At 55.2% G+C, this 113,449-nt stretch carries 110 protein-coding genes, 2 tRNA genes, 1 pseudogene and 1 riboswitch (1 of these 114 cut by a window edge); of the genes and pseudogenes, 34 read left to right on the top strand and 79 right to left on the bottom strand.

The features are described from left to right. From AC14IB_RS08360 to ffh, 7 genes and pseudogenes are all read right to left on the bottom strand, one after another. Nucleotides 1-1,008, bottom strand: partial view of an ArnT family glycosyltransferase gene (locus AC14IB_RS08360; RefSeq protein WP_484231452.1) — the 5' portion only. 627 nt of this gene lie to the left of the window's left edge; only the first 1,008 of its 1,635 coding nucleotides appear in the window; it begins with the start codon at nucleotides 1,006-1,008; its stop codon lies off the left edge, out of view. 2 nt (nucleotides 1,009-1,010) lie between these two features. After that, entirely contained in the window at nucleotides 1,011-1,952 is a 942-nt protein-coding gene (locus AC14IB_RS08355; RefSeq protein WP_484231451.1) for a lysylphosphatidylglycerol synthase transmembrane domain-containing protein, read from the bottom strand. Beyond that, nucleotides 1,952-2,806, bottom strand: a complete 855-nt coding sequence (locus AC14IB_RS08350; RefSeq protein WP_484231450.1) for a decaprenyl-phosphate phosphoribosyltransferase — start codon at nucleotides 2,804-2,806, stop codon at nucleotides 1,952-1,954. Before AC14IB_RS08350 ends, AC14IB_RS08355 begins: the two co-directional genes overlap by 1 nt. A gap of 22 nt (nucleotides 2,807-2,828) precedes the next feature. Beyond that, complete coding sequence (locus tag AC14IB_RS08345; RefSeq protein WP_484231449.1) at nucleotides 2,829-3,437, bottom strand: HAD-IB family hydrolase; 609 nt, start codon at nucleotides 3,435-3,437, stop codon at nucleotides 2,829-2,831. Then, nucleotides 3,434-4,168 (bottom strand): SDR family oxidoreductase, encoded by a 735-nt coding sequence (locus tag AC14IB_RS08340; RefSeq protein WP_068860171.1) that lies wholly within the window; start codon nucleotides 4,166-4,168, stop codon nucleotides 3,434-3,436. The genes AC14IB_RS08345 and AC14IB_RS08340 overlap by 4 nt, the downstream gene beginning before the upstream one ends. After that, on the bottom strand, nucleotides 4,168-5,490 hold the full coding sequence (locus AC14IB_RS08335; RefSeq protein ID WP_484231448.1) for an FAD-binding protein: 1,323 nt from the start codon (nucleotides 5,488-5,490) through the stop codon (nucleotides 4,168-4,170). Before AC14IB_RS08335 ends, AC14IB_RS08340 begins: the two co-directional genes overlap by 1 nt. A 138-nt stretch (nucleotides 5,491-5,628) precedes the next feature. Then, nucleotides 5,629-6,996: pseudogene (gene ffh / locus AC14IB_RS08330) on the bottom strand (signal recognition particle protein); the annotation flags it as partial. A gap of 133 nt (nucleotides 6,997-7,129) precedes the next feature. Here ffh and AC14IB_RS08325 point away from each other — a divergent pair. Both AC14IB_RS08325 and AC14IB_RS08320 read left to right on the top strand, forming a co-directional pair. Further along, nucleotides 7,130-7,942 carry a cytochrome C assembly family protein gene (locus AC14IB_RS08325; protein ID WP_484231447.1) on the top strand — a complete coding sequence of 271 codons (813 nt, stop codon included), beginning with the start codon at nucleotides 7,130-7,132 and terminating at the stop codon, nucleotides 7,940-7,942. Between the two features lie 16 nt (nucleotides 7,943-7,958). After that, nucleotides 7,959-8,828, top strand: coding sequence for a transporter associated domain-containing protein (locus AC14IB_RS08320; RefSeq protein ID WP_484231446.1), 870 nt, complete (start codon nucleotides 7,959-7,961; stop codon nucleotides 8,826-8,828). Here AC14IB_RS08320 and purT read toward each other — a convergent pair. The 4 genes from purT to AC14IB_RS08300 form a co-directional block, all read right to left on the bottom strand. After that, nucleotides 8,818-10,032: a formate-dependent phosphoribosylglycinamide formyltransferase gene (gene purT / locus AC14IB_RS08315; protein ID WP_484231445.1), complete on the bottom strand. Its 1,215-nt coding sequence runs from the start codon at nucleotides 10,030-10,032 to the stop codon at nucleotides 8,818-8,820. The two genes, AC14IB_RS08320 and purT, sit on opposite strands and share 11 nt — an antisense overlap. Continuing rightward, nucleotides 10,029-10,238, bottom strand: a complete 210-nt coding sequence (locus AC14IB_RS08310; RefSeq protein WP_484231444.1) for a DUF1289 domain-containing protein — start codon at nucleotides 10,236-10,238, stop codon at nucleotides 10,029-10,031. The genes purT and AC14IB_RS08310 overlap by 4 nt, the downstream gene beginning before the upstream one ends. A gap of 83 nt (nucleotides 10,239-10,321) precedes the next feature. Further along, complete coding sequence (locus AC14IB_RS08305) at nucleotides 10,322-10,843, bottom strand: gamma carbonic anhydrase family protein (RefSeq protein WP_484231443.1); 522 nt, start codon at nucleotides 10,841-10,843, stop codon at nucleotides 10,322-10,324. A gap of 26 nt (nucleotides 10,844-10,869) precedes the next feature. Next, entirely contained in the window at nucleotides 10,870-11,484 is a 615-nt protein-coding gene (locus tag AC14IB_RS08300; protein ID WP_068860187.1) for a CoA pyrophosphatase, read from the bottom strand. A 58-nt stretch (nucleotides 11,485-11,542) separates the two neighbouring features. Here AC14IB_RS08300 and AC14IB_RS08295 point away from each other — a divergent pair, with 58 nt between their 5' ends. The 3 genes from AC14IB_RS08295 to AC14IB_RS08285 all read left to right on the top strand — a co-directional run bounded on the left by AC14IB_RS08295 (nucleotide 11,543) and on the right by AC14IB_RS08285 (nucleotide 14,742). After that, nucleotides 11,543-12,079, top strand: coding sequence for an NUDIX hydrolase (locus AC14IB_RS08295; protein WP_484231442.1), 537 nt, complete (start codon nucleotides 11,543-11,545; stop codon nucleotides 12,077-12,079). Between the two features lie 118 nt (nucleotides 12,080-12,197). After that, complete coding sequence (locus AC14IB_RS08290) at nucleotides 12,198-13,505, top strand: acyl-CoA dehydrogenase family protein (protein WP_484231441.1); 1,308 nt, start codon at nucleotides 12,198-12,200, stop codon at nucleotides 13,503-13,505. Nucleotides 13,506-13,536: 31 nt separating this feature from the next. Continuing rightward, nucleotides 13,537-14,742: an acyl-CoA dehydrogenase family protein gene (locus AC14IB_RS08285; protein ID WP_068860193.1), complete on the top strand. Its 1,206-nt coding sequence runs from the start codon at nucleotides 13,537-13,539 to the stop codon at nucleotides 14,740-14,742. Nucleotides 14,743-14,756: 14 nt separating this feature from the next. Here the strand turns inward: AC14IB_RS08285 and AC14IB_RS08280 are convergent, their stop codons facing one another. After that, nucleotides 14,757-16,481, bottom strand: a complete 1,725-nt coding sequence (locus tag AC14IB_RS08280; protein WP_484231440.1) for a neutral/alkaline non-lysosomal ceramidase N-terminal domain-containing protein — start codon at nucleotides 16,479-16,481, stop codon at nucleotides 14,757-14,759. A gap of 77 nt (nucleotides 16,482-16,558) precedes the next feature. Here AC14IB_RS08280 and AC14IB_RS08275 point away from each other — a divergent pair, with 77 nt between their 5' ends. Further along, nucleotides 16,559-17,266 carry a Crp/Fnr family transcriptional regulator gene (locus AC14IB_RS08275; RefSeq protein ID WP_484231439.1) on the top strand — a complete coding sequence of 236 codons (708 nt, stop codon included), beginning with the start codon at nucleotides 16,559-16,561 and terminating at the stop codon, nucleotides 17,264-17,266. An 83-nt stretch (nucleotides 17,267-17,349) separates the two neighbouring features. After that, nucleotides 17,350-17,844: an Mpo1 family 2-hydroxy fatty acid dioxygenase gene (locus AC14IB_RS08270; RefSeq protein WP_484231438.1), complete on the top strand. Its 495-nt coding sequence runs from the start codon at nucleotides 17,350-17,352 to the stop codon at nucleotides 17,842-17,844. On the opposite strand, the gene AC14IB_RS08265 is transcribed toward AC14IB_RS08270, so the two are convergent. From AC14IB_RS08265 to purL, 3 genes are all read right to left on the bottom strand, one after another. After that, nucleotides 17,841-18,866 (bottom strand): AraC family transcriptional regulator, encoded by a 1,026-nt coding sequence (locus AC14IB_RS08265; protein WP_484231437.1) that lies wholly within the window; start codon nucleotides 18,864-18,866, stop codon nucleotides 17,841-17,843. The two genes, AC14IB_RS08270 and AC14IB_RS08265, sit on opposite strands and share 4 nt — an antisense overlap. A gap of 102 nt (nucleotides 18,867-18,968) precedes the next feature. Further along, the gene (locus tag AC14IB_RS08260; protein ID WP_484231580.1) at nucleotides 18,969-19,283 is read right to left on the bottom strand and encodes an NGG1p interacting factor NIF3; all 315 of its coding nucleotides are present in this window, start codon (nucleotides 19,281-19,283) and stop codon (nucleotides 18,969-18,971) included. 22 nt (nucleotides 19,284-19,305) lie between these two features. Next, on the bottom strand, nucleotides 19,306-23,199 hold the full coding sequence (purL, locus tag AC14IB_RS08255) for a phosphoribosylformylglycinamidine synthase (protein WP_484231436.1): 3,894 nt from the start codon (nucleotides 23,197-23,199) through the stop codon (nucleotides 19,306-19,308). A gap of 243 nt (nucleotides 23,200-23,442) precedes the next feature. Here purL and mltF point away from each other — a divergent pair, with 243 nt between their 5' ends. From mltF to AC14IB_RS08230, 5 genes are all read left to right on the top strand, one after another. Continuing rightward, the gene (gene mltF / locus AC14IB_RS08250) at nucleotides 23,443-24,918 is read left to right on the top strand and encodes a membrane-bound lytic murein transglycosylase MltF (protein WP_484231435.1); all 1,476 of its coding nucleotides are present in this window, start codon (nucleotides 23,443-23,445) and stop codon (nucleotides 24,916-24,918) included. Nucleotides 24,919-24,951: 33 nt separating this feature from the next. Then, nucleotides 24,952-26,397, top strand: coding sequence for an alanine/glycine:cation symporter family protein (locus AC14IB_RS08245; protein ID WP_484231434.1), 1,446 nt, complete (start codon nucleotides 24,952-24,954; stop codon nucleotides 26,395-26,397). A 103-nt stretch (nucleotides 26,398-26,500) separates the two neighbouring features. Then, on the top strand, nucleotides 26,501-27,634 hold the full coding sequence (dapE, locus tag AC14IB_RS08240; protein WP_484231433.1) for a succinyl-diaminopimelate desuccinylase: 1,134 nt from the start codon (nucleotides 26,501-26,503) through the stop codon (nucleotides 27,632-27,634). A 188-nt stretch (nucleotides 27,635-27,822) separates the two neighbouring features. Further along, on the top strand, nucleotides 27,823-28,707 hold the full coding sequence (locus tag AC14IB_RS08235; RefSeq protein WP_484231432.1) for a sigma-70 family RNA polymerase sigma factor: 885 nt from the start codon (nucleotides 27,823-27,825) through the stop codon (nucleotides 28,705-28,707). A 30-nt stretch (nucleotides 28,708-28,737) separates the two neighbouring features. Then, a tRNA-Arg gene (locus AC14IB_RS08230) sits at nucleotides 28,738-28,814 on the top strand. A 5-nt stretch (nucleotides 28,815-28,819) separates the two neighbouring features. Here AC14IB_RS08230 and AC14IB_RS08225 read toward each other — a convergent pair. Both AC14IB_RS08225 and surE read right to left on the bottom strand, forming a co-directional pair. Then, complete coding sequence (locus tag AC14IB_RS08225; RefSeq protein WP_484231431.1) at nucleotides 28,820-29,494, bottom strand: protein-L-isoaspartate(D-aspartate) O-methyltransferase; 675 nt, start codon at nucleotides 29,492-29,494, stop codon at nucleotides 28,820-28,822. A 50-nt stretch (nucleotides 29,495-29,544) separates the two neighbouring features. Further along, nucleotides 29,545-30,315 carry a 5'/3'-nucleotidase SurE gene (gene surE / locus AC14IB_RS08220; RefSeq protein WP_484231430.1) on the bottom strand — a complete coding sequence of 257 codons (771 nt, stop codon included), beginning with the start codon at nucleotides 30,313-30,315 and terminating at the stop codon, nucleotides 29,545-29,547. A gap of 578 nt (nucleotides 30,316-30,893) precedes the next feature. Here surE and AC14IB_RS08215 point away from each other — a divergent pair. The 3 genes from AC14IB_RS08215 (at nucleotide 30,894) to AC14IB_RS08205 (ending at nucleotide 32,600) form a co-directional block, all read left to right on the top strand. Then, a complete protein-coding gene (locus AC14IB_RS08215; protein WP_484231429.1) occupies nucleotides 30,894-31,775 on the top strand; it encodes a hypothetical protein in 882 nt (293 codons plus the stop codon). Next, entirely contained in the window at nucleotides 31,738-32,172 is a 435-nt protein-coding gene (locus AC14IB_RS08210) for a hypothetical protein (protein ID WP_484231428.1), read from the top strand. The genes AC14IB_RS08215 and AC14IB_RS08210 overlap by 38 nt, the downstream gene beginning before the upstream one ends. Nucleotides 32,173-32,423: 251 nt before the next feature. Beyond that, nucleotides 32,424-32,600: a hypothetical protein gene (locus AC14IB_RS08205; protein ID WP_484231427.1), complete on the top strand. Its 177-nt coding sequence runs from the start codon at nucleotides 32,424-32,426 to the stop codon at nucleotides 32,598-32,600. Between the two features lie 24 nt (nucleotides 32,601-32,624). Here AC14IB_RS08205 and AC14IB_RS08200 read toward each other — a convergent pair whose 3' ends face one another. The 13 genes from AC14IB_RS08200 to AC14IB_RS08140 all read right to left on the bottom strand — a co-directional run bounded on the left by AC14IB_RS08200 (nucleotide 32,625) and on the right by AC14IB_RS08140 (nucleotide 40,833). Next, a complete protein-coding gene (locus AC14IB_RS08200) occupies nucleotides 32,625-33,161 on the bottom strand; it encodes a PIN domain-containing protein (protein WP_484231426.1) in 537 nt (178 codons plus the stop codon). Continuing rightward, nucleotides 33,158-33,898, bottom strand: coding sequence for a hypothetical protein (locus tag AC14IB_RS08195; protein WP_484231425.1), 741 nt, complete (start codon nucleotides 33,896-33,898; stop codon nucleotides 33,158-33,160). The genes AC14IB_RS08200 and AC14IB_RS08195 overlap by 4 nt, the downstream gene beginning before the upstream one ends. A 67-nt stretch (nucleotides 33,899-33,965) precedes the next feature. Continuing rightward, complete coding sequence (locus tag AC14IB_RS08190) at nucleotides 33,966-34,130, bottom strand: hypothetical protein (protein WP_484231424.1); 165 nt, start codon at nucleotides 34,128-34,130, stop codon at nucleotides 33,966-33,968. An 89-nt stretch (nucleotides 34,131-34,219) separates the two neighbouring features. After that, complete coding sequence (locus tag AC14IB_RS08185) at nucleotides 34,220-34,759, bottom strand: hypothetical protein (RefSeq protein WP_484231423.1); 540 nt, start codon at nucleotides 34,757-34,759, stop codon at nucleotides 34,220-34,222. A gap of 5 nt (nucleotides 34,760-34,764) precedes the next feature. After that, the gene (locus AC14IB_RS08180) at nucleotides 34,765-34,950 is read right to left on the bottom strand and encodes a hypothetical protein (RefSeq protein ID WP_484231422.1); all 186 of its coding nucleotides are present in this window, start codon (nucleotides 34,948-34,950) and stop codon (nucleotides 34,765-34,767) included. After that, the gene (locus tag AC14IB_RS08175; RefSeq protein ID WP_484231421.1) at nucleotides 34,943-35,170 is read right to left on the bottom strand and encodes a hypothetical protein; all 228 of its coding nucleotides are present in this window, start codon (nucleotides 35,168-35,170) and stop codon (nucleotides 34,943-34,945) included. Before AC14IB_RS08175 ends, AC14IB_RS08180 begins: the two co-directional genes overlap by 8 nt. Beyond that, a complete protein-coding gene (locus AC14IB_RS08170) occupies nucleotides 35,167-35,484 on the bottom strand; it encodes a hypothetical protein (RefSeq protein ID WP_484231420.1) in 318 nt (105 codons plus the stop codon). Before AC14IB_RS08170 ends, AC14IB_RS08175 begins: the two co-directional genes overlap by 4 nt. Continuing rightward, nucleotides 35,481-35,894 (bottom strand): hypothetical protein, encoded by a 414-nt coding sequence (locus AC14IB_RS08165; RefSeq protein ID WP_484231419.1) that lies wholly within the window; start codon nucleotides 35,892-35,894, stop codon nucleotides 35,481-35,483. Before AC14IB_RS08165 ends, AC14IB_RS08170 begins: the two co-directional genes overlap by 4 nt. Beyond that, nucleotides 35,887-36,072: a hypothetical protein gene (locus AC14IB_RS08160; RefSeq protein ID WP_484231418.1), complete on the bottom strand. Its 186-nt coding sequence runs from the start codon at nucleotides 36,070-36,072 to the stop codon at nucleotides 35,887-35,889. Before AC14IB_RS08160 ends, AC14IB_RS08165 begins: the two co-directional genes overlap by 8 nt. Nucleotides 36,073-36,378: 306 nt before the next feature. Then, the gene (locus tag AC14IB_RS08155) at nucleotides 36,379-36,900 is read right to left on the bottom strand and encodes a terminase small subunit-like protein (RefSeq protein ID WP_484231417.1); all 522 of its coding nucleotides are present in this window, start codon (nucleotides 36,898-36,900) and stop codon (nucleotides 36,379-36,381) included. Next, on the bottom strand, nucleotides 36,897-38,759 hold the full coding sequence (locus AC14IB_RS08150; protein ID WP_484231416.1) for a hypothetical protein: 1,863 nt from the start codon (nucleotides 38,757-38,759) through the stop codon (nucleotides 36,897-36,899). The genes AC14IB_RS08155 and AC14IB_RS08150 overlap by 4 nt, the downstream gene beginning before the upstream one ends. Further along, a complete protein-coding gene (locus AC14IB_RS08145; RefSeq protein WP_484231415.1) occupies nucleotides 38,759-40,033 on the bottom strand; it encodes a hypothetical protein in 1,275 nt (424 codons plus the stop codon). The genes AC14IB_RS08150 and AC14IB_RS08145 overlap by 1 nt, the downstream gene beginning before the upstream one ends. Before the next feature lie 50 nt (nucleotides 40,034-40,083). Beyond that, nucleotides 40,084-40,833, bottom strand: coding sequence for a hypothetical protein (locus tag AC14IB_RS08140; RefSeq protein WP_484231414.1), 750 nt, complete (start codon nucleotides 40,831-40,833; stop codon nucleotides 40,084-40,086). Nucleotides 40,834-41,111: 278 nt separating this feature from the next. Here AC14IB_RS08140 and AC14IB_RS08135 point away from each other — a divergent pair, with 278 nt between their 5' ends. Continuing rightward, nucleotides 41,112-41,606: a hypothetical protein gene (locus AC14IB_RS08135; RefSeq protein WP_484231413.1), complete on the top strand. Its 495-nt coding sequence runs from the start codon at nucleotides 41,112-41,114 to the stop codon at nucleotides 41,604-41,606. Between the two features lie 23 nt (nucleotides 41,607-41,629). Here AC14IB_RS08135 and AC14IB_RS08130 read toward each other — a convergent pair whose 3' ends face one another. From AC14IB_RS08130 to AC14IB_RS08060, 15 genes are all read right to left on the bottom strand, one after another. Beyond that, a complete protein-coding gene (locus AC14IB_RS08130; RefSeq protein WP_484231412.1) occupies nucleotides 41,630-43,018 on the bottom strand; it encodes a replicative DNA helicase in 1,389 nt (462 codons plus the stop codon). Next, nucleotides 43,011-43,805: a hypothetical protein gene (locus AC14IB_RS08125; protein WP_484231411.1), complete on the bottom strand. Its 795-nt coding sequence runs from the start codon at nucleotides 43,803-43,805 to the stop codon at nucleotides 43,011-43,013. The genes AC14IB_RS08130 and AC14IB_RS08125 overlap by 8 nt, the downstream gene beginning before the upstream one ends. 170 nt (nucleotides 43,806-43,975) lie before the next feature. Next, a complete protein-coding gene (locus AC14IB_RS08120; protein WP_484231410.1) occupies nucleotides 43,976-44,392 on the bottom strand; it encodes a hypothetical protein in 417 nt (138 codons plus the stop codon). Nucleotides 44,393-44,405: 13 nt separating this feature from the next. Next, nucleotides 44,406-44,594 carry a helix-turn-helix transcriptional regulator gene (locus tag AC14IB_RS08115; protein WP_484231409.1) on the bottom strand — a complete coding sequence of 63 codons (189 nt, stop codon included), beginning with the start codon at nucleotides 44,592-44,594 and terminating at the stop codon, nucleotides 44,406-44,408. A gap of 86 nt (nucleotides 44,595-44,680) precedes the next feature. Beyond that, entirely contained in the window at nucleotides 44,681-45,265 is a 585-nt protein-coding gene (locus tag AC14IB_RS08110) for a hypothetical protein (protein ID WP_484231408.1), read from the bottom strand. Further along, on the bottom strand, nucleotides 45,265-45,858 hold the full coding sequence (locus AC14IB_RS08105) for a hypothetical protein (protein ID WP_484231407.1): 594 nt from the start codon (nucleotides 45,856-45,858) through the stop codon (nucleotides 45,265-45,267). The genes AC14IB_RS08110 and AC14IB_RS08105 overlap by 1 nt, the downstream gene beginning before the upstream one ends. Nucleotides 45,859-45,958: 100 nt before the next feature. Beyond that, a complete protein-coding gene (locus AC14IB_RS08100; RefSeq protein ID WP_484231406.1) occupies nucleotides 45,959-47,179 on the bottom strand; it encodes a tyrosine-type recombinase/integrase in 1,221 nt (406 codons plus the stop codon). 157 nt (nucleotides 47,180-47,336) lie between these two features. After that, nucleotides 47,337-48,428, bottom strand: a complete 1,092-nt coding sequence (truD, locus tag AC14IB_RS08095; RefSeq protein WP_484231405.1) for a tRNA pseudouridine(13) synthase TruD — start codon at nucleotides 48,426-48,428, stop codon at nucleotides 47,337-47,339. Beyond that, a complete protein-coding gene (gene ispF, locus AC14IB_RS08090; protein ID WP_484231404.1) occupies nucleotides 48,421-48,918 on the bottom strand; it encodes a 2-C-methyl-D-erythritol 2,4-cyclodiphosphate synthase in 498 nt (165 codons plus the stop codon). The genes truD and ispF overlap by 8 nt, the downstream gene beginning before the upstream one ends. Further along, a complete protein-coding gene (gene ispD / locus AC14IB_RS08085) occupies nucleotides 48,915-49,622 on the bottom strand; it encodes a 2-C-methyl-D-erythritol 4-phosphate cytidylyltransferase (RefSeq protein WP_484231403.1) in 708 nt (235 codons plus the stop codon). Before ispD ends, ispF begins: the two co-directional genes overlap by 4 nt. Continuing rightward, on the bottom strand, nucleotides 49,622-50,089 hold the full coding sequence (ftsB, locus tag AC14IB_RS08080; protein ID WP_484231402.1) for a cell division protein FtsB: 468 nt from the start codon (nucleotides 50,087-50,089) through the stop codon (nucleotides 49,622-49,624). The genes ispD and ftsB overlap by 1 nt, the downstream gene beginning before the upstream one ends. Before the next feature lie 2 nt (nucleotides 50,090-50,091). Then, entirely contained in the window at nucleotides 50,092-51,387 is a 1,296-nt protein-coding gene (eno, locus tag AC14IB_RS08075; RefSeq protein ID WP_484231401.1) for a phosphopyruvate hydratase, read from the bottom strand. Between the two features lie 54 nt (nucleotides 51,388-51,441). Beyond that, a complete protein-coding gene (kdsA, locus tag AC14IB_RS08070) occupies nucleotides 51,442-52,305 on the bottom strand; it encodes a 3-deoxy-8-phosphooctulonate synthase (RefSeq protein ID WP_484231400.1) in 864 nt (287 codons plus the stop codon). Between the two features lie 40 nt (nucleotides 52,306-52,345). Then, nucleotides 52,346-53,977 carry a CTP synthase gene (locus AC14IB_RS08065; protein ID WP_484231399.1) on the bottom strand — a complete coding sequence of 544 codons (1,632 nt, stop codon included), beginning with the start codon at nucleotides 53,975-53,977 and terminating at the stop codon, nucleotides 52,346-52,348. Nucleotides 53,978-54,178: 201 nt separating this feature from the next. After that, entirely contained in the window at nucleotides 54,179-55,429 is a 1,251-nt protein-coding gene (locus AC14IB_RS08060; RefSeq protein WP_484231398.1) for an OprO/OprP family phosphate-selective porin, read from the bottom strand. 333 nt (nucleotides 55,430-55,762) lie between these two features. On the opposite strand from AC14IB_RS08060, the gene AC14IB_RS08055 reads away from it, so the two are divergent. Beyond that, nucleotides 55,763-56,449, top strand: coding sequence for an outer membrane protein (locus AC14IB_RS08055; RefSeq protein WP_484231397.1), 687 nt, complete (start codon nucleotides 55,763-55,765; stop codon nucleotides 56,447-56,449). Between the two features lie 42 nt (nucleotides 56,450-56,491). Here the strand turns inward: AC14IB_RS08055 and AC14IB_RS08050 are convergent, their stop codons facing one another. The 9 genes from AC14IB_RS08050 to AC14IB_RS08010 all read right to left on the bottom strand — a co-directional run bounded on the left by AC14IB_RS08050 (nucleotide 56,492) and on the right by AC14IB_RS08010 (nucleotide 67,629). After that, the gene (locus tag AC14IB_RS08050) at nucleotides 56,492-57,703 is read right to left on the bottom strand and encodes a molybdopterin molybdotransferase MoeA (RefSeq protein WP_484231396.1); all 1,212 of its coding nucleotides are present in this window, start codon (nucleotides 57,701-57,703) and stop codon (nucleotides 56,492-56,494) included. A 3-nt stretch (nucleotides 57,704-57,706) separates the two neighbouring features. Next, a complete protein-coding gene (gene moaB, locus AC14IB_RS08045; protein ID WP_484231395.1) occupies nucleotides 57,707-58,243 on the bottom strand; it encodes a molybdenum cofactor biosynthesis protein B in 537 nt (178 codons plus the stop codon). A 31-nt stretch (nucleotides 58,244-58,274) separates the two neighbouring features. After that, entirely contained in the window at nucleotides 58,275-59,279 is a 1,005-nt protein-coding gene (gene moaA / locus AC14IB_RS08040; protein WP_484231394.1) for a GTP 3',8-cyclase MoaA, read from the bottom strand. After that, complete coding sequence (gene mazG / locus AC14IB_RS08035; RefSeq protein WP_484231393.1) at nucleotides 59,276-60,139, bottom strand: nucleoside triphosphate pyrophosphohydrolase; 864 nt, start codon at nucleotides 60,137-60,139, stop codon at nucleotides 59,276-59,278. Before mazG ends, moaA begins: the two co-directional genes overlap by 4 nt. After that, a complete protein-coding gene (gene relA, locus AC14IB_RS08030; RefSeq protein WP_484231392.1) occupies nucleotides 60,139-62,412 on the bottom strand; it encodes a GTP diphosphokinase in 2,274 nt (757 codons plus the stop codon). Before relA ends, mazG begins: the two co-directional genes overlap by 1 nt. 42 nt (nucleotides 62,413-62,454) lie before the next feature. Continuing rightward, nucleotides 62,455-63,831: a 23S rRNA (uracil(1939)-C(5))-methyltransferase RlmD gene (rlmD, locus tag AC14IB_RS08025; protein ID WP_484231391.1), complete on the bottom strand. Its 1,377-nt coding sequence runs from the start codon at nucleotides 63,829-63,831 to the stop codon at nucleotides 62,455-62,457. A gap of 46 nt (nucleotides 63,832-63,877) precedes the next feature. Beyond that, entirely contained in the window at nucleotides 63,878-64,705 is an 828-nt protein-coding gene (locus tag AC14IB_RS08020; protein ID WP_484231390.1) for a 3'-5' exonuclease, read from the bottom strand. After that, nucleotides 64,702-65,622 (bottom strand): cysteine synthase CysM, encoded by a 921-nt coding sequence (cysM, locus tag AC14IB_RS08015; RefSeq protein ID WP_484231389.1) that lies wholly within the window; start codon nucleotides 65,620-65,622, stop codon nucleotides 64,702-64,704. Before cysM ends, AC14IB_RS08020 begins: the two co-directional genes overlap by 4 nt. 105 nt (nucleotides 65,623-65,727) lie before the next feature. Beyond that, nucleotides 65,728-67,629 (bottom strand): alpha/beta hydrolase, encoded by a 1,902-nt coding sequence (locus AC14IB_RS08010; protein ID WP_484231388.1) that lies wholly within the window; start codon nucleotides 67,627-67,629, stop codon nucleotides 65,728-65,730. Between the two features lie 181 nt (nucleotides 67,630-67,810). Between AC14IB_RS08010 and AC14IB_RS08005 the strand changes: the two genes are divergently transcribed. Continuing rightward, entirely contained in the window at nucleotides 67,811-70,069 is a 2,259-nt protein-coding gene (locus AC14IB_RS08005) for an ATP-binding protein (protein ID WP_484231387.1), read from the top strand. A gap of 1 nt (nucleotide 70,070) precedes the next feature. Here the strand turns inward: AC14IB_RS08005 and AC14IB_RS08000 are convergent, their stop codons facing one another. Next, on the bottom strand, nucleotides 70,071-70,838 hold the full coding sequence (locus AC14IB_RS08000) for a 3-hydroxyacyl-CoA dehydrogenase (protein WP_484231386.1): 768 nt from the start codon (nucleotides 70,836-70,838) through the stop codon (nucleotides 70,071-70,073). 101 nt (nucleotides 70,839-70,939) lie between these two features. Then, the gene (locus AC14IB_RS07995; protein WP_484231385.1) at nucleotides 70,940-72,313 is read right to left on the bottom strand and encodes a deoxyguanosinetriphosphate triphosphohydrolase; all 1,374 of its coding nucleotides are present in this window, start codon (nucleotides 72,311-72,313) and stop codon (nucleotides 70,940-70,942) included. A 74-nt stretch (nucleotides 72,314-72,387) separates the two neighbouring features. Between AC14IB_RS07995 and can the strand changes: the two genes are divergently transcribed. Beyond that, entirely contained in the window at nucleotides 72,388-73,026 is a 639-nt protein-coding gene (gene can / locus AC14IB_RS07990; protein WP_484231384.1) for a carbonate dehydratase, read from the top strand. A 27-nt stretch (nucleotides 73,027-73,053) separates the two neighbouring features. Here the strand turns inward: can and AC14IB_RS07985 are convergent, their stop codons facing one another. Together AC14IB_RS07985 and AC14IB_RS07980 are read right to left on the bottom strand one after the other, a co-directional pair. Continuing rightward, complete coding sequence (locus AC14IB_RS07985; protein WP_484231383.1) at nucleotides 73,054-73,716, bottom strand: YiaD family glycine zipper/OmpA-like lipoprotein; 663 nt, start codon at nucleotides 73,714-73,716, stop codon at nucleotides 73,054-73,056. Nucleotides 73,717-73,802: 86 nt separating this feature from the next. After that, nucleotides 73,803-74,180, bottom strand: a complete 378-nt coding sequence (locus AC14IB_RS07980; RefSeq protein WP_484231382.1) for a SirB2 family protein — start codon at nucleotides 74,178-74,180, stop codon at nucleotides 73,803-73,805. 145 nt (nucleotides 74,181-74,325) lie between these two features. Between AC14IB_RS07980 and AC14IB_RS07975 the strand changes: the two genes are divergently transcribed. After that, the gene (locus AC14IB_RS07975) at nucleotides 74,326-74,820 is read left to right on the top strand and encodes a DUF1289 domain-containing protein (protein ID WP_484231381.1); all 495 of its coding nucleotides are present in this window, start codon (nucleotides 74,326-74,328) and stop codon (nucleotides 74,818-74,820) included. Here AC14IB_RS07975 and AC14IB_RS07970 read toward each other — a convergent pair. From AC14IB_RS07970 to AC14IB_RS07955, 4 genes are all read right to left on the bottom strand, one after another. Further along, nucleotides 74,799-74,883, bottom strand: a tRNA-Leu gene (locus AC14IB_RS07970). The genes AC14IB_RS07975 and AC14IB_RS07970 overlap by 22 nt on opposite strands. A 79-nt stretch (nucleotides 74,884-74,962) precedes the next feature. Then, entirely contained in the window at nucleotides 74,963-76,201 is a 1,239-nt protein-coding gene (locus tag AC14IB_RS07965) for an NADH:flavin oxidoreductase/NADH oxidase family protein (protein WP_484231380.1), read from the bottom strand. Nucleotides 76,202-76,270: 69 nt separating this feature from the next. Then, a complete protein-coding gene (locus tag AC14IB_RS07960) occupies nucleotides 76,271-77,116 on the bottom strand; it encodes a lysophospholipid acyltransferase family protein (RefSeq protein ID WP_484231379.1) in 846 nt (281 codons plus the stop codon). Nucleotides 77,117-77,127: 11 nt separating this feature from the next. Continuing rightward, on the bottom strand, nucleotides 77,128-77,937 hold the full coding sequence (locus tag AC14IB_RS07955; protein WP_484231378.1) for a GNAT family N-acetyltransferase: 810 nt from the start codon (nucleotides 77,935-77,937) through the stop codon (nucleotides 77,128-77,130). 125 nt (nucleotides 77,938-78,062) lie between these two features. Between AC14IB_RS07955 and AC14IB_RS07950 the strand changes: the two genes are divergently transcribed. Further along, a complete protein-coding gene (locus tag AC14IB_RS07950; protein WP_484231377.1) occupies nucleotides 78,063-78,860 on the top strand; it encodes a sulfite exporter TauE/SafE family protein in 798 nt (265 codons plus the stop codon). A gap of 11 nt (nucleotides 78,861-78,871) precedes the next feature. On the opposite strand, the gene ppc is transcribed toward AC14IB_RS07950, so the two are convergent. Then, on the bottom strand, nucleotides 78,872-81,562 hold the full coding sequence (gene ppc / locus AC14IB_RS07945) for a phosphoenolpyruvate carboxylase (RefSeq protein WP_484231376.1): 2,691 nt from the start codon (nucleotides 81,560-81,562) through the stop codon (nucleotides 78,872-78,874). Nucleotides 81,563-81,664: 102 nt separating this feature from the next. Between ppc and AC14IB_RS07940 the strand changes: the two genes are divergently transcribed. The 4 genes from AC14IB_RS07940 to AC14IB_RS07925 all read left to right on the top strand — a co-directional run bounded on the left by AC14IB_RS07940 (nucleotide 81,665) and on the right by AC14IB_RS07925 (nucleotide 84,955). Next, nucleotides 81,665-82,771, top strand: a complete 1,107-nt coding sequence (locus AC14IB_RS07940) for a GGDEF domain-containing protein (protein WP_484231375.1) — start codon at nucleotides 81,665-81,667, stop codon at nucleotides 82,769-82,771. Nucleotides 82,772-82,945: 174 nt separating this feature from the next. Continuing rightward, nucleotides 82,946-83,170 (top strand): hypothetical protein, encoded by a 225-nt coding sequence (locus AC14IB_RS07935; protein WP_484231374.1) that lies wholly within the window; start codon nucleotides 82,946-82,948, stop codon nucleotides 83,168-83,170. A gap of 75 nt (nucleotides 83,171-83,245) precedes the next feature. Beyond that, entirely contained in the window at nucleotides 83,246-83,743 is a 498-nt protein-coding gene (locus AC14IB_RS07930) for a YchJ family protein (RefSeq protein WP_484231373.1), read from the top strand. Nucleotides 83,744-83,773: 30 nt separating this feature from the next. Next, nucleotides 83,774-84,955 (top strand): acetyl-CoA C-acyltransferase, encoded by a 1,182-nt coding sequence (locus tag AC14IB_RS07925; RefSeq protein ID WP_484231372.1) that lies wholly within the window; start codon nucleotides 83,774-83,776, stop codon nucleotides 84,953-84,955. 20 nt (nucleotides 84,956-84,975) lie between these two features. On the opposite strand, the gene AC14IB_RS07920 is transcribed toward AC14IB_RS07925, so the two are convergent. The 7 genes from AC14IB_RS07920 to AC14IB_RS07890 form a co-directional block, all read right to left on the bottom strand. Beyond that, a complete protein-coding gene (locus tag AC14IB_RS07920; RefSeq protein WP_484231371.1) occupies nucleotides 84,976-85,866 on the bottom strand; it encodes a patatin-like phospholipase family protein in 891 nt (296 codons plus the stop codon). Nucleotides 85,867-85,874: 8 nt separating this feature from the next. Next, a complete protein-coding gene (locus AC14IB_RS07915; RefSeq protein WP_484231370.1) occupies nucleotides 85,875-86,726 on the bottom strand; it encodes a TatD family hydrolase in 852 nt (283 codons plus the stop codon). After that, the gene (locus AC14IB_RS07910; protein ID WP_484231369.1) at nucleotides 86,726-87,502 is read right to left on the bottom strand and encodes an RsiV family protein; all 777 of its coding nucleotides are present in this window, start codon (nucleotides 87,500-87,502) and stop codon (nucleotides 86,726-86,728) included. The genes AC14IB_RS07915 and AC14IB_RS07910 overlap by 1 nt, the downstream gene beginning before the upstream one ends. Then, nucleotides 87,502-89,091, bottom strand: coding sequence for a peptide chain release factor 3 (locus AC14IB_RS07905; protein WP_484231368.1), 1,590 nt, complete (start codon nucleotides 89,089-89,091; stop codon nucleotides 87,502-87,504). Before AC14IB_RS07905 ends, AC14IB_RS07910 begins: the two co-directional genes overlap by 1 nt. A 68-nt stretch (nucleotides 89,092-89,159) precedes the next feature. Then, nucleotides 89,160-89,609: a ribosomal protein S18-alanine N-acetyltransferase gene (rimI, locus tag AC14IB_RS07900; RefSeq protein WP_484231367.1), complete on the bottom strand. Its 450-nt coding sequence runs from the start codon at nucleotides 89,607-89,609 to the stop codon at nucleotides 89,160-89,162. Next, nucleotides 89,606-90,313 carry a hypothetical protein gene (locus AC14IB_RS07895; protein WP_484231366.1) on the bottom strand — a complete coding sequence of 236 codons (708 nt, stop codon included), beginning with the start codon at nucleotides 90,311-90,313 and terminating at the stop codon, nucleotides 89,606-89,608. Before AC14IB_RS07895 ends, rimI begins: the two co-directional genes overlap by 4 nt. Next, on the bottom strand, nucleotides 90,313-91,857 hold the full coding sequence (locus AC14IB_RS07890; protein ID WP_484231365.1) for a 2-isopropylmalate synthase: 1,545 nt from the start codon (nucleotides 91,855-91,857) through the stop codon (nucleotides 90,313-90,315). Before AC14IB_RS07890 ends, AC14IB_RS07895 begins: the two co-directional genes overlap by 1 nt. Nucleotides 91,858-92,012: 155 nt before the next feature. On the opposite strand from AC14IB_RS07890, the gene AC14IB_RS07885 reads away from it, so the two are divergent. Continuing rightward, nucleotides 92,013-92,660 carry a hypothetical protein gene (locus AC14IB_RS07885; RefSeq protein ID WP_484231364.1) on the top strand — a complete coding sequence of 216 codons (648 nt, stop codon included), beginning with the start codon at nucleotides 92,013-92,015 and terminating at the stop codon, nucleotides 92,658-92,660. A gap of 16 nt (nucleotides 92,661-92,676) precedes the next feature. Here the strand turns inward: AC14IB_RS07885 and AC14IB_RS07880 are convergent, their stop codons facing one another. The 3 genes from AC14IB_RS07880 to AC14IB_RS07870 all read right to left on the bottom strand — a co-directional run bounded on the left by AC14IB_RS07880 (nucleotide 92,677) and on the right by AC14IB_RS07870 (nucleotide 95,555). Then, nucleotides 92,677-93,378: a hypothetical protein gene (locus tag AC14IB_RS07880; RefSeq protein ID WP_484231363.1), complete on the bottom strand. Its 702-nt coding sequence runs from the start codon at nucleotides 93,376-93,378 to the stop codon at nucleotides 92,677-92,679. A 188-nt stretch (nucleotides 93,379-93,566) separates the two neighbouring features. Beyond that, entirely contained in the window at nucleotides 93,567-95,201 is a 1,635-nt protein-coding gene (groL, locus tag AC14IB_RS07875; protein ID WP_484231362.1) for a chaperonin GroEL, read from the bottom strand. Nucleotides 95,202-95,264: 63 nt separating this feature from the next. Then, the gene (locus AC14IB_RS07870) at nucleotides 95,265-95,555 is read right to left on the bottom strand and encodes a co-chaperone GroES (RefSeq protein WP_484231361.1); all 291 of its coding nucleotides are present in this window, start codon (nucleotides 95,553-95,555) and stop codon (nucleotides 95,265-95,267) included. A 186-nt stretch (nucleotides 95,556-95,741) separates the two neighbouring features. On the opposite strand from AC14IB_RS07870, the gene AC14IB_RS07865 reads away from it, so the two are divergent. The 4 genes from AC14IB_RS07865 (at nucleotide 95,742) to AC14IB_RS07850 (ending at nucleotide 100,552) form a co-directional block, all read left to right on the top strand. Further along, entirely contained in the window at nucleotides 95,742-97,019 is a 1,278-nt protein-coding gene (locus AC14IB_RS07865) for an AmpG family muropeptide MFS transporter (protein ID WP_484231360.1), read from the top strand. Nucleotides 97,020-97,154: 135 nt separating this feature from the next. Continuing rightward, complete coding sequence (locus AC14IB_RS07860) at nucleotides 97,155-98,360, top strand: OmpP1/FadL family transporter (RefSeq protein WP_484231359.1); 1,206 nt, start codon at nucleotides 97,155-97,157, stop codon at nucleotides 98,358-98,360. Nucleotides 98,361-98,532: 172 nt separating this feature from the next. Next, on the top strand, nucleotides 98,533-100,161 hold the full coding sequence (locus AC14IB_RS07855; protein WP_484231358.1) for a 3-(methylthio)propionyl-CoA ligase: 1,629 nt from the start codon (nucleotides 98,533-98,535) through the stop codon (nucleotides 100,159-100,161). A 7-nt stretch (nucleotides 100,162-100,168) separates the two neighbouring features. Further along, complete coding sequence (locus tag AC14IB_RS07850; RefSeq protein ID WP_484231357.1) at nucleotides 100,169-100,552, top strand: septal ring lytic transglycosylase RlpA family protein; 384 nt, start codon at nucleotides 100,169-100,171, stop codon at nucleotides 100,550-100,552. 94 nt (nucleotides 100,553-100,646) lie between these two features. Here the strand turns inward: AC14IB_RS07850 and AC14IB_RS07845 are convergent, their stop codons facing one another. The 4 genes from AC14IB_RS07845 to AC14IB_RS07830 are packed head-to-tail and all read right to left on the bottom strand — an operon-like array spanning nucleotide 100,647 to nucleotide 107,381. Continuing rightward, nucleotides 100,647-102,983 carry an efflux RND transporter permease subunit gene (locus AC14IB_RS07845; RefSeq protein WP_484231356.1) on the bottom strand — a complete coding sequence of 779 codons (2,337 nt, stop codon included), beginning with the start codon at nucleotides 102,981-102,983 and terminating at the stop codon, nucleotides 100,647-100,649. Between the two features lie 15 nt (nucleotides 102,984-102,998). Further along, entirely contained in the window at nucleotides 102,999-103,946 is a 948-nt protein-coding gene (locus AC14IB_RS07840; RefSeq protein ID WP_484231355.1) for a WD40/YVTN/BNR-like repeat-containing protein, read from the bottom strand. 26 nt (nucleotides 103,947-103,972) lie between these two features. Continuing rightward, nucleotides 103,973-105,328 (bottom strand): DUF1329 domain-containing protein, encoded by a 1,356-nt coding sequence (locus AC14IB_RS07835; protein WP_484231354.1) that lies wholly within the window; start codon nucleotides 105,326-105,328, stop codon nucleotides 103,973-103,975. Nucleotides 105,329-105,350: 22 nt separating this feature from the next. Beyond that, entirely contained in the window at nucleotides 105,351-107,381 is a 2,031-nt protein-coding gene (locus tag AC14IB_RS07830) for a DUF1302 family protein (protein ID WP_484231353.1), read from the bottom strand. Nucleotides 107,382-107,576: 195 nt separating this feature from the next. Next, a riboswitch (cobalamin riboswitch) is annotated at nucleotides 107,577-107,780 on the top strand. Between the two features lie 115 nt (nucleotides 107,781-107,895). Between AC14IB_RS07830 and AC14IB_RS07825 the strand changes: the two genes are divergently transcribed. Both AC14IB_RS07825 and AC14IB_RS07820 read left to right on the top strand, forming a co-directional pair. Further along, nucleotides 107,896-109,716: a TonB-dependent receptor domain-containing protein gene (locus AC14IB_RS07825; RefSeq protein ID WP_484231352.1), complete on the top strand. Its 1,821-nt coding sequence runs from the start codon at nucleotides 107,896-107,898 to the stop codon at nucleotides 109,714-109,716. A 14-nt stretch (nucleotides 109,717-109,730) separates the two neighbouring features. Then, nucleotides 109,731-110,282, top strand: coding sequence for a cob(I)yrinic acid a,c-diamide adenosyltransferase (locus AC14IB_RS07820; protein WP_484231351.1), 552 nt, complete (start codon nucleotides 109,731-109,733; stop codon nucleotides 110,280-110,282). Nucleotides 110,283-110,289: 7 nt separating this feature from the next. On the opposite strand, the gene AC14IB_RS07815 is transcribed toward AC14IB_RS07820, so the two are convergent. Then, nucleotides 110,290-110,856, bottom strand: a complete 567-nt coding sequence (locus AC14IB_RS07815; protein ID WP_484231350.1) for a C40 family peptidase — start codon at nucleotides 110,854-110,856, stop codon at nucleotides 110,290-110,292. A 177-nt stretch (nucleotides 110,857-111,033) separates the two neighbouring features. Here AC14IB_RS07815 and AC14IB_RS07810 point away from each other — a divergent pair, with 177 nt between their 5' ends. Both AC14IB_RS07810 and pdxH read left to right on the top strand, forming a co-directional pair. Beyond that, the gene (locus AC14IB_RS07810) at nucleotides 111,034-112,047 is read left to right on the top strand and encodes a hypothetical protein (RefSeq protein ID WP_484231349.1); all 1,014 of its coding nucleotides are present in this window, start codon (nucleotides 111,034-111,036) and stop codon (nucleotides 112,045-112,047) included. Next, nucleotides 112,044-112,688 (top strand): pyridoxamine 5'-phosphate oxidase, encoded by a 645-nt coding sequence (pdxH, locus tag AC14IB_RS07805; protein WP_484231348.1) that lies wholly within the window; start codon nucleotides 112,044-112,046, stop codon nucleotides 112,686-112,688. The genes AC14IB_RS07810 and pdxH overlap by 4 nt, the downstream gene beginning before the upstream one ends. On the opposite strand, the gene AC14IB_RS07800 is transcribed toward pdxH, so the two are convergent. After that, nucleotides 112,685-113,443, bottom strand: a complete 759-nt coding sequence (locus tag AC14IB_RS07800; RefSeq protein ID WP_484231579.1) for a Nif3-like dinuclear metal center hexameric protein — start codon at nucleotides 113,441-113,443, stop codon at nucleotides 112,685-112,687. The two genes, pdxH and AC14IB_RS07800, sit on opposite strands and share 4 nt — an antisense overlap. Nucleotides 113,444-113,449 lie beyond the last annotated feature (6 nt).

The raw sequence follows: 113,449 nt of genomic DNA, 5'->3' as shown, positions 1-113,449 counted from the left end.
ACCCATCCAACCTAACCAGCGCTGCCATTGCGCTACCGGCGTTGAAAACAGCGCCATTAGCACCATGGGGTAGAACCACAATACCCAATGCAGACCGATGGTTTTTTTCAAACTCACGACCAAAAAGCCCACGAACGCAGTCAGCACAATCACACGGGCCAGCCGAGCGCCTTCAGCAATCTCTGCGGGCAATGCAGGCGACGTCCGCCAGCTACGCCACCAGGCCAGGGCCAACGGCGGTATCACCACATACGCCATCATGGCCAGATACGTCAGCATATCGGCCCATTGAATGCCGACCTCGCCACGATTGCGATTGACCAAGTTAAACAGGAGGTTGGACCAGCAATGAATGAGGTTCCAGTACAGATTGATCAAACCGAAGGGAATCGCCACCAGCACGAGCGTCATGCCCAAACGCCAGAGGCAACGATTCACCGCAAAGAAGTAAATTAAATAGGCCAGGCCTAGAAAAACGGCAAAGTATTTCGACAGAAAGGCCAACCCCAAAAACACCCCTGCAAGCGCCGCCCAGCCATAGGACGTGGCTGTGTACCCCGTTAAACGGGTGAGCGAGGCATGTCGTAGCGCCTGTACAGCCGCAAAGCTGGACGCTGCAGCAAATAGCATGCAGCCGGTATCGGTCAGCGTAAACGCGAAAATGAGACTGAGTGGGCTAAACAAAAAGACCAGCGCAAGCAGCCGCGCCTTTTCAACATCAAAACGCTGCCACTGCGCATATAGCCCTAGGGCGATCAGCAGCTCGGTCAGAATGCCCGGCAGTCGGACCATCACAGGGTGTTCAGAGATATGCAGCATCAGCCACGTCATCCAGCCCGCCATGGGTGGATGGTCGTAATAGCCGTAATCGAGATGGCGTCCCCACAGCACGAAATACGCTTCGTCACCGGTCATCGGTAGCAGTGCTGCCAGGGCCAATTTGATGAGCAGCGCCAGACACACGCCCTGCCCCAGCGACAGACGTGACAGCCAAACGGTTCGCGTCATGCCTAAACCTCTGAGGCCGAATGAGTGGGCAGTGCCATCACCGAAATCACACCCAGTAAGACGGCGAACCATAAAGTCGCTAAGCGGATAATCACCGTAGCGGCAATGGCCTGAGGCAAGGGCATGCCCTGCAGCACCAACAAGCCCGTCATGGTGGCTTCAGTGCCCCCAAGGCCGCCCGGCAAGAAGCTTAACGCGCCCACTAACATAGCAAAGCCGTACACAAAGAGCGCGAAGCTCAATGAAATATCCGGTTGCAGGCTGTGCAAAATCAAGTACGCGCCTACCCCTTCCCCCAGCCACGCGATCAGGGTCAGGCCCTGCGCCTGCCATAACAATCGTCCGCGCCAGAAGGGTCGACTGCTAGCCGCCACATCGGACAGCCAGATCAAACCGGGCGAGTCCTGCCGCCAATGCGCAAGCCGGCGCAGTAATTGCTCGGGCAGCGGTGTACGCAACACGAGCAATCCCGCCATTAACAACGCAACCAGTACGGCAAAGTAAGCGATACCGCCAGGCAGATGCGTAAAACCAATCGCGGTCAGCGCCACAATCGCGACTAAGTCGGCGAGGCGCTCACTAAAAAACATGGCGGCCGAATGGTGGTACTGAACGCCATAGGGCTTAAGAAAGAGACTGCGAATCAACTCCCCGGCTTTGCCTGGGGTGGTTGTCAGCGAGAACCCCGCAAAATAGATGCGCAGATTGGTCATCCGCGAAATCGGGTGATGATCGCGCTCCAAGTATAAATGCCAGCGCTCCGCTCGGAGCACATAATTCAGCAACGATAAGGCTAACGCCGCCAGCATGGGCCAAAGACCAATCTGCTGAAAAGCCAGTAGCACTTCCCGCCAGCCAGACCACAACGCAAACCCCAAATAAGCCAAGGCGCTTAAGCCAATAGACCACCAGAGCAGGCGTTGCTGAGTCGATGAAAGAGTCATTAGGCCACCATGTACAGCGTGACTAAAAACCATAGGCCGCCGGTGACGAGAATGTGGCGATCATTCAAGAGGTCACGCGAAGGATCGCCACCTCCGGTCTCTTGATGCAGCAGAAAGAGATACCGGAAGCAGGCGTAAATCACAAACGGCACCGTAAACAACAAATCATCGGTATCGTGAATTCGACGCACATCCACATCCATGGTGTAGAGGCTGTAGCTGAGAATCATGCCCGTACAGGTAATGCCAATCAGCTTATCGAGTAGCTCAGCGCTGTAGTCCCCCAAGACTTTACGATGGTCAGCGCCGTGTCCGCGCATTTCCAATAATTCGGCTCGGCGCTTAATAAAGCCCAGAAAGAGGGTTGCCCAGAGGCCACAGAACAGCAGCCAATTTGAAGGGGGAATATCTACACCATCGGTTCCGGCGAGAATACGCAGCATAAAGCCTGCTGAAATACAGAAAATATCGAGCAAGACAATCTGCTTCCAGCGCAGGGTATAGGCCACGTTCAGCAACAGATACGCCAGGACATAGCCCGCTACGGGCGGATTCGCTGTCCACGCCAGCAGCAATGAAGCTGCTGCCAGCACAATACCCAACACGCGCGCCTGCTGCTCGCTCACCGCACCTGAGGCAATCGGACGAAAGCGCTTCGTGGGATGCAGCCTATCTTCAGCAACATCATGTAAATCATTGAGCACGTAGACGGTGCTGGACGCCAAGCAGAAGGCGGCGAATGCCAACAAAACTGCCTGCACCAACGAGGGCTCGCTCCAGCCATGGCCAAAGATCAAACCCATGAACAGGAAGCCATTTTTGACCCACTGATGCGGGCGCATGAGCTTCAACATAGTCATCATCCTGATATAAAACTTAGCGCCACGGCTTAAAGTGGGGTTGCTCGGCCAGTGCCAGCATGTCGGTATCCCCCGCGCTATCACCATAGGCGGCAATAATGCGTGGCTGATTAAAGTGCGTCAGCAGTCGGCGTGCCTTTTCTGGCCCGTAGCAGTTGGGCGTCGCCAACTGGCCGGTATAGCGCCCCAATGCATCCACAGCCAATTCAGTGGCTAAAACCGTCTCAAACCCTGCGTCTCGCGCCCAGGGCCTTAAATACAGCCCTAGTGTCGCGCTCACCAATACACAGCAATGCCCTTGCTTTAAATGGCCATGCAATTTGGCAATGCCTTGGGGCCGCAAGGTCGCTGGGATTTTTTCCCGAGCGAAGCGCTCGGCTAGGGCCTCCACTTCATTTACACGGCGCCCCTGGAGATAGACCTGTAGCACGCGGATTTTGGCGGACTCATTGTCTTGCAAGCGCAACACATAGCAGAGCAACGTGGGCAGGCACTTCAGGAACGCCCAGACAAATTTTGGCCACGGTGTGACAAACGCAAGAAATCGAAAAAACGACTCGCCGTACGTGAGGGTGCCATCAAAATCAAACGCTGCCACAACCGGATGCTTGACCAACACCGTCATAACTTGAGTCTCTTAAACACCACCTCGGGCACGTGGCGAATAATCAGCAAAATCAAACGCCAGAAACCTGGGATATAGACCTCATCCCGCCCCTTATCGCTAGCGGCAACAATTTGCTGACCGACCCAAAACGGGTCCGCCACGAGAAAAAGACCCGGCAAGCCAAATGTCATGCGGGTATCAACGAAGCCAGGCTTCACCGTGAGCACGCTAACACCAGAGGCAAATAAGCGATTACGCAGGCCCGCCAGATAAATCGCGAATCCCCCTTTGGCGGCGCCATACAGATAGTTGCTTTGACGACCACGATCGCCAGCAACGGAGCTGATGCCCACAATAAAACCGTGTTTGCGTTGTTCGCAGACATCAGCGAAGGCATTAATTAAGGCTACGGGGCCGGTGAAATTACGCTGAATCACCTGCAAGGCAGGCGCGCCATGGCGCATGGTTTCGTTATCGGGCATCCATCCCGCCGCGCACAGTAGGCCATCAATTTGACCATAGGTTTCTTGTAGCTCGGCCAGCCAACTTTCACGCGGCGTCGTCTCATCTAGGTCTAAGGCCACCACTTGCGCGGCGGTGTTAAAGCGCACGCGGATATCCTGAGCCAGGCGTGCGAGCTCAGCATCATCACGCCCGGCCAAGAGCACCCGCTGCCCTTGTGCAGCCCATGCAAAGGCACAGCCACGCGCCATCGCGGAGGTCGCACCGACAATCAGAATCTGGGTCATCAGCACATCTCCAAACGACGGCCCAGTGCCGAAACAAACAAACCTTCAGGATCGAGTTGGTTGCGCAGTTCGCGCCACGCATCGAGTTGCGGATACATACCCGGCAGTGAAGAAGCCGCCAATCGTGCATCTTTAGCCAAATAGACTCGACCACCATGATCCAGCACCACAGCGTCTAGTGTATCGAGCAAGGCCAAGGTGTCGTGTCGCAGGGGCAGATCTAACGCGAGGGTGTAACCGGGCATGGGGAAAGACAGCAGACCTGAGCCAGCCGCGCCAAAACGCTTAAGCACGGCGAGGAAGCTGGCATTACCCGATAAGCTCAGACGCGTCAGCACAGCCTCTAAGCCCTTGGCCGCTGTTTCCGGTGGCAATACAAATTGGTACTGCACGAAGCCCTTTTTACCGTACAGACGATTCCACTGCTGGATACCGTCCAATGGGTAGAAGAAAGGTGCCAAATCACAGCGGAATGCCTGTTGTTTGCGACCCTCCCATCGGTAATAGAAGGCGTTAAAGGCTTTTACAGTATGGCGACTCAGGGCGAAGCCCGGCAGGTCAAAAGGCATCTTAAGCTTGGCTGCTTTTGGACCACTCGACAGTGCGCCTTCGGCATGATGGCCGCGCATGAACACCGATCGGCCGAGGTTTTTACCGGATGCCAGGCAATCAATCCAAGCCACCGTGTACTCGTCGTCCAGCTCTGCCGACTCCATCAGCGCAAAGGCTTCCGCTAAGTTCGCCGCCGGTCGATGCTGTACTTGCATCTCTGCTGAGGGAATGCGCTTCAGTTGCAGCGTCACCTCGCCAATGATGCCCGTCATGCCCATGCCACCCACCGTGGCCCAAAACACGGACGGATAAAGATCGGCAGAACAGCGCAAAGCGCCCTGCGGCGTAAACAATTCGATTTCTCGAACAAAGGCACTGAAGCTACCCACATGATGATGGTTCTTGCCATGCACATCCGCTGCGACCGCACCGCCTAGGGTGACGTAGCGCGTGCCCGGAGTGACCGGCAAAAACCAGCCCTGCGCCATAACCACTTGTAAAATCTCATCCAAGCTCACACCGGCCTCGGCGGTCAGCAAACCGCTCTCGGCATCAAAGGCAAGGAATCGATTCAGACGTGTCATGAGCACCGTAGTACCGGAGGCGCTGATCGCAGCATCGCCATAGGCTCGCCCATGACCTCGCGCAATTGCCGCCTGCTGGGCTAGACCAACCAGCTCGACGTAACGATCTGGTCGGGCCACTTGCGCAGCCACCTGAGGGTATCGGCCCCAGCCCGACAAGCTTTGTTTTACGGTATTTATTGTCATGTATTAGCGCTTCTTGAAGCCGGGCGGCAACATGCCCCCCAGACCGCCGGGAAAGCCCGGGCCGCCCAAACCGGGCAATCCACCTTTTGCACTCCCCATGCCGCCACCGACTCCGCCGCCGGGGGTGCCAATGCCTGGCATGCCATCCATCATGCCAGGCGGCAACTTACCCGCCAGACCCTTCATCATTTTCATCATGCCGCTGGGGTTGGCGAATTTTTTCATCATCTTCGCCATTTGTTCATGCTGCTTCAGCACGCGATTCACGTCCTGAATTTGCGTGCCCGAGCCATTTGCAATTCGGCGCTTACGCGAGCCATTAATCAGCTCTGGCTTGCTGCGCTCTGCTGGCGTCATGGATTGAATGATGGCCTCCATGCGCTTCATTTGCTTTTCCGGAGCACCGCCGGCCATTGCCTGCTGGACGGCCGCCGCATTCATGCCCGGCAGCTTATCCATGAGACCCGCCATGCCGCCGAGATTACGCATTTGCTGAAACTGTTCGAGCATGTCTTGCAGGTCGAAACCCTTGCCCTTTTGCAACTTTTTGGCCAGTTTCTCGGCCTTGTCTTTGTCGATCTTACGCTCGACCTCCTCGACCAGCGACAGCACGTCGCCCATGCCGAGAATACGCTGAGCGATACGATCCGGATGGAATAGCTCCAGCGCATCCGTCTTTTCGCCGACACCGATGAACTTGATGGGCTTGCCGGTAATGGCTCGCACCGACAACGCCGCGCCGCCACGGGCATCACCGTCGGCTTTGGCCAGCACCACGCCGGTCAGCGGCAACGCATCATTGAAGGCTTTTGCGGTATTGGCGGCATCTTGGCCGGTCATGGCATCAACCACGAACAGCGTTTCAATCGGGTTGATCGCCGCGTGCAGGCGCTGAATCTCAGCCATCATTTCTTCGTCGATGGCGAGACGGCCAGCGGTATCGATAATCACCACATCGGCAAACTTGAGCTTGCCCTCGGCAATCGCTGCACGGGCAATCGCCACCGGGTCCTGACTCAGATCGGATGGGAAGAAGCCCACGCCGATGTCGTTGGCCAAGGTTTCCAGCTGCTTAATGGCAGCCGGACGATAGATGTCGGCGGATGCCACCAACACCGACTTCTTTTGCTGCTTTAAGTATCGAGCGAGCTTGCCTACCGTGGTGGTCTTACCCGCACCCTGCAGACCAGCCATCAGAATGACCGCCGGTGGCAACGTGGACAAATTCAGGCCTTCATTCGCCTCGCCCAGCGTGCGCACCAGCTCTTCATGAACAATTTTGACAAAGGCTTGGCCCGGCTGTAGCTGCGTCAAAACTTCCTGACCCAGTGCCGATACCTTAATGCGCTCAATAAAATCTTTTACGACGGGCAGCGCAACATCTGCTTCCAGCAAAGCCATGCGCACTTCGCGCAAGGTATCTTTAATGTTGTCTTCGTTGAGTCGAGCGCTGCCGCTAATGGCGCGCAGACTGCTACTGAGGCGCTCGGTTAAATTATCGAACATGAGATTAGAAGTTCCACCAACGCCGGACCGGCCGGCAACATGGGATTGATTATAGACAGGCTCGTTGCCTAGCGCACGGCCGCGCGCTTGTGCCAAACTGTTGTTTCTTCAGATCACCCGACGACCTGCTGTCATGGATGTGTTACCCACCAGCCTTGCCTTAATTGCCACGCTGCTTTATCTCAGCGCCAGTGCCTATGTTGCACGCGCTATTGCTCGCCAACAAAGCCCTGAGCGCGGACCGCTAATTGGCCTGCTCAGCACAGCGTTACTGCTGCATGGCATCGTCATGCACGAAGTACTGATTCAACCGGGCGGGCTGTTTTTTGGCCTCGCCACCATCGCCGTACTTCATGGCTGGTTGCTCGCCCTGCTGGCTTTACTCGTGAATGTCTACCGGCCAGTGCAAGGTATTTTTCTTATTGCTATGCCGTTAGCCGCCATCGAGTTGGGTCTAGGAGTCCTAGGCCATGAACCGAATGCGCATAGCACGGCATTCACTGCCATGATGCAGGGGCATATTTTGCTCTCGTTGCTGGCCTATAGCGTGCTCAGCATTGCCGCGCTTCAGGCGCTTTTGGTGTTCGCTCAAGACCGGGCACTGCGGCGTCATCGTCGCGGCATTTTGATGGCCTTGCCGTCCTTACAGACCATGGAAAACATGCTGTTTGAGCTTATCGGTATTGGCATGGTGCTGTTAACACTTGCCATCGGCACCGGATTTTTTGAGTTAAACAATCTCTTTGCCCAGCATGTAGCTCACAAAACTGTCCTGTCGCTGATGGCGTGGGCTGTCTTTGCGGGCTTACTGGCTGGCCGTTTTTGGCGAGGCTGGCGCGGCCGCACCGCCGTGAAGTTTACGTTAGCGGGCTTTGCTCTCTTATTAATTGGCTTTGTGGGTTCGCAAGCGGTTATCGAACTCTTGTTAAACCCCAGTGCCCCTTAAATAGGGCCCCTTAATCATGTCCATGTTGATCGTTTTATTAACGGCGCTCGCCCTGCTGCTTTGGCTACTTAAGCGCAATCCACGCTGGCTCTCGCATTTAGCCTCGCGCATTGCAGGTCGCCTGAATCGTCGCCCTGCGATTCGTCTCTGGGTCGTTCGACTCATCGGCCAGCTGCTGCTGCCCGACTTGCACCGGCGCTTATTACTGGGCTTATTAGAGTTGGATCGCTGCACCGTCAACGACATCATGATTCCACGCCAAGCCGTATCCGGCATTGATTTAGACGACGACCTCGACACCATTCTGCAGACCCTTCGCACCACCCAGCACACCCGTCTGCCAGTGTATCGTGGCGACTTAAACCACACGGCGGGCATACTGCACGTGCGCAATGCAACGCGCTTTCTTGGTCGCAGCGGGTTTAATAAGGCGGATATTTTGCAGTACTGCCGCGCGCCCTATTTTCTGCCCGAACGCACGCCATTACCCGCACAGTTGCTGGAGTTTCAGAAACTGAAGCGGCGCTTGGGCTTAGTGGTGGATGAGTACGGGGATGTACAAGGCATCATCACCCTAGAGTCGATTCTGGAAGAGCTGGTGGGCGAGTTCACCACGCGTGCGGCCGACAAACACCCCGACATCACCCCGCAGAAAGATGGCAGTTGCCTCATCGACGGCACGGCCAGCCTGCGCACGATCAATCGCACGCTGGGCTGGAACTTACCGACGGAGGGTCCACGCACCCTGAACGGTCTTTTGCTTGAACAGCTAGAGACCATTCCAGAAGCGCCCGTTGGCTTACGAATCAGCGACTACCAGCTCGAGGTGTTGCAGCTACGCGGGCATCTGATTAAGTCTGCCCGCGTGTTGAAATTTAGACCGTGACGTGAATCTGGGCGATCACTTGGCGTGCTGCAGCACGGGCGGCTTCAATGTCCGCCCCTTTCGCCAGCGCCACACCCAAGCGGCGCTGACCGGCGACTTCAGGCTTACCAAACAACTTCAGATCGGTATCGGGCGCCGACAAGGCCTGCGCCAAATTGCCAAAGGTCATCTCACGCGAATGCCCTTCCACTAGCAATACGCAAGATGCCGTTGCGCCCTGCTGACGAATGACCGGAATCGGCAAATCTAAAATCGCGCGAGCATGCAGGGCAAATTCAGACAGATTTTGCGACATCAGCGTGACCAGTCCGGTGTCATGCGGACGCGGCGACACTTCGCTAAACCAGACCTGATCACCCTTCACAAACAACTCCACGCCAAACAAGCCATGCCCGCCCAAAGCCGCTGTCACTTTTGCTGCCATGTCTTGCGCAGCCGCCAAGGCTTGCGCAGACATGGGTTGGGGCTGCCAGGATTCGCGGTAATCACCGGCGACTTGCAAATGCCCAATAGGGTCGCAGAACGACGTCGTGGTACCGCCCTGACCATCACTGTGGCGCACCGTCAGCAAGGTAATTTCATAGTCGAAATCAATAAAGCCTTCCACGATGACGCGGCCAGCTCCGGCACGCCCACCCTCCTGAGCATAATCCCAGGCATATTGAATGTCGGCGGCTGTGCGCACCACGCTCTGGCCTTTGCCCGAAGACGACATGATGGGCTTGACCACACAGGGCATGCCCACCTGTGCAATACCGGCACTAAACGCGTCAAAGTTATCGGCAAAAATAAATGGTGACGTGGCCAAGCCTAGCGTTTCTGCCGCTAAGCGACGAATGCCTTCGCGATTCATGGTGAGCTGTGCTGCACGCGCTGTTGGAATCACTCGCCAGCCTTCGGACTCTAATTTGACCAGCTCATCGGTGGCGATGGCTTCAATTTCAGGCACGATCAACGCGGGCTTTTCCAGCTCAATCACACGTCGTAATGCGGCGCCATCGAGCATGGAGATCACATGACTGCGATCCGCCACCTGCATGCCCGGCGCATTCGCATAGCGGTCCACTGCAATCACCTCACAGCCCAATCGCTTCAACTCCAAAATGACTTCGCGACCCAACTCTCCTGAGCCCAGTAACATAACGCGCGTAGCTGTGGCGGAAAACGGGGTACCCAACGGGGTGCCCAAAAGGGGAAGCGTCATGATGGCTGCTCCGGTTGCAGAGAATGAGGCGCAGCCTGTTGGCGGCGTTGCAGTTGTATGCGAGTGAGGATTTTGCGTTGCTGCGTGCGACTCAACAAGCCCCAACTGCGAATCTCGGCTATGCTGCGCGCACAACCGAGGCAAATATCGTCGGCATTTAATTTACACAAGCCAATGCAAGGCGATAGTGACGGTTGCGGAGACATGAATGCGCTCTAGGTGTAAACAAAAACGTACCCTAGCAAGTGTTGAAAATAACACCAGTAGACGAAGCTCGTTCAGCCAACCGTTATTCCTGAACGCTTAACTCGCGCTGAAAGCGCTTGGCGTTTTCCACATAATGCTGCGCACTGAGCAATAACATTTGACGTTGGGCTTCATCCAACTGACGCACAACTTTCCCAGGGGAGCCCACCACCAGCGAGTAATCCGGAATTTCTTTACCTTCTGGAATTAACGCCTGCGCACCAATAATGCAGCCTTTGCCGATTTTAGCTCCGTTTAAAATCACGGCTTGGATGCCAATTAATGAGCCCTCGCCCACCTTGCAACCATGCAGCATCGCCTGATGCCCAATAGTGACATTGGCGCCGATGGTCAGCGGAAAACCGTAGTCGGTATGCAGCACTGCGCCGTCCTGCACATTGCTATTTTCACCGAGGGTGATGAGGTCACAATCCCCCCGTACAACGGCGTTGAACCAAACACTGGCATTTTCTTCCAGCACCACCGAGCCCACGACCGTCGCATTATCCGCGATCCAATGTGCGCCTTTAGCCTCTACCCGCCGATCACCCAACTGATACTTCATATACGCATCCTCACCCATAAAACCGATTACTTTTGTGGCACCAATACCCCGGGCAGGATCGGTGGCCAAGGGTAGTCAATGGCATGGTCAAATCCCTGACGCATAAACTCGACCAGCATATAGGCCGTCAGACCCCAGATGATGTAACCGTCATAGCGGAAGCACGGCACCACCAAATCGATACCTCGAAAATTGATGCGATGGTCTCGCGCCGGCTTTTGCTCAAAGAAAAACCGCAGCGGCACACGAAATAGACTTTCAACTTCGTCGGGATTGCCAATCAACGCGGGCTCATCGCGCACCCAGCCCACTACCGGCAACACTTTGATGCCACTTTTCGCACGAGCCGGCTTGAGCGCACCCAGAATTTCTACGCAAGCCCGCGGCAAGGCGACCTCTTCCTCACTTTCGCGCAGTGCCGTATCGGTCAGCGAAGCATCACTGGCATCGCGCTTGCCGCCGGGAAAAGCGACTTCGCCAGCATGCGAGGTCATGTGCGTCGGCCGCCGCGTGAGCAGTACTTCAGGCTCGCCGCTACCGGTAAAAATGGCAATAAGCACCGCCGCGTCGGCACCATCTAAGGGTACCGCTTGATCGGCGAGGTTTTGTCTTAGTGTCGTGATCTGTGAATGCTGAGTCATCCTGCGATGATACACAGAGCGCCATGTATACTGCACGGCATCAGTTGGGAGCCTGCGTATGAATTTTTGCAGTCACTGTGGTCACGCCGTTGAGCATCGTATTCCGGATGGCGACAGCCGCGAGCGAGCGATTTGTCCGAGTTGCCACACCGTGCACTATCAAAATCCAAAGATTATTGCCGGTTGCCTACCGATTTGGGGCGATCAGGTTTTGCTTTGCCGCCGAGCCATTGAGCCGCGCTACGGCTATTGGACGCTGCCCGCTGGCTTCATGGAGAACGGTGAGACGGTCGCCGAAGGCGGAGCTCGTGAGACGTTTGAGGAAGCCGAGGCCAATGTCACCGACCTGCAGCTCTACACCATCTTCAATATTCCTTACATCAGTCAGGTCTATATGTTGCATCGCGGCCTGTTGGTGGGCGGCCAGTACGGTGTCGGCAGCGAGTCACTGGAGTGCCGCCTGTTTAATGAAAGCGAAATTCCTTGGGATGACCTCGCCTTCCCATCGGTGAAAAAGACGCTGCAGCATTATTTTCGCGATCGCTTAACGGGTGCATTTCCGATTCATGTCGAAGACCTTCGCCCACGCAGCTGACCCAGCGGTCAAAATGACTGAACGTTTAGTCACGAGAGTCAACGCGACGCCCTAATTTCTGTGCATGATGCCTACCGACCTCGGACTTCTCAGTCCGTCTGTATCGTTAGGAGTCATCATGAAAATAGGAAAATTGCAGGGTGTAGGTATTGCGGCTCTCAGCCGTTTTGCTCAGTCCGACTTGGCTGATCAACTCAAACTTCGTAAACCCGTAGAAAAAATCCTCTATCGAGGCAGCAAGGCCGGCTTCCAATTAGCCGGAGCCGCAGCCCGCGCCTTTGGGCCTGCAAAATCCACTTCCGGAAAGCAACGTCTCCCTGGCACAACAAGCAGTGGATTGTTTGACCTTAGCTTGAGTGACGAACAACTCATGATGCGGGAAACGCTGCAGCGCTTTGCCAGCGAAGCACTGCGTCCCGCGGCTCACGATGCCGATCACCATGTCGCTTTTCCGGCTGAGCTCAGAGCGCAGGCTATGGAGCTCGGCTTAGCTTATTACGCCGTTCCAGAAGCACTGGGGGGCATCGCTAGCGAGTCCGCCATCGTGACGCAAATGTTGGCCGCCGAAGACCTCGGCCACGGCGACTTCAGCTTAGCCAGTGCCTTACTCGCTCCGATTGGTGTTGCCAATGCGCTCACCCGTTGGGGTACTGCGGCACAACAAGCCCAATACCTCCCTGCTTTTGCGGGTGAGCAACCGCCTGTGGCTGCCATTGCGGTCAACGAAGCCGTCGTTCTGTTCAATCCTCAGCAGCTCGCCACCAAGGCAGAGCGCGTAGCCAATGGCTATGTGCTGAACGGCGAAAAGTCTTTAGTCATTGCAGGTGCTTCTGCAGAGTTGCTGCTGATTGCGGCAGAACTGAACGGTAAGCCGAAAGTATTTATTGTGACCGGTGGCACACCCGGCTTGAGCTTTAATGAAGATCAGGCTATGGGCCTGAAAGCTGCTGAAACGGTCAAGTTACGTCTCGACCATGTGGAAGTCGATGACTCTGCATTGCTCGGCGACGGTGACTTCGATTACCAAGAGTTTTTGGATTTGGGCTACTTAGCCTGGTGCGCGATTGCGACCGGTACAGCGCAGGCCGTTCTCGATTACGTCGTGCCTTATGTCAATGAGCGCGAAGCGTTTGGTGAACCCATCTCACATCGTCAGGGTGTCGCTTTCATCGTGGCCGACATGGCTATTGAAGTGGATGCTATGCGCATCATGACCTGGCGCGCGGCGGCGCTCGCCGAAGCCGGAAAACCCTTCCATCGTGAAGCCTACTTGGCTCGTTTGCTCTGTGCCGAAAAAGCTATGCAAATCGGTACCAATGGCGTGCAGTTACTCGGCGGTCATGGTTTCACCAAAGAACATCCGGTAGAGCGTTGGTACCGCGACCTGCGTGCTGTTGCTATTCAGCACGGCGGCTTGCACCTGTAACCAGCCCTGATCACGCATTGGAGTCATTAGAATGAATCTCGAAAATCCAAAGAAATTCGCCATGCTCGTTGAGCAGGCAAAACAGGTCGCCGACAATTTTTATCGTCCGATCTCACGCAAATATGACAAGGCAGAGCATGCCTATCCAAAAGAATTAGACATGCTGGCATCACTATTGGATGGCATGAACGAAGGCTCGTCGGAAGCAACAGGCGCAACCAGTGCCAGTAAACGCCCTAGCAGCGATGGTGATACCGGTGTGCGTAATAGCGGCAATTTATCGGCCGCGCTGGGCGCAATGGAACTGTGTCGCGGCGATGTCGGTTTGCTGCTGTCGATTCCACGCCAAGGCTTAGGCAATGCGGCGATTGGCGCCGTTGCCAACGACGAGCAATTAGCCCGATTTAAAGGCAAATGGGCAGCCATGGCCATCACTGAGCCCAGCTGCGGCTCTGACTCTGCTGCCATCCGTACGACGGCGGTGAAAGATGGCGATGACTACATTCTTAACGGTGAAAAAATCTATGTCACCGCCGGCGCCCGTGCTGAATGTGTCGTGGTGTGGGCGACTCTGGATAAGTCGCTTGGTAAAGCGGCCATCAAATCGTTTGTGGTGGAGCACGGCACACCAGGCATGGAAATCACACGCTTGGAGCACAAGCTAGGCATTAAAGCCTCCGATACCGCCGCCATTCTCTTCACTAACTGTCGCGTACCCGCCGCCAACCTGCTGGGTTCGCCAGAGATCGATTTGAAGAAAGGTTTCGCTGGTGTCATGGAGACCTTCGACAACACGCGCCCCCTCGTTGCAGCCATGGCGGTGGGTGTTGCCGCAGCCTCCATCGAACGTTTGAAAGAATTACTGGCCGGTCATATTGATGCCAATTACGGCACCCTACCGCTCAATGCCTCCCATGCAGAGGCCACGCTGTATCGTTTGGAAGCGGAATGGGAAGCGGCTCGCTTGCTTACCTTGAAAGCCGCGTGGATGGCCGACAACAAGCGACCGAACTCAAAAGAGGCTTCCATCTGCAAAGCTAAAGCAGGCCGTGTTGCCAACGAAGTCACGCTGAAATGCGTAGAACTGGCGGCCTCTTTAGGCTATGGCGAAGATGAGTTGCTGGAGAAGTGGTCGCGCGATTCCAAGATTCTCGACATCTTCGAAGGCACGCAACAAATTCAGCAGCTCATTATTGCTCGTCGCGTGTTGGGCAAAAGCTCCGCTGAGTTGAAGTAAGCCCTTCGGTCCTGCTAGCAACGCGGTGATAAGTTGCTACGCAGGGCCAGCTCACTGGCCGGAGCAGGTGCGGGACGCGTTACACGGTCATGCTCTCGCGCTGCTTCAGGCTTACAAAGCTGATCGGTCAATAAGGCAAATCGGGTCTGAAAGGCGGCTAGCGTCCATTGCCCAAAAATGGTGTGGCCGCCTTCGTAGGCCTGCTCCTGGTACTCCTCGTTCGTGGTGACATAGCCCATGTAGTCATTGCAATAGGTGCAAATCAGCACCTGCTCAATGCCACGCGGCGCTAGTCGCTTCATCACCGTGTCCAGTAAGCGACGCCCTGCCGTCGTGGTAAATTCACCAGGACAGCAAACCAAGGCCAACTGGCCCAGAATGATGATTTGCAGCGGCAATACGGTCGGCACTAAGGCACTCTCGTTGACTGCGCCGATCAGCGCTTGGCGCTTAAGTTCAGCCACCAACGGATCCACTGCATCAGGCAAACTCAACTGCGTGAGTGGCAGTCCCAGCGCCTGCTTACGACCCGACTCCATGAGAATATCTTTAGGGCCCTGCACGGCATACAGGTGTTGGTAGTACTGACGCTCAGACGGCGACAGTCGTGACAGAGGACTCATCCGCCAGCGGCGCAGCATGCGAGCACCGACACGCATGACGGCGGCCAGCGGCGGCGCGACACCTAAGCCATCAACAGGCGTGCCGGCAAAAAACGAGACGCCATGGCAGGGATCGCTAGTCCATGCTTGCGTCTCCCCATTGGCCATGGCCGGATCTGCATGCACCGATGAAAAATCGACATAGGTCAGTACGCTATCAATCGCACCGATAATCTGCTGTTGATCGGGAGCCGCCACTATCGACAACGCCAACTGACTTTGATGACGCCCATTCTCGGCGGCATAAACATACTCTGCGCGACCCGTCAGCTGCTGGCGTCGCTTCAATGCTTGCGGGCCGTGATAGTGCGGTGACACATCTCCCGCCGTGCCCTGAGCAAAAATCGCCACCGCACCGCTCGCTCCGGACGCCATCAGCTGCTGCTCCGCTTGGGCTGCGGCATAGCCTTTGTTGTCACCATCATGACGATCCAGCGAATTGCTGAGACACGTGGCATGCACACCAAACAGCGAAAGCAAGGATTGCACCTGCCCTGCACGGCTAAGCCGCAGCACCTGCATTTGCCGCTCTAGCGCCTTATGGTTTTCGCCTTCGCGATAGCGCGGCACGTCAGGGTTACGATTCCACGCGTTTAGCGAGCGATTCCAAGCGACTGGCACCGCCTCATCAAAGCGCGCTGAGGCCAGACTCAGTTCGGTCGGCGCGGCACTCTGCCAAGCCTCAACCACCGAATCCACCGTGGCCACAATCACCGCTTCTAGGTGTTCAGGCACAAAACCGGGCGTGACTAAGTTGTAGAGCACATCATGGCTGCATCCGCCCGGGCCGGAATGCGTGTGGGTGCAGGTCAAAACAAAACCTGCTTCGTTAAACTGTTCACCGAGGCGCTGCTGTAGGCGTTCGACGGCACCGGCGCGCATCGCCTGAGTCACATAGCCCAGATCCAGGCAACAGAAAATCGCAGCCTGGCCCTCGGCATCTTTTAGGACTAACGATCGCGCATACAGAGGAGTCTCTTGCCCGTGAGCACGATGGCCCGGCTGACCAAAACCGTGCATCGCATAGCCGCGCGGACTGATGCCGATTTCCTGCCTACCCCAGCCTGCCTGATACATTTCCGCCCCTTGTACTTGTTATTGTTAGCTAACGGTGGGCAGACTGTGCCATTGATTGCCTCCAGACGTAAGATGCTATGACCTCGGCCGCCGCAGATTATCCCGCCAAGTACCTCGAGCGCGTGCGCGCTGGGCAGTGGTTTCTCAGTCTGACGCCCGCACTGCAAGATCTTTTGCTGGCAAACCTCACTCTGCGTCAGCTCACCGTCGGCCAGCGCTTATTCGCACGAGGCGATGCCGCTGATGGTCTCTATTGCGTAGCAGACGGGTCTATCAAACTCACCGGCAGTACGCGCGATGGCAAAGAAGCCATTCTGGCCATCATTGAGGCGCCCAGTTGGTTTGGTGAAATTGCCGCCTTCGATGAGCTGACCCGTACGCACGATGCATGGGCCGACGAGCCGACTACGCTGCTGCACATCCCAGCGGCAACGCTGAACACCCTGCTGGCTCAGCATCCTCTGCTCTGGCATGCGCTCGGCCTGCTATTGAGCCACAAAATTCGCCTCGCCTTTTTGGCGCTAGAGGAGCTATCGCTACAGCCACCTGCGAGCCGTCTGGCTCGACGATTACTCATGATGGCGCGGGGCTATGGCGAGCTGGAGGGCATTAGCAAGCGTGAGATCCGTGTGCCACAGGAGCAGCTCGGGCAAATGTTGGCGCTATCACGACAGACCGTGAATCAGCTACTGCGCCAGCTTGAAAGTAATGGCGTGGTGCGTCTGGGCCGGGGTGGCATCGAAATTCTTGATCTGGCGCAGCTGCAAAACTTTGCGAATCTCTAATGTGCGTTTGTGTCGGCTAACCGACAGTCAATACACACATCATCCTCAATACTGCTGAGACACCCTCAGCCTTAGAGACGGCCATGAAGACCTTAGTGCAACATCTCGCGCAATACGCCAGCTACCATCGCAATCCGCGCAACGTCATCAGCCACATCATTGGCATCCCCATTATTGTGATTTCCGTCGCGGCCCTACTCGCCAAACTCTCGCTAACGGTCAACGGCGTCACACTATCCGCTGCCATGGTCTTAGCCGCCGCCAGCATCGTGTTCTACCTGCGTTTAGATATCGGACTGGGCTTGATCATGGCAGCGTTGATGACAGGCAGCGTAGTCATCGGCACGCATATTGCGGCACTGCCGACACAAGAATGGCTCTTGATCAGTGTCGGTAGCTTCGTGGTGGGCTGGATTATTCAGTTTATCGGCCATTACTTTGAAGGGCGTAAACCGGCCTTTGTGGATGACATGAGTGGTTTAGCGATAGGCCCGCTGTTTGTCACGGCAGAAGTCTTGTTCCTGCTTGGCCTGCGTCGCGAACTGCGCGACGCCATGCTGCAAGACCAGCAGCCCTAAGCGGACTCAAGTCCTGCCTGCTCTTCCCGCTTGCGCCTGCGGTACTCGATGGGCGTTTCGTTGGTCCAGCGTTTAAAGGCACGGTAAAACGTGCTTGGTTCAGCAAAACCGGTGAGGTAAACGATCTGCTCAATGCTCTCGTCCGTGCGAGCCAACAGGCGGCGGGCGAGACGCGAGCGATAGTCTGCAAGCACATGATTAAAGCTAGTACCCGCCTCTTCCAGCTCGGTACGCAAGCGACGTGCCGGCATGCCGATACGCTGGGCCACCGCCTCCAGTGTTGTGTTACCTGATTCCAAGGTTTCACCAATCGCGCGTTTAACCGCACCGACCAGATCGAGTCGTGCCAGCTCAGCGAGCTTTTCATTTGCCATTTTTTCATGCAGGCGCAGCAGACTAGGCTCTGCATGCCAAACCTGATGCTGCAATACCGACGGATTAAAGTAGACGCGATTTTCACGACAGCCCAAGGTCACGGGGCAACCGTACACACGCAAGTACTCCTCGGGCGGAGCGCCTTCAACATGGGTGAAATGAACCGCCAATGGCTTAAAGTGACCATCGGTTAGCGACCCGAAAAAGCGGATCACACCCATCACTAGGGCTTCAGCAAAATGCCGCATCTCGGTGGCATCGGCAATATCGGCGAGATAGCAATGCTCGCCGTCTAAGACCAGACGCGAGGTTATCGCGTCGCTGAGTAAGCGCTGATAGGCCAAAGCGCGCTGCAAGCCTTCACCAAAGGTCGGGCTGGATGAAATTAAATATTCCAGCACTTGGCCACGATAGACCGGCAGGTTTTCACCTAAGTGCAGCCCGATATGCGGATCACCCGATATTTCCTCTAGAGCTCTCCAGAACCTCGCCTGACCCGCAAACGGCGTGCGCTCCGGCGACTCCACATCCAACCACGCTGGGGAAACACGCGCTTGCAACAGAATGGCATCCACGGGCAAGCCAGCCTTGAGCATGGCTTGATAGGCGAGACGGAGGAGAATGGGCGCATCGGTGCGCTCAGTCATACGAGAAATATCCTTGGTCTGCTGAAAGGTATGACTAGCAGTTGGCTCTTTTTACCGTGAAAGCCGGCATTCGAGCAACCTGAAAGGCAACAATAAAAAGACTTAATCGGTATTGATGAGCGCCATCACATCAAATGCGGGCGTTTCATAGGGGTGCGCCGCTTTTAATGCGGCCACCACCTCGGTAAGCACACTGCGATCCAAGACCATCTCAACTCGGTATTCCGCCACCGACTCTTGCACACCGACAGCGCCCACAAAGGGCTGAGCACCGGCCAAAGCGCGAAACTGGCCTTCTCCCAACACCTGCCAGGAACAACGGTCATAGTCGCCGACCTGCCCGGCCCCGGCGGCAAAGAGGGCATCCTTTACCGCATCGAGGTGGCTGGCCGGCACATAGACCGTGAGCTTGAGCAGGTCAGCCGTCACTGTTCAGACCTCAGCCAACAAACTGGCGGGCGTTGCGGAACATGCGTGCCCACGGGCCGTCTTCCAGCCACTCGTCCGGACGCCAGCTGTGCTGGATGGCGCGGAACACGCGCTCCGGATGCGGCATCATGATGGTGGCGCGGCCATCGGCCGAGGTCACCCCGGCGATGCCGAACGGGGAGCCATTGGGGTTGAGCGGATACTGCTGCGTACGCTGGCCCTGGCCATCGACCCAGCCGAGCGCGACCAGGCCGCTGCCGGCCAGCGCCTGCAGGTTGTCGGCGCTGTCATGGGCGCGGCCTTCACCGTGCGCGACGGCAATCGGCATGTGCGAACCGGCCATGCCGGCAAGGAAGATCGACGGCGATGCCGGCACTTCCACCAGCGCTGTGCGTGCCTCGAACACTTCGCTGCGGTTGCGTACAAAGCGCGGCCACAGATCAGCACCGGGAATCAGCTCTTTCAGCTGCGACAGCATCTGGCAGCCGTTGCAGATGCCCAGCGAGAAGCTGTCCGGCCGCGCAAAGAAGGTGGCGAACTGATCGCGCACGCGCTCGTTGAAGAGCACGGTCTTGGCCCAGCCGCCGCCGGCACCGAGCACGTCGCCGTAGGAGAAACCGCCGCAGGCAACGAGGCCGGCGAAACTGGCGAGATCGACGCGACCGGCAATCAGGTCGCTCATGTGCACATCAATCGCAGTGAAGCCGGCGAGATCGAAGGCAGCCGCCATTTCGACATGACCGTTCACGCCCTGTTCACGCAGGATGGCCACGCGCGGACGCACGCCGCTGGCAATGAACGGCGCAGCGATGTTGTCGTTGAGGTCATAGCTGAGCTTGACGCTCAGGCCTGCATTTTCCGGAGCAGCCGGCTGTGCCAGCGCCGCAAACTCTTCCTGGGCGCAATCGGCGTTGTCGCGCAGCGCCTGAATGCGATAGCTAGTTTCGGCCCATAGCTGCTGGGCTTCGGCGCGAGCCAACGTGAGCAGCTCGGCACCGGCCTTGACGAAGTGCAGCGTGTCATCGCCACTGAGCGTGCCGATGGCATGGACATGGCCAGCCAGCGAGGTGCCGGCAAACGCAGCTTGCACGGCACCGGCATCGGCACTGCGCACCTGCACGACAGCGCCCAGCTCTTCGCTGAACAGTGCGGCCAGCGTGTCCTGACCTAAGCGCGTCAGATCTGCGCGGATGCCGCTGCGACCGGCGAAGGCCATCTCCGCCAGGGTCGCAAACAGGCCGCCGTCGCCACGGTCGTGATAGGCCAGCAGTTTGCCGGCAGCATTGAGTGCCTGGATGCCGTCGAAGAAATCCTGCAGCAGCGCCGGACTGTCTACATCTGCCGGCACCGAGCCGGTCTGGCCATAAACCTGTGCCAGCGCCGAAGCACCGAGACGGTTCTGGCCGCGACCGAGGTCGATCAGCAGCAGCGTGGTCGCGCCCTTGTCGGTGCGCAGCTGCGGCGTCAGCGTGTGGCGGACATTGCTCACCGGCGCGAAACCGGTGACCACCAGCGACATCGGCGAGGTCACGGCCTTCTTCTCAGCGCCATCCTCCCAGACCGTACGCATGGACATGGAGTCCTTGCCGACCGGGATGGTCAGGTTCAGCGCCGGGCAAAGCTCCATGCCGACCGCATGCACGGCATCGAACAGATCTTCATCCTGCTTGCCGGCACCGGCAGCCGCCATCCAGTTCGCCGACAGTTTGATGTCGGAGAGCTTGGCGATGCGCGCCGCCGCGATGTTGGTGATGGTTTCGCCCACGGCGAGACGGGCCGACGCCGCCGCATTGAGGATGGCCACCGGCGTGCGCTCACCCATCGCCATGGCTTCGCCGGTTTCGGTCTTGAAGCCGGTCGCGGTCACGGCGACATCGGCCACCGGCACCTGCCAGGGGCCGACCATCTGCTCACGGGCTACGAGGCCGGTCACCGAACGGTCGCCGATGGTGATGAGGAATTGCTTGGACGCCACCGCCGGCAGACGCAGCACGCGCGTGGCGGCATCGGACAACGAAATGCCCTCGGCATTGAAGGCCGGCTGCACCAGCGCCTGGCGCGCAAAGCTGCGCTGCATCTTCGGCGTCTTGCCGAGCAGCACCTGCATGGGCATGTCCACCGGATTGTTGCCGAACTGCGGGTCGGCCACGGTCAAGTGACGCACCTGGGTCGCTTCACCGAGCACGGCAAACAGCGCCCGCTCACGCTCGCAGATGGACTGGAACAGCGCCAGGCTGCCCGGCTCGATGGCCAGCACATAGCGTTCCTGTGCCTCGTTGCACCAAATCTCGACTGGTGCCATGCCCGACTCCAGGCTGGGGATGGCACGCAGGTTCAGCGTTGCACCCAGCTCGTGATCGTTGACCAGCTCCGGCATCGCGTTCGACAAACCGCCCGCGCCGACATCGTGAATCGCCACGATGGGGTTGTTCGCGCCCATGCTCCAGCAGGTGTCGATGACTTCCTGCGCACGCCGCTCCATCTCCGGGTTATCGCGCTGCACCGAGGCGAAATCGAGATTCTCGGCGCTGGCACCGCTGGCCATGGAGGATGCTGCGCTGCCACCCAGACCGATCAGCAGCGCCGGGCCACCGAGCACGATCAGCAGATCGCCGGGCTTAATCGCATTTTTTTGCACATGATCTTCACGGATATTGCCGTAGCCGCCGGCGATCATGATGGGTTTGTGGTAGCCCGCCACTTCAGCACCACTGACGCCGTTCACGGTCATCTCGAAACTGCGGAAATACCCGCACAGCGCCGGACGGCCGAATTCGTTGTTGAATGCCGCGCCGCCGAGCGGACCATCAATCATGATGTCCAGCGCGGTCACGATGCGGCCGGGCTTGCCGTAGGGCTTTTCCCAGGGCTGCTCAAAACCGGGGATATTTAGGTTTGATACCGTGAAGCCGGTGAGGCCCGCCTTCGGCTTGCCGCCACGACCAGTCGCTCCCTCATCGCGGATCTCGCCGCCGGAACCGGTGGACGCACCCGGAAATGGCGAGATCGCCGTCGGGTGGTTATGTGTTTCCACCTTCATCAGGATGTGCACCGGCTCCTGGCTGAAGCCGTAGGTGGTGTCACCGCCGACGCGGTAGAAGCGCTCGGCATCGTGACCGACGATCACCGCCGCGTTGTCCTTGTAAGCCGACAAGATGTTGTCGCTGTAATTCTCGTAGGTGTTTTTGATCATACCGAACAGCGACTTTGGCGCCGGCTTGCCATCGATGGTCCACGAGGCATTGAAGATCTTGTGGCGGCAGTGCTCGGAGTTGGCCTGCGCAAACATCATCAGCTCGATGTCGTTGGGGTTGCGACCAAGCTGGGTGAAGTTGTCGACCAGATAATCGATTTCGTCCGGGCTGAGCGCGAAGCCCTGCTCACGATTGGCATTGACCAGCGCCTCGCGACCACCACCAAGAATATCGACCGAGGCCAGCGCGCGCGGCGCTTCGTGCGTGAACAGCACGCTAGCCGCTTCGGCGGAGTCGAGCACCACTTCCGTCATGCGATCGTGCAGCTTCGCGGTCAAGGCCTGCCACTCGGCGGCATTCAGCGCTTCAGCGCCGGCCAGCCAGTAGGCCGTGGCGCGCTCGATGCGGCGCACATCGGTCAGCCCGGTATTGCGGGCAATGTCGGTGGCTTTCGATGACCACGGCGAGATCGTGCCCGGACGCGGCACCACCACGGCGAGACGGCCGCTGTCAGCGCCATCCGCCGAGAGCGCGTCGCCATAGGTCAGCAACGCCTGAAGCTGCGCCGGAGCCTCGCTCAAATCAGTCTCCACCAGATGCAGCCAGCGTGCGCTAAGTGCTGTCAACGCAGGGAATTCGGTTTGCAGGTCTTGCAACAGGCGGTTTTGACGAAAAGCAGACAGCGCGGGCGCGCCAGACAAAATCAGCATGAATGGTCTCGCGGAGCATCGGAAGGAATAAAAAGTTGGACATATTGTAGCGAAAAACCAGTCGTTTCGGGCGGCAACTTTGGGCGACAGCGGCGTAATTCATCGTGAAAACATCTGCCATTCAAAACCAATAATTGTTCGACAATCCAGCACTACTCATCTGAGCAAACTAGACAAGCCCCGTCGAGCTGACTAAAGTTCAATCAACTGCACTCTGATGAGTGCGCCAATGCTAGGCCATAGATGACTAACGCCCGCCTCAATAAGCGCCTGCGACCTCATCGGAAACTGATGCAGCAGCTGCAAAGACTGAACTCGCGCCATCTCCGCGTAACGCTCGGCCTATCTTTGGCGGCCGGCAGCATGGCCTTGCAACCCTCGCTCAACGCCCTGCAACACGTTCGCAATTCGGGCGAATTGCATTTAGTTGGCGTCAGCAGCCCCACCACGTTCTATCAGCGCGATGGCAATGTGCACGGCCTACAATTTGAATTGGCCCAACAATTTGCCAATGAGCTCGGCGTAAAACTCATCGTTGATCCCGTCAAAGATGATCAACAAGTCTTAAACTCTGTGCGTCGTAATCACGCGCAGTTAGCGTTAACCGTTCATGCCGCTCACGACCAGCGCTTGAACCGCTTGCGTGTTAGTGCGCCACTCATTGAACTTGAGCAACAATTAATTCAACGCAATGATCGCTTTCAGCCCACCTCTTTAGACGATTTACGCCAGAGCACCATTGCGGTTATTGCGGGCAGCAGCGAAGCGAAACGATTACGCAGTGCTCTTGCCGATGTAGAGGGCGTGCGTCTCGTGGAGTTCAAAGAAGGCGACAGCTTGGATCTGCTCACCCTGCTTGACCAAGGTAAAGTTGATTACGTCGGCATGATCGATCAGGAATTCGATGCTTACCGCCCTTTATTCCCTAATCTTCGTGACGGCTTGTCGTTTGCTAAGAGCGATGCCGTGGCATGGGTATTCTTAAAATCTGCCGATGAAAGCTTGTATCAAGCCGCTCAAAACTTTTTAACGCGTAAACAGTCCGATGGTACGCTAGAGCGTCTCGCCGCCTTTTATGGCACCGGCGATGCCTTTAATCGCTTTGGTGCAAAAAGCTTCCAAAAAGATATTTCCGTCAGGTTACCGCGATATCAGCGTGAGTTTGAAAAGCAAAGCGCACAACACGGCTTGGATTGGCGTTTATTGGCCGCCATTTCCTACCAAGAATCGCACTGGGATCAGAACGCGATTTCACCGACTGGCGTACAAGGCCTGATGATGCTGACGCAAGACACGGCAAAGCTGATGGGCGTTAAAAACCGCACACTACCTAAAGATAGCATCCAAGGTGGCACTGCCTACTTCAAACAAATTTTGTCAAAGCTCCCCGCCAGCGTAAAAGAACCTGACCGCACTTGGATGGCATTGGCAGCCTATAACATGGGCCCTGGCCATATGATTGCAGCGCGAAAACTCACGCGTAAACTGCAAGGCGACCCCAACAGCTGGCTAGACGTTTCCCGAAACTTAGTGACCTTAGAACAACACAATCGTGCAACTGGCAAGCCAGCTCCCGATGTGAAGCAAGCTTTGCACTATGTTCAACAGGTCCGTCGCTATTATGATGCGATCGCACTGAATCATGATGCCGAGCGCGATCAACAGCGTGTGGCTCAACTCGATTACGACATTACCCTGCCGGGCCGACTCACCCAGTGAGCCTCTAGCCCGCAGGCACTTTAAGGAGTCCCTGTGAGCTTAGACGCCCAAATCAATGCCGCCATTTCGCCGGTATCTGATGCCATTTCATCCACCCTGTTCTATCCCATCGAGCTTGTAGGTACACCCTTCCCCTTGATTCTGGGTTGGTTAGTCATCGCCAGTTTTATTTTCACCGGCTATTTTGGCTTTCTTCAGTTACGCGGTTTAGGTCATTCCGTTCGACTCATTCAAGGCAAGTACAGCGCTAAGAACTGCGATGCAGCTGGTGAGGCATCACACTTCCAAGCCCTCTCAATGGCTTTATCTGGCACAGTAGGTCTGGGCAATATTGCGGGCGTTGCCGTTGCCATCAGCATTGGCGGAGCAGGTGCCACTTTTTGGATGATTCTGGCCGGCTTCCTCGGTATGGCGACGAAATTTGTCGAATGCACCCTGGCCGTTAAATACCGCAATGAATACCCCGATGGCAGCATCTCGGGCGGCCCCATGTACTACCTCACCAAAGGTCTTGCCCAACGCGGCATGGGCACATTTGGACGAGCACTGGCCATTCTGTTTGCGCTGTGCTGTATTGGTGGATCCATCGGTGCCGGCAACATGTTCCAAGCCAACCAGTCGTTCCAACAAGTGGTCAATGTCACGGGTGGCAGCGGCAGTTGGTGGGCAGATAAAGGCTGGCTGTTCGGTCTTATTATTGCTGTCGTACTGGGCTGCGTCATCATTGGCGGCGCTCGATCCATCGCGCGTGTTGCCGAAAAAATTGTGCCGTTTATGGTCCTGCTCTACGTCAGTGCCTCGCTGTTCGTTATCGCCAGCAACATCGAACATATTGGCTATGCCGTTCAACAAATTTTGGAGGGTGCATTCACCAGTGCTGGCGTCACGGGTGGGGTGTTGGGCGCACTGATTCAGGGCTTTAAGCGCGCCGCCTTCTCTAACGAAGCGGGCATAGGGTCTGCCGCTATTGCTCACGCGACAGCACGCACTAAGCATCCGATCAGCGAAGGCTATGTAGCCTTGCTGGAGCCTTTTATTGACACCGTAGTGATTTGTACCATGACCGCCCTCGTGATCATTATCACTGGCCGCTTGGATAGCGAACTCACCGGCGTTCAGCTCACCTCCGATGCCTTTGGTAGTGCTGTTTCCTGGTTCCCCCTGGTGCTGGCGGTTTCGGTGGTCTTGTTTGCCTTTTCTACGATGATTTCTTGGTTCTACTACGGCCTTAAAGCACTGACCTACATCACCGGAGAAAGGCCCGGCGTGGAGCTCGCCTTTAAATTATTTTTCTGCTCCTGCGCCGTCATCGGCAGCAGCATGAGCTTAGGCCCCGTCATTGACTTCTCGGATGCCATGATCTTTTTAATGGCCATCCCCAATGTTATTGGACTGTATATTTTGATGCCCGAGGTGAAACGCGACCTGAAAATTTATCAGGCTAAATTGCGCTCAGGCGAAATCGCTCGCACGCGCTGAAGCAGCCTTTGTGTGCTTAATCTTCCGCCGTGGTTTGTCGCATGACGCCTCGGCGTAAGCTCGCTAAACTCTTCCTCTCTTTTAATTGACTAGCTGACTACCCATGACGCTTTCGCCCACCCTGAAGTTCACCCTCGATCTCATCCGCGAGCCTTCTGTTACGCCTTTTGATGCCGACTGCCAAACCCTAATGATTCGCCGTCTGGAAGCGATTGGATTTCGTATTGAACGCTTACGCTTTGGTGACGTGGATAACTTCTGGGCGCGTCGTGGCGATCAAGCGCCGGTTTTTTGCTTTGCCGGCCATACCGATGTCGTGCCAACCGGCCCCATTGAGCAATGGAAAATTCCGCCGTTCGAACCGTGCATTGAAGGTGGCATGCTAACGGGTCGTGGCGCTGCTGATATGAAGGGCTCGTTGGCGGCAATGGTCGTCGCATGCGAGCGCTTTGTTGCAGAGCACCCCGATCATCGGGGCTCTATTGCTTACCTCATCACCAGTGATGAAGAAGGCGTGGCTGTCGATGGCACGGTGCGCGTGATTGAAGCGCTAGAGGCTCGCAAAGAGAAAATTGATTGGTGCTTAGTCGGCGAGCCTTCGAGTACGGCACAGGTTGGCGATGTCATTAAAAATGGTCGCCGTGGCTCACTGGGCGGCATTCTTACCGTGCATGGCCGTCAAGGCCACGTCGCCTATCCTCATTTGGCAGACAACCCAATTCATCGCGCCCTGCCCGCCCTAGCGGAGCTAGCCGCGGAAACTTGGGACCACGGCAACGAGTTTTTCCCGGCCACGAGCTTCCAGATCTCCAATATTAACGCGGGCACAGGCGCTAATAATGTGATTCCAGGTGACCTGGAAGTGGTGTTCAACTTCCGCTTCTCCACGGAGCTGACCGAGACACAATTACGTGAACGTACAGAGTCGGTTTTGCAGCGTCATGGCCTGAATTACACGCTGAACTGGAAGCTCAGTGGCCATCCCTTCTTAACCCCTCGCGGTGATTTAGTGAATGCTGCGGTGGCGGCCATTAACCAGGTAACCGGGCGTGATACCGAACTTTCCACCAGCGGTGGCACATCCGATGGACGCTTCATTGCCCCGACTGGCGCACAGGTTGTTGAGCTCGGCCCAGTAAACAAAACGATTCATCAGATTAACGAATGCGTCAGCGCCAACGACCTCGATACGCTGACCGATATCTATGAGCAACTGCTGAAAAAACTCCTCGCCTAAGCAAGACTGAATGAAGGGAAATGGATTTCCCTTATAGGCAAAGAGCCTTCTGAATATCGCTTTTTGTACACCATTTGTCTAGCACATACACATTATCACTAGCGGAATCCGTGTTCATTTGCTTCCTTTCAGCCGATATAAGCCAAGACGTAAAGGCTGAATTTACGTCATAGATCAAGGATGATGATATGAGCTCACTTAATGCAGCAGGGTCCGCTGCTGCCTTTAACTATTACCTACATGATGTAAATCAGCACCCTCTCCTCAGTGCAGATGAGGAGCATCAACTCACGCTAGCGATGAGACGAGGCGATATCACCGCCCGAGATCGCATTATTGCGAGCAATCTCCGCCTAGTTATTCATATTGCAAAACGCTACCAACGAAGCTACGGTTATAAAAGCTCTTTAAGCTTGGATGACATGGTATCGGAGGGCAATTTAGGTTTAATACACGCCGCCAGTAAATTTGATCCTAGCTTGGGCTTTCGTTTTTCAACCTACGCCACACATTGGATACACGAGACCATTCGGCGCGGCATGATGAATAAATGCCGATTAATTAGATTACCCGTGCATATCGCTAAGCGCCTGAACGTCTACTTATCCGCGCAAAAGCGGCTCAATCAAACACATTATCGAACCGCCACAGCAAGTGATATAGCGAAGCAAACCGGAGACACATCGCAATGTGTCCGAGAGTTGCTCATATGGGACCAAGCCACTTGCTCCTTACAAACACCCAGCGAGGATGGCCAAAGTCAGTGGCAAGACAATCTAATTGACAGTAGCAGCTTGACGCCCGAAGAAACGCTGGAGCGTGAAGACTTAACGTTTCATTTACAGCGCTTTATTGCGCAAATGAAACCCAGGGAGCAATACATTTTGATGGCTCGCTTTGGCATGGGCGGTCGTCGCCAAGAAACCACCTTAGATGTCATCGCAGCCGAGTTAGGCGTGACGCGGGAGCGCATTCGACAGATTCAATTACATCTGCAGCGGCAACTAAAAATCTGGCTAGAAGAAGCTGGTTATGATGCCAGTTGCATCAATGACGTAGGAGAGTCGCACTGACTAGGCTAGAATTGCTGCCCTGCGTGACATGCCTTCGTAGCTCAGTTGGATAGAGCGGCCCCCTCCTAAGGGGCAGGTCGGTGGTTCGATTCCACTCGAGGGCACCAGTGATTTAGTGAATCACGCCACCTAACATCGGCACAAAATGCGCGGGCTCAATCACCTCTTGCTGCAAGCCTTCGGCAGTGCGACGAACGCGCATCAACGACTGTTGCTGCCCAGCCCCAACGGGCAGAATCAAACAGCCACCCACTGCCAACAAATCCGTCAGCGTGCTTGGCACACCTAACGCTGCGGCTGTACCGATAATGCCATCATAGCCGCCCTCACCGGGCCAGCCGCCCAAGCCATCCGCGTGACGCAAACGGACATTGTTAAGGCCTAAACTATTGAGACGTTCGCGCGCCTTATCTTGCAGCGGCTTAATGCGCTCGACGGAATGAACCATGGCCACGAGCTGAGCCAAAACGGCCGTTTGGTAGCCTGAGCCGGTCCCGATTTCGAGCACCTTACGACGCGGGCCATCGGCTAATAGCAACTCAGTCATACGCGCGACGCTGTAAGGCTGGGACAAGGTTTGACTATGGCCGATGGGCAGCGCGGTGTCTTCATAGGCCCGGTGTGCCAGTGCCTCATCAACAAACAAATGACGGGGCGTTTGACGCATCACGTCGAGCACGCGGGTATCGCGAATACCTTGAGACATCAGGCGGCTAATCAGGCGCTCACGGGTACGCGCCGAGGTCATCCCGGAGCCTTGAAGATCAATTGAAAGGCCTGAGCTCATGTCATCATTATTCTTAAGAAACGTAAGTTTTGGACTCTAGCACGAGCGCACTAAACTGCACCAACTTTAGCAAGCCATTGGCTCATCATGGCGGATGAGCGTCGGCAGGTCATGTCACTGTCGAGCGCCGTCACGCTAATAAAGCCTTCTTTGATCGCGTGAAAATCGGTGCCATCGGCATCATCGCTCGGCTCGCCGGACGGGCCAATCCAGTAGACATCCTGCCCACGGGGATCACGCAGCTTTAGTACGGGCGGGCTGGGGTTGCGATGACCCAGACGAGTCATCGCAAAGCCTTTATGCGAAGTTAGGGGGCCTTCAGGCACGTTTACATTAAGCATGCAGCGCGGGGGCAGTACCAGACTGGACCACTGCTGCAATAGCTCTCCCGCTCGAATTGCGGCTGGTCGATAAGCGTCAATTCCTAAGGACTTGGCCTGGCTGGCCACCAAGGACACCGCCATAGACGATTTGCCCGTAAAGCGGCCTTCCAGTGCGGCCGCGACGGTACCGGAATAAATCACGTCATCACCCAAATTAGCACCGGCATTAATGCCCGACACAATCACATCAGGCACAAACTCGAGCAGCCCATTGAGGGCAATATGAACGCAGTCGGCGGGCGTGCCATTCACCGCGATAAAGCCATTAGCGAGTCGTTGCGGGCGTAAGGGCCGATCTAAGGTTAGCGCACTGGAAAAAGCACTGCGCTCAATATCTGGCGCCACCACCGTAACCTCGCCGAGCGTGGCCAGCACCTCGGCCATAGCCAACAAACCGGGCGCAAAAACGCCATCATCATTACTCAGCAGAAATCGCATTTAAATCCTAAATAATTGTAATAATTAAAGTATTTTCAATATTACTCGAAAGTATACCCGCATTTATACCCTCTTAATTCGATGTCACCCATAGTTGCTGACACATCAAAAGAGATGCATTGAACACGCCAAACTCTCAACAATTATACTGCCGTTACACGCACCAACTTTCATTATGCTATGCAATCTAAAGCCTTGCTTGTCCCACTGAACCGATCATGCTCGACACCTCGGCGGCTGCACAAGAATGCTGCATAGACACTTACGTATCGGTTACGCTAATCGCGACCAATAAAAAGCGCCAGATGTCAGCTCCTTAACGTTGTGGTGACGCAAACCAAGGTTGGCCCCAAGAAGCAGGAGAGCGTGATGAATATGGCACTGGCTAGGCATTGCTTGGGTGCACAGAGGATTTAAGCAGAACTCCAAAACACCGAGGCATCATGAAGCTATACGCAATCACACTGACCGCTCTCCTCGCTGGCTGCGCCTCCCACTCCAGTGCCGTACCGATGGGCCAAGGCAAGTTCGATCGGATGAAATGACAACAACAAAATGCATAATGCAGGAGGGGCAGGATGGCCCGGAAACACTACAGAATCGATTTCTATCAGATCACCATACAGCCGACAGCCGAGGTTGCCAGCCCGGAGGCTGGATTGCAGTCTCTCCTGCAGCTGCAGGGAACAATTAGCCATAATGACAATGAATATACACGCGAGCTTTTTGGCTTGACCTCGCGCCGAGGCGGTAGCTCCATCGGGGGGCGACTCCGCAAGTTCCGTACTTCTGATTTGCCAGAGATTGGAAGCTTGGGAGAGAACGCAGAGGCAATTGTACTTGCCCAAGGCCAAGGACTAATTGAGCAGAACTTCTTCGTTTGGTATCGCGAACACAATGTAATTGCATGGCATGTGAATGGCCACGCTAGTCCGATAGCACGCTTTGCAGCCTTTCTGAGCGAAGTTTGGGGTACGCGCGTCGATACCGAGCCCGTGATTCAAGCGGGTGCAATGCAGCGACTGATGACTGGCAACGCTGAAGTGAAGCGGCTCATTCTGACTTTGCCTCGGCCAACCAACCCTGCCCTGTTCCAGAATGACAACTTCGCATCAAATACACTTCAGCTGCTAAGTCAGTCTGGCGCCGATGGAATGCATATCGAGATGGGGGTAAACCTGAAGCTCAATCCTCGCGGCGGCCTGGCTGGGGGGGTGAAGCAGTTCATGCGAAACATGACCTCGCTTGGAGCAACTACCGCCAAGGTCATTGTCGAGCAGGATGGCATAATTCATCCGATAGATTTGGTCGCAGATCGCGTTTCTACGACAATTACTTCTGATGCGAACGCCAGGTTCCCATTCCCTGATACCATGTATCAGCTGATCGATGGTGCTCGCGATGAGTGCCAAGAGGCTATCAATGAATACTTCGGTCCGGTGGGCGGCACTCTTAACTAGACTAGTCATCTCGGCATTTGCTGCATGGAAATTCTGGGAGCTCGGACTACCAATGCCTGCGGCTGATCTGAGTGACATAGCCGGCGTTGCCGCAGGTGTTTCAGGTACTTTGCTTGGCTTTCTGATTACAGCTGTGGCCTTATTAACTTCCGTCATGGACAGGAAGCTAGTCGCCAATATGCGAATGACGGGTCACTATCAGCGGTTGGTGAAAGAAACTTTTCACACCTGCATCATGCTGCTGTGTGTGCTTGTTGTGAGCGTAGTAAGCATGTTTCTTTCGGCATGCAACATGCAGATTGCCTTTGTGGTTTTGGCTTTTTTCTCGCTGCTCTCGCTGATCTATCTCGTTGAGGCAGGATGGCGCTTCTCTAATGTGTTCATTGAGCTGAGCTGACGCCAGACTTAAAAGCTTTTAACTGACTACCCCTGGCAATAGAGGCATGTCTGGGGTGAGTCATGGCCAGTCGCGAAACCACCGAGCTTGACCCGGACTTGCAGTCGATCGAGAGCAAGCTCTAGTGCTGTTACGCAACTATTAACCTAGGCACTGTCAGCCGCTGCATTTAGGGATCGGTTGCGCCATCCCCTAACCTAGCGAAACCTCAACTCATGTCCTACGCTTTCTGCAAATACAGGAGGCAAGACATGGATTCGTTCGAGGTTGGTGGCAAGCAGTACCAGGTCGCGGTTACGCATGAGGATGACGGCACGGCTGAGCTGGCCGTTTGGTGCGAAGGTTCGCGAGTTGCAGCGCTACTAATTGATCAAATTGGCGTCTACTCAGTGATTTTGGAGCAGTGCCTGGTGGTGGCGCGGAGGTAGACTCAGAATAAAAACGCCTACTGATTACTCAGGGTCTTGCTCTGATTCAAAATCAATTAATACCTGCTTAGACGACTCTGGCAAGTCAAGCTCATCGAAATCCATGGCTTGAATGCCAACTCTCAATGCAGTTGCACGCAATCTACCATCTGACGAAACAAGCAGGGTTGCTCCGTTAGCTTTAGCGATACCAATAATCTGACGGTCAACTTTTATTTTTTGCCACGGCTCCACGCTGCCGTCTCTCTTGTCCCCGGCACCGAGCGCAGAACGCTCAATATTGGCACACTCAAAGGCAGCTGGACGATCAAAGGATGCGATTTGTATAAACGACTTTCTATCCAAGGAATTTAGTATCTGAATTCCAGCCGTATCAGCCCCAACAAGAAACTCAGCTATTGCAGGCATTGGAATCACAATTTTCGCTTTGGTCTTTTCGATTACTCCAATCAGATGCATAACTCTTTGAAGGTTATCCTGTGATATGTCCTTTGGGGCGATCATAGCAATCAGAAAATTGGCATCAATAGCGACCAATTTATGCGGAAATTCCCTTTTCAATTGATTCCCCTAAGAGAAGCCCAAAAGCTCTGGGGCGAACTCATGTCCTTCCAGCCATTGCCGTCTATTTCCTCAAGCTGAGCAAAGACTTCGCTAACAGGCGTCTCATCCAGAGATTCGACGTCAGTGACAATGCACTTGTTTTCAGGAAGCCATCCGTCATCGGTTCGGACCCAGAACCCCGTAGCCCTTAGCCTTACCGGCCCACCGCGAAAGTGTGCAACCAAAGTTCTAGCAAGCTCCTCATCCTTAACGACTAGCCTGACGACGCGATCTGCATAATCTCTAAGATGAAGATGCATGGTGTCATCCGCACCCATAATGCCGATCACTTGTCCATCAACGGTGCCATCGTGCTTCATGCGAACCGCATCGGCTGAGACTGGCGGAGTCCCAACGTAGAGCTGGACAAGATTTTGCGAGGCGTCCTTTAGCTCGATCCTTGTCAGTCCGTCCTCACCCATCATCCTCTCTAGTTTTTCAGCAACCTTGCCCGGCCTGCTCTCAGGAGATGACTTTGACTCAATCAGTCGAAGTCGAACTTGCTGAGTACACTGATCAGGAATGCGCGCACAGATACCAGTGCTCTCATTGAGCACGCCATCAAATACAGGCTGGTTCTCTGAGCCGAGTAATTCAGCAAAGACGCGCACATACTCACCAAATCGCTCCATTGGGATCTGGTCAGGGCTTCGCTCGACGATGCGGAGATTGTATGTCCACGTGACTTTGTTCATACCTACATACTAGTACGGCTTTGACTGAAATTACAGCAACAAGAGGCCTGAGCTGATGCGACCTCTGTCAGCCGATGAACTGCGCATCCGCCTTAATCAAGATCGCCAGCTCAAGCAAATGCTCAATCAAGTCATTCCCTCCCCCCTTATAAGTACGGCCACTCCCCCCAAGATCACCCTTGTATTTATAAGTACGGCCACCCCCACGATCTCGCTGCACTTGAGAAGCCATCTGTGACCAAATTTTGGCAGCAGATGACCCCTCAAATGCTTCTTGAAATCACTGCATTACGCTCAGACTGCTGAGGCCGGCAGTACTGGCTACTGCAAAGAAGCACCCTCGGGTGAGCCTGCAGCCTGCAGTGTGAGTTGGTCCGTATGGTAAATGGTCACCACCTGCAGTCGCCTAGAAGCGCTATTGGCCAAGCCCAGCATGTGACGCAGGTAGTGACGATACTCGTCAATCTGGTCAATCATCCCATTCCAGTTGTCGGCACCGGTCTCACGCAGAAGCGCCAAGAGATCCTCACCACCCTGAGTCATAACCCCAAGCATCAAGCGCCGGCCAGCTGCAGCGATGTCGCCATTACTGAGCTCATCCACTCCTGCATCATTGAGTAGCGGCTCGAACTCAATCAAGTCATGCAGTCTCTGTGGCCAGCCATGCAGGCCATCAATACTGCTCGCCATCTCGTGCAAAACATCCGCCAGCTCGCGCAGCTCAACAGCAGATCTATGCGCGCCCCTGGGAAGCACATCATTGCCGAAAATTGCAGTGGGCTCGGTGTTATGCAGGCGTACTCTGAGCTCATATGAACAGCAATCCTTGCCTGGCGTTCGGCAAATAACTTCTTTGGGCATTTCTGTCACTCCCCGTATTTGTCTGAGCCCTTCGGCTCCGCCAAAGCAACGCTCAGGCTCTTAATGTTGAAGGCTTCGCCAGGCAGCGCAGCAGCCCGTACAGCCTCGATACCGTCCTCGCGCATAGCTTGGGTGAAGGCGGCTATGAAACTCATGAAGTGCGCAAACTGAGCAAGTTGAGCATTACCCATGACGCACCTCCGTGCGCACTGAATCGCACTCCGGCGCGCTGGGCGTCATCTCAGCTACTCTGCTGGGCACGGCCAAAGCCTCACTCTGGCGCTGGCTGGCGGCTTTCTTGCGTACCTCATTCAGCTTGCGCTGGTGCTCTGCAAAAATGGCGCGCCGAATGTCATAGGTATCATGAAAGGACGCCATGACATTGCGCTTGCTCCCCTGAACAGGCGTCATGGCTTCACCCTCCGCGGATCCACAACAAGGCCGGTGTGCCAGACATCCAGAATCGTCTGGGCCTCACAGATCAGGCCTTGCAGCGCCCACACGACATTAGTCAGCACCTCATTGGACAGATTGCCGTCACCGTCCACATTGGAGTGCACCACGACGGTCAGTGCTGCCGCCCGCTGCAAGGTGCCGCTCAGGGCATCAATCGGGAAGTCATCAGCAGGGAAATGCGCGCCAGACAGCTTGGCGATGGTTTTCAGCAGTGACTCCGGCGAGTCAACAAAGTGTTCACCGGTAATGCGCAGTAATGGCTTGCTCATGACGCCACCTCCACAGCCTGAATTGCTCCATGGCTATGCAGACCTTCAGCAGCATGAAACTGAATATCCCGGCCAACCTCCATTGCGTCAGCCAGCAAGCGCATCAGCGTGCCAACGCCAGCCAGTGCCTGCATAGGATCGTCTTCATAGGTCGGGCTATCGTGCAATGTATAGCCCTCGATCAGCGTGCCCAGCGTCCGCAATGCCACGTGCGCATCACTGGTTAGGCAATCGCCGTAACTATCCGCCAGCCGACACAGAATCTCTGGCGCTTTCGGGATGGCGCAATGGGCTTTCGCGTGCCGACCATCATCGCCAGTCAGGGTGGACACGTGCTTGGCATAGAAGAGAAACGGGTTGCGCTCCTTGTTCAACTCTTCCCAGCTCATGGCTTGCTTGGCTTCAGGCATGGCGCACCTCCACAGCTTCCAAGCCACGAGCCTTGGTCATGTGTTGGTTGTAGCGGGTCAGACGGACAGACACGCTGCTATCGGCACGCAAGGCGGCAAGTGCCATGCGACGGTGTGCAGCAGCGATGTGACGGGACAGCAGGGATGGTGCGGACGCACCTTGGGCGGTGTTGCTCATTTGTGAGACTCCTAGATTAGAGGAGTCACCACGACTTGCGACCAAGCAAGTTGAGGTGGTGACTGTACGCGCGTTGGTCGACCGAGAATCTAGGAACCCGGCACACCCGAAGGTGTCACGCGCACAGCCACCATAACGGCACACTGAGGGCACAAAAAAAGCGCCGACAATGATCTTGGTGGCGCTTGTGCGCCTAGATTTCAGCGGGCGACCAAGCCCGGCCATGGGATTCACCATGACCATTTTAGGTTATGACAACTTGATGGTATTGGCAAGATACCCAGCAAAGCATCCGATCAGAAATCATTAATCATCCTCGGAAGCTTCGTGCAGGCTTACCTGCATCTCTGAAACAGCAACAACTCCGGCCTCTTTCATAAGCTGCTGGATTCGGCGCTCAAGATCCTCGTCGCTCATATTTTTCAAGTCGAGAGCCCCGCTGTGCTCAAGGTCCAACTTGTCGCCATAGACCTTGGGCCGCAGCTTTCCGGCCATCCATTTACGAGCATCAATACGCAACTTGGCACGAGCGACAACTTCGTGATTCGTACGCTCATGGCCGGTTTCTGGATCGATGATCATGTCATTGCTCGACTCATCAGCAATATCCAGAACCTCATCAAATAGTGTGTCCGCCTGCGCCTCGCGCGCGCACGCGTACTGGTCTCTGAACTCCGGCCAAGACCGTAACCAACGCATCACTGTTGCTTTGCACGGCATGTCATCGTCGTTGCATATAGAGCGCAACGATTCCCCCTCCGCCAGGCGCAGGCAGATCAGATCTGCAGTCTCTTGAGAAAACTCACTCGGGCGTCCAAGGTCACTCATGGCATCAAGTCTCCACCGGCAGCTGCAGAAGACCCAACGCCGATACCGGCGCCCACGGCTGCTCTGTTGACTCCACGCTGCTGCTGTAGCATCTGCTCAAGCACGCGGAGCCGGCGCAAGCCTTCAAGATTTGAGCCGGCATCTATATTGAACATGAGATCAGACAGGGCATTGCGTGTCTTATCCGTGCCAGCCATATGCGTGTCATAGAGTCTCTGCAGCACGCCAACAGCATTGCCCCCTTTGACCTGACGCGCCATATCGACGGCGCCAGAGATGGAGTTACCGAGAAGCTCATCCTCTGCAGCCCGTGCTTGAGTGGCGGAGTTACCCGAAAGACGATTTGCGAAATCAGCTTGAGACTTCTGACGAGCAACTAATGCGGGAACGGCAGATGGGCCACCAAGCGAGTCGCCGCTTAGAGCCTGCGCAACATCACGCATGTGCCTAGAATCCATTGCTCGGAAGAGCTCTTGGCCATCCCTGCGCTTGCTTGCCATTTCCTTGAAGCCAGCGCTGGCACCAGCGCGAAAAGCCTCCTTCTCGCTCATAGAAATAGCTTGATCGCTCAAGAAGTCAGTGACGTACTCAGGGCCATTTTTCCAGGCATCGCGTCCTGCTTCGGCTGCCTCGTTAACTCGGGCTGCGTTTGAGTAGACTCGGCGTGCTTGCTGATATGCGGCAGGCGAGTTGCGATCAACCTCATCCACAAACTCTTTCCGCAGCCCATCAATCAGGCGAAGCTCTTCTCGGCCAATCGAAGCCTGCGGATCACGCTTGGATCCATATATCAGGTCATCCAATCCCTTCTTGACATAATCCAGCGTGCGAAGCTCTAGCGGCTGCCCAGGCGCATGATCAGGTACTGTCCTGCCGTCCAGCTGGGCAATGCGCTGTGCGCGCGAATACGCAGCCTGAAACGGTGGCAGGGTCATCAGCTCATCGATACGGGCAGACTGAACGGGAGCGGCACGATTAAAGGCCATTTCGTACATTGGTGCTGAGCGCTTCTTACCAAGGTCTGAGAGCTTCGAAATTTGGTTAATGGTGACATCAGCACCACCAGCGACATCGCTCTGAACTTGCCGCAAAAGGTCTCCAGCTCGGGAGTCTCGACGGCTCTCGAAAATATCGGCCACCTTGCCCTGAGCTTCTGGCGTCCGTCTCACTACAGCGCCCGCCAAACCTTCCGCAGGCCGGCCAGACACCTCCGCCAGCATTGTCCCAGGGATTACTTGCTGCTCCACATCATCCAGAGTTCTTCCGCCTGCAGCCAAACGACCAAGGTAAATCGCACCGGCTTTGTCATTGGGAAGCGGCGCTGCATCCGTGCGCTTGCGAACCGCATTAATACCTGCGCCAGCAGCACGCCCTACTGTTGCACCGACTGATGAGCCAACAGCACCAAGCAAAGCACCACTCCCAGCTCCTTTCAGACGCGACTCATCTGGTCGAGCGCTACCTGCACCAGCCAAAGCGCCCGTTGCCAATCCGCCGCCAGCCGCCGCAGCTATTGCCTTTTTAGGGGTTGTAGCGGCATGCACTGCTTTACCAATCAGCCCGCCAGGCGCAATGAAAGAGCCAGCCAAGTTAGCAGCTAAAGCCTCGCCAGGCTTATCGGCCACATAACGATCACGCGCAGCATTAATCATTCGATGATTGGTATCATATGAACCATCACCAACCATCGAACGAAGCGCAGCCTCTGCCTCGTCACCAAAGCCAAAAGTTGCGCCTTGAATGGCCTCCCTGACCGGGCCAAAGGTCACCGCATCAGGAATGCTTTTGATAACTATGCCAGTCCTCGCTGACAGAGCCTTGGCTTTAGGCTCCGGAATAGATTTTATGGTGATAGCCATTACTGCGCCCTCTTCCATGCCTTCCCGGTGTTCGTAAAGTCAACGCCATCAACAGTGATCACCGTACCTATCGTCAGCTGACTTGGAAGCGGCATTTGATCCAAATTTTGCCCCGCCTTGTATGCCTGTTGCGATGCAGGACTTGGGCGTGATCGAACACTGGCTTTAGGCTGCACGGGCTGAGCAGGAGGCTCTTCACCCACGATATTGCGAACACTCAGGCCGTACTGGCCGGCCATATCGGAGATCCGCTTGCTAGACCGCTGGTTGTAGCTAGTTGCCGTACTAAGCATCGAATTGGCAAGCGCCAGGAATTCTTTCCGTTGCTGGGTATTGAGGCGCTGCCCGTTTTGAATTTTCTGGGCGTAATTAATCATTTGATCCAAAGTGCCCGTGGCATTCAATGACAGAGCAAGCTCCGACTCACGAACAACAGATGTTGGATCAAGCATCTTCATGATGGATGTTGCGGCAGCAAGATCACCCACAGCCGAACTCTGCTTGAGCGAGTTGCTTACATTGTCATACGCCTGCCGAACCTCAAAGAAAGACTGGCTTTCTCTCTGATAGCGGTCGCTAAGCTTCAATTCCCGGTCGAAATTTTTCCCCGTATCGGGGCGCGTTGCGGCTGCGATCAATCGGTCTTCACGAGCATTCGCTCGTGCATCTGCGGCCTGCTGGGCTGGAGATAACCCGACACTGAGCTTGGTTACAACTTGCGGCATACCGCTTCCCATATCTACAACTTGACCATCAGGCAGTATCTGGAATTTCTCCTTTGGCTTGGCCACACCAAGCTCCCGCATCCCGGTTTTGCCCAGCTGATATACCTTGCCGTCACCTAGCTCTACCGTTTGACCAAAGAACTCATTTTCGGTGCCTCTGAGCTTCTGAATTTCTGCCAAGGTCTCCCAATCACCAGCACTGGCTGCATCCTGCGCGGCTCGTGCCAGATGAGCGCCCTGATCGTACTGGGCTGCCGGCCGAACGATAGGCGCGATGTTCGCCTTCATGCCGGCGGCTTTCTGCTCAACATACGGAGCCTGCGGCTTGGTCATATCAAGACCCTGCTCAGTGTCGAGGCCAAGCATGCCGCCATTCATGAATGCATTTTTGTTGAAGCTCTGGCCTTCGCCGTACTCTGGCTGTGATTGCTGCATCATCTGCATCAAGTAGTTCTTGCCATAGGACTTGCGACCCTCGGCAAGCTGCTTGGCCTGGCGTCGGTCTTGGGCCTGCTGGCCCATTTGTGCGCCTTGGGCGTAGGCATTCATCGGGTTAAATTGCTGCAGAGCGCCTGCGATGTCATATGCCATGATTTACCTCAGCCAAAAAAGCCATTTTTGTAAGCGCCATAAGCGTTAAGCCCGGTGCTCAGAGCGCCGGTAATCGCATTTGCTTGTCCGGCATAGCCCGAAGCTCTTGCAGCGCCAGCGTTCTGAACATTCTGGCCATAGGCGTTGGCGTAGTTTTGCCCTGCCTGCTGCAGTTGCGAATTCGCCGACTGCCCCACACCGGAAAGCTGGCCTAAGCGATTTGCGATGTTCGCGTACTCATTGGCGCCGTAGTCCTGACCGTACTTGGTGGTAGCTTTGAGGAAGTTGCCCGACATCAGGCCTCCGCGAGCAGCGGCGCTGTTTTCCAGGTTGCGCTGACCTTCACGCAGTCGAAACTGGTAACCGGGGTCCATGGTCATGAAGGAATTGGCAACGCCACTAGGATTGGCTGCTCGCTGCCATTCCATATCGGGAGGAATTGCTGCTTCACCGGGCTTTGCTGGATTAAAAAATGCGCCTAATAAGCCTGGACCCGCTGGCGTTCCAGGCACCGCCGCTTTGCCCGTGCCGGGTACCGGCTTCTGCTCAAAGCCATACAAGCCCATAAGCGAGTTAAGCCCTGCCCGTCCGGCATCCTGCCAAGGCATCTGGTCTTCGCGGGTCTGGTCGTAGATGTAGCGCTCAGTTTCGTTAGCCTGATTGGCTGCGCTGGTTTGTGCCTTTGCACCCTTAGATGCCGCCCTGCTGGATACAGCGCCCCCAACAACCGCACCGCCTATTGCTACTGCTGCAACCATGATCAGTCTCCGATCCAAGCTGTGTAATAGGTTTCGCAGTGTGTATTTCGTGGCTGCAGAGGCTGCCTGGAAGCATTTCCAGCTCTCATGAGCTTGCCAGGCTCTATCGCCAATAAGTCAGTCTCGCTTAGCCGCTCATCATTTGAAATTTGCATCATGTTGTTTTCTCCTTCTTTGAAGGCAACAATCAAGCAATGCATGTCGCTTTGCACGGTGTTAAACGACGCATTTAATTCCGCGGCTTAATCGATTGCGGACCCAGGTAAACGGAGAGCGCCATGGAGTGGGTAGTCGGGTTTGCGGCGGTTTTGCTCGTGGTGTTTTCAAAGCGCTTTCGCATCTTTGTCATCGGAAGCGTTGCGATCATTGGCGGCTACCTATTCTTTCAAGACCTCTGGGAGCGTCATGAAAGGGCTGAGTCGCGAGAGCTTGTCGCACCCAAAGAGATTCGCCTCGAGAATGCCCTCCTGAGCCCGTCATCTACGGGCTATTGGCGGGTCACAGGAAGGGCCTTCAACCTCTCGAAAGCCTTCGCCGTAACTTCAATTGGGATCAAAGTCTCGATTAGTGACTGCCAAGACAAGCCCAATACCAACTGCGCTATCGTTGCTGAAAGTGATGAGCACATATCCGCAACCATCCCACCCGGGCAAGCACGCGACTTCGATGAGCTCGTATCGCTGAATGGGATAGCACCTGAGTCGATGGAAACAATGACTTGGAGCTATGATGTGACCTACATCGAGGCATCAAAAGCCAGTGAAGCTGACTAGACTGACACCTGCTAAAGCACCCCTCACCCGGGTGGCCTCCACTCCGCCACAAAGGACTTCTGCGTAAGCTGCTTCTCCGGCTTCGCTGTCATAGCCCGCCAGTTCTCTGGTAGCGCCTGCTGGTCAGCCGACAGAAATCTGCAGTGATTGAATTGTTCAATTAAAGGGATGGTGCCGATTCGGCCATGACGCAGTTTGGCAATTATCAGCTCCGTCACCCATGGGTGCTGCAGATTGTCGCTGTAAGCAGCCTCTCGATAGAGAAACAAAACGGCATTAGCATCCTGCTCCAACGATCCAGAGTCGCGCAGATCAGACAGCACTGGTCTTTTGTTAGGGCGCTGCTGAAGCTCGCGGTTAAGCTGCGACAAACAGATGATCGGAACATTCAGCTCCATCGCCAACACCTTGAGTGAGCGACTTATCTCGCTGACTTGCTCATATCGTCCGTTGCCAGTACTTGTGAGCAATTGCAGGTAGTCGATCACTACAAGATCAAGATTGCCTGTCCGGCGCTTAAATCTCTTTAGGCTTGCACGTAATCGGGGAATGCTCATATTCGCCCGGTCATCGATCATCAGGCATCGACTCCTGATGCTGCTGACAAATCCTTGTAGTCGGGGGCCAATCTCAACTAAGTCTGCAGACTGGACTTTTCCATAATCAACACCAGCCTCCGCCGCAGCCAATCGCGACATTAGCTCAAGTCGTGGCATCTCTAAACTGCTGACATACACAGCGCGACCAAACTTTGCCACATTGGCGGCGATGTTCATTGCAAGCACAGACTTACCCATTCCTGGCCTAGCGGCCAAGATGATTAGCTCGCCACCGTGCAATCCGCGCATGGCCTTGTCTAACTCAGGAAACCCGGTGCTTAAACCAGTGATACCACCACCAGACTCATAAACCTCCGTCAGGTGCTCCAGCCACTCACTGCCGATCTCGTGCAGCAGCTTGCCGTCTTCGTCGCTGGCTTCGCTGACAGCGGACAAAATAATTTCAGCACATTGCTCGGCCTGCTGAGCAGGCGAAGCATCGTTGCTTAAGCCAGCCTCTGCCTTTCTGATGGCCACCACCAAGCGTCGTAATCGGGATAGATCGCGAACTTGCTTAACATGCCCCATGACGTTTACGCGCAGCGTGTTGCCAATAAGGGCGCCGAGATAAGCGATGCCGCCGAAGTCCTCACCTGCTGTCGTTAGATAGCTTGCAACGCTAACCGCATCAACCGACATGTGTCGCGCATCCAAGCTTGATATAGCCGACATGATCAGACGATTGCGAGAGTCTGCAAAATCGCTAGGCTCCAGCAGTTCACTCACTTGGTCCAAGGAGACCGCAGACTCCATCAGGCCCGACAGCACTACCGCTTCTGAATCGCTGTCATGCAGCCGAATTGATTTATCCATTGCTCACCTCCGCAAGTGCGGCTCGCTGGCCTGCTTCGATAATCAGCGCCAACGTTTCAGGCTTGAGCAAGTAGCTCAAGCTGGCCACAAACCCGGGGCGCTTATGACCAATCAGGAATTCGTCCGTACGGGCGAACTCGAAGTACCAGCCCCACCAGCCCAAGTTCGCCGCCACAGGGTGCCGCTCGATGTGCGTCAGAATTTTCTGGATCGTTGGGAAATCACAGGGCGGCTTGGTTTGCCAATGGGCCTGATAGCGGTCAATCACTGCTTCGCAAAACCCCGTGGGGTCAATTTTGTGATCTGACTCGCCAAATGGTGCTGCTATCTTTTTATCAACATCCCATCCCTTAGACTCCTTTAGACTCCCTTCCGGGGGCTGGCGCTCGCCTAGGGGTAGGAGATCATTCGTCGATTGATCTCCTTCTTTCCGCCCATGCTCAGTCGACTCCTCATATAGAGCCGGTCGTTTCGGGTGTTTGAAGCTCGGCTTGTCGATCTTTTGATGGCTCCAGCCTGTCACCTGCCAGTATTTCTGGCCTCCCACCTCGTACTCATAAAGTAGTTTTGCCAAGACCAGCTCATCCACTAGCTTCTGAACATCTATCGCAAGGATGTCATCCCCGGGAAAAATCTCCATTTTTAGGCGCCGGCAATCTGCTACATGAATCCCCCCGTCGTCGCAAAAATTCCACATGCCAATGAAGAGTAGCCGAGCAGTCATCGAGCATTCGACGATTTGCGTGCTGGTCCAAAACTCTGGTTTCACAGTTCGGATGCGCGCCATGCCTCACCCCGCCAGTGCTTGAAGGATGATGCGAAATGTTTGGCTCAACTGCAGACGAGTAAACTCTTCCGGTTCACCCGTCCAGGTGACTGAGTACCGGGGCTGGCGGTCGCTATGCCTGATGATAATAGTGAGGCGGAGATCTGCTGGCCTCTTGATAACAGGGCTCTTCATGCAGCACCTCGCATGGCCAAAGCCTCTATACGAAGACACTCGATAATGAAGGATCGCCCATCTTTACCAGCGGCGTTGATAGCAGCCTCAGATAAACTGTACACACCGATGTCAGACTCGCCGTTAAGTGAGTCACGATTCTTCACATGTCGATCAGTGGTTATTACAGGCCACCCCATTCGACGCAGTTTTCGAGCTGCGTCAGCGGCCACATTACTGCCACATTCTTTCCAGTGATCCAGTGCGGTGTATCCGCGACCTGACAACAAGCGTGCAAGCATGCGGCCGTGAAGTGAGCACGGGCGGGGGTAGCGCAATGCTGTCATTGCAGTGTTAGAATTTGAGCTGTTGGTGCTCTGTTGTAAGCCCTCTGCTTGGTTGCCGCCAAGCGAGGGCATCTTTTGAATAGTCATATCAGCCTCCTCCTTAAGCCGCACGCCGGCTATCAGATACTCGCTGACGAACCCACTCTTGGACCTCACTTTCCAACCACGCGGACGCGAAGCCGATCTTCACAGGCTTGGGAAACGTTCCAGATTTTATGCGGGAGTAAATTGAACTTTTTCGGATAGCTGTTGTTTCAATTACAGCATCAATGCGAAGTAGCTTTTGCATGTTAATCACCAGTGGTCTGCAGCGGATTGCTGCGTACAGTGGCTTTTTACTGCTCAGCAAAACTAACGTCACGGTGTTAAATAGCGTTAAAAACTCCGTGGCAATTCAGGCCTAAGCACATCAATCCAGTTTTCTTGATTTAGACCAAGCACGCGTAAGCGGTGAAGCAAGCTGTCTATCACTTTTGACGAATACTCAGGCCGCGCCACTTCCAGAGCGCTTCTAATACTGTGCTCGGATGGATCCGTAAATATGAGGTCTTCCAAATCCTGAATCAGCCTTGCCAGGTCGCGATCACGGCTAATTCGATGGGCGAATATCCCGCCACCCCTGCTCGGCCTGATCTCACCAAAAAAGCCCTCTTCAATGCCTTTCCTGCCGCCAGCCTCAAAGTACTCATGAAAGACAGCGCAAAGCCACAGCATCAGCTCAGGTGGCGGATACAGGCCCTCTTTCAAAATTGCAGAAAACGCCAACAGCGGATTGTCAGCATAGGAGCCAAATGATGGTCGATCACCCCTCAATGAAACGCCTTCGGGGCTAAACTCAAAGCGCTGCATCGTGACATCCCATGCCTTCTCTAGCTTACTGTGAGCAGGCACTGAAGAAAGGCCAGCCTCCAAGGCTGCTAGATGCTGCAAATGGCCGGAGAGCAAATCTTGACTTACCACTAGCGCTTATCCTCATTCACCTCGAAATACCAAAGATCATGATCGATATGTGTGAACAACTCATGGGTATAGCCATGATCCCTGAGTGTTTTCAGTTTCACATCAATATCAATCTCTTGGCCAACTACCTCATCAGCAACATCGAAAGCCATCTCCATCGCGTGCTTCAAGGAAATGCCTGGGGTCTTCTTTCGAATAACACCTAGCTTCAAAATCAAGTCAAATCGGTCTTTTACAGCTCTCTCGCGCGCAGCGTAAACACCACCCTGTCGGCCCCTTGTCTTGTCTCCGAAGAGTAAAATCTCAAGATTTTTCTCACCTTTTGCCTCCATATACTCGTCAATTTGGCCAGCCAGCCACAGCATCAGCTCAGGTGGCGGATACAGGCCTTTTCTCACAAGTCTAGCCATATAAGTGGCTGGGCTGAAGTGAAGCATTTCAAGCTCTTCGCTACGATCCATCGTCATTTTGCTATCCACAAGTAGCGTCCATGACTCTCGCAGCCGAACTATTTCTAGGTCATCGCTTCCTTCGAGCAGGTCGCGCAACAGCCTAATTTGATTCCAAGCACCTGATTTATCGACTGTTGACATGATCGCCCCCTAGGCGAGCCCTGAGTTAGGTTGCCTGACCAACGCGCCAGGGATGCGCGCTTTCACTCCGTCGAGCTAGGCCAGGCAATTTGGTAGAGCGTCAAACGCTCCGATATATCGGAATAACCTTTGAGTCGTTGTCACTCACAGCATCAATGTAGTCAGCCCATGACTGCATCATTTCTCGCCGCTCTTTCAGGTACTCAGCATGGTTGTATGCCGCTCTCACCTGGTTGCGCTCGCTATGCGCCATCTGGCGTTCGATCAGATCAGACCTGTACCCAAGCTCATTCAGATGTGTAGATGCCGTGGCACGGAAGTCATGCCCAGTGATCTCTTTAGGTGCATAGCCCATGTAGCGCAGCGCTGCATTGATCGTGGAGACGCTCATGCTGCTCTTGCCATCTGAACCAGGGAAAACCAAATCCCCTGGCTTGGCATTTTTGGGAATCAGCTCGCCGAGCAACTGAACCACCTGCGTGCTCAGCGGCACAATGTGCATATCGCCCATCTTCATGATTTCGGCCGGCACATCCCAACGAGCAGCCTTCAAATCAAACTGGCCAACCCTAGCGGCTCTCAGTTCTGCTTGGCGCGGGAAGACATACAACAGAAACTGGATGGCCTTTACCGTCTCAATGCGCCCTTTGTAGCGCGCCAAGCGCCCTGCCAGATCAGCAATCTCAACTGGACTCAAAGGCCTTGCATGAGTGGTTTTTGGTCGCTCAATGGCGTTTTTCAGCGGGTATGTCGGGTCGTTATCCGTCAGACCCTTGATGATGGCGTAGCTGAATACCTGCGAAATCCAACCCTTAACCTTGATCGCCATGCTTTCGTGACCAGCCACCTCTAGCCGCTTCATGATCTTCAGCACATGTGCTGGCTTGACCGCTTTGATGGCCATGCGCCCAAGGTCTGGATAAGCGTGCTTCACCAATGATGCCCTGATGGCACCGAGGTACTTTTCTGAGCGATGTTGCTTCTTCAGACGCACAGCCATCCAATCGTCTGCGATCGCTTGGAAGCTGTTGAGGCGATCACTGGCAGCAAGCTCTCTCTGCTCACGACGATGGTGAGCCGGATGTATGCCCTGCTTCACCAGCAGCCTAGCCTCATCACGCTCTCGACGCGCATCAGCCAAACCAAACTCAGGATACTCACCAATCGCAAAGACGTTCTCTTTCATGTCTATGCGATAGCGGTACCGCCAAAGCTTGGTTCCTTGGACAGTAATCTCAATATAGAGACCTCCGCCATCAGTGATCCTCTGTGGCTTGGAGCCTGACTTGGCTTGCCGGATCTTTGTGTCAGTGAGCGGCATGAGAGAGTACCTGCGTTCAGATACCCCTCAATATACCCGCATTTTTATTGGATAGCAGCGGAAGACTGCGGAGAAATACGGAAATAAATTCCTGACAAAAACAGAAGCTTAGCTATAGATATGGATGGTTACGGACAAGTCCGGAAGCAAATATTTGTTACTCAGCAGAAATCGCATCAAGCTGCCCTTCTTCTAGAACTGCCAGCGATTGCAACACGCTGGTCGCGAATGCACCAGCGGTCAACGCAAACTCAATCACTAACGTGTCGGGTGATGTCCACTGCCACTGCGGTGATCGTAAGCGCAGCCTGAGTGCGCGTCGTTGGACGGGAATACGCAGCAACGCCAGGTCATCACAGGTCGCCTGCCATGGCGCTAGGATGTGCTGCTCTAGCGCGAGTGCTTCCCCTGAGATCACTTGGGCGCCATCCCCGGGCAGTGGGCCTGTGGGGTGTATTTCCCCCCGAGCTAAGCGCGGTGAAATGTCCGCATCCAATACATCCGGCGTAAATAACGCCGAGCGACCATCTAACTGCAAAACATCACCGGGCAAACAGCTAGCCCATGTCTTGTTGCGCACACGCTCTGCCAAAACTTGATTGAATAAGGCTGAGCGAATCGCAGACATCCACAAGTTTTCTCGATTATCGCGCCGACGAGCTCGTCCCGAGCGGCGACTGGCTAGCAACGCCAAACCCTGGCCAATATTACGTCCGCCATGACCAAATCGCTGCGGCCCAAAGTAGTTGGCAACGCCTTCAGCGGCGAGGAGGTTTAAGCGTGCCTCGATGTCAGCGACATCCCCTCGAACGTCACGTAAGGTGATGCGAAATTGGTTGGCATCGTGGACACCTCTGCGCAGTTTACGCGCGCCTCGCAGCGCACGCAGAACACGAAAATCGCCATGGTCTGTGCTGAGCCATGCATCATCCAGCAACCACGTAGTCGGGGTATGCACACTGAACCACTGGCGTGTTAAAGCTTGCCTATCCTTCATGCCGGAAAAGCTAACGAGTGCAGCAGATACGTCGAGACGCGCAGCTAGTTCGCGAGCAACTGCATCGGTATTCATGCCCCGTTTCTCGACCCACAGCCACAAATGCTCACCTTCGCCGGTGGGCTCGAAGCCCAGCACTTCCTCCACCACAAAGTCTTCGGGATGCGCTTTCAGTCGCGCCTGAGCCACGGGCTCGCCCCACGGCGACGGGCAAGGGCCCGAGCTTAATACTGGCGCTGGAAGATCACTCATCGCAGGTTGGCCACAACATCACCACAGCATGAGCCTCAATTCCTTCACGGCGACCTACGAAGCCTAATTGCTCTGTGGTGGTGGCTTTCACGCTGACTTGTGAGGGCAAAATATTGAGATCATCGGCTATGCACTCACGCATCAGTGCAATATGAGGGGCTAACTTGGGGCGCTCTGCCAACACGGTGATGTCGACATTACCCACGGTGTAGCCTTGATTGAGGACCAGCGTAAGCACATGCCGGAGCAATGCACGACTATCCGCTCCGGCATAGGCCTGATCGGTGTCGGGAAAGTGCTTACCGATATCGCCCAATGCCAAGGCACCCAGCAGTGCATCGGCCAACGCATGCAGGGCCACGTCACCATCGGAATGCGCGATCAGGCCTTGGTCATGCGCAATGTTCACGCCGCCTAATGTGACCGAACTCCCTTCACCAAACTTGTGCACATCAATGCCGTGACCGACACGTGGAAATAATTTACTCATGACAACGCTCCCGTGCGTAGTTGCTCCGCTAACAGCAGTTCTGCCAGGGCCAAATCTTCAGGAAAGGTGATTTTGATATTGTCCCGCGCGCCCTCAACCAACTTCGGTTGATAGCCCAGACGCTCCATCGCAGAGGCTTCATCTGTCACGATAGCGGCATCACTTTTAGCTGCTAAGAGTGCCTGCCGTAGCGCATCGAGTCGGAACATTTGGGGGGTTAAGGCGTGCCAAAGCTGCTCACGATCCACGGTGGCGACAATACCTTGAGTAGAACCCCGCTTCATGGTGTCCCGTACCGGACTGGCCAAAATGCCCCCGACAGCGTCTTCTTGCAATACCGACATGAGCTTTCGGATATCGGCCGGACGCACCAAAGGCCTTGCAACATCATGCACCAGCACCCAGTCCGAAGGCGCTGCTCCTTGAGTCTGCAGCGCCTTCAATCCTGCCAGCACCGAGTCCATACGCTCACAACCCCCATGCACAAACTGCAAGCGCTGTGGCTGTGCGTAGGGCAACCCATACGCCTGAGTATCTTCAGCAGAAACCGCCACTACCAGCAGCGACAACTCCGGCATTGCCGATAAGCGATCTAGGGTATGCGTTTGAATACAGCTACCCGCGAGGGCTAAGTACTGCTTAGGCACGCTACTACCAAAGCGCTTGCCAACGCCGGCAGCAGGGATTACCGCATGAAACGCCATTAAGGCTGACCCGAGGGGATGGGCGAACTCGGCGTCAATGGCGCCACCGTGACCGGCTTTAAGTCGGAGGGCGGCGTTACAACCGCTTTTGTTACCAGGGCTTTTTGACCGGAAACATGAGCCGGTGTGGCCGGTTTGGGCGTCGCGTTATCGGCAGTGACTGAACCCGCCAGCGCCTTGCCGGTCACCAGATAGAACGTCTCATCGTCCTTAATCATGCCCAAGTCGAGTCGGGCTCGCTCTTCAATGGCGGCCTGACCATTTTTCAGGTCATTCACTTCTGCCTCTAAGACAGCATTCCGCTGACGCAGAATGAGATTTTCAGCTTGTTGGACGGCAACGGACTGCTTAATGCGATGCACATCCACAATACCGCCTTCGCCAAACCAGAGCTTGAACTGCAGCACTAAAAAGACGCCCGCTGCCAGCCACAACAATAAACGACCGAGGCTGGACGTGGGCGTCATGCTTAGTTAAGACCTTTGAATTCAGCCTTGCCGCGATACGGTGCGCTGTAGTCCAGTTCCTGCTCGATACGCAGCAGCTGGTTGTACTTGGCGACGCGGTCGGAACGGCAGAGCGAGCCGGTCTTGATCTGGCCGGCACCGGTGGCGACAGCGAGGTCAGCGATGGTGGCATCTTCAGTTTCACCGGAGCGATGCGAGATCACCGTGGTGTAGCCATTGGCCTTGGCCAGGTAGATGGCATCCAGCGTCTCGGTCAGCGAGCCGATCTGGTTGAACTTGATCAGGATGGAATTGCCCACGCCCTGGTCGATGCCCTTCTGCAGGATCTTCGGATTGGTCACGAACAGGTCATCGCCCACGAGCTGAACGCGGTGGCCAAGCTTGTCGGTGAGAATTTTCCAGCCGGCCCAGTCGGACTCGTCGAGGCCATCCTCGATGGAGATGATCGGGTAGCGGTCGCACAGGCCGGCGAGATAGTCGACGAACTCGGCCGAGGTGAAGGCCTTACCGCCCTCGCCCTCAAGCACGTACTTGCCATCGTGATAAAACTCGGAAGCTGCGCAGTCCAGCGCCAGCATGACATTCTCGCCGGCCTTGTAGCCGGCTAGGCCGATGGCTTCGACGATGACCTGTAGCGCTTCTTCATTGCTACTCAGGTTCGGCGCAAAGCCACCTTCGTCGCCAACGGAAGTGCTCAGGCCACGCTTCTTCAGCACGCCCTTGAGCGCATGGAAAATTTCGGCGCCACAGCGCAGGGCTTCGGCGAACGAGGTGAAGCCAACGGGCTCAACCATGAACTCCTGGATGTCGACGGTGTTGTCGGCGTGCTCGCCGCCGTTGATGATGTTCATCATCGGTACGGGCATGGTGAATTGGGTGTTGCTGCGCAGCGAAGCGATGTAGGCGTATAGCGGCTGACCTTTGGCTTGCGCGGCCGCTTTAGCAGCAGCCAACGACACCGCGAGGATAGCGTTTGCACCGAGGTTCGACTTCGTCTCAGTGGCATCGAGGGCGATCATGGCATGGTCGAGACCGGACTGGTCGAACACGCTCTTGCCGACCAGCAGCTCGCGGATCGGGCCGTTGATGTTGGCGACGGCCTTGAGTACACCCTTGCCGAGGTAGCGCGCCTTATCGCCATCTCGCAGTTCCAGTGCTTCACGCGAACCGGTGGATGCGCCGCTGGGTGCGGTGGCGCGACCCATCATGCCGTTGTCGAGAATGACATCCGCTTCAACCGTGGGGTTGCCGCGTGAATCCATGATTTCACGACCCCGAATATCGACAATAATCGCCATGCTACTGCTCCAGTTCATGCAAAAGTAAACCCGCACACAGCGGGAAAAATCAAATTAATGGGTGTCCAGCACCGGCAGGCTCTTGACCAGATCATCAACCGCCTTGACCTGACTGAGGAAGCCTTCGAGCTGTGACAAACGCAGCGCGCAAGGGCCGTCGCACTTGGCCTTTTCCGGATCTGAATGCGCTTCCAAGAACAAGCCTGCCAGTTTCTGCGTCATGCCGGCCAGCGCCAGTTCGGTGACTTGTGCGCGACGACCGCCAGCCGCGTTCGGCAAGCCGCCCGGCATCTGCAGGGCATGCGTCACATCAAAAAATACCGGGTAGTTAAACTGCTTCATGATGCCGAAGCCGAGCATGTCCACGACCAAATTGTTGTAACCGAACGACGACCCGCGCTCGCAGAGAATGAGCTTGTCGTTACCGGCCTCTTCAAATTTGGACAGGATATGACCCATCTCTTTCGGGGCCAAGAACTGTGCTTTTTTGATGTTGATGAGCGCGCCGGTCTTGGCCATGGCCACCACCAGATCGGTCTGGCGTGACAGGAACGCAGGCAGCTGGATAATGTCGCAAACCTCGGCGACCGGCTGGCACTGATAGGGCTCGTGCACATCGGTGATGATGGGCACATTGAAGGTCTTTTTGATCTCTTCAAAGATCTTCAGGCCTTCATCCAGACCCGGGCCGCGATAGGAGCTAACCGAAGAGCGGTTAGCCTTGTCGAAAGACGCCTTAAACACATAGGGAATGCCGAGCTTTTGCGTGACCGTGACATAGGTCTCGCAGATCTGCATCGCCAAGTCGCGTGACTCCAAGACATTCATGCCGCCAAAAAGCACGAAGGGCTTGTTATTGTTCATCTCGATCTGACCCAAACGGATCGTTTTTTGCGTCGAAGCGTTCTGCTGTGTCATCACGGCGTCCTTTTTAATTATGCGATTGCTGAGACGTTATTCAGGCCTTACCTGCATGCGTCAAGGCTGCGCCGATAAACCCCGAAAACAAGGGATGACCGGTACGTGGCGAACTGGTGAACTCCGGGTGGAATTGGCAGGCCAGGAACCACGGGTGGTCAGGAATTTCGACCATCTCAACCAACGACTTATCAGCGCTGAAACCAGAAATGCACAGGCCAGCGGCTTCCAGCTGCGGCAAATAGGTATTGTTGACTTCATAACGGTGACGATGACGCTCGGTAATGCTGTCACTGCCATAAGTTTTGTGCGCCAGTGTGCCGGGCACCAAATGGCAGAGTTGCGCGCCCAGACGCATGGTGCCGCCCAAATCGGACTCGGCATCACGGCGCTGCACATCTCCGGTTTCGGTTTTCCACTCAGTGATCAAGCCAATGACCGGATGCGCACAGCCAGCCTTTAGTTCACTCGAGTTAGCATCGGCCAAGCCAGCCAGATGACGAGCATACTCAATGACCGCCACCTGCATCCCCAAGCAGATGCCTAAGTAAGGCACGCGATTTTCACGGGCGAACTTAACCGTGGCAATCTTGCCCTCGGTGCCGCGATCGCCAAAGCCGCCGGGCACCAAAATGCCGTCTACATCAGTCAGTGCACCGGTACCTTCTTGCTCAATCGATTCGGCATCGATATAGCGAATCTTGACCTTGCTCTTATTCTGGATACCCGCGTGCAGCAAGGCTTCGTTGACCGACTTGTAAGCATCGGCCAGCTCAACATACTTACCAACCATCGCGATGGTGACTTCGCGCTCTGGATTGAGCAGGCCGTCCACCACCACATCCCAATCGCCGAGATCTGCGACAGGCGCACTCAAGCCCAGGCGCTCAATGACAAAATCATCCAGACCTTGCTCGTGGAAACGGCGCGGGATCTGATAAATGCTCTTGGCATCTTGCGCGATGATGACCGCGCGCTCTTCAACATTGGTGAACAGCGAGATCTTGCGGCGGGACTCATTCGGCACCGGGTGTTCGGAGCGGCAGATCAGGATATCCGGCTGCAGACCGATGGAGCGAAGCTCCTTCACCGAGTGCTGCGTTGGCTTGGTTTTCAGCTCACCCGCCGAGGCGATGTAGGGAATCAGCGTCAGGTGCATCAGCAACGAGCCCTGATAGCCCAGCTCAATGCGCATCTGGCGCACGGCTTCCATAAACGGTTGAGATTCGATGTCACCCGCGGTGCCGCCAATCTCGACGATGGCGATGTCATGGCCGCGCGCGCCCTCACGGACGCGCTGCTTGATGGCGTCGGTGATGTGCGGAATGACCTGCACCGTGCCGCCGAGGTAATCGCCACGACGCTCTTTTTGCAGCACATCGAGGTAAATACGGCCAGAGGTGAAGTTGTTCTTCTTGGTCATTTTCGAATGACGCAGGAAGCGCTCGTAATAGCCGAGATCGAGGTCAGTCTCGGCGCCATCGCTGGTCACGAAGACTTCACCGTGCTGGTACGGGCTCATGGTGCCCGGATCGACATTGATGTAGGGGTCCATCTTGATCATCGTGACCGACAGACCGCGAGCTTCCAGAATGGCGGCCAGCGAGGCGGCAGAAATGCCTTTGCCCAGCGAAGACACCACACCACCAGTGACAAAAATGAATTTGGTCATGAACTTTCCAGACAGCTTGCGTGATCACGGCGCACCCGCCGAAAGCAGGTACAAAGACGGGACAGGATGTTATCACGCGCCGCGAAAAGACGGGAGACAGGGCGTCGTTTTGATGCGGAAACTACGAACACTCGACAATCAAAAACAGAAAAGGCCCCGAAGGGCCTTTTCTTTGCAACACAACCGCGTTTTCAGTAGAACTTAGAAGTTGAACTGGGCACGGGCTGTGATGGCGGAAGCTTCACGGTCATTAGAGGCAAAAACAGGAGCTGATGTTTTTGTAATGTCTACATCCGTTTCACCCTTCACATACTCGATCATGAAGCGTGTATTTGGCGTGGCATAGTAGTTCACACCTAATGTATAAACCGAAGCCTTATTATCTTTGATGTCCTTATTTTCAATAACATCGTAGCGAGCTTTGAGCTCAATAGCGCCCTCTTCACCGTTCAGCTTTGGCGATTTGAACACACCCTTCTTGAAGTCATATGGCTTGGTGTGCTCGGTCAGGAAGTAGCTGGCCTGAACATAGTAGGTTTCGAGGTCGTTATCAGCAACGTTGGTAACACCCGCACGATTATCTTCAAAAGCAGCCTTGGCATATTCGCCCTGCACCGAGAATGCACCGAAGCGAGCAGCCAACTCAGCTGCAATTGTGCTTTGCTCGTTATATGCCTTATCAGCTATCAAGAGACCTGTGGTCAGACCATTTTCCCGCCCAACGATTCGAGGGTCTTTTTTGGTTGTATTGGTCTCAAAGTTGTCCTGCGATGCACTCAAACCAATGTGGATCAAGTTGCCGTTAGTGCGCAGCGGTACGATAAAGCCACGAGCGTTCACACCCAAGCCCTGAGTTTCTGCAGCATCTACCGAACGTGGCGTGTAAACCGAAACACCGTAACCGTAACCTTCACCAGAACCGTCTAAGAAAGCACCGGTAGTGAACTGGTTGTTATAAATACCCGAAGCTGTAGCTAGTGGGCGCTCCATGAAGGTGATTTCGTTGGAGCTGGTCAGCTCTTCCATGCCACGGTAAGGCTTGGCCTGACCTAGACGCAGATTTTTGTTGCCCATGACTTGGCGACCGATCCACATTTCACGGATGCCTTCGTTTGTTTTGGCAGTGTCATCCTTGGAGTTAGCAAAGTCGTTTTCAAACTTGTAGGTGTAGTCGTAAGCACGACCTTCGATCGTTATTCGAGCACGACGGAAGAAAAACTGGCTGTTCTTCTTGTCTGTACCAACGTTGTCTGCACCAGCTGCCGCGATATCCTTTTCGCTAGTGTAAAAATTGCCATCAAAATGAATACGGCCACCGAGCTTAGCTTCGAAGTTGCCGTCATCCGACTTGATTTGAAAACCACCCTTGGTAGTAGCGGTATCGGCCATGACCGGAGCGGCCAGACCAGCTGCGGCGATCGCCAGCGCTAACGATTTGATTACGAGTTTCATGGTTTTACCTCAATCATTGAGCAAGTAGTGTCGACCGACGCCGGCCGTACCCGCACAGCTCGATAAGAGCTCTGCTTTTGGGTTGGGCGTAGTATTAGCAGCAAAAATGACAGCTCCGCGTCAGTAATGTGACGAATTGATGACATTTACGATGGTTTACAGGCACCGAAACTATTTTTAAGGCGTATTGCTCCGATCATGACCACTCAGTCTCAATTTTGATCCGCTTATCGCATTTGTTTCAAAGCTGAAACAAATAATGTTGCACTTTTGTGTGGCATACGCGAAAAATTGTGCACCACCAACGTGCGTGGCTAGACCGAGGAAACCAATATGCTGAAAAAATTTCTTGCGTTAAGCACATTAGCTTTAGCTCCCATGACCGCCTTTGCCGGCGGCTCCGTGGATCTGTTCTACATTGACAATGATGCAGAGGCTGAAGTTGCCGGGGGTTTAGGTCCCATCCCACAAAAACTCAAATTTGATGGCAGTGGCTACGGCATTCGTGGCAAAGCCGAATTGGGTAAGGGCTTTTCCATGATTGCCATGCACCAAAGCTCTAAATTGAAAAACAACCAACTTGCTGGCTTTATAGGTGGCTCGCAAAAGCTCAATGAAACGCGTATTGGCCTGAGCTACAACCACAAGCTCAATGATCAATACAGTGTCACCAGTAGCCTTGAGCACACCAATGTGGGCATTGGTCTCACCAAGGACTTAGGGGTTGGCGCAACATTAAATGGCTATGCGGCCACGGTAGGTATTAATGCCAACGTCATGGCAAACACCAACGTCTATGCCTCAATTGGTTATTTGAACGTCGGCAAACTGGCTGACAAGCGTGTGGATGGTTTGGAGTACACAGTAGGTGCTTCCTATGATGTCACTAAGAACTTCGCAGGCTTCGTGGAATATAGACTCACTGATCTCGAACGCAACGCTGGTGGTTCACCACTTACACTACCCAAAATTGAGCTGGAGCTCGACACCCTCCGTATTGGTGGTCGCTACACGTTCTAATACGTTGACTGGCTGACGAGCGGGCTACTTCGGTAGCCCGTTTTATTTTACGGGGATAAACGCCACCGACTGCCCACGCATCACCGTCGTATTCGCTTCGACGACGGCAAATCCGTCCGACCACGCCGCAGAAGTTAATGCACCACTCCCTTGCTGGGGATGCGGAACGACGCGTTGATTTCCATCGGCATCTGATACAACTCTTACACGCAAATATTCACGACGACCTTGCGCTTTAAGCCGTTCGAATCCAGCAGGCAAACACATGCTTAACGGCACTGCTGGGTCGCCTTGCAGGGCGCGAATAAAGGGGAGCGCCAGAATATGATAAGTCACCCAAACCGATTGGGGGTTACCGGGAAGCCCTAGGATGGGCACGCCTTGAATGTCTCCGAACGCCAGCGGCTTGCCCGGCTTAATAGCGACTTTCCAAAGATTCAGTCGACCTAAACGCTCAACCGCTGCCCGAAGATGATCTTCTTCACCCACCGAAACACCCCCTGTGGTCATCACAAGGTCTGCTCCTCGGGTTAGCGCTTGCAATAAGGCCTGCTCGGTTGCAACCAAGGTATCCTCTACTACAGGCAATAGAATCAGCGAGCACCCGTATTGGTTTAACAAGGCCGCCAACATGGTTTCATTACTGTTATAGCGCTGGCCTGCTGCCAAGGAATCACCCGGCGCCACCAACTCGTTCCCTGTGCACACAATCGCCACGGTTAACGGCATCAAGACGTTAACGTTCGCCATGCCGACAGAGGCCAATAGACCTAGCTCGGCTGCGCCCAATCGAGTTCCCGCCGCTAACAACAAACTATCTCGGGCAATGTCCTCGCCTGCTTCACGAATGTTGGCACCCCGTCGAGTTGCAGTCAGAAGCTGAACGCGGCCCTGGCTCTCGTCACAGTTTTCTTGCATTTCAACGGTGTCTGCACCTTCTGGTATCACTGCGCCCGTAAAAATACGAGCCGCTGTACCCGGCAATAAGGGCATAGGCGCCACCCCGGCAGGGATACGCTGACTTACCACAAGTGATTCGGCTGCCAACGCGTCTGCCCATGCAAACGCATAGCCATCCATCGCGCTATTGCGCTCGGGCGGGACAGGAATAGGCGCCATGATATCCTGCGCAACTCGGCGGCCAAGGGCATCAAGCAACGGCAGTGACTCTGTTCGTACCGGCCTTGACTGCTGATAAGATAAGCCTGCAGCCGTGAGGTGAGTTAACGCCTCATCTACCGACATCAGTGCCATGACTTAGCCTCGCGTATCGCAGGCAGCGACCGCGGTCTTCAGGTGCGGCACCAAATTACAGGGACGATGACGACTATCCAGCTGGCTGCTCAGAATGCCTTCCCACGCCGTGCGACAGGCACCCGTAGAACCAGGCACACAGAAGATGGCTGTACGATTGGCCAACCCGGCCAGTGCGCGTGATTGCAGCGTGCTGGTGCCAATTTCCAAGTAGGAAATGTGGCGGAACAATTCGCCAAAGCCTTCGATGGTTTTGTCTAACAACGGCGTGATGGCTTCGGGCGTGCTATCGCGCCCCGAGAAGCCGGTTCCGCCGGTGAGAATCACGGCCTGAACGTCTTCACTGGCAATCCACGTCGAGACCTGAGCTCTAATTTGATAAATATCATCCTTAACGATCACCCTCGCGGCTAAGACATGTCCGGCTTGCTGCAACTGCTCGACCAAATACTGACCGGACGTATCGGTGTCTACACTGCGTGTATCGGAAACAGTCAGGACGGCAACTTGCAGCGGCACAAACGATTTTTCAGCGCTCATTTCGGTTCTCTTTTTCGGTATGAAGATGGCCTTAACCACCGGTCATGTTCATGAATCGCACAATCTGGGGCTCGCCAGCAAGATCGAATTCGTGGCGCTCAGGCTTACGCAACAAGGCTTGCCGAATCATGTCAGCCAGCTCGCCATCATTGGCGCCGGCTCTCATCGGTGCACGCAGATTTAGGCTGTGCTCGTGGCCGAGACAGAGCAGCAAGCGCCCTTCGGCTGTTAGCCTGACCCGATTGCAGTCGCCACAGAAATTGTGGCTGTGCGGCGAGATAAAGCCGAGCCGAGTCTGGCTGCCAGCGACACGATAATAGGTCGCCGGCCCGCTGCGATAATCCGCGCCCTCAGGCAACAAGGCATGGTGCGGTTCGATCATGGCGCGCAAGGCGGCACTCGTCAGCATGGTTTCAGCACGATCATGGTCGTCGATGGCGCCCAGCGGCATCTCCTCGATAAACGCTAGGTCGATACCCTTTGCCAGCGCAAAGGTGACCAGCGCCAGCACATCCTGATCGTTGCGGCCCTGCAAGATGACTGCGTTTAGGCGGATGCGCGGGAAGCCGGCAGCGATGGCGGCGTCGATGCCGGCGAGCACATCGGCCAACTCGCCGGTGCGGGTCATGGCATGAAAACGGTCGGGATCAAGACTATCTAAGCTGATGTTAATTTGCTGCAAGCCGGCCTGTCGTAACGCCTCAGCTTGCGCGGCAAGACGGGCGCCATTACTGGTGATTGCCAGCGTATCCAAGCCCGGAATCTGCGCAATCTGGCGTACCAGATCTGTCAGTCCACGTCGCACCAGGGGCTCGCCGCCGGTGAGACGAATCTTGCGCACGCCCAGCCCGACAAACACGCGCGCCAGGCGCTCGATCTCCTCCAGCGACAGCACCTCACTGCGCGGCAGGAACTTCATGTCTTCGGCCATGCAATAGACACAACGGAAGTCGCAGCGATCTGTCACCGAAATGCGCAGATAGCGGATCTCGCGCTGGAACGGATCGATGAGTGGGGGTGCGTATAGCTCAGTCAAAGGCCGGCCTGCTTGGCATCCTGCCAGAGCGCTTCCATATTATCGAGGCTAGCCTCTGTCAGCGCCATGCCTTTGGCACTGAGCTGCTGTTCGATATGTCCGAAGCGGCGGCGAAACTTAGCAATGCCACCGAGCAGGGCCTGCTCGCTGTCTACCTGCAAATGGCGGCCGATGTTGACGCAGCAAAAGAGGATATCGCCCAGCTCGTCCTGCAAGGCGGCTTGCGGCAACTGCTCATCGAGCGCGGCCTCTAACTCGTCAATCTCTTCACGCAGCTTGGCGATGACCGCACGCGGATCGTTCCAGTCGTAGCCGACTTCGCTCGCCCTCGCCTGCAGCTTTTCTGCTCGCAGCAATGGTGGCAACCCGGCACCGACCTTGTCGAGAAATGCAGCCGGTGGCAGCTCGCCACCGTGCGCCGCCGCCTTCAAGGCCATTTCCTGCGCCTTGATCACGCCCCATTGCGCGCTCACTTCATCTGCGGTCAGGTCGAGCCGGGGCAAATCCAAACGGCCATCGCGAAAAATATGGGGGTGCCGACGCTCTAACTTATCCGCGATGGACTGCGCCACCGCATCAAAATCGAATAAGCCCTGCTCCTGAGCCAGCTGTGCTTGGAAGACTACCTGTAGGAGCAAGTCTCCCAGCTCTTCACGCCAATCCGCCGAGTCGCCACGGGCAATGGCATCAATAACTTCGTAAGCTTCTTCAATGGTGTAAGGCGCGAGCGTGGCGGGTGTTTGCGCCAGATCCCAATTGCAGCCCTGCTCGGGGTCGCGCAATCTCGCCATGATGTGCAGCAAGCGCTGCAGCGCTGGCGTTGCCACGGGACGAATAGGCTTCACCGTAGATTCAGTCATCAAAAGCTACCACTGCGATGTTCCGTGAGGCGTCGAGCTTCCATGATATTGGGCAGCTGCTCAATGCGTGTTAGCACACGCGAGAGTTTCGACAGCCCCGGCACCTCTAGCGTTAACCGCATAGTCGCGGTGCCATCCTGCTTGTCGGACTGCGTCTGCACACCCGTGACGTTAACCTGCTCATTCGCCAGCACCGCCGTGATATCGCGCAACAAGCCGGTACGATCCCACGCACGCACCAAGATATCCACCGGGTAGGCACCGCTTTCCCGTGCCTGCCACTGTACATCGACCGTCCGAGCTGGCTCGTCCTGAGCCAGTCGCAGATACTCCGGACAGGCACGAGCGTGAATGCTGACACCGCGCGTATGGGTCACAAAGCCCACAATAGGCTCACCCGGCACCGGTTTACAGCAACCGGCGATCTGCGTGAGCAAGTTACCCACGCCCTCAATCGTAATGGCTGAACTCGTGTCGTTCTTGCGTGCGGGACGCAGCATTAGCTCGGGTAAGGCAAGCTCGTGTTGGGCGGTTTGATCTAGGCCATCGGTCAGGGCATGCGTGATACGCGCCAGCGGCAAGTCGCCGCCACCCAAGCCAACCAGCACATCATCGCCCGTGCGTACATTAAAGCGTGGCGCAATGCGCTCCAGCTCACTTTTGGATAGCGACATCCCTAAGCGACTGAGCTCGCGCTCCAGCAATACCCGACCTTCGGCCAAGTTGCCTTCACGGTCTTGCTGCTTAAACCAATGCCGGACTTTAGCCAGCGCCCGACCCGTGCCAAGATAGCCCAGCGTGGGGTTCATCCAGTCGCGGCTTGGCGTTCCGCCGCGTTGGGTCATGATATCGACCTGCTCGCCGGTCTGCAGCTTGTAGGTCATCGGCACGATGCGGCCGTTGATTTTCGCGCCTCGACAACCGTGCCCGACTTCGGTGTGGATGTGGTAAGCGAAGTCTAGCGGCGTAGCGCCGGCCTGCAAGTCGATGACATGGCCGTCACGCGTGAACACATAAATACGCTCGTCGTGGATGGCCTCGTTGAAATGCACAGCCATGTCATCGAGACGCTGATCGCCGATGTCATCCTGCCATTCCAGGACTTGCCGCAGCCAGGCAATCTTGTTCTCGTAGCGGGCGTCAGCCTTGGACGACTTGCCTTCCTTATAAGTCCAGTGCGCACAAACACCGAGCTCGGCTTCCTGATGCATGTCGTGCGTGCGGATCTGCACTTCAATGGGCTTACCTGAAGGCCCAATAACCGCCGTATGTAGGGAGCGATAGCCATTCTCTTTCGGCGTCGCAATATAGTCATCAAACTCGCGTGGAATGTGTTTCCACAATGAATGCACCACGCCTAAAGCGGCATAGCAATCGCGAATCTCGGGCAGCAATACGCGCACGGCACGCACGTCATACACCTCATGGAAGCCAATGCCTTTGCGCTGCATTTTTCGCCAAATAGAGTAAATGTGCTTGGCGCGCCCACTGACTTCAATCACGCCCATACCCATGCGCTCGAGATTGTCATGCAGCGTTTTAATAATTTGCTGAATGTAGACGTCGCGATCCAGGCGCTTCTCGTCGAGCAGGCTGGCAATCTGCCTGTAGGCCTCCGGCTCCAGATAACGGAAAGACAGATCCTCCAGCTCCCACTTGATGTGGCCGATGCCGAGGCGATGTGCCAGCGGCGCATAGATGTCGAAAATTTCCCGCGCCACGCGGCGTTTACGCTCATCGCTGGCTTCTTTCAGCTCGCGGATGGCGAAGGTTCGTTCCGCGAGCTTGATCAGCGGCACGCGCACATCGTCGATCATCGCCACCAGCATCTTGCGGATGTTGTCGAGCTGCTGCTCTTCGGTGCCGACCGTGCGATGGTCAGGGTTAATTAAGCGGCTGATGGCCGCCATGCGTAAGACGCCGTCAATCAGCGTGGAAATATCTTCGCCGAAGTCTTTCTCGATGCGCTTGAGCGTGACCTTGCCCTCACGCACGGCGCGATAGAGCACCGCCGCCATCAGCGAATCCTGATCTAGGTTGAGCTCGGCGAGGATGTCGGCCATGGCCAGACCGGTCAGGAAGCTCGACGTACGCGTCATCCAGACATTGTGCTTGGCGAGGTTTTCGCGATCGAGCTGCTCGGCAAACTGGCAGGCGCGCAGAAGCTCGGCGGGCTCGTGCAGCTCGACCTGATCTTCAATGCGGGACAGCCACACCGCGAGATCGACGCTGCCGTCATCCCGGGTGGGGTAATCTGCGCGGACTTTTACCATGTTGCTCGCCCTAGCTAAACGCTCTGCACCTTAATGGGGCGCTTATGCGCGCTTTTCAAATACCGCAATCGACTCCACATGCGTGGTGTGCGTGAACATGTCCATCACCCCCGTTTGAATAAGGTCATAACCGGCCTTGTCCATTTCGCCGGCATCACGCGCCAGCGTAGCCGGGTTGCATGACACATAGACGACACGCTGAGCGCCAAAGCGCGCCAAATGCGGAATCACTTCCAGCGCGCCACTGCGCGGCGGATCAATCAGGATCTTGTCAAAGCCCAGGCTCGCCCACGGCTGCTCGGAGAAGTCCTTGGTCAGGTCCTGAGCATAGAACGACACATTGCTCAATCCGTTGGCACGCGCGTTCTCGTAACCGCGCTGCACCATGGCATCCACACCCTCCACGCCAACGACCTCGCGAGCTCTAGTGGCCAGCGGCAGGGTGAAGTTGCCAAGGCCGCAGAACAGGTCGAGCACACGGTCTTCTGGTTGCGGGTCGAGCAAGTCCAGTGCCAACTTCACCATGCGTTGGTTGATGCCGGCGTTAACCTGGGTGAAGTCATTGGGATGGAAGGCCATGGTCAGGCCGTTGCCCGTAGGCGCCACAAAGTCGAGCAGCTGGTAATGCAGGCGATCCGTGCCCTCAACCGGCCAGATGCGCTGAACCGTTTCGTAGTTGCCCGGTTGCAGATAGCACTGCCAGTTCCGCGAGGCACAGAAATCGATGAGCGCCTGCGCATCCGCCGGCACCAGCTCCACGAGATTACGGAAGATCAGCGCCACCGACGGCAGGCCATCTATCTCGTCTCCTGCGGCCACTTCGACTTGGGCGATATGATCACGCGCGGCCAGACCGGCAATGAGCAGCTTCAGCGGCGTGATGCTCTGACCCAGGCGCGGGTCCATGACAAAACAGGCATCGAGATCAGCCAAATAGCTGGCCTGACGCTCGCGGAAGCCGACCAGCAGCTTGTCTTTCTTGATGACGAAACGCACGCCGAGCCGAGCCTTGCGGCGATAGGAATGATCCGGCGAAGTCAGCGGCGGCAGCCAGGTCTGCGGCTTGATGCCCCCGAAATGCTGGAGGTGATCGACCAGCACGGTCTGCTTGAAAGCAATCTGTGCGGCCGGGTCCATGTGCTGCAACGAGCAGCCGCCGCAAACGCCGAAATGCGCACACGGCGGCGTCACACGCTGCGCCGACGGCGACTGCACGCTCAGCACCGAGGCTTCGTCGTATTTCTTGTGCGTGAACGTGACCTGGGCCGTGATCTGTTCGCCAGGCAAAGCGCCATCGACAAAGACAATCTTGCCATCGTCACGATGAGCAATACCGCGCCCTTCATGGCTGAGGCGGTCAATCGTTAGTTCAACGGGCGGCATGGCGCGCAGTTTTTCACGCTTATTGGTTCGGGCCATAACAAACTCTTTTCGGGTAGCGGGAACGGGCATGACGCCCGTCACATCAGGAATTGATCGGGTGATTCAGCGGCAGATCGAGACTGGGCAACGCTGCTTGCGCCGTATCCCAGTCCGCCAGAAAGGCTTGCAGATGCGGCATCGCTGAGGCCTGCAGCAGTTCGCGCAGCAGTCTCAGCTCAAGATCGAGACCGGCTTGGTCGAGCTGGCCGCGCATGAACTGAAAGCGCAACCAGACCAGCCAGGTATTCAGCACATCGGTCTCGCAATACTGGCGGATCTTGCTCAGCTCGCCGGCCAGAAACGCCGGCCAGACCTGACTGCCGTCCATACCAGCCTTGCCGGGAAAGCCGAGCAGGGTCGCAACCTGATCCAGCGGCTGCACGGCACGGGCCTGATAGCCGGCCAGCAGGTCCATCAAATCGGTATGCCGGGAGTGGAAGCGGCCGAGGTAGTTGTTGAACTTGGCGTCGCGGTTGTGCTCGCCCTGATCCCAGTAGCTCGGCGCCTGAATGCCGTGAATCAACGCGCGATAATGCAGCACCGGCAGGTCGAAACCGCTGCCATTCCACGACACCAGTGTCGGTTGCGTCTTCTCCAGACCATCGAAAAAACGCTTGATGATCTGCGCTTCGCTTTCCGACTCATCGCCCAACGACCAGACCTTCACGCCATCGCGCGAACGCAGCACCGCCGAGATGCAGACCACGCGCTGCAGCGAATGTCGGATGAAATCGGAGCCGCCGGTTTCCTGCCGACGCAGTTTGAACAGCGCCTCACCGGCTGCTGCGTCGTCAAGCCCCTCTAGGCCATAGAGGCGACGGCCGCCAGCGATGTCGGGCACCGTTTCAATATCAAACACCAAGGTATTCATGCGGGCTCCGCGTACACGCCGGTAGACAGATAGCGATCACCGCGATCACAAACGATGGCCACAATAACGGCATTCTCCAGCTGCTTTGACAGTTCGAGCGCCGCCCAAACCGATCCACCCGATGACACCCCGCAGAAAATGCCTTCTTCCCGCGCCAGACGACGCATGGTCGCTTCTGCTTCGGGCTGAGCAATGTCCATGACCCAATCCACGCGGGAGCGGTCAAAAATCGTGGGCAAATAGGCCTCAGGCCAGCGCCGGATACCGGGAATGGCGGAGCCCTCGCAGGGTTGTAAACCCACGATCTGCACCGCCGGATTTTGTTCTTTCAGGTAGCGCGACGTCCCCATGATGGTGCCCGTGGTCCCCATGGAGCTGACAAAATGCGTGACCGAGCCCTGCGTCTGCTGCCAAATCTCCGGCCCCGTACCCACATAGTGAGCGCGCGGATTGTCGAGGTTACCGAACTGATTCAGGACCACGCCCTGACCTTCGCTCTGCATGCGCATGGCAAGGTCGCGCGCGCCTTCCATGCCCTCGTCTTTGCTCACCGAGATCAGCTCAGCACCGTAAGCCGCCATCGCATCTTTGCGCTCCTGGCTCTGGTTCGCCGGCATAATCAGCTTCATTTTGTAGCCCTTGATCGCCGCCGCCATCGCCAGCGCAATGCCGGTATTGCCCGATGTCGCCTCGATCAGCGTATCGCCGGGCTTGATGTCGCCGCGCAACTCCGCCTGCGTGATCATCGATAGCGCCGGACGGTCCTTCACTGAGCCGGCCGGATTGTTGCCCTCCAGCTTGACCAAAATCGTATTGCTGGTATTGCCGGGCAGGCGCTGCAAGCGCACCAGTGGCGTATTGCCGACCGTGTCGGCAATGGTCGGGTAGCGAGGGGTCGAACCAGAATAATCGCTCATCGCGCGCAGGCTCCAGAATGTGATGGCGGATTGTAAAGACAAAGCGCCCGCTGACCAAATGGCCAGCGGGCGCTTAGCAACCGCGTCACCGTATTTCGCTAACGCTTAAGGGGTAGGAATGGGCAATCCACCACCAGATGCAGGCATTGGGAGGCTAGGCAAGTCGCCCAACAAGGGTAACTCTACCGTACCACTAAGGGTTACTAATGCCGTGCTGAGGTCACGTGAGCTGGTGGCCACAAAGGTCGGACTGTTGCCATAGACAAGCAACACGAGCTGATCACCGGCATGAAAGCGCTCAGCAACACCCACCAGCTCCACATCGAAGTCGCCAAATCCGCGCAAGGGCATGACCTGATTGTCGATAAGCTCCGGCACGACCGGAATCTTCCCGCTCGCCGATGCGGTGATGATGCCCAGCCCCACAAAGACCGTGCTATCGCAGCTACCCAATCGCAGCAGTGGCTCCTGAGCCTTCTGACACAAGGCATCCAAGGCCTCTACCCCTCGACCTACCTTGACCTTTAAGCGTGGAATGCCCGCCAGCACATTCGTACCCTCCGCTACGCTGGTCAGCGGCACGATGGTGGGCACCAATTGCGCCAAGGTCACAGGGACCGGCAAGCCGCCGGGCATGGCCACCGGAAACTCCGTACCGCCGACCGTGACCTTGGGCACCGCCACAGCATCTTTTTGCGTGAGCGACAGGCAAACATTTTTACCCGACGGAATTGCCGTATCGGCATTGCCCTTGCCCAGCAGCTTCTCGTTGAACCAGGCCAATGTAGCCGCTGTCGCGTCGACCGAGCCACAGTTACGACTCAGTGGCAATGCTTGAACCTGGACGGCTTGCGAAATCAAGCCAACATCTGGCGACAACGCACCATGACCGGTTTCATAACTCAGAAGACGGACATCACCGCCACCGCGCTGCAGGCATTGGTAATTGTGATAGGCCTCGTTGAAGTTAAAGAGGTGGTCACGCATCCCTTGGAAAATCAGCGCGTCCACTTTTTGGAAGCGTTTCAACGGTGAGCGACTGATGGAGAACACGCCAGATGTGAGCGGTATGTTGCTGGCCAAAGACGCCAGCACATAGCTAGAGCCATCAGCCGTTACGCCCTTCATGTCGCTATAGCCCTGGCCACAGAAGTACGCGGGGGAATGGGCGGCAAATTGCGGCAGGGCATCCGCAGGAAAGACCCCGGTTGCCACGCCATCGAGTAAGGTGGCGCGAATAAACGGGTCCTGGCGACCCTGCGTTAAAGCATCCCCCGCACCGGCCAAAAACAACGCCCAATAACTCTTCACGACATTGCCGGGATTCAGGCTGTAAGGCAGATCATTCCAGGTAATTTCCGGCACCATGGCATCCATGCGCTGGCTGGGATCGGTCTCCCAGAGCAACATCTGGTAACCACCACCGTAGCTACCACCAATACCACCGAGCAATAAATTGCCGTCGCGATACTTCAGGAAGTCGAGGTGCTGCTCTGCCCAGTCAACAATCGCAACAAGATCTTGACCCTCAAAAGCCGGATCCATCACACGCACCGTACCGCCGGATTCACCATGCCCGCGCTGATCGATACTGATGACGGCGTATCCTGCCTTCGTCAAATCGCCAATGGGCGCACCAAAAGACAAGGGTGACTGGCCGCCGCTCTTATCGGTTTGGCGAGAGCCTGAATAACCATGCCCTTCCAAAATCAGGGCATGTTTCTCAACGCAATTCAGGGTATCGGGCTCAAAAACCTGAAAGACAATACTTTCGCCGTCTACACGGGAGGGAATCTCCACACGGTATACCTGACCGCCTGCGGCCTGACCCGTGCTGCAAGACGCCGGCTTGACGCCATCCGCCGTGCCGATGGGCAAGTCGCCACGCTGACGAGCCTGCGCACTCGAGCCCGAAGATCCCGTTTCACTGGAGCCACACGCTGTCAGCAGCGCAGCCAAGGAGGTGGTTAATACAAATGATCGAAGTAGCGCAGGTGTTTGACGCATAGCATCCCTTCTGAAGAGGCGTATGTGGCCTCAAAATTATTGTAATTATTGACTACGTTTTTTGTCAGATTGGCGCGCATTGTGCCTTTTTTTGTACGAAAAGCAATCACATGCCCTGACCGAGAGCGGCATGATAGTCTTGCTTCAGCTCATTAATTTTTACCCGTCAAGGAGCGCCCGGATGTATCCGTGGACCCTGCATCACCGCCTGTTATTTGCTTTTTTGTTGCCTGTGGCGGCCTTATTGCTGAGCCTTTCTTGGGCAATCAGCTCGCACTACCAAGACGATTTATTGGCACGCTATCAACACAGCAAGGACATCACGCTGCACAGCACAGCAGAAGTCTTGAATCGATCCATCCTGAGCAGCAGCGAACTAGAGGCCTTCCTAAAGCTCGGCCTAGGGGATGACTCCATTCGTCAAATCAGTGTGCTCAGCCCCACAGGAAAGCTCATAGCGCAGGTCGGACAGAGCCAAGTTCGTCTACCCATAATTGAACAACTAAAACGGGTCGATTCAGCGCAGGCTAGCTTTGCGATTGAGGGCGGAGCGCAAGAAGTTCGCCAACTTGATGATGGTCGCTGGTTGGTCGTAGAGGCCTCTCAGCAAGTGATTCGACTCGCGTTTTACGAGCGACTCGTCCAGTACATCGCCCTTAGCATGGCACTCTTACTGGTGCTGGCCATCCTGCTATTACTGTTTCTTCGGCAAACGTTGTTGCCGATCAATCGCTTTGCAGATGCGCTTAACCACCCGGAAAGAATCACGCCGAAGCAACATGCCCAGGCCAAGCGAATTTGGCCCGAATTGGTGAGCTTCCTAACGCGCTACTACTTCAAGCAGAAGACCGCCATCGAACAGCTGGTTCAAGACAGTGAGCACACCGAAGCAGAACTTCGCGAGACCTTGGATGCGATTGAGCGTCAGAACATTGAGCTGCATGCGACCCGCCGCAGTGCTCAGGTGAGCAACCAATTAAAGTCGGAATTTCTCGCCAATATCAGTCATGAAATTCGGACGCCGCTGACCAGCCTATTAGGCTTTGCACGCTTACTGGAACGGAGCTCGCTATCGGCTTCGCAGCAACAACATGTGCAAGCACTGTCCCGCTCTGGCGAGCACTTGTTGGCCATTTTAAATGACTTGTTAGACCTGTCCAAAATTGAAGCGGGACGTTTAGTGCTGGATGAAACACCGGTTCAGCTTGGCAGCCTGTTAAGTGATAGCACGGCAATGCTGGCGCCCCTACTGGGCGACAAAGCTGTAGAAATTCAAGTGGATATCGATCCGAATTTGCCCGAGTCCGTGTTGGGGGACCCGCTGCGCTTGCGTCAAATCATGACCAATCTCATCAGCAATGCCATCAAATTTACAGCGCGTGGGCAAATCCAAGCTCAGCTTAAGTTATTGGCCGAAGAGGCTGGGCGCGTGCACTGTCAGCTCAGCGTAAGCGACACTGGCGTTGGCATAGATCCCAGTCGATTACAGCGCTTGTTTGAGGCTTTCGAGCAAGCAGACTCATCTACCTCTCGACACTTCGGCGGCACAGGGCTTGGTCTCACCATCACTCGGCAACTGGTTCACATCATGGGCGGAGACATCTCAGCGGTCAGTGAGGCCGGCAAGGGCTCTACGTTTACGGTGACGTGGTGGGCAACTCGCGACCCCTTCTTCCATTCGGCCCTGACTAATCCGCAAGGCCATACGCAACTGCACTATAACCAGCTCGCCTGCGACCCGATTCGCGTACTGGTGGTGGATGATCACCCCGCCAACTTACACCTCATGCAGGTCTGGTTGAGTGAGCTCGGTATTCGTGTAGAGACCGCGGAAAACGGCGCACTGGCCATTGAAAAGGCCGCAGGCTCTATCTTTGATCTGATCTTCATGGACATTCAAATGCCCATTATGAATGGCCTAGAAGCCGCTCAAAGTATTCGAGCACAGGAGCTTGGCGGACAACGTGTCCCTATCATTGCGCTCACCGCGCATGCACTGAGCTCCGAGCGAGAGTTTTGGCTGCGCAATGGCATTGATGACTATCTCAGCAAGCCCCTAGATGAGAGCCAGCTCCATCACATTCTGCAGCAGTGGACACGGTTTATCAGCGCGCCTTTGGCGGCGATTGACTGGCCTGAGGCCGAGCGGCTCGCTGGCGGACGTCGTGATCTGGCGGAAAAGCTCATTGCCACATTGGCCGAGGATATGCCGTTGGCTCGTGAACAACTTCAGCTGGCTCGAGATACGCAAGATGCCAACGCTTGGCGACGGGCCGTGCATCGACTACTCGGTGCCTGCCGATACACCGGCGTGCCGGCATTACGCGCCAGCTTGGAGGCTGCACTCAACTTACCGGAAGGGGTGTTGGATGACCGTTTGCAGCAGCGCATTTTGCAAGAAATGGATGCGCTGCTGCAGGCTATTAACGCCAGAACTTAATTCAGCGCGGTGCCATACGAATGGCGCCATCAATTCGAATGGTTTCGCCATTCAGAAAGGCATTTTCGACGAGCTGAATAGCGAGCAAAGCGTACTCTTCGGGATAGCCTAAACGCTTAGGGAACTGCGTCATTTCAATGAGCGGCAGCTTCACGCTATCCGGCGCAGCGTTCATCAGCGGCGTGTTGAAAATACCCGGAGCGATGGTGTTTACACGCACACCCACACTGGCTAAGTCACGAGCTAACGGCAAGGTCATACCCACCACGCCACCTTTGGAAGCGGAGTAAGCGACCTGACCAATTTGGCCATCAAACGCCGCCACGGATGCGGTATTAATAATGACGCCGCGCTCGTTGTCGGCATTGCCTTCGTTTTTCGCCATTTCAGCAGCAGCCAAACGTGTCACGTTAAAGGTGCCGATAAGATTCACCGTAATGACTTTATTGAACACGTCCAGCGAGTGCGGGCCATTCTTACCCACCGTACGCATAGCGCTTCCAATGCCGGCGCAATTCACCGCCACATGCACACCGCCCCACTTGCTCGATACCTCGGCAAGTGCGGCTTGAACAGACGCCTCATCCGACACGTTGACCTTACAAAAATGACAATTTTCACCCAGCTCAGTCGCCACGGACTGACCGACGTCCACATTCAAATCAAAAATAGCGACTTTGGCGCCTTTATCGAGAAAGCCTTTGACTGTGGCCAGGCCTAAACCTGAAGCGCCACCGGTCACGATGGCGATTTTATTTTGCAGCTGCATGAAGCACTCCTAAAAAATGACTATTGAGTCGCGCCGGCGAGCATAGCACTCCAAACAACCAGTTCAAGTCAACCCAGAGGATTTCCTCAACACAAAAATGCTTACAGAATACCCACGCCTGAAATGTCTCTGGCCAATCGAGCCGCGTGGTTATCGGTCATGCCACCCACAAAGTCGAGCACCTGCAAATAGCCCTCATACAGCGATAAGCTGGGTGTTAATGGTCGCGGCAAGAGTGCTAATTGCGTCTGCTGGCGATGACTGAGCACGGATGTGCCTTGCAAGCAAAACGTGCGTACAGCAGGGATTAACGTGTCGAGCAAGACCGCCAAACACGGATATGCCGCAATCTCAGTGACAACCTTGCTGCGGTGCCGATAAATTTTATCGCTAGCAAGCTGCTTAGCTGCGACCAACGTGTCACGCACTTCGGGGCTGGCACCAGCAATCAAATCTTTTAGCGGCAACTCGCCGGCCAGTAACGCCTCGTGATGACGCATAAAGGTGTCGGCCAAATCCTTTACACAGCGTCCCACCATGGTGCCACGCAAGGCGGCCGCGTACTGGCGGGGTTCACGAATTTGCCAGACCTTGTCGGGGTCCACGATGGGCGCCAATAGGCGCTCAAACTCATGCAGATCGAGAATATCCATTTCCACGGCATCTTCTAAATCAACAATGGCATAGCAGATATCGTCTGCTGCCTCCATGAGATAGGACAAGGGGTGCCTGGCCCATTGCTCAGGCCCCCGAACCGGAAGCCCAAGAGCTTCAGCCACCGCACGGAAATACCCTAACTCGGCTTGATAAATATTGAACTTGCCGCGCTCAGGACAGGTTTGCGCGGTCCACGGATACTTCACCAAAGCCCCGAGGCTTGCCGCCGTCAGACGCATGCCGCCCTCGCCCGCGTACATCTCTAGCGATGTCAGCAGGCGCAATCCATGCGCATTACCTTCATAGGTTTGAATATCGTGACGCTGAGCCACGCTTAAGCCTTCGAGCAAATGCGCTCGCTCAGGCTGAGTAAACCAATCGCGCAGTGCATATTCGCCGGTATGACCAAATGGCGGGTTGCCCAAATCGTGAGCGAGACACGCCACTTGCACGATGCCACCAATATCAAAGGGGGTGGCTAGGGGCGGCAAGAAGCCACCCTCTTGCAGCATGGCGCCGACACGGTTGCCTAAGCTGCGACCGACACTGGCCACTTCCACACTATGCGTGAGACGGTTATGCGTATGGTCATGCAGGGCTAGCGGATGCACCTGCGTTTTGCGCCCGAGACGACGGAATGCGCTGGAAAAAACTACTCGATCATGGTCAATGTGAAATTCTGAGCGCAAACCTGCCGTGCCATCGGCACTCGCAGCCGCATGCGTGGCGAGTATGTGGCCCTGTTTGATTTTGAAGCGCTGCGTGGACAGTAATTGTGTCCAATTCATGCGTTGCCCACCCTCAGCTCTCAGCACCATATTCCTACTCCTTAGAGACGTCTGCATGATGCCATGGCTATGGCATACTCGCGCACATTCGCTGGGAGACAGACATGCTAGAAGAGCTATTTCGCAATAATCGTGAATGGGCAGATGCCGTTAAAGCGCGCGACCCCGAGTTTTTTCAGAAGCTTGCCCAACAGCAAACACCGCAATTTTTATGGATAGGCTGTGCGGATAGTCGCGTACCCGCGAACGAAATTATGGGCTTGCTACCCGGTGAAGTCTTTGTTCATCGCAATGTTGCCAACTTGGTCGTGCACACCGACATGAACTGTTTATCGGTACTGCAATACGCTGTCGATGTGTTGAAGGTAAAGCACATTTTGGTCACCGGACACTACGGCTGTGGCGGCGTTAAAGCGGCACTGGAAGACCAAGAGTTTGGTCTGATTGATAACTGGCTACGTCACATCAAAGACATTTATCGACTCTATGAGCCCGAGTTTCAGGGGCTGGATGCCCAGCAGCGATTCGATCAACTCTGCGAACTGAATGTGGTCGAGCAAGTAGCCAACGTCTGCCACACCACGATTATTCAAAATGCGTGGAAACGCGGCCAAGATGTATCCGTTCATGGCTTTATCTTTAGTATCGAGGACGGCATCCTTCGCGACCTCGGCGTGCACTTTAATGCAGTGAACCAACTTCCGCCGATTTACCGCATGATGCCCAAAAAAAGCGCGCCCTAAGGCGCGCTTTTTTATCCCTTCAGCGTATTACTGCTGAGTAGGGTTGATGCGAATTTCAACACGACGGTTCTGTGAACGACCCGCTTCGCTGCTGTTATCTGCAATGGGTTGTGTCTTACCAAAACCAATGGCTGACACACGACCCGATGCCACACCACGATTCACGAGGTAGCTAGCCACCGAGCTGGCACGGTCTTGTGACAGCTTCTGGTTGTAGGCTGCATCACCTTGGCTATCGGTATGGCCGCTAACAGTAATCGTTGTGTCCTTATACTCTTTCAGCACGTCAGAAACGGCATCCAGTACTGGGTAGAAATCAGCACGAATGCTTGCCTGTGCCGTTGGGAAAGTGATGTTGCCTGGCATGATCAGATTGATAGCGCCCGTGTTGGGGTCACGCTGAATACCTACGCCCACACCCGCTAGACGATCACGCAGTTTCTTTTCCTGCACATCCATGTAGACGCCGGCACCGCCACCGACAACGCCGCCAATGGCTGCGCCTTGACCGCAACGCTCATTACGCTCACCACGCTTAGTGGTGGCAGAGGCAATGGCGCAACCTGCTGCTGCACCAATGATGGCGCCATAGGCACCCTTGCTGACTTGACGCTCACCGGTATACGGGTTGGTCGTGCAACCGGCCAGAACCAACGTGCCAGCCATTGCTGCTGTCATTAAAATACGCATGTTAAATCTCCAAGAAAACAGTTGGATGCCTGTAGGCATCCCTCACCGCGTCAAAACGACGCAAATACTAAAGCGTTGACACGCCCTCAGCCAAAAAAGCCCGCAGGCACTTTGGTCACGGCGACGCTAACCAAGAACCCGTAGGTTACCAGAGCCAAGGCCATCATCACTAATTGCAGTGAGCGCGTTTTAGCCCGCTTGAAGGCGACAACCCCCAACGCAATAAAAATAAACAAGAAAACTAGCTTGGTCAGAACCCACGCCGGCATGCTGCCGAACAACGCCACCATGATTAGGCCCGTGACAAGTACACCGAAACTGAAGATATGAGCCAACAAAGTAGGCACTTTGCCGTTTTGTGCCGGCGGACGCGTTAGCATCAGAAATGCACGCCACAAAAATAAGCCACCCACGGCAAGCACTAAAATAGCGTGCAGCATTTTGACAAAAACATAACTATCCATCACCCAATCCCCTGTGGAAAAAACCAAGTCGCTATCTCACCGAGTCGTCGGCGGTATGTCAAAGCATTTGCAACATTTGTAGACCCGCAGATTGAATCAAATTTGCTATCGTGTGCCACACGTTTTGGCTTGCGAGTGCTCGCCCATGTTGTTTCGCTCAGTTCCAACGCCCTGCATCGGCATCTGCTCCACCACCTACGGTGATACGGTTTGCCGTGGGTGTCGCCGATACTTGCCTGAAGTGATTGAATGGAATCGCTACAGCGATCACGAGAAGCGCTTAATTTGGCAGCGTTTGGACGGCTTATTGCAACAAATCATGCCGCGCTACTTTGAGATTTTCGATGCGGAGAGTCTGCGTCATGAACTGCAAAGCCGTCGCATCCCTTTCCGTCAGGAAGCCAACCACTGGACTTGGTTGCAACAACTACTCAAAAACATGGCCCGACAGATTCAGGACTTGACCTCGTTTGGGGTAAGGCGATTGGATCACAGCGGGCTAGATTTATTCAGTTTGCGCGAAAGCATTAATGCCGAGCTGCATATGTTGGCGAGTGCCTATTACGAAAGGGACTTGTTGAGGGCTCAACAGTTAGCACAGGCGGCTAACAAAAAAGATGGTGCGCCAGAGAGGACTTGAACCTCCACGCCTTGCGGCACCAGAACCTAAATCTGGCGTGTATACCAATTTCACCACTGGCGCGATGAAGGCGACGAACTATACCGAGTTTGCCGCCTTTTTGGCAACGCCTTACACCATCAGCGCCTGCTAAATTGTTGCATTAGCTCGCGCGTAAGCGACGCGTTTTTAGGGTGCCACGCATATTCGTCAGCATATTGGTCAGCAGTGACCACAACGCGGACTCCTTGGGCTTGGGCTCTTCGCCGCGACTCATGCGGTGAAGTTGACGCGAATACCACATGACCTCCATGAGGGCCATATCATCAATTTGCTTAATGCCAGTACTAATCATTTTCACGCGATGACGGGTTTCTTCGCCCGCCAACAAACGCTTAGACGCATCAGGCTCAATACATAACGGACGCCCAAGACCGACCACATCCATAGCACCCGAACTGAGTGCAGCCCCCATAGCACTGAGCGTACGGAAACCGCCCGTCACCATTAACGGCGTGCTGATGTGCTGACGCACTTTCTCAGCAAACTCCAAGAAATAAGCCTCACGCTCAACAGTGCTGGTTTTTTTGCCCGCCATCGCGGGTGCCTCGTAGGTGCCCCCAGAAATTTCGACTAAATCAATACCAACTGCCGCTAAAGCCTGAATCGTCGCCAAGGATTCTTCTTCGGTAAAGCCACCGCGCTGGAAGTCAGCCGAGTTCAACTTAATACCAATGGGGAAATCCGGGCCAACGGCATCACGCATGGATTGATAGACCGCCAAGACAAAGCGACGGCGATTTTCTGGCGTTCCACCCCAAGCATCCGTTCGAATGTTGTGCTTAGGGGATAAGAACTGACTGACTAAGTAGCCATGCGCGCCATGAATCTGAACGCCATGAAAGCCGGCCTGCTTTACCACGCCAGCAGCACGGCCAAAACGCGCAATGATGTCGAGAATTTCAACGTCGGTCAGCTCACGAGGCGTCGTGAAAAATGCCTGCATTTGCTTACCAAAGGGAATGGCTGAGGGCGAAACATTTTCGCGGTTCAGGCCTTTCGGTGACTGTTTGCCGGGATGATTGATTTGCGCCCAAAGCTTGGCGCCATGACTGGCCACTCCTTCGGCCATGGCCTTCAGCATAGGCAAGTCACGATCGTCTTCAATCACGACGTTACCCGGCTCACCCAAGGCGCGACGATCGATCATGATGTTGCCGGTGATGAGTAACCCAGTGCCACCCTTTGCCCAGCGCTCGTAGAGACGCACTAAAGCCGGTGTGACGCGGTTATCCATGGTACCCAGGGTTTCACTGAGTGCCGACTTAGCCAGACGATTAGGCAGCATGCTGCCATTCGGTAAGGTGAGCGGTTGTGCGAGTAAGTGCGCTGCGGATGCCATCGCTGCATCTCCTAAATAAGCTGCGAAAAGTGGCAGCAGCCTATTTTAGACAGCAGGCATTGTCAAAACTTATGCGGCTTTGACGGAGGGATGATCGCCTCGGCTGGGAGGTTGTTCCGAGCCATGCAACTCTCGCAGAGTTTGCCCCATGAGCAACTCAAAATGCTTAGCTAGCGCACTGGCATCACGCGAGCCGGCAACCTCTGCAGGTAAACAATGCACGATCACGCGGACAGGTTCGCCTGCTAGCATCGTCAGCAAGTGCGCGGTTAACTCGTCGTCACCGATATAGGGTGCTAATGGATGCAGTTCGCCGTTGGCCTTCTGGTAGCAAATGACTAAGGGCTGGATAGGGCATTGACTGGTGCTGGCCGCTGTAAACAGCTTGGCAAAAAAACGATTCACGCTAAAGCCATCGGTCGTGGTGCCTTCCGGGAAAAACAGCACACGTTTGCCTTCGCGCAACGACCGCACCATTTCATGGCTGACACGATCGGCATCACCGGAACCCCGTTGAATAAATAAGGTACCTGCCGCCTGTGCGAGATGACCAATAATGGGCCATTTCGCGACTTCCGCTTTAGACAAAAAGCGTAACGGCCGAATCCCGCCAATCACAGGAATGTCCATCCAGGAAACATGATTGCTGATCCACAGAGCACTTGCTTCAACCGGAGCCCCCTGGACCGTAACCTGTAAGTTCAGGACGCGACAAAACCCGCGCAGCCACCAAGCAATGACAGGACGCTGCCAGACCGTGAAACGAACAAAGAACATGCCAATCAGCAGTGCCAGAACAACCCCAAAGAGCAAGTAAGTCACTACCGCGACTAAACGCACGAGTACTTTAAGCGACATGGCAGGCCTGACAACAATGGCAGGATGTTGATAACGATTGCGCGGCGCTCTGCTCACAGGGACTCATTTTAGGCTGTCTTCAGGAACCGTTGAGCATAACGCCCCGCCATCGCTTGTACATCCATGAAAATGAAAACATCTGCACAATTAAATTCTGGGTCCCAGCAGGCCTCGCCACCAATTTTGCAGCCCATGCGTAAGTAAGCTTTCAATAGCGGGGGAACGCTCACAGCACCGGTACCGGCCGCCGACAACATGATTTCACGGCTAGGGCTGACGCGCAGTTCATCGCCCACAAAGTGCTTTTCACGTAACGTTGGCATGACGCTGGCCAAGGTAGTGCCGCCATCGGCCAAGCTAATGCTGGCGCAGCCAATGAGCAGATTAAAGCCTTCACGCATTAAATAATCCGACAGGGCCGACCACAGCACAGTGATAGCCGCACCCGAACGATAGTCTGGGTGAACGCAGGTGCGGCCCACTTCCAAAATACGGCCGTTGTAATTTTTCAGCGCCCCCAGATCGAACTCTTGTGCCGAGTAAAATCCGCCCGCCAAGGCCGCCTGCTCGCTACTCAACAGACGCGTGGTGGCAATCAGCAGGTCATTAGCCACGTCATAGACATTTAAATGTAGGCAAAAGTCATCGTAGGCATCTACATCCAGACCATCAAACGCAACGCCATATTCAGCGCCAAAAATTTCGGCACGTAAACGTTGAGCAGCCATTACCATGTCTGCATCCGTCGCGAAGCGCGCCTCTAAGCGTGGCTTTTGACGCAGCGACGTAACCTGCTCAGTGGCAAAGGGTGCCAGCGTGCTTACAGCCTGGGCATTCGTTTGTGTTTGCTGAGCATTTCTCATCGGTGGGCTCGCCATCTGTGTTTTCATACGAGCACTTTGCCTAAGACAAATGCCAGTCCCGTGACAACGGGATGACATTTTGGTGAAACTCACCGCCCCTGAGCACCTTGATTCTTAGCATCTACTGGAGAGATGACAGCATGTTGACCAGCCTGGCGATCTTCGCGGCAACCGGTGCATTAGCCGGCTTTTTGGCCGGTTTACTGGGCATTGGCGGCGGCATGGTACTGGTGCCGGCACTGATTTTTTGTTTCCACGCGCAGGGCATCTCGCCCACCGTGTTAACCCATTTAGCCGTCGGTACGTCGCTGGCCAGCATTGTGCTGACGTCGATCAGCTCTGTTCGCACGCATTACGCCCAAGGTGGCGTGGATACTGGGTTATTCAAGAAATTGGCCTTAGGCCTGGTGATTGGCTCGCTCATTGGCGCGCAAATTGCCCATGCTCTCCCCGCACGCACCCTGCAAATTATCATTGGTGTTTTTGCTGTGTGGACGGGTCTGAAGATGTTTCGCGGCAGCAAACCGGTTGAGACCATCGCTCCTAAACCTCAACCTGCTGAGTTGCATGCGGTGGGTGGTTTGATTGGCGTGGCATCGGCCATATTTGGCATTGGCGGTGGCAGCCTCATGGTGCCTTACTTAGTCAAGCAAGGTGTGGCAATGCGCCGCGCCGTCGGCACCGCAGCTGCCTGCGGCTTCCCCATTGCGGTCGCGGGTATGATCGGATTTATCTTCAGTGGCTGGGGCCTGCCAGAGCTCCCTGCTGGCAGCACGGGCTATATCTACTGGCCCGCGCTCGCCGGCATTGCGTTAACCAGCATGTTTGCCGCCCATGCCGGAGCCGTGATGGCCCATCGCATCCCTGCGCAACAACTAAAGCGCGCGTTTGCCGTCTTGTTAGCCCTGGTCGGCCTACGTTTCTTAGCCGGACTATAGCGCTCCGTGCATCAACCGGTATTCCGCATGCCCGCCGCGATGCCCGTCATCGTCACCATCAAAGCGCGATCATGCTGCAATACCTCCGCCGTGGGATGCACGGAGGTCAGCGACCTGCGTCGCTGCATCAGCTCGGCCTGCAGCCAGTGCAACGGCAGCAAATAGGGTGATCGCAACCGAATCGATTGCGCCAAGACGGCGTTACGCTCTGCCCAACTGGGCCCCGCTTGCAGACGTTTGAGCAATTCAATGAGTTCGCCATGCTGATGGCGTAAACGCGCACCCAACTGCTGCAAAGCCGCGTCTTGAGTCAGCGTATTTTCGTAATGCTGAGCGATCGCTTTGTCAGACTTCGCCAGCACCATCTCCAACATATCAATCAAGCTGGCAAAAAATGGCCACTGCTTCAGCATGTCCTCTTGCGTAGCGGAAGGCACCGCCTGAAGTGCTTGCGCAACGCCCAACCATGCCGGCAGCATGAGTCGAATCTGTGTCCAAGCAAAAACCCAAGGGATCGCCCGCAAGGAGGCAATACCGCCACCGACCTGACGCCGCGCTGGCCGAGAACCCAAGGGCAGCAATTGCAACTCAGGTTCGGGGGTGACGACCCGCAGGTACGCTATAAAGTCCGGGTCATTGCGAAGCTGATCCCGATAATGCTGCATGGACACCGCACTGAGTTCCGCCATGGCCTCACGCCAAGACGGCTGAGGCTGAGGCGGCGGCATCAGCACCGTCTCCAGCGTCGCTTTCAAGTAGCCCATCAAGTGATGCTGGGCGACTGCGGGCGACCCAAACTTCATGCGTATCATTTCACCTTGCTCAGTGACTCGTAACGCGCCTTTCACGGAGCCCGGCGGCTGCGAACGCAATGCCTGATCGGTGGGTGCCCCTCCACGGCTCACACTGCCACCTCGTCCATGAAAAAACACCAGTTTGATGCCAGCTTCTGCTGCCAGCATAGACAGCGACTCTTGGGCTTGATACTGCGCCCAAGCCGCCGCTAAAAACCCGGCATCTTTCGCTGAGTCTGAGTAGCCAATCATGATTTCCTGCTGGCCCTGAATGCAGTCACGATAAATGGGCAGCGACCACAGCGCCTGCAAGCACGACGGCGCTCGCGCCAAGTCATCATAGGTTTCGAACAAGGGCACGACGCGCAATGGCCGCTGACTGTCTGCCTTGCGCTGTAAGACCATGACCGCCAACACATCACTGGGCTGATGCGCCATCGAAATCACATAGGCACCGAGTGCCTCAGCTGGCTGCGTAGCGAGCATTCTGAACGTCGCCAGCACCTCACTCACTTCTTCACTAAACGCTGCCTCGGCTTCAGCGGATAACGCCGATAAGGGCAACAACGGTCGTGGACTCGCCAATTCTTGCAACAAAAATTGTTGCCGGCGCGCCTCGTCCCAGGCGTTGTAGTCGCCCAAACCCAAATATTGCGTAATGGCTGCCAGAGCATCAGCATGACGCGAAGACTCCTGGCGAATGTCCAGACGCAGCAAGCCAAAGCCGAACAGGGAAACTCGCCGCAACGTATCGGTTAGGCCGCCATCGCAGAGCAGACCTAGCCCTGCGGCATGTAAATCGTCATAACAAAGCTGCAAATCCGCGCGCAACTCTGCTTGGGAAGCATAGGGCTCGACCATGGAGCGCTCGGTAAGCGACACCAGCTCGCTCTGCCCCAAGGCCATGAGCGTGGCAGCCTGGGTTGCCTGCAAGCGTTGGCGGATCTGCTTAAGCCAATCTCGGTAAGGCTCGCGGGAGGCCTCCCCTACTTTTGCGCGCAACGCGGCGCCACAGTGAGATAAAGACAAATCAGAACGCAGAGTATCCACATCACGCAGATACAAGTCGCAGGCCATCCAGCGCGCTAGGGCAATCACTTCTGCTGTCACTTGGTGGGTCACAAAGGGGTTGCCATCCCGATCGCCACCCATCCAAGAGCTCATGCGGATAGGCGTCGCGTCAAGCGCAATGCCATTCCCTAACTCCTCACGTAAGCAGGCATCAAACTCACGCAAACAGGCGGGTAGCGCTCGCCAAATGCTGTTTTCCACGGTGGCAAAGCCCCACTTAGCTTCGTCCACCGGTGTTGGCCGCTGGCCGCGAATTTCATCCGTTTCCCACGCGGCAACAATTCGGCGACGTAATCGTCCCCACTCCCCGGCCTGCTCACTTGCCGTCAATTTTGATTCGTGCAAATTGGCCAAAATGTCGGCAATTTCATCCTGCTTTTGCATGAGCGTGCGGCGCGTTACTTCCGTGGGGTGCGCGGTGAGCACCAGTTCAATGTTTAATTGCCCAACGGCTGACAAGATTTGCTCTCGTGACATCCCCTGCGCCAAGGCGCGGCGCAGCACCGCCCGCAAACCATCTGCAGCCGTGGGCGTCATGGCCTGTCTACGTAATCGAATGGGATGATATTGCTCGGCGATATTGGCCAAATTTAAGAAATGACCAAAGGCTCTCGCCACATTACGCAGCGTATCGGCATCCGCCTGTCGAAGAAATTGCGACAGCTGGGTATGCGCTTCAACATCACCTTGAACCGCTCGTTGCGACCAGAGTCGTACTTGCTCAACTTGCTGAAAAAAGAGTTGGCCCGACTGAACCTGAAGCACTTCACCTAAGAGCTGACCTAAGCGCCTGACATCATCGCGCAGGGGCTCTTCGCGCTGAGTTGTTAATGTCATCGTTACTCCCTTCAGCATCGATAGCAAATGGGTATACTGGCAAACAGTGTAGCCGTTGGCTCACAACTGATTTGATCGGCCAGCCTTGAGACTACCACCCGCATGACTGCCTCAACACACTCTCTTCGTCACACTTTTTCACGCCTTGATCCGCGCCTAATTCCCGTGGTCATGGCCATTAATGAACAGCGCGCTTTGCGCTTGGTCGCGGCACTCTGTCTTGCCATTTATGCGGTGCTTTTACAGGGCGGTCTGCTGGCATCATTAACGGTTTGCCTACTCGTGATCGTTGGCTATGCCGTCTTGCAGAGCATTTTTTCGATACTTGAAGCCCGCATCCTGCCTCGCACCTGGCTCTCAGTACTGATTACTGCACTCGATCTTGCCTTGTTAGCTTGGCAAATGGGAAATGACCCGCTCGCTAGTCTGCCAACCGCTACTTTAAGTGTTTTAGTCCTCGGTTTGGCGGCCTTACGTTGGCCACTCAAAGCCCAAGCAGTGACATTCACCCTGATTCTGACCATCGCAATTCTGAGCACTGTGTGGCGCACCCAAACCCATCTGCAGTTTTCGTGGACATCCGTCGCGATCATTGGCTTAACCAGCATCATTTTGATGTCGCTGGTCACCGTCATGACGCAGCTAGCACGTCAGCACTTCAATACCAGCCTAAGCGCTCCCGGCATTGACGCCAGCACGGGGTTATTTAATCGCCCCACGCTCTATGCCGCCGCCGAATTACTCATGCCCTTGATGCACCGGCAGCAGCAACCACTGACATTGCTCTATATCGTGATTGAGCCTACCGGCCTCGCACCAGGCCGCGAACCCAGCCTCGCCTTGCAAAATGATCTGTGTCGCGAGTTCGCCGAGATTGCTCGAAAGCGTCTAAGAGGTAGCGACATTCTGGTGCGTTACAGCCCGCTGGAGTTTGTCTTTTTGTTGCTGGACTGTCCCAGCAAGCAAGCCGATCCGATTGCTCACTTCCTCCAAGAAAGTTTTCATGCCTCACGCGTGCATCAACAAAGCCCGGCCACCGCTCATATTGGTGCCACATGGCTACCCAGTGAGCCTATGGCGCTGGATCAACTGCTCTATCAATTGGATGAAGCCATGGCGCGGGCACGACAAAGTCGGATTGGAGTTTCGGGCGCCATCTATACCGACCCCGAACAGGGCCGCATGGGTCACCAGTTAAGTGACCGTTAAGGCCACAACAAGACAAGTGGATGATGTTGTCGGACAAAATCGGGGTGCAAAGTCAAAAAACCAGTGCTAATATGCGTTCGTCTGATGTTAGCCAATAGTTCGCCGCAATGAATTATTGAACGGCATCAGACTGGAAATAGACTAGTCCAGTCCAACCTAAGAGAGAATTTTATCATGATGATCAAGAAAATCGCCGTTATGGCCGCTGTTGCCGCTGCTCTGACCATCGCTGGTTGCGCAAAGAAAGAAGAAGCTGCTGCTGTTGAAGCTCCAGCTGCTGAAGCTGCTGTTGAAGCCCCAGCTGCCGAAGCTGCTCCAGTTGAAGCCGCTCCAGCTGCTGAAGCCGCTCCAGCTGCTGAAGCTGCTCCAGCTGCCGAAGCTGCTCCAGCTGCTCAGTAATGAGCTGAGGCCTCGGCCTCAAAAAAAAGGGGTGCTTCGGCACCCCTTTTTCATGCCCGTTTTTTGGAGAATGACATGTCCTGCCCTTGTGGTTCCGGTAACCCACTAGAATCTTGTTGCGCCCCCATTATTGCTGGCGCCCCTGCGGCCACTGCCGAAGCCTTAATGCGCGCTCGCTATACCGCCTACACGCAACACAATATTGATTTCATCGTGGCCTCCACGCACAAAGACGGCATGGAAAACAGCGATTTAGAGGCGATGCGCGCTTGGGCCGAACAGGCCGACTGGCAAGCCCTAGAGATTATTCAGGTAGAGGCCGGTGGCGAACAAGACAAACGGGGTCTGGTAGAATTCAAAGCGCATTACGACATGGGCGGTGTTAAGCACCATCATCATGAAGTGTCCGGCTTTTTACGCTCAGACAAAGGCTGGCAATTCCGTGATGGCGAAGTCCTTCATAGCGGTCCATCAGAAAAGCCCAAGCCGATTGTTAATGACGTTAAAATTGGCCGTAACGACCCCTGCCTTTGTGGCAGTGGTAAAAAATACAAGAAGTGCTGCGGCGCCTAATGCGTCCCCAGCTGGCATTCGGAGAGAAACATGAGTCACGATCCAATCGTCATTGTTAACGGTGCTCGCACCCCTATGGGCGGCTTTCAGGGCAACCTGAGCAGCGTCACTGCAACCACACTGGGCGCCATCTCTATTCGTGAAGCACTGAAGCGCGCAGGCGTTCAGCCTGAACAGGTTCAAGAAGTGATAATGGGCTGCGTATTGCCCGCTGGTTTAAAGCAAGGTCCGGCTCGTCAATCCGCATTAGAAGCCGGGATTCCCGCTGCTGCGGGTGCCACCACCATCAACAAACTGTGCGGCTCCGGCATGAAAGCCACCATGCTGGCACACGACCTAATTGCGGCCGGCACGAATGACATCATGGTCGCCGGCGGCATGGAATCGATGAGTAACGCGCCCTACATTCTGCCTAAAGCTCGCTCGGGCTACCGCATGGGCCATGGTCAAGTCATGGATCACATGTTCCTCGACGGCTTGGAAGACGCTCGCACGGGCCGCCTCATGGGCTCCTTTGCACAAGATATGGCTAACACACTGGGTCTGGGCCGTGCCGATATGGACGCCTTTGCCGTTGAGTCCCTGCGTCGCGCCAATGCAGCTATCGCCAACGGTGATTTCAAAGCCGAAATCGTGCCCGTACCCGTCACCACGCGCAAAGGTGAAGTACTGGTCGACACGGACGAACAGCCCGGCAACGCCAGCCCAGAAAAAATTCCAACCCTGAAGCCTGCATTCGCTAAAGACGGCACTATCACCGCCGCCAACGCCTCGTCGATTTCCGATGGTGCATCGGCATTGGTGTTAATGAAGGAAAGCAAGGCGCGGGAGCTTGGCCTGCAACCGTTGGCCCGTATCATCGGCCACTCAACTCAATCGCAAGATCCTAGCGAGTTCACCATCGCGCCGGTGGGAGCCTTTGCCACGCTGTTTGCCAAAACGGGCTGGAGTGCAGACTCGGTAGACCTGTTCGAAATTAACGAAGCGTTTGCGATGGTCACCATGGCCGCGATGATGAAGCACAACATTCCGCACGAGAAGGTCAATGTCTACGGCGGTGCTTGTGCTCTGGGCCACCCCGTTGGTTCGACTGGCTCACGCATCATCCTCACGCTGATTCACGCGCTAAAGCAACACGGTAAAACCCGTGGTGTAGCCGGCCTGTGTATCGGTGGGGGTGAAGCGGTTGCGATGGCCTTAGAAATTATCTAAGCCGTCTCATGCTGTGGCACTCACAGTGCCACAGCATTTAACTCTGCACGCTTCTTCGCGATCGCCGCCAGGATGGCCGGCAATTTGGCCTGAGCGGCTCGCTCGCCTTCCAGCAAGCTCCGGTGTTTGCTTTCCAGTTCCAGCGTCCCCACACCCAGCACCATCGGTTTAATCACCACCTCCGCCAGCGGCAATTCACGGTTAATCGCCTGCTGCCCCATGATGTTGATGGTTTGGTCCAATAGCGCCCATGCTGAACGCGTTTGACCCGCCGTTGGCCGTGCCGAAATATCCACCGCAATCACTACATCCGCACCCAGATCACGAGCTGTTTCGACGGGAATGGGGCTGACCAAACCACCGTCTACATACTCTTTTCCCGCAATGGTGGCCGGCACAAACACATTCGGAATACTGCAGGACGCACGAATTGCCTGACCGGCGTTTCCACGCGTAAACACGACTTTACGACCCGTATCGGCCTCGGTTGCCACGGCGGCAAAACGAATCGGGAAGTTCTGAATAGGCTGTTGGTTGACCTGCACATTAATGTAGTCCTGAAGCTTCTGACCGAGCAAAAAGCCTTGACGACTCAACGTTAAATCACGCACATCGCTCTCTTCCAAATTCAGCGCCAATTGCTGTAACGCAAAGGGACTGAGGCCGCTGGCATAGAGCCCACCGACAAAGCTTCCCGCACTAGTTCCCACCACCAACTTGGGGCGAATACCATGAGACTCCAACACTTTAATCACGCCAATATGCGCAAAGCCCTTCGCACCACCACCACCTAACACCAGCGCCACAACTGGCTCGCGTGCAGGCTTGACCGGCGCAAGGGGGGCCTGTTGGCAGCTCGTCAGAAGCATCACTGAGACTAAGACTAAGCATCGGTTGATTCGAAAAAACATGTTCGTCCTCACATCAAATTAAGCCGCGCCTGCAAATGCAGTGCGGTCACGGTATTGCTAAAAAACTGGGCTGCTAACTCGGCCTCGGGCAGTCCACGCAACTGCGCAAAAACGGTTAGCACCGAGGGTAAAAACGCCGGGCTGTTTCGTACACGCTCACCCGGTTGGCGAACACGCCCATCAGCGTGCTGATGACTATGCACATACGGAATAAGGTCCGGCGCATCGGTTTCCAACACAAAGCTATCTAAGGGCAACTGCGTCGCCACCGCATGCAGACGCTTAGCCTGTGGCCAGGTCAGCGGCCCGCCCAAGCCCAAATGCATGCCAAGCGCACGATACTGCCGAGCCTCCTCTACGCTGCCGGAGAAGGCATGCACAATACCGCCGTGCCGATGCCCAACGCGCTTCAGGGCGCGGCAGATATCTGCATGGCAGCGTCGCGCATGAATAATGACCGGCAAATTCGAATCGCGAGCCAGGTGCAATTGAGCTTCAAATAACGCGACTTGCTTAGCCCAGTACACAGGTTGGCTCAGTTCGGGCAAAAATTTATCCAGCCCGATCTCTCCGACTGCCACAACCGCTGATTGCTTAAGCGCCGCACTCAAGCGCTGCAAGTCGTCATCCTGATGCTGGGAAAGATAGACCGGGTGCAACCCAAGCGCCGGCAGCAGGCAGGGCCAATCGTCGTGATAAGCCTGGCTTTGGCACAGCGCCAGTAAACTGGGCCAGCGTTCCGCCACGTAAGCGGGCACAACAATATGACTCACTCCCACCGAGCGCGCGGAACGCAGAACATCGTCACGATCTGCGTCGAACTCCGGCGCGTCAATGTGGCAATGGCTGTCGAAGAGCATCAGGGCTTGGGCAAGAATTCCGGCTTAAAAATGCCGGTGAGGCGCGCGTATGGAATCACCAGCTCAGGGGTACCCATTGAATAAGGCCCTAAGGCATACGGCTGATATTTTAAGACTAACCCAGTGGGTAAAAGCGCCAGCACATCAGTCTTATCGAATGGCCAAACATCCGCCAGCGACTTAGCATCCGGCTGCCCGGCCAGCCAGCGCTTATGTGCCAGTTTGGCCTCCTGCCAAAACGCGGCTTCTTGGGCGGGCAATAATAAGTCCTTCAATGTCAGCACACGCTGTAATCGAGTGTCCCAATTCAGCGCGGAAACCACATTCGTGCCGTGAGCCCCGCCGGTGTAGGTGTAATTATCAATATCAATCACAACGATGTGGCCAATACCTGAGAGTTGCTGCGCCCGAATAATTTGCTGCCAGGGTTCATGAAACTCCGCAGCCTCTTTCATGAGGGTCTTAGCCATGGCCAGTACACGCTGCTCGGCCGTTGGACCTACCGGCGCATCAATGACCGTTAGAAATGCGTCGGTTAAGGCTGGCGATTTAGGGAATTGCAGCGCCTCCAAATCAAATTCGGCACAACGCTCAGAACAAGCCGGATCCCTCAGCTTTAGACGCAGTGGTTTAGCGGGCAGCTCAGGGGCTGTGCTAACCAGAGCGGGCTTCGCTGGCGCTGGTATAGTCGCTAAAGCGGGAGTTTCAGGCTGCCACTGCCACCAGCCCAAGCTGGCCAGTAAAGCCACCCCAATCAGTCGCAGCGCGTAGGGCATTAGTGTTCTCGGGTCGGTGAAAAAACAATGTCTGGGTAGCGTTCTTGCATGATCTGCAAGTTCACCCGTGAAGGCGCCAAATAGGTCAAATAACCACCACCATCCAAAGACAGCTGGTCGTGCGCCTTCTTCTTAAACTCTGCCAGCTTGCGCTCATCGTCGCAATGAATCCAACGCACGGTGGATACGTTCACCGCCTCGTATACGCACTCCACTTTGTATTCTTCTTGGAGACGGAACGCGACCACATCGAACTGCAGCACACCGACTGCGCCGAGGATGAGATCGTTGTTGATCTGCGGCATAAAGACCTGCGTCGCGCCCTCCTCCGACAGCTCCTTCAAGCCTTTCTGCAGCTGCTTGCTCTTCAGCGGGTCACGCAAACGCACGCGGCGGAACATTTCCGGCGCAAAGTGCGGGATGCCAAGGAACTGCAACTTCTCGCCTTCAGTGAAGGTGTCGCCGATTTGAATGGTGCCGTGGTTATGCAGACCAATGATGTCGCCAGGCCACGCCTCTTCCAAGTGGGCGCGTTCGCCGGCGAGGAAGGTCAGCGCATCGGCTACACGAACTTCTTTACCCAGACGCACATGCTGCATCTTCACGCCTTTCTGATAGCGCCCTGAACAGATGCGCAAAAAGGCGATACGGTCGCGATGTTTGGGATCCATATTTGCTTGAATTTTGAACACGAAGCCGGAAAAAGTCTCTTCCGTAGGCGCAACTGCGCGCTGCGAGGCCTTGCGCGCCAAAGGCGTCGGTGCCCAATTCACAAAACCGTCGAGGATGTGATTGACGCCGAAATTGCCCAGTGCGGTGCCGAAAAAGACCGGCGACAGGCGGCCAGCCAGAAAATCATCAAGGTTAAAGCTGTGACTAGCACCCTGCACCAGCTCCAGCATGTCGCGCAAATTCGCGGCATCATCGCCCAGCGTGGCGTCGGCATCTGGATTATTCAGTCCATCAATCGTCTTATCTGCAATCAACTCGGAGCCATGCCCCTGCTGATACAAGTAGTAGCGGTCCTCCAAGAGATGGTAGACGCCCTTGAAGTCGCGGCCACAGCCAATCGGCCAGGTAACGGGTGAGCACTTAATGCCCAGTACACTTTCAATTTCATCCATCAGCTCAATGGGGTCACGAATCTCGCGATCGAGCTTGTTCACAAAGGCAATAATCGGCGTATCGCGCAGACGGCACACTTCCATCAACTTGATGGTGCGATCTTCCACGCCCTTACCGCCGTCAATGACCATCAGTGCCGAGTCAACCGCTGTTAGCGTGCGATAGGTATCTTCCGAGAAGTCTTCGTGGCCTGGTGTGTCGAGCAGGTTAATGGTCGCGTCTTTGTACGGGAACTGCATAACCGAGGTGGTGATGGAGATACCGCGCTGCTGCTCCATCGCCATCCAGTCCGAAGTTGCATGGCGATCGGACTTGCGCGACTTTACCGTTCCAGCGACCTGAATGGCCTTACCCCAGAGCAGTAACTTCTCGGTAATGGTGGTCTTACCAGCGTCAGGGTGAGAGATGATGGCGAAAGTACGGCGCGAAGCGACTTCGGCAGCGAGTTGTTCGGTAAAGGACATGAGCGTTCAGCACTGAATTCGGAATGGACAGATTATACGGCGCTGCGCATGGAATGGGGCAGAAAAGCTCAGCCCATACCCGTAGAGCACGCCATCAACAGGGCATCCTCTTTACCATCGGGACCGTCGTAATAATTACGCCGCAAACTGAGCTCGTTATAGCCCAAGGATTGGTAGAGCGAAATCGCCGTAACATTCGATACCCGGACCTCAAGAAACCAGATTGTCACGCCGGAAACTAAAACCTCATCCATGAGTTGCCGTAACAATTCGCGGCCCAAGCCCTTGCCGCGATGCGAGGGGGCAATGGCGATATCGAGCAGGTGCGCCTCATCCAGAATGCGCTGCACAAAGGCAAAGCCGATTACCGCGCCATCCTGCTCCAGCACATAGGCCACATGATTTTGCAGAGACTCCTGCAAGCCCTTCATTGGCCAGGGTGAGGGATGCGACAACTGCTCAATGGCAAAGACCTGCGCAAGGTCATCCGAGGTCATGATGCGGAGCGTGTTTTTCATGAGGCTGACTGAGACTCACTCAATTGCTGCCAAACCTGACGCTTGGCCAGCGGGCTCGCGAGCAACTGCTTTAAGCTGGGCAACAAACGATGTGGGCGCGTCACAAAAGGCGCCAGGGCCTCGCCAAATACCCACAAACGCACCTGAGGTTGTATCTGCCGCTTCAACCACGCCGACAGCATGTCACGCGCCGTATCAGCATCATCCCCTAACAAACCCTTTACGGCGCGAGGCCAAATAAAATCAGGCTCAGCTTCGCCCGGGGTCCACGCCAGTGCGCGCTGAAGATTGCGCCAGAGCTGCTGCTCGGCAGGTGCCAAGTTCAGCACTTCACCGGCCACAACATCTGGAAACTCACCCAAATCGAGCAAGACAAAGCCCTGCTCGCCCAGAGGCATGAGTCGACAGGCAAAGCGCGGCACAGGCTTGGCTGGGGTTACAGGCTCAATCACTACCTCCGGCGACGTTGGACGCACCGGCTCTGGGGTTACATCCACTGCTTTAGGGCGCAGAACCGGATCGGGTAGCACCAATCGACTTACTGGGCTGGCACTGATCGGAGAAGACGGCAAAGGCTCTACCCATCTCTCCACGATCTCGCTGACAGCCGCGCCGGGCAACACGCGACGCGCTTGGAATAACGGAACGCCCAGCGCCGCGAGGTATTCGCGACGGCGGCCTTCACTGAGCGTGGCTTCTGGCATCAAATCGCTTCAGCCTGCGGGTGCGCGCGATCGAGGCCGCTGCGTAATAAGTTCAGTGCATTCAAATAGGCCTTCGCACTGGCGATGACGATATCGGTATCGGCACCGTGGCCATTAATAATGCGGCCAGCCTGACTCAGGCGCACGGTCACTTCGCCCTGGGAGTCGGTGCCGCTGGTAATGGCGTTCACCGAGTACAGCTCCAGCGTGGTGCCGGAGTTGGCCACGGCCTCGATAGCACGGAAGGTTGCATCGACCGGACCGGAGCCCGTCGCCGTCACCGGCTTCTCAGCGCCATTAACCGACAGCAGCAGTTTAGCTTCGGGTAGCGTGCCGGTTTTCGATGTCACTTCCAGTGTAACCAACTTGAAAACTTCCTCGGCGTTGGGTTGCGCATCGGAGACTAAGGCGTGAATGTCTTCATCGAAAATTTCATGCTTCTTATCCGCCAGTTCCTTAAAGCGTACAAAGAGCTGGTTAAGCGTATTGTCGCTGCCAACCGGAATGCCGAGCTCATCTAATCGAGCCCGGAAAGCCGCACGACCTGAGTGCTTGCCGAGCACCATTTTATTCGCATTCCAACCCACGTCTTCGGCGCGCATGATTTCGTAAGTTTCACGATGCTTGAGCACACCGTCCTGATGAATACCGGATTCGTGCGCAAAGGCATTTGCCCCGACGATGGCTTTATTCGGCTGCACCGGAAAGCCGGTAATGGACGACACCAGACGAGAGGCCGGCACAATTTCAGGCGTCCAAATGCGCGTGCTAACCGGGAATAAATCCGCGCGGGTATTCACCGCCATCACAATTTCTTCCAGCGCGGCATTACCCGCGCGCTCACCAAGACCATTGATGGTGCACTCCACTTGGCGCGCACCCTGCAGGACAGCGGCCAACGAGTTAGCCACCGCTAAACCCAGGTCGTTATGGCAATGCACGGAGAAAATCGCTTTGTGCGCATTCGGAATGCGCGTCAGTAGCTGTTCAATGAGGTCGCCGTACTGACCTGGAATGGCATAGCCAACCGTGTCTGGGATGTTGATGGTGCTGGCACCGGCATCAATCGCCGCCTCAATAATACGGCAGAGAAAATCCACTTCCGAACGTCCGGCGTCCTCGCAAGAGAACTCCACATCATCGACCAGATTGCGCGCGTACTTCACCGCACGCACGGCATTCTCCACCACCGCGTCTGGCTCCAGACGCAGCTTGTATTTCATGTGAATTGGTGACGTAGCGATAAACGTATGGATGCGGGCAGCATTGGCCGGCTTTAGCGCCTCGGCAGCCCGGTCAATATCCTCAGCACGAGCACGAGACAGCGAACAAATTCGCGAATCTTTTACCGCCGCTGCGACCGCGCGCACCGCCTCAAAGTCGCCCTGTGAAGCCACCGCAAAGCCCGCTTCAATGACATCCACTCGCATGCGTTCCAAAGCCTTGCCGATGCGTACTTTCTCTTCCAGAGTCATCGAAGCGCCGGGGCTTTGCTCGCCATCACGCAGGGTGGTATCAAAAATAATTAGCTGATCTTTGCTCATCGCACTACTTCCTTAATCCGGTGATGCCCGTGGGCAACAGCCTTCTATTATTCGCCAGTTTGACTGTACTCGGCCAGCCACAAAAAAGAACGCACCAAGCCCTTCCATCACCGCTAATTATTGATAGTGTGCGCGGCTGTTTTTACACAAGGCACGTGCATGAGCCTCCCCCTGCCTTGCGTGGCGTAGGTGCCGACCAAGCTAAGCTGGCGACTCGTCTCATTCAGGACTCCGCGCATGAGCTCATCACCACGTTTTTCAGCGAGCTGCTCACTCACTTGCAACGGGCCGGCGATGTGCCTGCTTATCGCGAAGCTGCCAGCATGGTAAGCGAGATTGCCGACAAACTGACGCACTATCTGGGTTGGGCGTCGGCGTTTTTCAGCAACGAGCGCATCAAGCCGGCGGTCAGTCATTATCACGCCATGATGCTGCAACGCCCGCTGCAGGGCATCATGCAGCCGGTCATCGCATTTGCTATTCCCGCAGAGCTGGCCCAGCGCTTGGAGCGACTACTGACGCCACTTAGCCAAGGGCAAGCCGCGAGTGCACACGAAGGTATCGAAGCGCTTATCGAGGTCATCGATATTGCCCTGCACGCGCTGCTCATCAAGCCTAAGCAGCTGATGAGGTTCAACTTCGTGGTGGACAAGACCCTAAATGGCGTCATCTCCCTCACGCAAACATTGTCCTTCCGCAGCCTGCGCAAGATTGGCGAACAAATGCCCGCTGCGCATCAACCGGTGCTCGCTCAGCAATTGCAGCAATTAGTTCAGACCTCCAGCCAGGCCCAAGCAGCCTGAGCCGAGCTGTCGCGACTCAGCGCGGGATCTCGCGAAACAGAAAGCTTTCGAGATGATCCGCGACCGGCACGAACATCGGTCGCGGCAAGAACTGGCCGAGCTTGCGCAGACTGCGATTGGACAGCGCCAAGGTCACTGAAATCACGCCATTCAGGGTCTTGTCCACCACGAAGTTAAACTTCATGCGCTGCTTGGGCACATAGAGCAGCGGCTCCAGCGCCTCATCAATCACACGAATCAGAACTTCGATGCCAGCCTTGGCATCGGGTGCCGAGCCATCACGCAAAGCATCCAGTGCCGCTTTCGCTTCAGCAGCCAACCCGGGGCTGATGCTGAACGCCAGATGCGCCACTGGCACACCCTCCACCGGCAGCGGCGTCATCAGCGAACGATAATGCGACACCACGGGAGCCAGACGTTCATTGCTGAAGAAGCCAGTAACCCAACCCAAGTAATGACGCAGCTTACCCTTAATGTCTTCGACCACAGCCACTGCCTCACGGAACACCGGCGAACCGGGGTCTTTGGCTTGCAGCGAGAGCATGAGCTGGCCAAAGAAAGCATCAATTAAATCGCAAGATGCTTCGGTGATGAGCTTGCCAGCCAGTGCCGCCTGCGACTCCTTCACGCGTTGCTGCAGAGCGTTATCAAGTGACGCCACAGCATCGGGTAATGAGTCAGAAATACGGCAAGCAATAAATGGAGGAGTTAACGGCACGATGAAATTCCCGGTGAGCAAAGATAGGACAAACAGTAAACGAATACGCGCTCGCGGAGTACGCTGAGATGCCCATAAAAGCAGTCATTACGGCGAATGCCTTGGGCGGCGCACTCGCATGCACGACTCTTTTTAACCCCCATAAAAAAGCCCGGAACGAATCCGGGCTTTTTAACGCTAAAGCGTACTTACATCATACCGCCCATGCCACCCATGTCCGGCATCGACGGGGCCGAAGGCTTGTCTTCCGGTGCATCAGTGATCATGCATTCGGTGGTGAGCATCAGAGCAGCAACCGAGGCAGCGTGCTCCAGTGCCGAACGCGATACCTTGGTTGGATCCAAGATACCCATGGCCAGCATGTCGCCATACTCACCCGATGCGGCGTTGTAACCGAAGTTACCCGAGCCTTCTTTGACCTTGTTCAAGACCACCGACGCTTCTTCACCGGCATTGGTCACGATCTGGCGCAGTGGGGCTTCCATGGCGCGACGTAGGATGTTGATACCGGCAGTTTGGTCATCGTTATCGCCCTTGAGAGTTTCCAAGGCTTTCACCGCGCGAACCAAGGCAACACCACCACCCGCAACCACGCCTTCCTCAACCGCTGCACGTGTGGCGTGCAGGGCGTCGTCAACGCGGTCTTTCTTTTCTTTCATTTCGATTTCGGTGGCTGCGCCAACCTTAATCACAGCAACGCCGCCAGCAAGCTTAGCAACGCGCTCTTGCAGTTTTTCTTTGTCGTAGTCGGAAGTTGCTTCTTCGATCTGCATGCGAATTTGCTTCACACGGGCATCGATTTCATCCGACTGGCCGGAGCCATCGATAACCGTGGTATTTTCTTTCGATACGATGACTTTCTTGGCATGGCCCAGATCGTTCAGAGTAGCGTTTTCCAAGCTCAGACCGACTTCCTCAGAAATGACGGTTGCACCGGTCAGGATAGCGATGTCTTGCAGCATGGCCTTACGACGATCGCCAAAGCCTGGCGCCTTCACGGCACATACCTTCACGATGCCACGCATGGTGTTGACCACGAGAGTCGCCAGCGCTTCGCCTTCCACATCTTCGGCGATCAGCAACAGTGGCTTGCCCGACTTGGCCACGCCTTCCAGCACCGGAATCAGTTCGCGGATGTTGGAGATTTTCTTGTCCACGAGCAGGATGTACGGATTATCCAGCTCAGCGGTCATGGTGTCCTGCTTATTGGCGAAGTACGGGCTGATATAGCCACGATCAAACTGCATGCCTTCGACAGTGTCCAAGCTGTCTTCAAAGCCCGAACCTTCTTCCACCGTGATCACGCCTTCTTTGCCGACTTTTTCCATGGCTTCGGCAATTAGGTTGCCAATGGTGGTGTCGGAGTTGGCGGAAATGGAGCCGACCTGAGCAATGGCCTTGGTGTCGGTGCAGGGCTGCGAGTTCTTCTTGATCTCGGCCACGGCCACGCGAACGGCTTTGTCGATACCGCGCTTCAAGTCCATTGGGTTCATGCCGGCAGCTACGGCCTTCATGCCTTCGTTGAGGATAGCCTGAGCCAATACGGTTGCCGTGGTGGTGCCATCACCAGCAATTTCGGCGGTCTTGGAAGCGACTTCCTTGACCAGCTGAGCGCCCATGTTCTCGAACTTGTCTTTCAGCTCGATTTCTTTCGCCACGGACACGCCGTCCTTGGTGATGTGCGGCGCACCGAATGACTTGTCGATCACGACATTGCGGCCTTTCGGGCCCAGGGTCACTTTCACGGCATCGGCCAGGATGTTCACGCCAACAATCATGCGGGCACGAGCGCTATCGCCAAACTTTACTTCTTTAGCAGCCATTTTCTTCTTCCTCTAATAGGTTTCATTCAACACGGGCAAGCCTTACCTGCCCACCGGCGTTACTCAGCCTTCGAGTACCGCGAAAATTTCGGATTCCTTCATCATCAACAGCTCTTCGCCATCGACTTTGACGGTGCTGCCGGCGTACTGGCCGAACAGAACTTTGTCACCGGCTTTTACATCCAGAGGACGCACGTCGCCGTTGTCCTTGATGATGCCGTTACCAACCGCGACGACCACACCCTGCGATGGCTTTTCAGCCGCCGAACCCGGCAACAAAATACCGCCAGCTGTTTTGGTCTCTTCTTCTACGCGACGAATGACGACACGATCGTGCAAAGGACGAATTTTCATCTGAACCTCCTAGGTTTGTTGCAATAAAGGGGTGTCGGCTTAAATTACCGACTTGTCATCACTAATGGGGGAGGGAATACCGCGCTTCAAGGGCAAATCGATAAAAAATTGCAATGTCATGGCCGATAGGGTCGCTGTTGACCGGCGGACTCGCTAGAGTAGCGTCAGCCGATCAGAGAAGTCGCCATGTCAGCCGACCGTTCCACCTCATTTTTTCACGCGTTCACCCAACCTGCTGCACTGACCTTATTTTTGTTTGGGTTCGCATCCGGGCTCCCATTTCTGCTTGTCGGCGGCACACTTTCGGTGTGGTTAAAGGAAAGTGGTGTTTCATTAGAAGACATCGGTCTCATCAGCCTGGCCGGTCTGGCCTATGCCTTTAAGTTTGTTTGGGCCCCCTTGGTGGATCGCTTTCGCCTCCCGCTCATAAGCCGTCTTGGACAGCGTCGTAGTTGGTTGTTTGCGGCGCAGTTATTGCTCGCTCTAAGTCTGCTCGCCATGAGTATGGTGACGCCGATGGGCTCGCTCAGCAGCTTCGTCATGATTACGGTAGCAGCCGGTTTTGCTGGCGCCACACAAGATGTTGTGGTTGATGCCTATCGCATTGAAATCGCCCCTGCCGAACAACAAGGCGCCCTCGCCGCGACCTATACCTTGGGATACCGTCTAGCCCTGCTTGTATCGGGCGCATTAGCTTTGCTGTTAGCGGACCACTTGCCCTGGGCGCTCATTTATCAACTCATGGCAGCGATCGTGGCGCTCGTCCTCTGTGTCACGCTCTGGGCACGCGAGCCTGAACGCCCAGCAGTGATTGCAAGCCATGAAGCCTTTTGGCCTGCGCTTGCACACAGCGTTGTTGGCCCCTTCAAGGACTTCTTTTCGCGATATGCCGGCGGCCTAGGCTTAGCCCTGCTGCTCTTTATTGGCCTGTTCAAAATCTCCGATCAAATGCTCGGCGTCATGGCACTACCTTTCTACTTAGACTGTGGCTTCAGCAAAACTCAGATTGCGGCCGTGTCGAAATTGTTTGGCGTGTGGGTAGGCATTGCCGGCGCATTTCTGGGGGGCGCCGTGGTGGTTCGCTGGGGCGTGCACAGGACTTTGCTAGTCGCCATGCTATTGGGCGCGATCAGTAATCTGCTGTACTTATTACTCTCTCAGTACCCTGCCAATGTGAATGTCTTTGTTGCGGTGATTGGCGGCGAAAATCTGTCCGGAGGGTTTTTAGGTGCCGCCGCAGTGGCGTGGCTTTCCAGCTTGGTCAACCAACAATATACCGCGACTCAATATGCCCTTTTCAGCTCGTTAGTCACGCTACCGGGCAAATTAGTCGGTGGTTTCTCAGGCTTTATGGTGGCCGACATGGGGTACGGTGGTTTCTTTATTTTCTCTACGGTTGCCGTCATACCCGCGCTGATCCTGTTCGCTTGGATAGTGCCTCGTCTGCAGCAGCGCACGATTTAAAATGAACAAATCGTCATTTATGACGGCGTCGCGCCTGCTTGGACACAATTCTAAAACAAATCGTTATACAACCTCCCTCGAGTGCGCAGCTTTGTATCAATAGGCTACTCACACTATTAAGAAAGAGGGAACACCATGAAAATCAAACAACTAGCACTGGCAATATTTTCCGCCAGCGTTGCAGGAAGCGCACTAGCCGGTGGCTTCTCACTTTCCGAACAAAGCGTTTCCGCCATGGGCACGGCGAATGCTGGCCGTGCATCACATACTCAAGATGCTTCTGTCGTTTTCAATAACCCAGCTGCCATGCACCAACTGAAACAGGCGCAGTTCACGCAAGCCGTCGCGTTTATTGATGCGCAGACGAAGATCAAAAATGCTGTAGGCGGACTGCCAGGCGGTACAAACGAAGGCGACATCGTTCCGCACACTTTCATTCCTTCTGGCTATTTTACGTCAGGTGATAAAGGTGGCTGGGCTTGGGGCGTTGCTACTTACGGTAGCTTTGGCCTGAAAACGAATCATGAAGAAAGCTATGCCGCGCGCTACTTGGGCGATAAGAGCTCCGTTAAAGTCACCACCATTCAGCCAGCCGTTAGCTACAAATTGAATGATAAAGTTAGTGTGGGTTTTGGCCCGACGATTAACAAATTAGAGGCATATTTAAGTAAATTTGGTGGGCCAGCAGGGCAAGTCGAGCTCGAAGGCGATGATATGGGCTACGGCTTCAATGCTGGCACGCATTTTCAATTAAGCCCAAGATCGCAACTAGGCGTAGTTTATCGCTCCAAAGTAAAGTACAAAGTCGATGATGGTTCTTTGAAAGCATCTAGCTTTGGCACTTTTTCAGCAAGCACCGGCCTTTCTACACCGGAAAGCGTAGAAATTGCTTTGAGCCACCAACTAAATAACAAAACCACCTTGCATGCTGGCAGCACTTGGACGCGCTGGAGTCGTCTCAAAGAATTAGCCGTCAAATCAACTGCTCCTGTACCCGGCCTTGACAACTCTGTCGAAACCTTCAATTGGAAAGACTCCGTTGGCTACTCAGTTGGCATTACCCATCAACATTGCGAGAAAATCGAACTACGCGCCGGCCTAGCCTATGACAACTCCCCAGTTGCTCCGGCAGATCGTTCTGTGCGCCTTCCTAGCGGCGATCGTCGCGTAGCCAGTATCGGTGCAGGCTATAAGCTGAGTCCAACGCAAACGATTGACGCTTCTTATACCTTCTTAGAGGAAGAGAAAGCAGAAGTACGCCATACATCAGCCCCACCGTACTCCGCCGACTTCCACAACCGCGCCAGCGTGTATGGCCTGCAGTTCACGCAGAAGTTCTAAGCGGTTTAATAAGTCCGCTGAACGTTGCAAAAAGCCCGACCAAGTGTCGGGCTTTTTGCTTAAAGCGAGTGTTGCAGACTGTTCAGTCATGGCGGTCCTTGCAATACTCCAGAACAGCTAAAACAATTTCGTCGCTGCTTCCTGCCAGCGCACAACCTGACCGGAGACCGTCATGCAAGGCCAGATGCAAGAACGCCCCCTGCTTATTTCGCAACTCATTGACTTCGCTGAACGCTTCCATGGCGATGGTGAAATTGTCAGTCGGCGCGTGGAAGGTGACATACACCGATACACCTATGCAGATGCCGCGCTGCGCTCTCGCCAAGTCGCCAACGCGCTGGATCGCCTGAATGTTCCTATTGGCGAGCGAGTGGGCACTTTGGCGTGGAACGGTTACCGCCACTTTGAGCTTTATTACGGCGTTTCTGGCAGTGGCCGCGTGCTCCATACCATCAATCCCCGCCTGCACCCTGAGCAAGTCGCTTGGATCATCAATCATGCGGAAGACGAAGTTGTCTGCTTCGACCTCACGTTTGCGCCCATCCTGAAAGCCATTCACACCCATTGCCCGAAAGTGCGGCAATGGGTAGCTCTGTGCGACGCCGATGCACTACCCAGCGACACCGGCATCCCGAATCTAATCAGCTACGAATCCTGGATCGCGGGTGAAGCCACAACCTATGCTTGGCCTGAGCTTGACGAAAGCGTCGCTGCCTGCCTTTGCTACACCAGTGGCACCACCGGCAACCCCAAGGGCGTGCTCTACAGCCATCGCTCCAGTGTGCTGCACGCGTACGCAGCCGCCATGCCAGATGTGATGTGCCTGTCCGCGAAAGACAGCGTGTTACCCGTAGTGCCGATGTTCCACGTCAATGCCTGGGGCATCCCCTACACAGCCGCCGCAACAGGCTGCAAGTTGGTCTTTCCAGGACCCGCCCTCGATGGCAAGTCCATCTATGAGCTGCTAGAGGCCGAAAAGGTCACTTTTGCTGCGGGTGTTCCCACCGTCTGGCAGATGCTGCTCGGCCACTTACAGCAGAACAATTTGCGCTTCAGCACCTTGCAGCGCACCGTCATTGGCGGCTCGGCTTGCCCACCGGCCATGATCCGCATGTTCAAAGACACCTATGGCGTCACCGTATTACATGCTTGGGGTATGACCGAAATGTCTCCACTGGGCACGCTCTGCACGCTCAAAAACAAGCACCTGTCCCTGCCGGAAGATGAACAACTCAAAATCCTCTGCACGCAAGGCCGCCCCGTTTTTGGTGTCAGCATGAAAATTGTTGATGACCAAGGCCGCGAATTACCGCATGACGGCAAGGCGCAAGGTGAGCTGCTGGTCAGTGGCCCCTGGATTGTGCGCTCGTACTTCAAGGGCGAAGGCGGCGATCCGCTGATCAACGGCTGGTTCCCGACCGGCGATGTCGCCACCATCGATGCCGATGGCTATCTGCACATCACCGATCGCAGTAAAGATGTGATCAAGTCAGGCGGTGAATGGATCAGCTCCATTGATGTCGAGAACATCGCCATGGCGCATCCTGCGATTGCGATGGCCGCCTGCATCGGCATGCGCCACCCCAAATGGGATGAGCGGCCAATTGTGGTTGTGGTAAAAAAGCCAGGGGCCGATGTGGCACGCGAAGAGCTGCTGAAGTTCTACGAAGGCCGTATTGCGAAGTGGCAAATTCCAGATGACGTCGTCTTTGTCGATGCCATTCCACTGGGTGCTACCGGTAAAATGCAAAAAGTGAAATTACGCGAAGAGCTCGCGGGATACACCTTGCCAGGGCTATAAAAGCAAGATGAGACGCTCACCCATTTACACCCTATCTGCTGTTTTCTGGGTGAGCGCGCTCGGCTCAAGTGGCCTGATGGCCTCAGAACCGTCGGCATCGCCCGAAGTCGGATTAGCCTCATGGTATGCCGACTCAATGCAAGGCAAGCGCACAGCCAGCGGTGAGCGCTATAACAAATTGGCGCTTACCGCTGCTCACCGCACACTGCCCTTGGGTACCTATGTGATGGTGGAAAATTTACGCAACGGACGCAGTGTGCGCGTCAAAATCAATGATCGCGGGCCTTTCCACCGCTCACGCGTTATTGACGTGTCAAGAGCTGCCGCTGAGCGGCTTCACTTTATTCAACAGGGTCATACCCGCGTCAGCATTACGCCCGAATCTCCGTAAGCTCACACCCCGATTTTCAGCCACAAAAAAGCCCTACGACTTCCCAAGCTGCTAAACAGCAATTCGAGAAGGCGCAGGGCTTTTATGTGTTCGCTTAGGCGGACTTTTTGTCTTTCACCAAGAACGCTGCAAGTGCTGGCAAAACAAAGATCGCACCGAGCATGTTCACCATGAACAGGAACGCCAGCAGAATACCCATGTCAGCCTGGAACTTCAGTGCCGAGAATGCCCAAGTACCCACGGAAATGCTCATCGTGACAGCGGTAAACATGGCCGCCGTACCACGCTGTTGCAAGGCTTTGTGGAAGGCATCCTGCAGCGACTCACCATCGGCCAGCGAGTGCTTCATGCGCTCGAACAGGTAGATGCCGTAGTCCACGCCCACGCCAACACCCAAGGCAACCACGGGCAGCGTCGACACCTTCAGACCAATGCCCAGCGTCGCCATCAGCGCGTTGCAGAGCACGGCCACAATCGCCAGCGGTACCACGATGCAGAGCACGGCAGCCACCGAGCGGAACTCGGCGTAGCAGAGCAAGCTGATCGAGGCGAAGAGCAGAATCAGCATGATGACTTCAGCTTCATCCACCGCTTCGTTGGTCGCCGCCATCACACCAACCGGGCCACTCGCCAACTTGAAGTCGATCTTCTTCTGCGGGTTCGCCGCCACATAGTCCTTAATTTCTTGGATGATGTGGGTGATCGATTCGCCTTGGTGATCCTTAGTAAAGATCAGCACCTGCATGGCGCTGCAATCGGTGTTGAGCAGGCCAGTGCCGGTATCGATTGGCGTTACCGCTTGAGCCAGTACATCGCGGTTACGCGAGTGTACGCGCCAGCGGGGGTTACCCTCGTTCCAGCCCGCATTGACGACCTTGGAAGCGCCAGCCAGCGAGATAGTGCCTTGAACGCCATGTACGTTCTTGATGTGTGCTTCGAAGCGGTCCACCGCATCCATGACTTCGAAATCAGTACAGGCGCCATCGATGTTCTTGCCCTGCACAATGACCGAGAGCAGATCAACGCCGATCGAGAAGCTGTTAACAATGGCATTGATGTCTTGGTTATACACCGAGTCATCACGCAGCTCAGGAATACCCTTGCCGAGGTCGCCGGTCTTCATGTCACGCGACTTGATTGCCGCACCGGCGAGCAGCACCGCCGTCATTGACAACACAACTATGGCCGCCTTCGGGGTTGCAAACACCTGAATGCGCTTCCACAGCCACTCGCCACGATCTTCGCCGCCCTGCTTGCGCAGCTTCTCGGTTTCCGCTGGGCTCAGCTTCAGGTAAGACAGCAGGATGGTCAGCAGCATCTTGTTGGTGACGATCATCACCGCTACGCCCAAGCTCGCGGTCACCGCCAGTTCACGCACGATATCAATGGCGATGTAGATCATCACCATGAAGCCGACCGCATTCGCTAACAGCGCCATTGCGCCCGGAACAAACAAACTCGAGAAAGAATTCTTGGCCGCTGTGAAGCCATCAGCACCGGCAACGACTTCCAATTTCCATGCATTCGTCATTTGCACCGCATGACTGACGCCAATGGAGAAAATCAGGAACGGTACAAGAATAGATAGCGGATCAATACCAAAGCCGATCAGTGGCAAGATACCGAGCAGCCAGACCACCGGTACAAAAGCGCAGATCAGTGCCAGGCCCGTGAGCTTGGCCGATCCGGAGTACCAGAGCAGCAAGAGTGCCGTAATAAAGAACGCCACCACGAAGAACACTAGAACGCCCGCAGCACCTTCAGCGATGTCACCAACAGCCTTGGCAAAACCGATGATGTGGACGCTGACCTTGTCGTTACCATACTTGGCACGAATCGCCTCGAGCTTCTTGGCCACGGCTTGGTAGTCGAGTTTCTCGCCCGTGTTGGGATCCACTTCGAGTAACTCAGCGCTCACCATCGCGCCCTTGAAGTCATTGGACACCAGACGACCGACATGACCGGATTTGAGCACGTTGCCACGCACCAGCTCGAGGTCTTCCGGGGTGCCGGCGAAGCTGGCTGGGATCACATTGCCACCGGAGAAGCCCTCTTCCACCACCTCGATGAAGCGCACATTCGGCGTGAACAGCGAGGTCACGGTCGGACGGTCAATACCGGGCAGGAAGAACACTTCATCCGTCACGCCCTTGAGCGTCTTCAGAAATTCAGCGTTATAGATGTCTTGGCCATCTTTGGTTCGCAGCGCAATCAATACACGGTTAGCGCCACCGAATGTCTTTTGATATTCGGTGAAGGTCTTCATGTAAGGGTGTTCCAGCGGAATCATCTTGGCAAAGCCAGCATCCACGCGTAACTGCGACGCCGAAATCGCAAGCAGAACCGTAATGGCAGCAAACAAACCTAAGAAAAATTTGCGTCGTCCGAACAGCAGATCAGACAACGACTGCACAAAATTTTGCATCTTCATGGTCATTAATCCTGATCAGTTCGTGGCAGCAGAGTGCAGGCCTTTTTCGCCAAACACATCCGCACCGGTAGCCGTTGGCAGTACCGATGACAACATGGGTCGACCTTCAACCTTGGTATTGGTAAAGGTCTGAGCGCCGTCGCGGCTGATCAGCAGCTCGCCATTTTGCCCAGCCACCAACACACGCCCATCCGCGGCAATAGCTGAACCAAACAAAGAAGTGGCAATAGGCACGGCGACTTCAACAAAGGACGCGCCATTGTCGTCACTACGCAGGAGCTTGCCACGCATGCCATACATGATCACTTGGGTGCCACCCAAAGGCTGCACACCGAAATAGGAACCGGCATAAGGTGAATCCACCTTCTGCCAGTTCGCACCTGCATCCGTAGAACGCAGGATCGTGCCGGCTTCGCCAGCAATCATCAGCGTGCCATCGGCCAATTTGGCGATCGCATTCAAATGTCGATCCTCGCCCTCCGGCAGAATAAAGCGGGACGTCCACGTCGTCCCGCCATCCGCGGTTTCCAGGAATAAACCGTAAGCGCCAATCGCAATAGCACGAGTGGCATCCAGCTGCACTACGTCGAAAATCGGTGTCTCTGCTTCAGCATCAATGAAGACTTGCTTCCACGTTTTCCCTGCATCTGTGGTGCGCAAGATGACCTGATCGTGACCCACAGCTAGACCCTGTTGCGCATCAAAGAAATGCACACGTGTCAGCGTCGACTCCGTAGGCGACTTTACCGCCAGCCAAGGCGACTTGGCATCGACTTGGCGAAAAATCCGCCCACGCTCACCAACAGCCACGCGCGCATTGCCTACTGATGCTGCTGACATGATCATGGTGGTCTCAATGCGCACTTGCGTGGCTGGCTTTGGATCACCTGTGCGATGCGCAAAGGCATAGCTCAGAATGACGGCTACAAAAGCCAGAAACAGTGCCGGAACCGCTTTCGACATGGTGATCTACTCTTTTATGTTAAGAATCAACGTGTGCCAGCACCGCGCAAGCTCGACGGCGAGAAATCTGCCGCGCTGCGGTTAGTACGGACATATACCGTGGACTCTTCGTTGGTCATACCCATGGCCAAGAATCGGCCGGACTGCAGATCGTGATGCACTTCCACGCCTGGGCCAATACCTGGAATGTCGTAGAACTGTTGCGAATGCTGCTCAGCCACACGCCAGAGTTGACCGCGAGCATCGTACTTGTCCACCGCCAGGATGTTCCAAGAGTCTTCATCAATGTAAAAGGTACGACGTTGATAAATATGACTTGTGCCGGCTTTCAGCGTGGCATCAACGACCCAAACACGGTGTAGCTCATAACGAGCATGCTCTGGGTTGATGTGGCCAGGACGCACGATGTCAGCAATCTTTAGCTTTGGGCTGTTTAGGCGATAGCTGTTGTAAGGAACATAGATTTCCTTTTTACCCACCAACTTCCAGTCGTAACGATCGGTCGCACCGTTGAACAGGGTGAAGTCATCGTTAGTACGCAGACCATCGGCAGCCACACCGGGGTTGTCATAGGCCACGTTGGGTGCCAAACGAACACGACGCTGGCCAGGGTTGTAAGTCCAAGCCGAACGCGGGTTGGCGATTTGATCTGCGTATTCATGCACGAGCAGAATCTGGCCAGCCAAACGAGCTGGTGCAGTCACCGTCTGCATGAAGTTTGTGACTTTGTTCTTTTCGCGCTGAGCTTCCGACTTCTTCAAATTGTTGTAGTGGAAATCGTACGAGTATTCGAATCGAACCGGGGTGTAGGCACCTTCGCGCGTTACTGCAACCTGCGTGGTATTCACGTCAAAAGTATCGCCCCGATAAGCCACAATGTGGTTCCAAATCGGCTCTACGCCTGTTTTTGGGATGGGGAATGGCACACCCACCGAAGTGCCGGTAAAGCCATTACCACCACTGACCAAGTTCACACGCGTTGCGTTCGCTTTGGACGCATCGTAAATGGCTTTCGGGTAACCCGCGCTACGCTGAGTCGGGTACACCTTCATTTTCCACGTTGGGTACTTCTTCAACAAAGCCTGTTGGCCCGGGGTCAAATTAGCCGCGTACTGCGCCATGTTGCCCGCCGAAATTTCAAACTTTGGCTTATCGCCGGGATAAGGATCGGGATAATGTCCACCGGGCTTGAATCCGGCCACCGGCGTGGTGATACCACCGGTCCACGCAGGAATCGTACCCGCGGCATTGCCAGCCTTCTCTGCACCCATTGGGGTCAAGTCTGCACCAAGACGAGCGGCGTCAGCACCCGAAACAGCGGCCAGTGCACTCGCACTGAGCGCCATCATGGCTGCAGTTAAAAATAGGGGTTTGAGGTTCATAGAAAACTCCACGTTGTTTTAATTAAAATGAGTAGCTCAAGCTGGCCGCAACAAAGTCGCGGTCGATGCTTGGGTTGGCGATGCTTTCGAATTTTCTGGATTGACCAGCAGGTAGCGCTGTGGGGCCAGTTGGCAGCGAACACAATTGGTCCCCAGTTGCCACCGGCAACCCGGGAATCCCTGTGAGTGGACCGACTGAGCTGGTAAGCCCAACAGTACAGTCGACGCCCTTAAAGACACGGCCACCAAAGAAATTGGTGTATGCGATGTCAAAGTTCCAAGCTTGGTTATAGGTGCCGTTTAAGCCCAGTGAAACAGCCTTCACATCTTCAGTGAAAAACTGACTCACACCCTTAACATCGTGCGAAAACACAACACGAGGCAAAAGGTTCACACCGGCAAAGGCATCGGTGTACTCAAAACGAGTAATTAAACGATAGCCAAAGGATGACTTAGTGGCATAGCCCTCGTCACCCGGCTGCACAGCGCCATTCGCAATTAACGGGGTTGGATAATTCAGTAACACCCGATTCTGAGCGGAGGGTAAATACGTAGCTGGACCCGCAAACTTCAAGTTATCTGGCAGATCCTGAAAAAAGTAGGCCGCTTCTGCCAGCAAAATAACTTGCTCAGCACCGAGTAAATTGGGAATAGATTTTGTTCCCGTGAACTGCACCTGATGCGCTTCTACCCGCTTGAAGCCTGTGATTTTTTCGCCAGGCGCTTTAGCTGCACCATTAGAGTCCGAAGGCACATCGCTTCCAAAACCGGCTTGGTTTGGCAAGCCGAGAGCAGCCAAGGTTAGCTCCACTGTGGCTAGCTGAACAGGCAGATTGGGGCGATAGGAATATTCACCCTGCAGAGCAATGCCAAAGGGGCCCGGGGTATTCATATTGACACCAAAAAGCTGAATATCTTCAGGATATTCTGCAAAAACACTGGCTTTAGTAGCGTCTCGCTGACTTGGCACACAATTCAGCGCCCCGCCCGGCGGAGGATTCTTACACGGAGCTTGCAGGAGGCTCGCTAACGGCAAGCGTGAGTGGTAATTAATACCGTAGAGCGCCATTTCAGAGTTATTGAACCACGGCAAGAAAAAGCGCAAAGCACCGCCAAACTGACCATCATCACGCGCATAGCGATCTGGACCGCGCGGAATAGTAGAGTTCTCTATAGCAGCACTGCCGTGAGCATTATCTGGCGTGCGTCCAAAGCCGGTGAAGCTTTGCGTGCCGCCCGGACTAAATACGTCAGTTGAGCTGAAGAATGTTCCCAGCGGATCAATTCGGAACGGCTCAAATTTGAACTGGTTAAACAATTCCAGCGAAATATTGTCGGTCAGCTGCTGTGAGACATAAAGCAGAGGGACTGGAATAAAGGCTTCTTTCAGCTCAGCTCCCGGCGTACGTAAACGCGTCAAATCCACCGGGTTGATGACGTTAATCCCCCCCTGAATCAGGGTACTTTCACCCCAGCTCAACACTTGACGGCCCAAGCGAATATTCATCGTCTTACCAGCGATGTCGAACTGCGTACGGAAATAGGCGTCAAACAACTCCGCGTCAAAGTCCAAGCGCTTATGTGGAATGATGCCCAAATCACGCTCAGTCGCGCCCTCGTCACTGAATTCAGGACTGCTTAAGCGAAAACCGAAATCTTTGTTGGCCGCTGCGATGTCAGTGAAATAGCCAAAGCGAGCGAAAAAACCTGTATCACCATAGGAGATATCAAAATCGTGGCTACCCTTCAATACGCTCGAAAAAATCTCACCTTTTTCATAGTTTAAGTTGCCATTGTCTTCATTGACGCTACGCGAAGTACCGCCATTCACAATGCCAATGACACGTTTATCCGGATCTTGTGTTCGCACAGACACACCAGCGGAAAATGTCGAGTCAAAAGTAATTTTGCCCTCCCCGCCTGCAAAGTCCATAGAACCTGCGTGAGCCATGGGGAGAATGCCTGCTAGAGCAATAGCGAGTGACAACTGGCGAGGAGCAAATGGATATGTGCGAGAACTAGGCGTAACGGAAGAGAGATTTCGCTGCAGCATAGCGCACCCTTAATTGTTGTTTTTGTGTAAATTAAAAAGCAGATCTATCTTTTAAACTTTTCAGGGTCAACACGCAAGAAGGCAACACAAATTTGCAACAAGTTGTTCAAATAAAAAGCATTTTAGATCGATAAAGCTCTGTGCAACTCGACCTTTGTTAATTTTTTGTATTGGACATTCATTCAGCAAATCGCCACAATTTCGCCGTTCTTGAGTGTCCAGCTTAAACGCTGGTCTGCCTATGTGCAGACGGGAAGTTGGTGAAAGCCCAACGCTGCCCCCGCAACGGTGACCCTGGTAAACGTGCTCATCCGCCACTGTCTTTTGATGGGAAGGCGAGCACCCGAGGCAACTAGCCCGCCAGTCAGCCCGGAGACCGGCTCAAGTTCATACGGCCAGCGCGGTGGGCGCTCATTCCGGAGCATGCGCTCGCCCTCACGGCGGGCGCGGTCTTCGTGCTGGCATTTCCCGAACGACTGTTTGCGGGGATGCAAACAGCATTGAGACATGACAGATGAAGTTTTTACCTTTCGCCTTAGCACCCGTGGCACTAGCCATCTCCGTATCTGCCCACGCTACAGACACCACTTCGGCCCTAAACGAAGTCGTGGTGACAGCCAGTCGTGCTGCTGAAAACACCTCGGAAATTTCTGCCAGTACAACCGTCATCACTCGCGAGGACATTGAAGCCCGCCAGTCGGTTTCTCTCGCGCAGCTACTATCCTTGGCAGGTGGCATTGATGTCGCGTCAAATGGCGCTCCCGGCGCATCCACTTCAGTATTTATGCGTGGCACTAATTCCAATCATGTTTTGGTATTGATTGATGGCGTGCGCGCAAACACTGCCAACGATGGGCGCTTTGATTTCTCCTTGCTTCGTCCAGAAGATATTGAGCGCATCGAAATCGTACGCGGCGCACGCAGTGCTCAATACGGCTCCGATGCCATTGGTGGCGTCATCCAGATTTTCACGCGCAAGACCAGTCGCAACTTTGTCGCTATTAGAGCGGGTAGCTTTAAGACGCAAGAGCTTCAAGCCGGTGTAGGCATTATCAAGGACCTTGACCATTTGTCACTAACGGCCAGCTATGCAGATCTCGACGGCTTCTCTGCACGCAAGGCACCATCCAACCAAGATCGCGATGGCCAACACAGCAAAAGCGCACAAATTAATGCCAGCAAGCAACTGGGTGAAAAGTCCATGTTGCAATTCAATGCTATTTATCAAGATCGTCAGGTTGAGTTCGACCAAGGCCTTTCGGACGAACAACTCAGCAATGCTCGCGTCGCCTTCAGTCACGCCACCACGGCGAATTGGCAGCAAACCCTCGAGCTAGGCTACAACCGCGTTGAGCGCGACAACACATTAGACGCTAGCCGCTTGCAAGGTTCTTGGGTAAACCAAGTCAACTTGGGCAAGGCTGGCAACCTCATTGCTGGCATTGACTATCAGCAGGAAGAGATCAATACAGGCGATTTTGGTTACGACAAAACCATTCAAAGTCATGGTGGCTTTGTCACGATTGAGTCCACGCTTCAGAAGTTAGGTATTAATGCCAGTGCACGCCGCGATGAGCATGAGCGCTTTGGTGGGCATAATACCGGCAGCCTAACACTGACCTATCCTGTGGCCACTAGCTTGCGCGCTTATGGCACTGTGGCCTCTGCATTCAAAGCCCCAACCGCCGAACAATTATTTTCATTGGGCTTTAATGGCTTCTGTGAAGAAGATGGCGATTTTGATTTTGATGACTTTGGCCCTTGCTTTGTTGGTAACCCAGCGCTTCAACCTGAAAAATCCAAGCAACGTGAACTAGGTATTCGCTGGCAAGTCGCTCAGCAGCACACCCTCACTACGAATGTTTATGACAACGAAATTCGTGGTCTGATCACCAATGATTTTGCCTTCCCCAACAACTACATCAACCTCAATCGTGCACGCATTAAAGGCGTTGAACTCACGGCACAGGGTAAACACGGCATCTTTAACTACCAAATCAATGCCAATAGTTTAAAAGCCAAAGATGATAATGGTGACGACCTGCTCCGCCGCCCGCGTGGCGGACTCAATGGACTGTTTATGCTGCAGCCAAGCTCACGCTGGAGCGTGGGCACGGAAGTGATTGCACGTAGTCATGCTAAAGACTTTGGCAACGCTGGCATCGAGCGCATACCCGGCTATACCCTCGTCAATTTGCTCGGCCAGTGGAAAGCAACGCCCCAACTGACATTGGGCCTTCGTGCCGACAATGTGACGGACAAGCAATATGCTCAAGTGATCGGTTTTAATACGGCCGATCGCAGCGGCTATGTCACCGCACGCTACTCGTTCTAAGCAGGAGCACCCTCATGGGCAACCGCCTTTCCAAAATCTATACCCGCACAGGCGATGATGGCAGCACGGGGCTAGGCGATGGCACCCGCGTTAGCAAGGATGCTATCCGCGTTGAGGCCTATGGCACGGTGGATGAAACCAATGCTCAGGTGGGTTTACTGCGTGCAGGGTTGGCGGCAGATCATGAGGCGCAGGTCATGCTGGAGCATATCCAGCATGACTTGTTCGATGTGGGTGGCGAGTTGTGTATTCCAGGCTATACGCTGGTGACGCAGGCCTACATTGAGCGACTGGAGACAGCCATCGATGGCATCAATGCTGACTTGCCCGCGTTGAAGGATTTCATCCTGCCAGGCGGCTCGCTGCCGGCAGCCCAAGCCCATGTGGTACGAACTATCTGTCGCCGTGCCGAGCGGCGCACGTTCACGCTGAGTCAGGTGGAGAGCATTAATCCGTTAGCGCTGCAGTACTTAAATCGCTTGTCTGACTACTGCTTTGTGCTGGCTCGACAGCTCGCACGAGAAGGCGGTGGACAGGAAGTGCTCTGGCGCAAACGCAACACATAGCGCTGACTTACTGAACACGCTGATTCGTTGGCGTGTTCACGTAGGAGTGCAGGTTACCGTCGTCGGTAAACAGTCGCCGAGCCCTGTCGTAATAACGCATCCAGTAACGGTTATCGAGCGTATCGATCTGCACATTCTTGCCTGTTCGTGGCGCATGCACAAAACGATCTTCACCAATGTACACACCCACATGATTAATGCGGGACGACTTACCTAAGCGGAAAAACAGTAAATCCCCAACAGCCAGCTCGCGGGTTGTTACATCTCGCCCCGCCAAATTAGCCATTTCAGCGGCTGTTCTTGGCAGCGTGACGGTGCTGATGTCGCGATAGATGTACTGCACGAGGCCACTGCAATCAAAGCCGGACTCCGGAGATGTGCCACCAAACTTGTAGGGAGTGCCCATCAGTGACAGCGCCATCATGGCCATATCGTCTGCCGCTGCCGGTGGCACAGCCACGCGCAAAGAGTCTGCTGGGTCTTTATCCGTAAAATAGGCAAACGGGGCTGCTATTGCACCGGTGCTGAATAGTGTGAAGGCAAGCAATAAGCGCCCAAGCCAACGTTGAATCATGCTGCTGAACTCATTTTTATCGTGAATAAATGCAGCATTCCGTGCTGAATAGATCATGTTATTTCAAAAAGGACGCCTAAGGTCAACCATTCGTTGACCTCGGTCAGTGTTTCAGCATGGATTTTGCCGGTTCAACCCGTTATGTTGCGCATCAGTTTGCTGTTCTCGGAGTACACCATGCATCCCATCGCACAACAACTTATGAACGCTCAACTCCAATTTGTTTTAAAGGAGCTTTCGGGCGATGCACTCAGTGGGCATTTGCAAAAGGAGGCTAACGCCTATTGCGATTTGCTCGAGCGCATTTCAGTTCGCCAGTTGTTTAGCGAAGAAGTTATTGCAGGCTGGATTGAGCGCAATATTTTGGGCTACGAGCCCACGGAAGCGCTTCGCCAACAAGCGGTGATGTTAGTGGAGATGGGCCTTAACAACCCTAATCATCAGCAAATGCCCATGCGCCAGCTGATCAACCGCCAAATTTACGATTTTATGGTGGAACGCCTTGTGTCCCGCCCGGCGCTGCGGAGTGAAGTCATTCATTCGGTCTTGGGCAGCCCGATTTACCATCGCATGCTGTCTGATTTGCTCTTTCATGCCATCCAAGATTACCTACTCACAGAGAACCCCCTGTCTCGGAACGTGCCCGGCATGTCTTCGCTGCTGAAGGCTGGCAAAGGCATGATGGGCAAGATCGGAAATCTCGAGCAGACCATGGAAGCCACGCTGAAGAAATATCTGCAGGCGAATGTGAAGTCGACTGCTGCCTTCAGCGAGAGTTTGGTAAACAAAGCGCTGAATGAAGATCAACTGCGCGCCTTTGCCGATCAGTTGTGGCCACACCTCGAAGCTTATGAGCTGGGTCAAGCCAGCCGTCATTTAGAAATTGAAGGTCTGAGTTACATGGCGATGGTGTTTTGGAACCAAATTCGACAGACCGACTTCATGCGCCAGCAAGTAGCCTATCTGATAAAAGGCTGGTATGCGCACGCGGGCGACCAAAAGGCCATGGACGTTTTGCTGAGCCTAGGGATTACGCGCAAACAGATCGTACGTGAAGTGGTTGCCGTGGGCACGCCGCTAGTAAATGCCTGGGTGGAGTCAGGTTATTTCGAACGTCGTATTGCTGAACACCTCGAGAGTTTCTTTAATTCTCCAGAAACCACTGCTTTGCTCTCAGGATCTTCCGTATGAACTCAGCGAATTTAGCCGACATCCGTCTTGATTATGGCTTACGCGGCCTAAGCCCAGAGGACTGTCATGCAGATCCGCTCATACAGCTTCAAGCATGGCTAAATGAAGCACTGAGCGCTTCTGTACAAGAAGCCACTGCCATGAATTTGGCGACTGTGAACCCAGAGGGTCGCCCGAGCTCGCGCATCGTTTTACTCAAAGGCATAGACGACGGGCAACTGTGTTTTTTTACCAATTACCTGAGCCGAAAAGGTCAGGAGCTGGCAGAGAGCCCCTTCGCCGCGGTGACCTTTTTCTGGCCCGAATTAGAGCGTCAAATTCGCGTGGAGGGACGCATTGCACCGCTGAGTGCCAGTGCCTCTGATCAGTACTTCGCATCGCGCCCTTACGCCAGCCGGATTGGCGCTTGGGCCTCTGCACAAAGCCAGCCACTGACACACCCCGACGCATTGCGTACCCGGGAGCAATCGTTGAGGGAGCAATACCCCATCGATGTGCCACGACCACCGCATTGGGGCGGCTATGGCCTCACCCCTGATCGTCTGGAGTTTTGGCAAGGCCGACCCAGTCGCCTGCATGATCGCGTGCTGTATTTACCGGATGGCAAAGGTCACTGGCAACGCAGCCGCCTGCAACCTTAGGCTGGGTTGTCGATATCAATAAATTGGTGGGTGAGACCCAGCTCTTTCGCACACCAATCGCCTAAGGCCTGAACCCCGTATCGCTCGCTGGCATGATGACCCAACGCCCAATAATGCAAGCCGGACTCTCTCGCCGCATGCACTGTTTGTTCAGATATTTCGCCACTTAAGTAAGCGTCAACACCCAGGGCAATGGCTTGATCAATAAAGCCCTGCGCCCCGCCGGTACACCACGCAACACGCGAAATAGGTTTATCACTGCCCGCAATATGTAAGGGCTTTCGTTGCAATACGCGCTCGATGTGCGCGGAAAAATCCGTCGCCAGCAGTGGCCTAGCAAGCTCACCGACATCACCTACGGCACGGGGATCATCGGGAAAGAGCGGGCCATTTCTGAGCAGCCCAAGGCGCAAGGCAAGTTGCGCGTTATTACCCAGTACGGGATGTGCATCCAGCGGCAAATGATAGGCCAGCAGCGACATGTCATGCGCTAACAACTTCGCTAAACGACGACGCTTCATGCCGGTGACTTCAGGGCGCTCACCTTTCCAGAAGTATCCGTGATGCACCAAAATCGCATCGGCATTAAACGCGATGGCAGCATCTATCAAGGCTTCGCTAGCCGTCACACCCGTGATAATCCGATTAACCTCGGATCGCCCCTCGACTTGCAAACCATTAGGGCAGTAGTCATGAAACTTCTTCGCTTGAAGTTGGTCATCGAGTGCTCGTACAAACGCGTTAAGTTGCATCATTAACCT

The sequence above is a fragment of the Perlucidibaca sp. genome, assembly GCF_057084925.1.
This window is presented reverse-complemented; position numbering and strand designations above follow the sequence as displayed.

Coding starts and splice junctions, on each gene's coding strand:
- AC14IB_RS08355 (WP_484231451.1), bottom strand. CDS start 1,952: ATGACTCTTTCATCGACTCAGCAACGCCTGCTCTGGTGGTCTATTGGC.
- AC14IB_RS08350 (WP_484231450.1), bottom strand. CDS start 2,806: ATGTTGAAGCTCATGCGCCCGCATCAGTGGGTCAAAAATGGCTTCCTG.
- AC14IB_RS08345 (WP_484231449.1), bottom strand. CDS start 3,437: ATGACGGTGTTGGTCAAGCATCCGGTTGTGGCAGCGTTTGATTTTGAT.
- AC14IB_RS08340 (WP_068860171.1), bottom strand. CDS start 4,168: ATGACCCAGATTCTGATTGTCGGTGCGACCTCCGCGATGGCGCGTGGC.
- AC14IB_RS08335 (WP_484231448.1), bottom strand. CDS start 5,490: ATGACAATAAATACCGTAAAACAAAGCTTGTCGGGCTGGGGCCGATAC.
- AC14IB_RS08325 (WP_484231447.1), top strand. CDS start 7,130: ATGGATGTGTTACCCACCAGCCTTGCCTTAATTGCCACGCTGCTTTAT.
- AC14IB_RS08320 (WP_484231446.1), top strand. CDS start 7,959: ATGTCCATGTTGATCGTTTTATTAACGGCGCTCGCCCTGCTGCTTTGG.
- purT (WP_484231445.1), bottom strand. CDS start 10,032: ATGACGCTTCCCCTTTTGGGCACCCCGTTGGGTACCCCGTTTTCCGCC.
- AC14IB_RS08310 (WP_484231444.1), bottom strand. CDS start 10,238: ATGTCTCCGCAACCGTCACTATCGCCTTGCATTGGCTTGTGTAAATTA.
- AC14IB_RS08305 (WP_484231443.1), bottom strand. CDS start 10,843: ATGAAGTATCAGTTGGGTGATCGGCGGGTAGAGGCTAAAGGCGCACAT.
- AC14IB_RS08300 (WP_068860187.1), bottom strand. CDS start 11,484: ATGACTCAGCATTCACAGATCACGACACTAAGACAAAACCTCGCCGAT.
- AC14IB_RS08295 (WP_484231442.1), top strand. CDS start 11,543: ATGAATTTTTGCAGTCACTGTGGTCACGCCGTTGAGCATCGTATTCCG.
- AC14IB_RS08290 (WP_484231441.1), top strand. CDS start 12,198: ATGAAAATAGGAAAATTGCAGGGTGTAGGTATTGCGGCTCTCAGCCGT.
- AC14IB_RS08285 (WP_068860193.1), top strand. CDS start 13,537: ATGAATCTCGAAAATCCAAAGAAATTCGCCATGCTCGTTGAGCAGGCA.
- AC14IB_RS08280 (WP_484231440.1), bottom strand. CDS start 16,481: ATGTATCAGGCAGGCTGGGGTAGGCAGGAAATCGGCATCAGTCCGCGC.
- AC14IB_RS08275 (WP_484231439.1), top strand. CDS start 16,559: ATGACCTCGGCCGCCGCAGATTATCCCGCCAAGTACCTCGAGCGCGTG.
- AC14IB_RS08270 (WP_484231438.1), top strand. CDS start 17,350: ATGAAGACCTTAGTGCAACATCTCGCGCAATACGCCAGCTACCATCGC.
- AC14IB_RS08265 (WP_484231437.1), bottom strand. CDS start 18,866: ATGACTGAGCGCACCGATGCGCCCATTCTCCTCCGTCTCGCCTATCAA.
- purL (WP_484231436.1), bottom strand. CDS start 23,199: ATGCTGATTTTGTCTGGCGCGCCCGCGCTGTCTGCTTTTCGTCAAAAC.
- mltF (WP_484231435.1), top strand. CDS start 23,443: ATGACTAACGCCCGCCTCAATAAGCGCCTGCGACCTCATCGGAAACTG.
- dapE (WP_484231433.1), top strand. CDS start 26,501: ATGACGCTTTCGCCCACCCTGAAGTTCACCCTCGATCTCATCCGCGAG.
- AC14IB_RS08235 (WP_484231432.1), top strand. CDS start 27,823: ATGAGCTCACTTAATGCAGCAGGGTCCGCTGCTGCCTTTAACTATTAC.
- AC14IB_RS08225 (WP_484231431.1), bottom strand. CDS start 29,494: ATGAGCTCAGGCCTTTCAATTGATCTTCAAGGCTCCGGGATGACCTCG.
- surE (WP_484231430.1), bottom strand. CDS start 30,315: ATGCGATTTCTGCTGAGTAATGATGATGGCGTTTTTGCGCCCGGTTTG.
- AC14IB_RS08215 (WP_484231429.1), top strand. CDS start 30,894: ATGGCCCGGAAACACTACAGAATCGATTTCTATCAGATCACCATACAG.
- AC14IB_RS08210 (WP_484231428.1), top strand. CDS start 31,738: ATGAATACTTCGGTCCGGTGGGCGGCACTCTTAACTAGACTAGTCATC.
- AC14IB_RS08205 (WP_484231427.1), top strand. CDS start 32,424: ATGGATTCGTTCGAGGTTGGTGGCAAGCAGTACCAGGTCGCGGTTACG.
- AC14IB_RS08195 (WP_484231425.1), bottom strand. CDS start 33,898: ATGAACAAAGTCACGTGGACATACAATCTCCGCATCGTCGAGCGAAGC.
- AC14IB_RS08190 (WP_484231424.1), bottom strand. CDS start 34,130: ATGGCTTCTCAAGTGCAGCGAGATCGTGGGGGTGGCCGTACTTATAAA.
- AC14IB_RS08185 (WP_484231423.1), bottom strand. CDS start 34,759: ATGCCCAAAGAAGTTATTTGCCGAACGCCAGGCAAGGATTGCTGTTCA.
- AC14IB_RS08180 (WP_484231422.1), bottom strand. CDS start 34,950: ATGGGTAATGCTCAACTTGCTCAGTTTGCGCACTTCATGAGTTTCATA.
- AC14IB_RS08175 (WP_484231421.1), bottom strand. CDS start 35,170: ATGACGCCTGTTCAGGGGAGCAAGCGCAATGTCATGGCGTCCTTTCAT.
- AC14IB_RS08170 (WP_484231420.1), bottom strand. CDS start 35,484: ATGAGCAAGCCATTACTGCGCATTACCGGTGAACACTTTGTTGACTCG.
- AC14IB_RS08165 (WP_484231419.1), bottom strand. CDS start 35,894: ATGCCTGAAGCCAAGCAAGCCATGAGCTGGGAAGAGTTGAACAAGGAG.
- AC14IB_RS08160 (WP_484231418.1), bottom strand. CDS start 36,072: ATGAGCAACACCGCCCAAGGTGCGTCCGCACCATCCCTGCTGTCCCGT.
- AC14IB_RS08155 (WP_484231417.1), bottom strand. CDS start 36,900: ATGAGTGACCTTGGACGCCCGAGTGAGTTTTCTCAAGAGACTGCAGAT.
- AC14IB_RS08150 (WP_484231416.1), bottom strand. CDS start 38,759: ATGGCTATCACCATAAAATCTATTCCGGAGCCTAAAGCCAAGGCTCTG.
- AC14IB_RS08145 (WP_484231415.1), bottom strand. CDS start 40,033: ATGAATGCCTACGCCCAAGGCGCACAAATGGGCCAGCAGGCCCAAGAC.
- AC14IB_RS08140 (WP_484231414.1), bottom strand. CDS start 40,833: ATGGTTGCAGCAGTAGCAATAGGCGGTGCGGTTGTTGGGGGCGCTGTA.
- AC14IB_RS08135 (WP_484231413.1), top strand. CDS start 41,112: ATGGAGTGGGTAGTCGGGTTTGCGGCGGTTTTGCTCGTGGTGTTTTCA.
- AC14IB_RS08130 (WP_484231412.1), bottom strand. CDS start 43,018: ATGGATAAATCAATTCGGCTGCATGACAGCGATTCAGAAGCGGTAGTG.
- AC14IB_RS08125 (WP_484231411.1), bottom strand. CDS start 43,805: ATGGCGCGCATCCGAACTGTGAAACCAGAGTTTTGGACCAGCACGCAA.
- AC14IB_RS08120 (WP_484231410.1), bottom strand. CDS start 44,392: ATGACTATTCAAAAGATGCCCTCGCTTGGCGGCAACCAAGCAGAGGGC.
- AC14IB_RS08115 (WP_484231409.1), bottom strand. CDS start 44,594: ATGCAAAAGCTACTTCGCATTGATGCTGTAATTGAAACAACAGCTATC.
- AC14IB_RS08105 (WP_484231407.1), bottom strand. CDS start 45,858: ATGTCAACAGTCGATAAATCAGGTGCTTGGAATCAAATTAGGCTGTTG.
- AC14IB_RS08100 (WP_484231406.1), bottom strand. CDS start 47,179: ATGCCGCTCACTGACACAAAGATCCGGCAAGCCAAGTCAGGCTCCAAG.
- truD (WP_484231405.1), bottom strand. CDS start 48,428: ATGAGTGATCTTCCAGCGCCAGTATTAAGCTCGGGCCCTTGCCCGTCG.
- ispF (WP_484231404.1), bottom strand. CDS start 48,918: ATGAGTAAATTATTTCCACGTGTCGGTCACGGCATTGATGTGCACAAG.
- ispD (WP_484231403.1), bottom strand. CDS start 49,622: ATGGCGTTTCATGCGGTAATCCCTGCTGCCGGCGTTGGCAAGCGCTTT.
- ftsB (WP_484231402.1), bottom strand. CDS start 50,089: ATGACGCCCACGTCCAGCCTCGGTCGTTTATTGTTGTGGCTGGCAGCG.
- eno (WP_484231401.1), bottom strand. CDS start 51,387: ATGGCGATTATTGTCGATATTCGGGGTCGTGAAATCATGGATTCACGC.
- kdsA (WP_484231400.1), bottom strand. CDS start 52,305: ATGACACAGCAGAACGCTTCGACGCAAAAAACGATCCGTTTGGGTCAG.
- AC14IB_RS08065 (WP_484231399.1), bottom strand. CDS start 53,977: ATGACCAAATTCATTTTTGTCACTGGTGGTGTGGTGTCTTCGCTGGGC.
- AC14IB_RS08060 (WP_484231398.1), bottom strand. CDS start 55,429: ATGAAACTCGTAATCAAATCGTTAGCGCTGGCGATCGCCGCAGCTGGT.
- AC14IB_RS08055 (WP_484231397.1), top strand. CDS start 55,763: ATGCTGAAAAAATTTCTTGCGTTAAGCACATTAGCTTTAGCTCCCATG.
- AC14IB_RS08050 (WP_484231396.1), bottom strand. CDS start 57,703: ATGGCACTGATGTCGGTAGATGAGGCGTTAACTCACCTCACGGCTGCA.
- moaB (WP_484231395.1), bottom strand. CDS start 58,243: ATGAGCGCTGAAAAATCGTTTGTGCCGCTGCAAGTTGCCGTCCTGACT.
- mazG (WP_484231393.1), bottom strand. CDS start 60,139: ATGACTGAATCTACGGTGAAGCCTATTCGTCCCGTGGCAACGCCAGCG.
- relA (WP_484231392.1), bottom strand. CDS start 62,412: ATGGTAAAAGTCCGCGCAGATTACCCCACCCGGGATGACGGCAGCGTC.
- rlmD (WP_484231391.1), bottom strand. CDS start 63,831: ATGGCCCGAACCAATAAGCGTGAAAAACTGCGCGCCATGCCGCCCGTT.
- AC14IB_RS08020 (WP_484231390.1), bottom strand. CDS start 64,705: ATGAATACCTTGGTGTTTGATATTGAAACGGTGCCCGACATCGCTGGC.
- cysM (WP_484231389.1), bottom strand. CDS start 65,622: ATGAGCGATTATTCTGGTTCGACCCCTCGCTACCCGACCATTGCCGAC.
- AC14IB_RS08010 (WP_484231388.1), bottom strand. CDS start 67,629: ATGCGTCAAACACCTGCGCTACTTCGATCATTTGTATTAACCACCTCC.
- AC14IB_RS08005 (WP_484231387.1), top strand. CDS start 67,811: ATGTATCCGTGGACCCTGCATCACCGCCTGTTATTTGCTTTTTTGTTG.
- AC14IB_RS08000 (WP_484231386.1), bottom strand. CDS start 70,838: ATGCAGCTGCAAAATAAAATCGCCATCGTGACCGGTGGCGCTTCAGGT.
- AC14IB_RS07995 (WP_484231385.1), bottom strand. CDS start 72,313: ATGGTGCTGAGAGCTGAGGGTGGGCAACGCATGAATTGGACACAATTA.
- can (WP_484231384.1), top strand. CDS start 72,388: ATGCTAGAAGAGCTATTTCGCAATAATCGTGAATGGGCAGATGCCGTT.
- AC14IB_RS07985 (WP_484231383.1), bottom strand. CDS start 73,716: ATGCGTATTTTAATGACAGCAGCAATGGCTGGCACGTTGGTTCTGGCC.
- AC14IB_RS07980 (WP_484231382.1), bottom strand. CDS start 74,180: ATGGATAGTTATGTTTTTGTCAAAATGCTGCACGCTATTTTAGTGCTT.
- AC14IB_RS07975 (WP_484231381.1), top strand. CDS start 74,326: ATGTTGTTTCGCTCAGTTCCAACGCCCTGCATCGGCATCTGCTCCACC.
- AC14IB_RS07965 (WP_484231380.1), bottom strand. CDS start 76,201: ATGGCATCCGCAGCGCACTTACTCGCACAACCGCTCACCTTACCGAAT.
- AC14IB_RS07955 (WP_484231378.1), bottom strand. CDS start 77,937: ATGGCGAGCCCACCGATGAGAAATGCTCAGCAAACACAAACGAATGCC.
- AC14IB_RS07950 (WP_484231377.1), top strand. CDS start 78,063: ATGTTGACCAGCCTGGCGATCTTCGCGGCAACCGGTGCATTAGCCGGC.
- ppc (WP_484231376.1), bottom strand. CDS start 81,562: ATGACATTAACAACTCAGCGCGAAGAGCCCCTGCGCGATGATGTCAGG.
- AC14IB_RS07940 (WP_484231375.1), top strand. CDS start 81,665: ATGACTGCCTCAACACACTCTCTTCGTCACACTTTTTCACGCCTTGAT.
- AC14IB_RS07935 (WP_484231374.1), top strand. CDS start 82,946: ATGATGATCAAGAAAATCGCCGTTATGGCCGCTGTTGCCGCTGCTCTG.
- AC14IB_RS07930 (WP_484231373.1), top strand. CDS start 83,246: ATGTCCTGCCCTTGTGGTTCCGGTAACCCACTAGAATCTTGTTGCGCC.
- AC14IB_RS07925 (WP_484231372.1), top strand. CDS start 83,774: ATGAGTCACGATCCAATCGTCATTGTTAACGGTGCTCGCACCCCTATG.
- AC14IB_RS07920 (WP_484231371.1), bottom strand. CDS start 85,866: ATGTTTTTTCGAATCAACCGATGCTTAGTCTTAGTCTCAGTGATGCTT.
- AC14IB_RS07915 (WP_484231370.1), bottom strand. CDS start 86,726: ATGCTCTTCGACAGCCATTGCCACATTGACGCGCCGGAGTTCGACGCA.
- AC14IB_RS07910 (WP_484231369.1), bottom strand. CDS start 87,502: ATGCCCTACGCGCTGCGACTGATTGGGGTGGCTTTACTGGCCAGCTTG.
- AC14IB_RS07905 (WP_484231368.1), bottom strand. CDS start 89,091: ATGTCCTTTACCGAACAACTCGCTGCCGAAGTCGCTTCGCGCCGTACT.
- rimI (WP_484231367.1), bottom strand. CDS start 89,609: ATGAAAAACACGCTCCGCATCATGACCTCGGATGACCTTGCGCAGGTC.
- AC14IB_RS07895 (WP_484231366.1), bottom strand. CDS start 90,313: ATGCCAGAAGCCACGCTCAGTGAAGGCCGCCGTCGCGAATACCTCGCG.
- AC14IB_RS07890 (WP_484231365.1), bottom strand. CDS start 91,857: ATGAGCAAAGATCAGCTAATTATTTTTGATACCACCCTGCGTGATGGC.
- groL (WP_484231362.1), bottom strand. CDS start 95,201: ATGGCTGCTAAAGAAGTAAAGTTTGGCGATAGCGCTCGTGCCCGCATG.
- AC14IB_RS07870 (WP_484231361.1), bottom strand. CDS start 95,555: ATGAAAATTCGTCCTTTGCACGATCGTGTCGTCATTCGTCGCGTAGAA.
- AC14IB_RS07865 (WP_484231360.1), top strand. CDS start 95,742: ATGTCAGCCGACCGTTCCACCTCATTTTTTCACGCGTTCACCCAACCT.
- AC14IB_RS07860 (WP_484231359.1), top strand. CDS start 97,155: ATGAAAATCAAACAACTAGCACTGGCAATATTTTCCGCCAGCGTTGCA.
- AC14IB_RS07855 (WP_484231358.1), top strand. CDS start 98,533: ATGCAAGGCCAGATGCAAGAACGCCCCCTGCTTATTTCGCAACTCATT.
- AC14IB_RS07850 (WP_484231357.1), top strand. CDS start 100,169: ATGAGACGCTCACCCATTTACACCCTATCTGCTGTTTTCTGGGTGAGC.
- AC14IB_RS07845 (WP_484231356.1), bottom strand. CDS start 102,983: ATGAAGATGCAAAATTTTGTGCAGTCGTTGTCTGATCTGCTGTTCGGA.
- AC14IB_RS07840 (WP_484231355.1), bottom strand. CDS start 103,946: ATGTCGAAAGCGGTTCCGGCACTGTTTCTGGCTTTTGTAGCCGTCATT.
- AC14IB_RS07835 (WP_484231354.1), bottom strand. CDS start 105,328: ATGAACCTCAAACCCCTATTTTTAACTGCAGCCATGATGGCGCTCAGT.
- AC14IB_RS07830 (WP_484231353.1), bottom strand. CDS start 107,381: ATGCTGCAGCGAAATCTCTCTTCCGTTACGCCTAGTTCTCGCACATAT.
- AC14IB_RS07825 (WP_484231352.1), top strand. CDS start 107,896: ATGAAGTTTTTACCTTTCGCCTTAGCACCCGTGGCACTAGCCATCTCC.
- AC14IB_RS07820 (WP_484231351.1), top strand. CDS start 109,731: ATGGGCAACCGCCTTTCCAAAATCTATACCCGCACAGGCGATGATGGC.
- AC14IB_RS07815 (WP_484231350.1), bottom strand. CDS start 110,856: ATGATTCAACGTTGGCTTGGGCGCTTATTGCTTGCCTTCACACTATTC.
- AC14IB_RS07810 (WP_484231349.1), top strand. CDS start 111,034: ATGCATCCCATCGCACAACAACTTATGAACGCTCAACTCCAATTTGTT.
- pdxH (WP_484231348.1), top strand. CDS start 112,044: ATGAACTCAGCGAATTTAGCCGACATCCGTCTTGATTATGGCTTACGC.
- AC14IB_RS07800 (WP_484231579.1), bottom strand. CDS start 113,443: ATGATGCAACTTAACGCGTTTGTACGAGCACTCGATGACCAACTTCAA.